Annotated in this window: 76 protein-coding genes and 1 pseudogene (1 of these 77 only partly in view); 35 read left to right on the top strand and 42 right to left on the bottom strand. The window is 63.0% G+C overall.

The genetic code is table 11. The annotated features are described in order from the left end of the window. Positions 1 to 267: 267 nt before the first annotated feature. Positions 268 to 1,473, bottom strand: coding sequence for a DUF1835 domain-containing protein (locus tag FIV35_RS16880; protein WP_034137840.1), 1,206 nt, complete (start codon positions 1,471 to 1,473; stop codon positions 268 to 270). A gap of 181 nt (positions 1,474 to 1,654) precedes the next feature. Next, the gene (locus FIV35_RS16875; RefSeq protein ID WP_034137839.1) at positions 1,655 to 2,731 is read right to left on the bottom strand and encodes an aldo/keto reductase; all 1,077 of its coding nucleotides are present in this window, start codon (positions 2,729 to 2,731) and stop codon (positions 1,655 to 1,657) included. 230 nt (positions 2,732 to 2,961) lie between these two features. On the opposite strand from FIV35_RS16875, the gene FIV35_RS16870 reads away from it, so the two are divergent. From FIV35_RS16870 to FIV35_RS16855, 4 genes are all read left to right on the top strand, one after another. Further along, positions 2,962 to 3,594: a glutathione S-transferase family protein gene (locus FIV35_RS16870; RefSeq protein WP_034137838.1), complete on the top strand. Its 633-nt coding sequence runs from the start codon at positions 2,962 to 2,964 to the stop codon at positions 3,592 to 3,594. Between the two features lie 9 nt (positions 3,595 to 3,603). Continuing rightward, on the top strand, positions 3,604 to 4,524 hold the full coding sequence (locus FIV35_RS16865) for a LysR family transcriptional regulator (RefSeq protein WP_034137837.1): 921 nt from the start codon (positions 3,604 to 3,606) through the stop codon (positions 4,522 to 4,524). Beyond that, a complete protein-coding gene (locus tag FIV35_RS16860; protein WP_034137836.1) occupies positions 4,524 to 5,390 on the top strand; it encodes a LysR substrate-binding domain-containing protein in 867 nt (288 codons plus the stop codon). Before FIV35_RS16865 ends, FIV35_RS16860 begins: the two co-directional genes overlap by 1 nt. Before the next feature lie 80 nt (positions 5,391 to 5,470). Next, entirely contained in the window at positions 5,471 to 6,397 is a 927-nt protein-coding gene (locus FIV35_RS16855) for a pyridoxamine 5'-phosphate oxidase family protein (RefSeq protein ID WP_034137835.1), read from the top strand. Positions 6,398 to 6,478: 81 nt separating this feature from the next. Here FIV35_RS16855 and FIV35_RS16850 read toward each other — a convergent pair whose 3' ends face one another. The 4 genes from FIV35_RS16850 to pmrG form a co-directional block, all read right to left on the bottom strand. Next, the gene (locus tag FIV35_RS16850; protein ID WP_034137834.1) at positions 6,479 to 7,258 is read right to left on the bottom strand and encodes a helix-turn-helix transcriptional regulator; all 780 of its coding nucleotides are present in this window, start codon (positions 7,256 to 7,258) and stop codon (positions 6,479 to 6,481) included. Between the two features lie 372 nt (positions 7,259 to 7,630). After that, a complete protein-coding gene (locus tag FIV35_RS16845; RefSeq protein WP_034137833.1) occupies positions 7,631 to 9,151 on the bottom strand; it encodes an ArnT family glycosyltransferase in 1,521 nt (506 codons plus the stop codon). Continuing rightward, a complete protein-coding gene (gene arnT, locus FIV35_RS16840; RefSeq protein ID WP_034137832.1) occupies positions 9,151 to 10,806 on the bottom strand; it encodes a lipid IV(A) 4-amino-4-deoxy-L-arabinosyltransferase in 1,656 nt (551 codons plus the stop codon). The genes FIV35_RS16845 and arnT overlap by 1 nt, the downstream gene beginning before the upstream one ends. A gap of 184 nt (positions 10,807 to 10,990) precedes the next feature. Next, positions 10,991 to 11,704 (bottom strand): lipopolysaccharide core heptose(II)-phosphate phosphatase PmrG, encoded by a 714-nt coding sequence (gene pmrG / locus FIV35_RS16835; protein ID WP_052198946.1) that lies wholly within the window; start codon positions 11,702 to 11,704, stop codon positions 10,991 to 10,993. A 235-nt stretch (positions 11,705 to 11,939) separates the two neighbouring features. Here pmrG and FIV35_RS16830 point away from each other — a divergent pair, with 235 nt between their 5' ends. The 6 genes from FIV35_RS16830 (at position 11,940) to FIV35_RS16805 (ending at position 19,198) form a co-directional block, all read left to right on the top strand. After that, positions 11,940 to 12,608, top strand: coding sequence for an ABC transporter ATP-binding protein (locus FIV35_RS16830; RefSeq protein ID WP_034137831.1), 669 nt, complete (start codon positions 11,940 to 11,942; stop codon positions 12,606 to 12,608). A gap of 1 nt (position 12,609) precedes the next feature. Then, positions 12,610 to 15,072 carry an ABC transporter permease gene (locus FIV35_RS16825; RefSeq protein WP_034137830.1) on the top strand — a complete coding sequence of 821 codons (2,463 nt, stop codon included), beginning with the start codon at positions 12,610 to 12,612 and terminating at the stop codon, positions 15,070 to 15,072. Beyond that, positions 15,062 to 16,126, top strand: a complete 1,065-nt coding sequence (locus FIV35_RS16820; RefSeq protein WP_034137829.1) for a lipocalin-like domain-containing protein — start codon at positions 15,062 to 15,064, stop codon at positions 16,124 to 16,126. Before FIV35_RS16825 ends, FIV35_RS16820 begins: the two co-directional genes overlap by 11 nt. Before the next feature lie 137 nt (positions 16,127 to 16,263). Then, positions 16,264 to 17,259 carry a hypothetical protein gene (locus FIV35_RS16815; protein WP_034137828.1) on the top strand — a complete coding sequence of 332 codons (996 nt, stop codon included), beginning with the start codon at positions 16,264 to 16,266 and terminating at the stop codon, positions 17,257 to 17,259. Between the two features lie 2 nt (positions 17,260 to 17,261). Beyond that, positions 17,262 to 17,639: a hypothetical protein gene (locus FIV35_RS16810; protein WP_034137827.1), complete on the top strand. Its 378-nt coding sequence runs from the start codon at positions 17,262 to 17,264 to the stop codon at positions 17,637 to 17,639. 116 nt (positions 17,640 to 17,755) lie between these two features. Further along, complete coding sequence (locus tag FIV35_RS16805; protein ID WP_034098972.1) at positions 17,756 to 19,198, top strand: hypothetical protein; 1,443 nt, start codon at positions 17,756 to 17,758, stop codon at positions 19,196 to 19,198. A 72-nt stretch (positions 19,199 to 19,270) separates the two neighbouring features. Here the strand turns inward: FIV35_RS16805 and FIV35_RS16800 are convergent, their stop codons facing one another. The 13 genes from FIV35_RS16800 to FIV35_RS16740 all read right to left on the bottom strand — a co-directional run bounded on the left by FIV35_RS16800 (position 19,271) and on the right by FIV35_RS16740 (position 33,916). Beyond that, on the bottom strand, positions 19,271 to 20,134 hold the full coding sequence (locus tag FIV35_RS16800; RefSeq protein ID WP_034111016.1) for a LysR family transcriptional regulator: 864 nt from the start codon (positions 20,132 to 20,134) through the stop codon (positions 19,271 to 19,273). A 94-nt stretch (positions 20,135 to 20,228) separates the two neighbouring features. Further along, positions 20,229 to 21,632: an amidase gene (locus tag FIV35_RS16795; RefSeq protein WP_034137826.1), complete on the bottom strand. Its 1,404-nt coding sequence runs from the start codon at positions 21,630 to 21,632 to the stop codon at positions 20,229 to 20,231. Then, entirely contained in the window at positions 21,625 to 22,896 is a 1,272-nt protein-coding gene (locus tag FIV35_RS16790; RefSeq protein ID WP_034137825.1) for a Zn-dependent hydrolase, read from the bottom strand. The genes FIV35_RS16795 and FIV35_RS16790 overlap by 8 nt, the downstream gene beginning before the upstream one ends. A 13-nt stretch (positions 22,897 to 22,909) precedes the next feature. Further along, entirely contained in the window at positions 22,910 to 23,605 is a 696-nt protein-coding gene (locus tag FIV35_RS16785; protein ID WP_034137824.1) for an ABC transporter ATP-binding protein, read from the bottom strand. After that, the gene (locus FIV35_RS16780; protein ID WP_034137823.1) at positions 23,605 to 24,354 is read right to left on the bottom strand and encodes an ABC transporter ATP-binding protein; all 750 of its coding nucleotides are present in this window, start codon (positions 24,352 to 24,354) and stop codon (positions 23,605 to 23,607) included. The genes FIV35_RS16785 and FIV35_RS16780 overlap by 1 nt, the downstream gene beginning before the upstream one ends. After that, entirely contained in the window at positions 24,351 to 25,361 is a 1,011-nt protein-coding gene (locus tag FIV35_RS16775) for a branched-chain amino acid ABC transporter permease (RefSeq protein ID WP_034137822.1), read from the bottom strand. The genes FIV35_RS16780 and FIV35_RS16775 overlap by 4 nt, the downstream gene beginning before the upstream one ends. Position 25,362: 1 nt before the next feature. Then, entirely contained in the window at positions 25,363 to 26,223 is an 861-nt protein-coding gene (locus FIV35_RS16770) for a branched-chain amino acid ABC transporter permease (RefSeq protein ID WP_034137821.1), read from the bottom strand. Between the two features lie 59 nt (positions 26,224 to 26,282). Beyond that, the gene (locus FIV35_RS16765; protein WP_034137820.1) at positions 26,283 to 27,485 is read right to left on the bottom strand and encodes an ABC transporter substrate-binding protein; all 1,203 of its coding nucleotides are present in this window, start codon (positions 27,483 to 27,485) and stop codon (positions 26,283 to 26,285) included. A 152-nt stretch (positions 27,486 to 27,637) separates the two neighbouring features. After that, positions 27,638 to 28,405: a FadR/GntR family transcriptional regulator gene (locus FIV35_RS16760; RefSeq protein WP_034137819.1), complete on the bottom strand. Its 768-nt coding sequence runs from the start codon at positions 28,403 to 28,405 to the stop codon at positions 27,638 to 27,640. A 107-nt stretch (positions 28,406 to 28,512) separates the two neighbouring features. Next, positions 28,513 to 29,262, bottom strand: coding sequence for an alpha/beta fold hydrolase (locus FIV35_RS16755; protein ID WP_034137818.1), 750 nt, complete (start codon positions 29,260 to 29,262; stop codon positions 28,513 to 28,515). Between the two features lie 104 nt (positions 29,263 to 29,366). Beyond that, complete coding sequence (locus tag FIV35_RS16750) at positions 29,367 to 30,749, bottom strand: efflux transporter outer membrane subunit (RefSeq protein WP_034137817.1); 1,383 nt, start codon at positions 30,747 to 30,749, stop codon at positions 29,367 to 29,369. A 25-nt stretch (positions 30,750 to 30,774) separates the two neighbouring features. Next, positions 30,775 to 32,757: a MacB family efflux pump subunit gene (locus FIV35_RS16745; RefSeq protein ID WP_146375019.1), complete on the bottom strand. Its 1,983-nt coding sequence runs from the start codon at positions 32,755 to 32,757 to the stop codon at positions 30,775 to 30,777. Continuing rightward, a complete protein-coding gene (locus FIV35_RS16740) occupies positions 32,747 to 33,916 on the bottom strand; it encodes an efflux RND transporter periplasmic adaptor subunit (RefSeq protein WP_034137816.1) in 1,170 nt (389 codons plus the stop codon). Before FIV35_RS16740 ends, FIV35_RS16745 begins: the two co-directional genes overlap by 11 nt. 264 nt (positions 33,917 to 34,180) lie before the next feature. Between FIV35_RS16740 and FIV35_RS16735 the strand changes: the two genes are divergently transcribed. From FIV35_RS16735 to FIV35_RS16715, 5 genes and pseudogenes are all read left to right on the top strand, one after another. Next, positions 34,181 to 34,663 carry a sigma-70 family RNA polymerase sigma factor gene (locus FIV35_RS16735; RefSeq protein WP_034137815.1) on the top strand — a complete coding sequence of 161 codons (483 nt, stop codon included), beginning with the start codon at positions 34,181 to 34,183 and terminating at the stop codon, positions 34,661 to 34,663. Between the two features lie 119 nt (positions 34,664 to 34,782). Beyond that, positions 34,783 to 36,120: a lysine N(6)-hydroxylase/L-ornithine N(5)-oxygenase family protein gene (locus FIV35_RS16730; RefSeq protein WP_034137814.1), complete on the top strand. Its 1,338-nt coding sequence runs from the start codon at positions 34,783 to 34,785 to the stop codon at positions 36,118 to 36,120. A gap of 128 nt (positions 36,121 to 36,248) precedes the next feature. Then, complete coding sequence (locus FIV35_RS16725) at positions 36,249 to 37,469, top strand: putative DNA modification/repair radical SAM protein (RefSeq protein ID WP_034137813.1); 1,221 nt, start codon at positions 36,249 to 36,251, stop codon at positions 37,467 to 37,469. After that, the gene (locus FIV35_RS16720) at positions 37,466 to 38,299 is read left to right on the top strand and encodes a TIGR03915 family putative DNA repair protein (protein ID WP_034137812.1); all 834 of its coding nucleotides are present in this window, start codon (positions 37,466 to 37,468) and stop codon (positions 38,297 to 38,299) included. The genes FIV35_RS16725 and FIV35_RS16720 overlap by 4 nt, the downstream gene beginning before the upstream one ends. Before the next feature lie 12 nt (positions 38,300 to 38,311). Next, positions 38,312 to 38,764: pseudogene (locus tag FIV35_RS16715) on the top strand (GNAT family N-acetyltransferase); the annotation flags it as partial. A gap of 793 nt (positions 38,765 to 39,557) precedes the next feature. On the opposite strand, the gene FIV35_RS16710 reads toward FIV35_RS16715, so the two are convergent. The 5 genes from FIV35_RS16710 to FIV35_RS16690 all read right to left on the bottom strand — a co-directional run bounded on the left by FIV35_RS16710 (position 39,558) and on the right by FIV35_RS16690 (position 45,690). After that, entirely contained in the window at positions 39,558 to 40,577 is a 1,020-nt protein-coding gene (locus FIV35_RS16710; RefSeq protein ID WP_034137810.1) for a branched-chain amino acid aminotransferase, read from the bottom strand. Between the two features lie 182 nt (positions 40,578 to 40,759). Beyond that, positions 40,760 to 42,139: a dihydrolipoyl dehydrogenase gene (gene lpdA / locus FIV35_RS16705; protein WP_034137809.1), complete on the bottom strand. Its 1,380-nt coding sequence runs from the start codon at positions 42,137 to 42,139 to the stop codon at positions 40,760 to 40,762. A 4-nt stretch (positions 42,140 to 42,143) separates the two neighbouring features. Further along, positions 42,144 to 43,394, bottom strand: coding sequence for a dihydrolipoamide acetyltransferase family protein (locus FIV35_RS16700; protein WP_034137808.1), 1,251 nt, complete (start codon positions 43,392 to 43,394; stop codon positions 42,144 to 42,146). Continuing rightward, positions 43,395 to 44,453, bottom strand: coding sequence for an alpha-ketoacid dehydrogenase subunit beta (locus FIV35_RS16695; protein WP_034098947.1), 1,059 nt, complete (start codon positions 44,451 to 44,453; stop codon positions 43,395 to 43,397). 1 nt (position 44,454) lies between these two features. Continuing rightward, on the bottom strand, positions 44,455 to 45,690 hold the full coding sequence (locus tag FIV35_RS16690) for a 3-methyl-2-oxobutanoate dehydrogenase (2-methylpropanoyl-transferring) subunit alpha (protein WP_034110996.1): 1,236 nt from the start codon (positions 45,688 to 45,690) through the stop codon (positions 44,455 to 44,457). A 195-nt stretch (positions 45,691 to 45,885) separates the two neighbouring features. On the opposite strand from FIV35_RS16690, the gene bkdR reads away from it, so the two are divergent. Further along, positions 45,886 to 46,374 carry a Bkd operon transcriptional regulator BkdR gene (bkdR, locus tag FIV35_RS16685; protein WP_034137807.1) on the top strand — a complete coding sequence of 163 codons (489 nt, stop codon included), beginning with the start codon at positions 45,886 to 45,888 and terminating at the stop codon, positions 46,372 to 46,374. A gap of 362 nt (positions 46,375 to 46,736) precedes the next feature. Here the strand turns inward: bkdR and FIV35_RS16680 are convergent, their stop codons facing one another. Continuing rightward, complete coding sequence (locus FIV35_RS16680; protein ID WP_034098943.1) at positions 46,737 to 47,600, bottom strand: MBL fold metallo-hydrolase; 864 nt, start codon at positions 47,598 to 47,600, stop codon at positions 46,737 to 46,739. Positions 47,601 to 47,695: 95 nt separating this feature from the next. On the opposite strand from FIV35_RS16680, the gene FIV35_RS16675 reads away from it, so the two are divergent. The 5 genes from FIV35_RS16675 (at position 47,696) to FIV35_RS16655 (ending at position 53,768) form a co-directional block, all read left to right on the top strand. Continuing rightward, positions 47,696 to 48,031, top strand: a complete 336-nt coding sequence (locus FIV35_RS16675) for an ArsR/SmtB family transcription factor (RefSeq protein WP_017527038.1) — start codon at positions 47,696 to 47,698, stop codon at positions 48,029 to 48,031. Between the two features lie 51 nt (positions 48,032 to 48,082). Then, positions 48,083 to 49,327 carry an NAD(P)/FAD-dependent oxidoreductase gene (locus FIV35_RS16670; protein ID WP_034137806.1) on the top strand — a complete coding sequence of 415 codons (1,245 nt, stop codon included), beginning with the start codon at positions 48,083 to 48,085 and terminating at the stop codon, positions 49,325 to 49,327. Beyond that, complete coding sequence (locus tag FIV35_RS16665; protein WP_034098940.1) at positions 49,328 to 50,134, top strand: sulfite exporter TauE/SafE family protein; 807 nt, start codon at positions 49,328 to 49,330, stop codon at positions 50,132 to 50,134. Positions 50,135 to 50,662: 528 nt separating this feature from the next. Continuing rightward, complete coding sequence (gene nosP / locus FIV35_RS16660) at positions 50,663 to 51,820, top strand: nitric oxide-sensing protein NosP (RefSeq protein ID WP_034138671.1); 1,158 nt, start codon at positions 50,663 to 50,665, stop codon at positions 51,818 to 51,820. Then, positions 51,750 to 53,768 (top strand): PAS domain-containing hybrid sensor histidine kinase/response regulator, encoded by a 2,019-nt coding sequence (locus FIV35_RS16655; protein WP_083377853.1) that lies wholly within the window; start codon positions 51,750 to 51,752, stop codon positions 53,766 to 53,768. Before nosP ends, FIV35_RS16655 begins: the two co-directional genes overlap by 71 nt. Positions 53,769 to 54,002: 234 nt before the next feature. Here FIV35_RS16655 and FIV35_RS16645 read toward each other — a convergent pair whose 3' ends face one another. The 6 genes from FIV35_RS16645 to FIV35_RS16620 form a co-directional block, all read right to left on the bottom strand. Further along, positions 54,003 to 54,668, bottom strand: coding sequence for a response regulator transcription factor (locus FIV35_RS16645; protein WP_034098938.1), 666 nt, complete (start codon positions 54,666 to 54,668; stop codon positions 54,003 to 54,005). A 23-nt stretch (positions 54,669 to 54,691) separates the two neighbouring features. Next, a complete protein-coding gene (locus tag FIV35_RS16640; protein ID WP_034138670.1) occupies positions 54,692 to 55,231 on the bottom strand; it encodes a PQQ-dependent catabolism-associated CXXCW motif protein in 540 nt (179 codons plus the stop codon). Positions 55,232 to 55,338: 107 nt separating this feature from the next. Then, complete coding sequence (locus FIV35_RS16635) at positions 55,339 to 56,130, bottom strand: ABC transporter permease (protein WP_034138669.1); 792 nt, start codon at positions 56,128 to 56,130, stop codon at positions 55,339 to 55,341. Beyond that, complete coding sequence (locus FIV35_RS16630) at positions 56,127 to 56,867, bottom strand: ABC transporter ATP-binding protein (protein WP_034138668.1); 741 nt, start codon at positions 56,865 to 56,867, stop codon at positions 56,127 to 56,129. Before FIV35_RS16630 ends, FIV35_RS16635 begins: the two co-directional genes overlap by 4 nt. Next, positions 56,864 to 57,823 (bottom strand): YVTN family beta-propeller repeat protein, encoded by a 960-nt coding sequence (locus FIV35_RS16625; RefSeq protein WP_034098929.1) that lies wholly within the window; start codon positions 57,821 to 57,823, stop codon positions 56,864 to 56,866. The genes FIV35_RS16630 and FIV35_RS16625 overlap by 4 nt, the downstream gene beginning before the upstream one ends. 26 nt (positions 57,824 to 57,849) lie before the next feature. Beyond that, complete coding sequence (locus FIV35_RS16620; protein ID WP_034138667.1) at positions 57,850 to 59,022, bottom strand: ABC transporter substrate-binding protein; 1,173 nt, start codon at positions 59,020 to 59,022, stop codon at positions 57,850 to 57,852. Between the two features lie 185 nt (positions 59,023 to 59,207). Between FIV35_RS16620 and FIV35_RS16615 the strand changes: the two genes are divergently transcribed. Together FIV35_RS16615 and FIV35_RS16610 are read left to right on the top strand one after the other, a co-directional pair. After that, entirely contained in the window at positions 59,208 to 60,470 is a 1,263-nt protein-coding gene (locus FIV35_RS16615) for a sensor histidine kinase (RefSeq protein ID WP_034138724.1), read from the top strand. After that, positions 60,467 to 61,093 (top strand): response regulator transcription factor, encoded by a 627-nt coding sequence (locus FIV35_RS16610; RefSeq protein WP_034110979.1) that lies wholly within the window; start codon positions 60,467 to 60,469, stop codon positions 61,091 to 61,093. Before FIV35_RS16615 ends, FIV35_RS16610 begins: the two co-directional genes overlap by 4 nt. A 79-nt stretch (positions 61,094 to 61,172) precedes the next feature. Here FIV35_RS16610 and FIV35_RS16605 read toward each other — a convergent pair whose 3' ends face one another. Together FIV35_RS16605 and exaA are read right to left on the bottom strand one after the other, a co-directional pair. Further along, complete coding sequence (locus FIV35_RS16605; RefSeq protein ID WP_034138666.1) at positions 61,173 to 61,820, bottom strand: pentapeptide repeat-containing protein; 648 nt, start codon at positions 61,818 to 61,820, stop codon at positions 61,173 to 61,175. 221 nt (positions 61,821 to 62,041) lie between these two features. After that, positions 62,042 to 63,931: a quinoprotein ethanol dehydrogenase gene (gene exaA / locus FIV35_RS16600; protein WP_034138665.1), complete on the bottom strand. Its 1,890-nt coding sequence runs from the start codon at positions 63,929 to 63,931 to the stop codon at positions 62,042 to 62,044. 254 nt (positions 63,932 to 64,185) lie between these two features. Here exaA and pedF point away from each other — a divergent pair, with 254 nt between their 5' ends. The 12 genes from pedF to FIV35_RS16540 all read left to right on the top strand — a co-directional run bounded on the left by pedF (position 64,186) and on the right by FIV35_RS16540 (position 78,417). Continuing rightward, complete coding sequence (pedF, locus tag FIV35_RS16595) at positions 64,186 to 64,647, top strand: cytochrome c-550 PedF (protein ID WP_034098924.1); 462 nt, start codon at positions 64,186 to 64,188, stop codon at positions 64,645 to 64,647. A gap of 4 nt (positions 64,648 to 64,651) precedes the next feature. Next, on the top strand, positions 64,652 to 65,527 hold the full coding sequence (locus FIV35_RS16590; RefSeq protein ID WP_034138664.1) for a substrate-binding periplasmic protein: 876 nt from the start codon (positions 64,652 to 64,654) through the stop codon (positions 65,525 to 65,527). A gap of 9 nt (positions 65,528 to 65,536) precedes the next feature. Further along, a complete protein-coding gene (locus tag FIV35_RS16585) occupies positions 65,537 to 66,286 on the top strand; it encodes a quinoprotein dehydrogenase-associated SoxYZ-like carrier (protein ID WP_034098920.1) in 750 nt (249 codons plus the stop codon). A gap of 16 nt (positions 66,287 to 66,302) precedes the next feature. Beyond that, positions 66,303 to 67,235 carry a quinoprotein relay system zinc metallohydrolase 1 gene (locus tag FIV35_RS16580; protein WP_034138663.1) on the top strand — a complete coding sequence of 311 codons (933 nt, stop codon included), beginning with the start codon at positions 66,303 to 66,305 and terminating at the stop codon, positions 67,233 to 67,235. 115 nt (positions 67,236 to 67,350) lie between these two features. After that, a complete protein-coding gene (locus FIV35_RS16575) occupies positions 67,351 to 69,126 on the top strand; it encodes a PQQ-dependent methanol/ethanol family dehydrogenase (protein ID WP_034138662.1) in 1,776 nt (591 codons plus the stop codon). A gap of 121 nt (positions 69,127 to 69,247) precedes the next feature. Next, the gene (exaC, locus tag FIV35_RS16570; RefSeq protein WP_034138661.1) at positions 69,248 to 70,768 is read left to right on the top strand and encodes an acetaldehyde dehydrogenase ExaC; all 1,521 of its coding nucleotides are present in this window, start codon (positions 69,248 to 69,250) and stop codon (positions 70,766 to 70,768) included. A 415-nt stretch (positions 70,769 to 71,183) separates the two neighbouring features. Continuing rightward, entirely contained in the window at positions 71,184 to 71,255 is a 72-nt protein-coding gene (gene pqqA, locus FIV35_RS16565; protein WP_010209364.1) for a pyrroloquinoline quinone precursor peptide PqqA, read from the top strand. Between the two features lie 128 nt (positions 71,256 to 71,383). After that, entirely contained in the window at positions 71,384 to 72,547 is a 1,164-nt protein-coding gene (gene ercA, locus FIV35_RS16560; RefSeq protein ID WP_034098911.1) for an alcohol dehydrogenase-like regulatory protein ErcA, read from the top strand. Then, entirely contained in the window at positions 72,531 to 73,901 is a 1,371-nt protein-coding gene (locus tag FIV35_RS16555) for an ATP-binding response regulator (RefSeq protein WP_034098910.1), read from the top strand. Before ercA ends, FIV35_RS16555 begins: the two co-directional genes overlap by 17 nt. A 77-nt stretch (positions 73,902 to 73,978) precedes the next feature. Next, entirely contained in the window at positions 73,979 to 75,442 is a 1,464-nt protein-coding gene (locus tag FIV35_RS16550; protein ID WP_034138660.1) for a DASS family sodium-coupled anion symporter, read from the top strand. A 186-nt stretch (positions 75,443 to 75,628) separates the two neighbouring features. After that, positions 75,629 to 77,275, top strand: coding sequence for an MFS transporter (locus FIV35_RS16545; protein WP_034138659.1), 1,647 nt, complete (start codon positions 75,629 to 75,631; stop codon positions 77,273 to 77,275). Next, a complete protein-coding gene (locus FIV35_RS16540) occupies positions 77,272 to 78,417 on the top strand; it encodes an HlyD family secretion protein (RefSeq protein WP_034098904.1) in 1,146 nt (381 codons plus the stop codon). Before FIV35_RS16545 ends, FIV35_RS16540 begins: the two co-directional genes overlap by 4 nt. A gap of 79 nt (positions 78,418 to 78,496) precedes the next feature. Here the strand turns inward: FIV35_RS16540 and FIV35_RS16535 are convergent, their stop codons facing one another. From FIV35_RS16535 to copC, 9 genes are all read right to left on the bottom strand, one after another. Beyond that, positions 78,497 to 79,390 carry an aldose 1-epimerase gene (locus FIV35_RS16535; protein WP_034138658.1) on the bottom strand — a complete coding sequence of 298 codons (894 nt, stop codon included), beginning with the start codon at positions 79,388 to 79,390 and terminating at the stop codon, positions 78,497 to 78,499. Beyond that, complete coding sequence (locus tag FIV35_RS16530) at positions 79,390 to 80,670, bottom strand: TRAP transporter large permease (protein ID WP_034138657.1); 1,281 nt, start codon at positions 80,668 to 80,670, stop codon at positions 79,390 to 79,392. Before FIV35_RS16530 ends, FIV35_RS16535 begins: the two co-directional genes overlap by 1 nt. 1 nt (position 80,671) lies before the next feature. Continuing rightward, the gene (locus FIV35_RS16525; protein WP_034138656.1) at positions 80,672 to 81,199 is read right to left on the bottom strand and encodes a TRAP transporter small permease; all 528 of its coding nucleotides are present in this window, start codon (positions 81,197 to 81,199) and stop codon (positions 80,672 to 80,674) included. Between the two features lie 64 nt (positions 81,200 to 81,263). Continuing rightward, positions 81,264 to 82,235 (bottom strand): TRAP transporter substrate-binding protein, encoded by a 972-nt coding sequence (locus FIV35_RS16520; protein ID WP_034138655.1) that lies wholly within the window; start codon positions 82,233 to 82,235, stop codon positions 81,264 to 81,266. 50 nt (positions 82,236 to 82,285) lie between these two features. Continuing rightward, positions 82,286 to 83,161, bottom strand: coding sequence for an SMP-30/gluconolactonase/LRE family protein (locus tag FIV35_RS16515; protein WP_034138654.1), 876 nt, complete (start codon positions 83,159 to 83,161; stop codon positions 82,286 to 82,288). A gap of 30 nt (positions 83,162 to 83,191) precedes the next feature. Continuing rightward, a complete protein-coding gene (locus FIV35_RS16510; RefSeq protein ID WP_034138653.1) occupies positions 83,192 to 84,013 on the bottom strand; it encodes an NAD-dependent epimerase/dehydratase family protein in 822 nt (273 codons plus the stop codon). 194 nt (positions 84,014 to 84,207) lie between these two features. After that, positions 84,208 to 85,470, bottom strand: a complete 1,263-nt coding sequence (locus FIV35_RS16505; protein WP_034138652.1) for an OprD family porin — start codon at positions 85,468 to 85,470, stop codon at positions 84,208 to 84,210. A gap of 307 nt (positions 85,471 to 85,777) precedes the next feature. Further along, positions 85,778 to 86,635, bottom strand: coding sequence for a copper homeostasis membrane protein CopD (copD, locus tag FIV35_RS16500; protein ID WP_034138651.1), 858 nt, complete (start codon positions 86,633 to 86,635; stop codon positions 85,778 to 85,780). Between the two features lie 3 nt (positions 86,636 to 86,638). Continuing rightward, positions 86,639 to 86,948, bottom strand: partial view of a copper homeostasis periplasmic binding protein CopC gene (gene copC / locus FIV35_RS16495; protein ID WP_034098885.1) — the 3' portion only. The gene runs 56 nt beyond the window's last position; only the last 310 of its 366 coding nucleotides appear in the window; the start codon falls outside the window, past its right edge; it ends in the stop codon at positions 86,639 to 86,641.

Raw genomic sequence — 86,948 nt, 5'->3', positions numbered from 1 at the left:
ATCAGCGAATTCCATCAGGGACAGAGGCACCGCCTCACTTAAAGTCCGGATGTATGGCTGCAACCTTATCCCGTCTGTGTTTTCACGAATTGAGTGCTTGGCATACTGGGGGCGTCCATGTATGAGCAGGCTTGCCCTGCGCTGGGCTGCGAAGCAGCCCCACTTCAGACACTGTGTTTTTATCGGGCACACCGAGGGGCTTGGTTTTGGGGCCGCTTCGCAGCCCAGCGCGGGGCAAGCCCGCTCACCACAAAAAAACCTATTTTCTCAGGTCTTCCAGAGCGGCCGCAGCGCATGGTCAATCACCCAATGTGGCTCGCCGGGGCGGATGCAAGTGCCGCCGACCCAGCGTTCGTGTGAGGCGTGGTCGGGCCAATAGGCTTGGCCGCTGAGCACCTGATGGCCCAGGGGCGTCAGCGTCAGCACGCGACGGGGCCATTCCAGTTGTGTTGCGCTTTCGGTAAGTAACGGTTGCGCGCCATCGATGAGCGGGCGGAGCAGCGCATGGAACATCATGTCCCCCAGAAACGGCAGTGGTTCGCGCTTGGCCATCAGGTCGGCGAATACACGCCCGAAGGGCATGGGCCCGGTGTCGGCGAGGCTGGTCAAGGCCAGGCGTTCGGTCAGCGACAGGCCGTCCTGGGCGCCAGGCAATTCTTGCAACTGACGCAACAAGGCCGGGCCCAGCAAGGGCAGGGCGGGGTGATAGGCGTGTGCCAGTTGCGCCAGTTTGAGCGGTGACGGATCGCAATAGGCCGACCAGGCCTGTTTGGCCAGTTGCACCGCGTCGTCACCGATCAAGCGCCGCTGTGGCCACAGCCAGGCGAGCACGTCCGGGGCCAGTTGGCCGATGCCGATAAAGCGTTCGACGCCTGGAATCTGCGCCACTTCAATCAACTCCAATTGGCGCGGAGCACGGTCCAGGCTGGCCAGGACGCGGATCAGGAACAGCTGGTCATACGCGTCCGCTTCGCACCACAACACACTCGGCGTGTCGTCGGCCAGCGCCTGTAATTGCTGGTATTCATCGTCGACCCGGCGCGCCACGGTGGCCAAGTCCAGGGCGAAGGCCTGGCTGATAAAGGCGCTGCGTAGAGCGCGAAACGCCTCGGCGGGCAGGTCGCGTACCGGGCCCATGCACAGCGGGTCGGTGAGCATGCGGAACTGGCCCTGGAAGCCGGCCAGTTGCAAGGTGTGGGCGATGTCGCTGCCGCAGCGCCAATGGGTGGTGCGCGCTTCGTCGCTGGCGTGGAAATCGGGATGGCGCGCGGCAAAGTCGAGGGCGTCGACATGGGCCTTGAGCTTGGGCCAACTGCTGAACCCCAACTGCTTGGCGATCTGCCATTGGGCCTGGGACAAGGTCGCACCGGGGTCTTGGGCTTTGAGCTGCGGCAGCAATTCCTTGGCGCGCTTGCGCTGCTGCTCAAGGTTGAGGCGACCATCGGTGGTGGAGGTGATAGGAAGTGGCGACATACGAGCTCCTGGGCTTACCTTTTTCCGCTGTCAGGTGGGGAGTCGTAGCAATCGGATGGGTGTTGCGGTGTCCTGGGCGCAGCCCTTTCCGCGGAAGGTGGCGTGGATCGCGCCAGGCCGCAAATATAGGCAGCATGGTAGGCGATTGCAAGGCGGCCCTCGCGCAGAGGGCCGCCTTGCCTCACTTGTCCTGGCGCGCGTCCAGGGTCTTGCGGTGTTCGGCCAGGAACGGCTGTTCGGCCGGATCAAAGCGATCGATCCCGGCAGTGAAGCGGTGCCAGTACGGGTACAACGGCTGGCGCCGTGTCACGGCTTCGATGCGGGAGGATTGCGCCTCGGTGAGCTTCAACTCGGTGGCCGCCAGGTTATCGCGCAGGTGTTCCTCGGTGCGCGCGCCGACGATCAGCGAGGTGATGCCCGGACGATCCTTGAGCCATGCCAGGCACGTACGCGCCACCGAGACGCCGTGCTCGTCGCCTACCGAGGCGAGGGTTTCGATGATGTCCAGCGCGCGCTCCTGATCATGCACGTAGGGTTCCGGCCAGTCGCTGCCCTGGCGGGTATTGGCCGGCGGCTTTTGCCCTCGGCGGGTGGAGCCGGTCAACAGACCTTCGCCCATCGGTCCCCACACCAGGGTGCCCACGTGCTGATCGAGGGCCAGCGGCAGTAATTCGTACTCGGCCTCGCGGGATTCCGGGGTGTAGTAGATCTGTTGCGTAATGGGTTTGAGCATGCCGTGCAACTCAGCTTTGCCCAGGGTTTTCATCATTTGCCAGGCCGTGAAATTGCTGGTGCCGAAATAGCGGATCTTGCCCGAACCCACCAACAAGCGCAGGGCTTCGAGGGTTTCCTCGATGGGCGTCATACCGTCCCAGTTGTGCAGCTGATACAGGTCGATATGGTCGGTGCCCAGGCGCTTCAAACTGGCTTCACAGGCTCGGATCAAGTGATAGCGCGACGAGCCGGAGTTGTTCGGGTTGTTGTCCACCGGGCTGCGCCCTTTGGTGGCCAGCAGGATGTCGTTGCGCTTGTCGCCAAGCGCCTTGCCGACCACTTCCTCGGCCAAGCCATGGGAATAGAGGTCGGCGGTGTCGACCATGTTTACCCCGGCGTCGAACGCGATGTCGAACATGCGCCTGGCCTGGGGCACGTCGACGCTGCCGCATTTCTCAAACTCGGCGCGGCCGCCAAACGGTACGGTGCCCAGTATGATTTCGGATACCAGCAGACCCGAATGGCCCAGTTGTCGATACTGCATGTCGCCTCCTGCTAAACGTTGAACGTGAAGTTCTGAGCCGTGCAGCTGGCGATAGTTTGAATTTTTTCCATGAAACCTCGATACGCCTGCATCGCTGTGCTGGATATATGTGGATGGGCATTGTTTCGCCAGATGAAATGCTCGATTGTGAAGCGTGGTGATTCCATCGGTGGCAGCAGCGCTGGAAGATGGTCGGCGCTGCCTACCCACTACTTTTTTTGGAGCCTGTCATGTCTCAGCCTGCGATCAAACTCTACGGTTTTCCGTTGTCCGGCCACTCCCATCGAGTCGAGCTGATGTTGTCGCTGTTGGGGCTGCCCAGTGAATTTATCCTGGTCGACCTCAAGCAAGGCGCGCATAAAAGCGCGGCGTTTCTGGCCAACGTCAACAGTTTCGGTCAGGTGCCGGCCATCGATGACGGCGGCGTGGTGCTGGCTGATTCCAATGCGATCCTGATGTACCTGGCGAGCCGATACGGTAACGGCCAATGGCTGCCGAGTGACCCGGTGGGGCAGGCGCGGGTCCAGCGCTGGCTGTCGGCCGCCGCCGGGCCGCTGCACGCAGGGCCTGCCACCGCGCGGCTGGCGGTGGTGTTTGGCGCCGATGTGGATGCGCCGTTGGCCATCAGCCGCGCCCATGGGTTGTTGAGCCTGTTGGAGCAGCAACTGAGTCAGACACCGTTTTTGGTGGGCGAGCAGCCGAGCATTGCCGATGTGGCGTTCTACAGTTACGTAGCTCACGCGCCGGAAGGCAATGTGTCGTTGGCCGACTACCCTCAGGTACGCGCCTGGTTGGGGCGCATCGAAGCCCTGCCGGGTTTTGTCGGTATGCCGCGCACAGCCGTCGGTTTGCAATCGAGCTAGGGAGCGTCAATGGACCGATTTCATGAAATGCAGGTGTTTCTGGCGGTGGCCGAGGAGCAGGGCTTCGCTGCGGCAGCACGGCGGTTAAATACGTCGCCCCCCAGCGTGACCCGTGCCATCGCCGCAATGGAACAACGCCTCGGCACACAGCTGCTGGCGCGCACCACCCGCAGCCTGCACCTGACTGAAGCCGGCCAGCGTTATCTGGAAGATTGCCGACGCATCCTCGCCGAGTTGGACGAGGCCGAGGAGGCGGCGGCGGGCAGTTACGCCAGCCCCTGGGGCCACCTGACGGTGACCGCCCCGGTGCTGTTCGGCGAGCTGTATGTGGCGCCGCTGCTGGGCGAATACCTCGACCGATTCCCCCAGGTGACGATCAACGCGCTGCTGGTCGATCGTGTGGTGAACATGGCCGATGAAGGTGTCGACGTGGCCGTGCGTATTGGCCATCTGCATGAGCCGGGGCAGCAGGCGCTAAAAGTCGGCGAAGTGCGCCGCGTGGTGTGTGCTGCACCGGGCTATCTGGAGCGGCATGGCCGGCCCGAACATCCCGGGCAGTTGCGCGAGGCTACGATTGCCACCTCGTCCGCCAGCCAAGTGGTCAGCGAATGGCAATTCGTCGACGACGGTCGCTCGCTGACGGTGCCGATTACCCCACGCCTGGTGGTCTCGGCGAATAACGCGGCGATCCACCTGGCGCGGCTGGGCTGGGGGATGACGCGGGTGCTGTCGTATCAGGTCGCGGCGGCGGTGGCGGCCGGTGAGCTGGAGATTGTGCTGGACGCCTTCGAGCCGCCGCCGCTGCCGATCCAGGTGGTGTTCCACAACCGTGGGCGCGTGCCGGCCAGGGTCAACACCTTTGTCGACTTTCTCAGCCAGCGCCTGAGCCAGGATGCTGCGCTGAACCCGTCCCACCGGCACTCGCTTTGATGGAGCGTTATCGCGACATGCAGCTGTTCGCCGCGCTGGCCGGGCAACCGAGCCTGGCGTCGGCGGCGCGCGCTGCACGGGTTTCCGGCCCGACCTTGGTGCGCGCCATTGCCCGTTTGGAGGCGCGTCTGGGGGTGGCGTTGTTGCAGCGCAGCACCCGCGGCGTCAGCCTCACCACTGCCGGCGCCGCCTACCTGGCCGATTGCGTGCGGTTGCTGGCCGCCGTCGACGCCGCCGAAGCCTCGGCCAAGGGCTTGCAGATGCAGGTTCAGGGCAGCCTGCGGGTGTGTTTGCCGTTACTGTTCAGCCGCTACGTGATGGCGCCGGTATTGGCCGACTATCTGGCGAACTACCCCGACATGCGCTTGCGGGTGCGCTATCAGGACCCTCACCCTAACCTGCACGAGGAGGGGCTGGATGTGGCGATCCTGGTGGGCGAATTGCCCAACTCAGCGCTGATCGCGCGACCTTTGGGCCAGGTGCGACCCATTCTGTGCGCAAGCCCCGATTACCTGGCTGCCCACGGTGACCCCAACCACCCCGATGAACTCAAGCAGCATCGCTTGATCGCCAGCCCCGCCCCCCACGACCCGTTCCGCACCCGCGCGCGTCTGGCCTGCTCCACGGTGCAAGGCGCGATCAATGCCGCCGTACAGGGCGCTGGATTGTTGCAGTGCCTCAGTTATCCGGTGCATGAGCATTTGCTCAGCGGCGCACTACGCCGTGTGCTGCCGGACTTCGACGGACCACCGCTGCCGGTGCAGGTGGTGTACCGCGAGGGCAGGCAGGCGCCGATGCGCGTGCGCAGTTTTGTCGAACACTGTGTGAGCGCGCTGCGCGGGCATCCGGCATTTCAGTTGGCGTAACAGTGGATTGCCGGAGGTGGTGATTCCCCCGTCGCGTATCGGGGCGCAGCATTCGCCTATCCCTAATTGGAGGTGGCCCTATGAACCCGATCGAACAGTCCCCTTGGCATGCCGGCGAACGGCAGATGCAGCACAGCGCCGGCGTTGCAGAGCGCATGGCGATGGTCGGGCCCAAGGTGATTCGCGACCACTTGCCCGAACAGCACCGGGATTTCTACCCCTTGCTGCCGTACCTGGTGCTGGGCGCGGTGGATACGCAAGGCCTTCCCTGGGCGACCCTGGTGGAAGGTGCGCCGGGCTTTGTGCATTCGCCCGACCCGCAGCGCTTGCAGATCGACAGCCTGCCCTCGGCGGGCGATCCGGCCCGTGCGGGTCTGCATCAGGGCGCGTCGGTGGGCGTACTCGGCATCGACCTCAATACCCGTCGTCGCAATCGCATGAACGGCCGCATCGGCGCTCTTGACCACGAAGGATTGTCGATCGAGGTGGTGCACACCTTCGGTAATTGCCCCAAGTACATCCAATTGCGCCCGGTCGAAGGCGTCGCCCGCAAACCGGGGAGTGCGGTTGAGCGCTACGATCACTTGGATGCCGCCGCGCAGCACCTGATTCGCAACGCCGACACCTTCTTCGTCGCCAGTTACGTCGACACCGGCAGCGAGCGCGCGGTGGACGTTTCCCACCGGGGCGGCAATACCGGTTTCGTGCGCGTCGACGGCAACGTGCTGACCATTCCTGACTACGCCGGCAACCTGTTCTTCAACACCCTGGGCAACCTGGCGGCCAACCCGGTGGCAGGGCTGTTGTTTATCGATTTCGACACGGGGGATGTGTTGCAGCTTGTCGGGCGCACCACGCTGATCCTGGACGGGCCGCAAGTGGCGCTGTTCGAAGGCGCTCAGCGCGTGTGGACAGTGACCGTGGAGCACAGGGTTCGGCGCCCGGCGGCATTGGCCTTGCGCTGGCGGTTTGCGGAGTTCTCGCCGTTCAGTCTGGCGATGGTGTGATCGTTTCTGTGGCAACTGCAAATAGGATGAGCAGCGGGCCAGGTGTGAAGGGTGAGACTTCTGTGGTGGGCGGACCTGGCTTCATCCTGCTTCGTATCCAGACGCTGCCGCGCCGATCATCCACTTGGCTAACCCGTGCCGGCCGCTGACGCCCAGCTTGGTGGCGGCGCGTTTGAAGTAGGTTTCGATCGAGCTGTTTTTCACACTGAGCTTTTGCGCCAACTGCGGCACGGTACCGCCGGTCAACAGGCCCAGGCACACCTGTTGCTCGCGCGCGGACAGGCTGACGGCGTCCAGGGACAGGCGTTGGTAGAACGCACGGTGCAACTGCGATTGTTCGGGCAGCGCGTGATCCGGATTACGCGGTACCTGATGCAGCAGTTGTACGTGGTGTTCGAGCAGCGGCAGCAGGGTATCCGACAGTCGCTTGAGGAATGACAGCTGTGCCAAGGCAAAGCCGCGTTCGGTGTCGGATCGGTACAGCGAGATCACCCAGCGTCGGTTGCCTTGGCGTGACACCAGGTGGCACTGGTGTAGGTTGTTGATCCTTGGGTTTATCTGGATCAGCAACGGGTCCTGCATGTCGAGCATGTCCCGCAGCAACGGCTGGTCCTGCCCCGACGTCAGGCATGGCGGCCGTGCGTGCGGGTGGCCGGCGCTGCCCAGCCGCTTGATGTCGAGGACGTGCCCGGGCAATTCACCCAGGGTCCACTCACTGAGGTCGACCCATTGGGCAGGCACCGATCGGTTGACCAACTGCAGCAGATGGTCGGCGAAATGGGCGTGGCCGCTATGGGCAATCACCTCGCCCAGTTGCGCGTAGAAATGTGGGCTCTCGGGTTCGTGTGGCTGGGCATCCATGGCCCGCCGAGCGTCAAGGTTCAGCACTGTTAATGGCCGCCCTGGGAGTTTGCTTGAAGCATAAGCGCCTGATCCTACTTATCCAGCTGAAACGAGGTAGACAACGTGCCATAAAAATCGCGTCATTAATTCGACGTTTCTGAAGGGCGTTTCCGGATATGGATCTGGGGGTCAAATTTTTGATTTATCCTAACTATATGAAATTTATGGATAATATTTAGCGAGAGACAGGCAAGCACTCTGGTTGACCTCGCCAATCAGTAGCCAATGTCTTACAGCGCTTTAATCGTTTCAGCCGTCGGGCTTCAGGGGTGGGGACCTATTCGTTTGGATATCGGGGCAAGAGGGCGGCAGTCAAGTCAATCGCCCCTTTCAGGGCTGGCGCGGAATGAATGCTTTGCTGCCGTCCTGCCTCGCCCGGAACAGCCGTTCGCCGTTATCCGGTTGTGTCGTGATGACCTGATGGTCTGCGGCGAGGTAAGCCAGTGGCGTCGGGTCGTCCTTGGAGAACGCTGTGACGATAATCGTGCGCTCTGGGGCGAAGTGCCGGCCGCTGGTGGTGTCCAGCCAAGCCATGAACGCGGCGCTGTCGCCTTGGCGCGGGAAGTTTTGGGCCTGGCTGACGTAGTAGAACGCGTTGCCTTGGTTTTGCAGGTACAGGGGCACCTTGTTGTCGACTTCCAACATGACCATCTGCCATTGATCCCACGGCGCGGTTTTGACCGCCTCGGTGCGTACATCCTCGGCAAAGCGGGTGACGCCGCCATTGCCGTTGCTCCAGGGGTAGGCCACGCCGAGCACACCGAGCATCACCACGGCGGCGATGGCGAAACCCTTGTGCCAGCGCGTCCCACTGGCCGGCTTTTTCGCCAGGCGTTCGCTCAACCACCAAGCGGCCAACAGCTGGGCGAATGGCACCAGCGGCAGCACGTAGTAACTGCGTCGGCTGCCGCTGGCGGTAAAAAACACAAACAACAGACCCAAGCCCCAAACCAGCCAGCGCACATTGGCAGGCGTATGGCGCCAGTGCCGCACGGCCAGCCACAGACCCAGCAGCCAGCACGGCGTCCAGGGCAGGGTGTAGGCGGGCAGGTAGATCAGGTAGGTGTAGATCGGCCCCATGTGGTCGAAGGGATCGAAGAAGCGCACCACGTTTTCCCGGAACACCAACGCCAGGCCGCTCTCGCCGTAAGTCGCCGCGCCGTAGCGGTGGGATAACACGAACGGCACCGCATATGCCGCGCCGCCAATCAGTGCGGCCAGTAACAAGCGCAGGTTGAGGTGCTGCCTGTAGCGCTGCTTGCTGAGCAGGTGCGGCAGCAACACCAGGCCTGGCAGCACCACGCCGATCAAGCCTTTGAACAGCGACGTCGCTGCCAGTAACAGGCAGAACACGGTGTAACGTCCCAGCCGTGTGTCGTCCGGCCCACGCCAGTACCACCATACGGCGGCGAGGACGCCGCACAGAGTCAGCACATCCGCCGTGGCCACCCGCGCCCAGAAGAGGAAGTAGAACGTGGTGGCGAGCATCCAGCCCGCGATCAGACCGGTGCCTCTGCGAAACAGGCGCTCGCCGAGCAGGTAGATCAGCCACACGCTCAACCACGCAGCGATGACCGAGGGTAAGCGCAGCGACCACGGGCCCAGGCCGCCCATCAGGTGCGCCATGCCGGTGATCATCCAGTAGGAGGGCAGGGGTTTGTCGTAATACAGCGCACCTTTGAGGTAAGGGTCGAAGTAATCGCCGCTCTGCAACATCTGCAAGGCAATGTTCGCCCAACGGGTTTCCGGCCCCCATAGGTCACGCGCGCCGAGCCCGCACAACAGCAACAGGGCACAGACGCCGAGCAGTAACAGCAAGGCGCCACGTTCGCTGCGAGGATAGACCGGCATCAGGGCACCTGCGGGTACAGGGTCAGTTCCAGATAGCCTTTGTTATAGCGTTTACCACCCAGCGGCAGTTGCCCAGCCTCGGCCATTTCGCTGGTGCTGCCGACCCGCAGCAGCACGCCGACCGGGCCGTGACGGCGGGCCTCTTTGAGCCAGTCCTGAACCTGCGTCACGTCCACCTTACGCTGCGCGGCATCGGGGTATTGCAGGCCGTAACGCAATTCGCCCTCGGTGTTGTACAGCGTCACGTCAGGGCGTTGCAGGCGCCAGGCGAGGGCGCTGGCGCTTTCCAGTTGGTTGCTCAGCAAGGCGCTGGTTTGCTGCAGTTCGCCCAGGTGTTCTTGCACGAATTGGTCGGGCATTTCGTTGTCGGTGATCAGTGCCGGCATGCCGGCCGGCAGCAGTACCACCAGCAGGCCGATGCCCAGGGTCGGCATGGCCCACAGCGTCAACGGGCGGAAGGCTTGCAGCAGGTTGGTCAGAATCCACATCAACAGCACGATAAAGGTCAGGGACAGGCTGAACATCTCGGCATGGCTATTGCCGTATAGCGGTCGGGCGATTTGCAGGTAAATCAGGCCGATCATCGCCGCCATGCCAATGGCGAAATTAAGCAGGCCGTTAAGGCCGATCGACCGGGCTTTGCCTTGGCTGATCAGGTCGATCAAGGTGTGCCCCATGAGCAGGGCGAGCGGCAGCAGGCACGGCATGATATAGGTCGGCAGCTTACCGTTGCTGAGGCTGAAGAATCCCAGCGGCAGCAGTAGCCACAGGGCCAGGAAGCGAATGGGGGCCTGGGTTTTTTCCTGCCAGGTCTTGCGCAGGGTGTTGGGTAGCAGCCCCGCCCAGGGCAGGCACGCCACAGTCATGATTGGCAGGAAAAACCACCACGGCCGCACATGCTGCGCATCCTCGGCACTGAAGCGGCGAATATGTTCGTTCCAGAAAAAGAAGCGCCAGAAATCCGGTTCCTGCACATGAATCGCCCACACCCAGGGCAAGCACACCAGCGCCGCCACTAGTACCGCCAGTGGGCCGTAGCGCAGCAATTCCCCCAGGCGCCGTTGCCAGAGCATATAGGGCACCGCGATCAATACAGGTAGCGCCCAGGCCAGAAAGCCTTTGGTCATAAAGCCCATGGCGCAGGCAAGCCCCACGATGGCCCAGGCGCTCAGTCGGCCAGGCAGTGTTTGACTGTCGAGGGCAAACCACAACGCGACCAGACTCAGGTTGACCCACAGCGTGAAAAGCGGATCGAGGTTGGAATACCCGGCTTGGCCGGCGATCAAGCCGAAGCTCAGGTAGAGCAGGGCGCAGGCGAAGGTTTTGCGCGGATCATTCCACAGGCGGCGGGCGAGCAGATAGGCCAGCAACACACTCAGGCCACTGGTCAGGGCCGAGGCGATGCGCACGCCGAACAGGTTCTGGCCGAACACGGCTTGGCCCAGGGCGATCAGCCAATAGCCTCCGGCGGGTTTTTCGAAATAGCGCATGCCCATAAAGTGCGGTGCCACCCAGTTGCCGCTGAGCAGCATTTGCTGGCTGACCTGGGCGTAGCGGGTTTCATCCGGCGTCCACAAACCGTGCAGGCCCAAGGGCAGCAGATAAAACCCTGCGAAGGCCAATAACAGCAGGTGCAACGGTTTTATGCGGGGCATGGCAACGTCGCTCCTTGACGTTTTATGGAGACTGTTTGAACTAATAAAGTCATAGCGGAAGAACCAAAGCGTTCACTAAGTGGCGAGAAAGAGTCATGGCGTCCTGATTTAAAGACGCAATTCAACATGCCAGAACAGGGCTGTCTTTTTGCTGAACACGCTGTGGCGGTTGTTGTAACTGTGCTTAAAGTTGCTTGAGGGCAGCGGGCCAATCGGGGTTATTAACAATGCCCAGGGTTTTGAACTTACCGTTGGGCAGAACTTGCACGAACAGTGCACTGCCGTACTCGGGAAACCGCGCACGGGGGTAGCCCAGATGGGTTTCAAAGTCGGCGATGCAGCCGCTGTGCGTGACGAACACCAGGTTGCGCCCGGGCTGTTTATGGCTGAGCAATTCCTCGCCCATGGCCGCGCCGCAGACGGCTTGCTGGCTGGCGGTGACATCGGTCTTGCCGAACATGAAGCGGGACGTCTGGGCGGTACGAATAGCCGGGCTGGCGAGCACGTCGCTGCCTTCCATGCCCAAGGATTTAAAGGCTTTGCCGAGTTGTTCGGCGCGTTGGCTGCCTTTGATCGTCAGGCCTTCGACGGGGCCCAGGCACGGGTTGCTCGAACGGTCGCAGCGCTCTTCATGGCGCACCAGTACGATCAAGTCGCCATCGCGCCAGAGCGGCAACACCGATGAACTCAGCAGGCGATTGCCGACACCCAAGTCCCGTGGCGATAAGGGCCAGTTCATGAAAGCAGTCACGAGCAAGGCAACTACCGCAATGCCCAGCCAGAGCGCTGACAAGCGCTTGAGAAAGTGCCGGTGTGCGCGTGGCTTGGTCAGGGTCAGGTCAACCACTTCATTCACCTTGGGCGCTGTCGCCAGCGTTTTATTTATTGGGCGCGACATGTTGGCGAGTGCCTTGAGTGGAGCCAGAAGCTGTCACAGAGCGGCTGTCTTTTCGCTGAACATGGAGCGTTTAAAAGTTGCCAGGCGTAGCAACTAACAAGTTGCCGACGGATGACGCTTGGCCGGCAATTTAAAGAGTGACGGGTGGCCGTCCGGTGAAATCCATGTGAAAAATTTGCGTGGGCTCGGACCGCAGCCGTTATCCTCGATGGCCACCCATCAAACGAGTGCTCCCATGTTGCAGGTGCAAGGCGTGTTTAAAAGCTATGTCACTCCTCAGGGCCCGTTGACGGTGCTGGCCGGTGTCGATCTGCACCTGGCCGCACGCAGCAGCTTGGCGTTGATGGGGGAGTCGGGCAGCGGCAAGAGCACGCTGTTGCATCTGGTGGCCGGGTTGGATCGAGTCGATAGTGGCCGTATCCAGATCGGCGAACAGCGCCTGGACCGGATGAGCGAGGCGCAACTGGCGCACTGGCGGCGCACGGACATCGGCCTGGTGTTTCAGCAATTCAACCTGATCGGCAGTTTGCGGGTGGCCGACAACCTGGCATTCCAGGCGCGGCTGGCGGGGCGTTTCGATGCCCATTGGCAGGCCCAATTGATCGAGCGCCTGGGCCTGGGGGATTTGCTCAGGCGTTACCCGGAGCAACTCTCGGGCGGCCAGCAGCAGCGGGTCGCGGTGGGGCGTGCGCTGGCTTCGCGTCCGCGGCTGTTGTTGGCCGACGAGCCCACCGGCAACCTCGACGAAGCCACCAGCGACGAGGTGCTGCAACTGATGCTCGACCTGTTGCGCGACAGCCCCACCAGCCTGTTGATGGTCACCCACAGCCCACGCCTCGCTGCACGACTGGATCGCCAGGTAGTGCTGCATCGCGGCCAGGTCGTAGCGGCGGGAGCGGTCTGAGGTGGCGGTGTTCTATTGGACGTTGCGCGCCTTGCTCAGCCATTGGCGACGCCATCCCGTGCAGTTTTTCAGCGTGCTCACCGGCCTGTGGCTGGCCACCGCGTTATTGACCGGGGTGCAAGCCCTCAACAGCCAGGCGCGCGACAGCTACGCCCGCGCCAGCCAATTGATCGGCGGCGAACCCCAGGCCAGCCTCGCGATGCCGGACGGCGCCAGTTTTCCCCAGACACTGTTTGCCCAGTTGCGCCGTGCCGGGTGGCCGGTGTCGCCGGTGGTGCAGGGCAGGGTGCAACTTCAAGGGCATGCAGACCTGCGCCTGCAATTGATGGGCATCGATCCGCTGTCGCTGCCGGGCAGTGGCGCGGTAGCGGGGCAGCGCTTGAGCCAGGCGCAGATGCTGGCGTTCTTCGCGCCGCCGGGCCGCACCTGGGTCGCCCCGCAAACCTTGCAAGCCCTCGGGCTGCAAGCGGGTGAGCAACCCTTGACGCTGAATGGGCAGCGCCTGCCGCCGTTGCAGGCCCAAGCGGATATGGCGCCTGGGCTGTTGCTCATGGATATCGCTTTCGCCCAGCCGTTGCTGGGGATGCCCGAGGGTTTGTCACGCCTGTTGCTGGACAACGCCTTCGCCGCCGACCGCCCCACGCCGCCCGCCGGGCTCCAACTCAAGCAAGGCGAGGACAACAACCTCGCGCGGCTGACCGAGAGCTTTCACCTGAACCTCGACGCACTGGGCTTTTTGTCCTTCGTAGTCGGGCTGTTTATCGTGCATGCCGCCATCGGCCTGGCCCTGGAGCAGCGGCGTGGGTTACTGCGCACCTTGCGTGCCTGCGGCGTCAGCGCGCGTTGCCTGATCGTCGGCTTAGGGGTGGAGTTGGGTGCATTGGCGTTGCTCGGCGGCGTGCTCGGCGTGGCCAGCGGTTACCTGCTGGCCAGCCTGTTGCTGCCGGATGTGGCCGCCAGCCTGCGCGGTCTGTATGGCGCCGAAGTGCCGGGGCAATTGAGCCTGAACCCAGGCTGGTGGCTGGCCGGTTTGGGCGTTAGCCTGCTCGGCGCCTTGCTCGCCGGCGCCAGTAGCCTATGGCGTGCAGCGCGCCTGCCGTTGCTGGCGTTGGCCAATGCCCAAGCCTGGCACGAGGCCCACGGGCGCTGGTTGCGGCGTCAAGGCTACGTGGCCGCCGCCGCGCTGCTGGTGGCCCTGTTGGCGCTGTGGCGCGGCGATAGCCTGGCCGCCGGCTTTGTGTTGATGGCCGCGTTGCTGCTGGGCGCCGCCCTGGGGTTGCCGGTGTTGCTTAACGGCTTGCTCAAAGCAGTGCTGGGCCGCAGTCGCTCGGTGCTCGGCCAATGGTTTCTCGCCGATTGCCGTCAGCAACTGCCGGCCCTGAGCTTGGCGCTGATGGCGTTGCTGTTGGCGCTGGCCGCCAATATCGGTGCCGGTTCCATGACCTCGGGCTTTCGCCATACTTTCAATCATTGGCTGGAACAACGCCTGACCGCCGAGCTGTACCTCAACCCCCAAAGCCCGGCCCAGGCCGAGCAACTGGGCACCTGGCTGGCGCAGCAACCACGGGTGCGTGCGGTACTGCCCACCTGGCAGGTGGCGGTGCAGGTGCAAGGCTGGCCGGCGGACCTGTCAGGGGTGGTCGACGATCCCACCTATCGGCAGCACTGGCCGTTGCTGGAAGCGGCGCGCGCGCCTTGGGACCAATTGCGTGACGGCGACAGCGTGATGCTCAGCGAGCAACTGGCGCGCCGCCTGGCAGTCAGCGTGGGCGAAACGCTGAACCTGTCAACGCCGCAGGGGCCGTGGACACCGAAGGTGGTGGGCATCTACGCCGACTACGGCAACCCCAAGGGCCATCTGCTGATCAATGCCACCCACTTGCTCAGCCACTGGCCGGGCCTGTCGCCGTCGCGTTTCAACCTGCGGGTCGCGCCGTCCGATGTGCCGGCGCTGATCCGTGACCTGCAACGGGTGTTTGCCCTGGAGGACAGCCGCATCATCGATCAGCAGCAACTCAAGGGCTGGTCGAGCCAGGTGTTCGAGCGCACCTTCGCCGCCACCGCCGCGCTCAATAGCCTGACCCTTGGCGTGGCGGGCGTGGCGTTGTTCATCAGCTTGCTGACCCAGAGCCAGAGCCGCCTCGGTCAACTCGCACCGCTGTGGGCGCTGGGCGTGACGCGGCGACAATTGATGCTGCTCAACCTGGGCCAGACCTGGCTGCTGGCGGTGCTCACCTTGTGCCTGGCGCTGCCGCTGGGGCTGCTGCTGGCGTGGTGCCTGGACGCGGTGATCAATGTGCAGGCGTTCGGCTGGCGCCTGCCGTTGCAGGTGTTCCCGTGGCAATTGGCGCAATTGCTGGGCCTGGCACTGCTGGCCACGTTGCTGGCTTCGGCCTGGCCGCTGTGGCAGTTGTATCGCAGCCGTCCGGCGGACTTGTTGAGGACATTTGCCCATGAAGGTTAAGTCGTTGTGTTGGGCTGTGCTGTGGCTGCTGGCGGCCTGCGATAAAGCCCCAGCGCCCGCGGAAAGCTTCGCCGGCCTTGGCAGCGATGCGGCGGACTTTGCCCAAGTGGTGCCCGGCGAAGTCTTCAGCTTTCCCGAAGACCATGGCCCCCACGCGGGGTATCGCATCGAATGGTGGTACGTCACCGCCAATCTCAAGGATGCCCAGGGCAATCAGTTCGGTGTGCAGTGGACATTGTTTCGCAACGCCCTGAAGGCCGGGCCCACCCAACCGGGCTGGCACGACTCCACCCTGTGGCTCGGACATGCAGCCGTCACATCCGCCACCCGCCACTACGCCGCCGAACGCTTTGCCCGTGGCGGCGTGGGCCAGGCCGGGGCGCAAGCGGCGCCGTTCAATGCCTGGATCGATGACTGGAATTTCGCCAGCCGCCCCGGTGTCACCGGCGCATTGAACGACATGCAACTCAAGGCCCACGGTGCGCAATTTGCCTACGACCTGCGCCTGACCTCCCAGCGCCCGCTGGTGTTACAGGGCGACAACGGCTACAGCCGCAAATCCGATCAGGGCCAGGCGTCGTATTACTACAGCCAGCCATTCTTTAGCGCCGAGGGCAGCGTAAGCATTGATGGCAAGACCTATCAGGTCAGCGGCCCCGCCTGGCTCGACCGCGAATGGAGCAGCCAACCGCTGAGCGCCAGCCAGAGCGGCTGGGACTGGTTCTCCCTGCACCTGGATCGCGGCGCACAATTGATGCTGTTCCGGGTGCGGCAAACCGACGGTGCGCCCTACCTGACCGGCACCTGGATCGACCGCGAAGGCCGTACCCAGACCCTGCACAATGGCGATATCCAACTGACGCCGTTGCACACTACCGCCATCGATGGGCGCCAGATACCGACGCGCTGGTCGCTGAAGATCCCCAGCAAACAGCTGGACATCACCACCGAGGCGCTTAACCCCAACGCCTGGATGAACCTGAGTATTCCGTACTGGGAAGGCCCGGTGCGCTTTGACGGTGGGGTGGGTTACTTGGAGATGACCGGCTATTAGGGGCGTTTCCGTAGGCGCTATTTCCTCACCCAGTAGGCAACTTCCCAAATGCGCTTCACCCCACCTGCGCTTGTGTCCGGGGCATAGGCGCTTGCTTATATTTCCACGCCATCTTCTTTGCATCCCGGATGTAGGGCATGGCGCAGAGCTATATCAACGACCGCACCACGGACTCCCACAGCTTGAAATCCCGCCTGATGGGCAGCGCCCCGACCCGCCAACGTTCCGAGCATTTTGATGTGTTGAACCGGCACCTGCGCCCCGGCCTGGTCACGCCGGGGCAGTTGGTGATTATTCCCGATCCCCACAGCGTAAGTTGTTCCGGCGAGGAAGCCTGGTTGATGCGCCATGCCGAAGCAGTGCGACGCAACCTGGACATGAACTCATCCACCGGCAAGGCCTTGATCGACAACTATGACTTGTTACAAAGCTTTATGGCGTACAGCTCCATAGGCATCGGCAGCGCCACAGCGGCCTGGGCGCGGCATCTGAATGACGTGGCGCAGACCTTGGAAGAAATCGAGCAGTTGCATCAGCGCTTGAAAGACGGTGCATTGGACCGCGATGCCTTTATCCAACAGCGCCAGACCCTGTTCCGCCGCCTGGACCTGCAACTGCAAGGCGCGGCACGTTTTGGCACAGGGTTGCAGGGGCATGAATCGTTGAAAAAGGTGCTGGGAATATCGACCAAAAGCTATCTGCATAAAGGTGAGATCGCCGGGTATGCACAGCGGATTCGGGAGACCGCGCAAATGTCGAAGTGGCTGGGCAAAGGGACCTATCTCGGCGTGGCGCTGGATGTGGGCGTGGCGGGGTTGGAGATCAAGGAGGCGTGTGTGACGGGGCGAGAGGCGCAGTGCAGGAGGGCGAAGTATGTGGAGACGGGGAGGTTGGTGGGGGCGGTGTCGGGGGCGGCTGTCGGGGGGAAGTACGGGGCTGCATTTGCTCGCCGTGCTTGCGATATGGTGTTGGGGGTTTCTCTGAAAGCTAACGCCAGACTGGCCTGCGCAATTATCGGAGGTGCTGGGGCAGGGTATGTGGGAGGTAGCGAAGTTGGCGATTTCGGTGGGTTCGTAGGTGGAAAGATCATGGAAATCGATGGTGTTTTTATATTCCAACCGGTAGATGCGTAGTCATGGACCTTTTTTTCGTCTACGTCACCCTGTTGATTATTTTGACGTTCGTCATCCTGGGACTGATGTTATTTGCCGAACATAGAAAGCTGGAAGAGCTGGAGAGTTATTTCAGCAAGAACACAGTGGTTCGTGAGCACAAACGTAAATGGGGACGTAACCAGAGACTCGCCAGATTTCATCGCATGGGTTTGATGATCGATATCCTCTCAATGCCAAAGCGCTATGTGAAAAAAGGACTTGTGACCGAGGCTGAGTTGGACTGCGTTCCGTTAGCTCTCAAACGCTGGGCTCTATGGCCCTATCGCCTGTGCCACATTTGGGCTCTCGCGTTGCTCATCGGGGCTGTCTGGCGTAGATGGGGCGGCATTGAAATCTGAAATCTCCCACATTTTTTTCAAAAAATACTGTACATGCATACAGTTGTGTCCTACAGTCCATCCCAGGTGACCGGATGTCACCTGACCTTCAGTTTTTAACTATGGATGGATAAAAAATGAAATCGAAAAAAGCCTTTATGCTCGGCGCGGCCATGGCGGCCTCCTGCTTTGTTTCGGCCTTTGCGCTGGCGGAGCAAACCCCTCAGAAACTCAGTGCCCAGGCCGTCCGGCAGGCGGTCGACAAGGCGCTCAAGCCCGGCGGCAAGTTGGATGGGGCGAAGGTTTCGGCCTCGCTCAAGCAAAAACTCAAGGCCGCCAAGACCGGACAGTCCAAGGCGCTGACCCAGGCGGTGAAAACCGCACCGTTCGACACCGTGGTCGGTGAACTGAAAAAACCGGCGCAGGCCCAATTGAGCGCCGCTGCCATTGCTGCGTTCGAGCCGTTGTTCCCCACGCTGGATATCAACACGCTCTACAGCGTGGACGGGGTGCAGACGGGCAACGAGTTCGCCTACCACTTCAACCTGCCGCAGAACGCGCGCATCCAAGTGCAACTGGTCAACCAGAGCGCCGGCACCGACATGTCGCTGAACCTGTTCCTCGACGACGGCCAGGGCAACCTGAGCCTGGTCGGCTCTTCGGATGCCGCCGGCAACGCCGATGAATACCTCAATGGCGTGCTGCCGGCGGGGGATTATTACTGGTACATGGTGGCCAACGCCGCCAGCAACGGGCAGTTCAGCTTTGGCGTTGCCGTAGACACCAATATCGATGCCTACGAACCCAACGACACGCCGCAAACCGCCTTCGTGCTGCCGGACTCGATGAACAAAGTCAGCGGTAACCTCGACAACGCCAACGATGTCGATTACTTCGACTTCAAGGCCGTGCGCGGCCAGAGCGTGAGTATGTACCTGGCCGGTGATGAAACCGGCAGTCGCAACCAGTGGATCTTCGACCGTTTCGACGGGGTCAATTGGGTCACGGTGCCGGCCGGTTCGACGTCGACCTACCCCAGCGTGGCGCCGGGCACCACGGTCAAAGTGCGCGTACGGGCCAACCCGAACGTGGCGCAGGATGCGACCAAGCAGTACCAGCTGAGCCTGGGCTCCACGCCGCGCCTCAATAACCACGATGTGAAGGGTGACAACATCGTTCGTGTGCCGGTATCGGAAATGCCACTGGCCACGCAAACCGCGCGGGTTCTGAACTGGAGCACGCAATGGTCCGACTCCACCGGAGCGCCGTTGCTGGGTGTCACGCCGGTGTTGCGCGTGGATAACCACTTCATCGACTTCGACTACCGCTGGGTCGACTACCCGGCCACCACCAACAGCGCAGGTGCGACCTCGGCCACGGCAAATATCGGCAGCTGCTTCGGCGATTACCATACGGTCATCAACGACAGCAGCACCGGTGTGCCGTACAAGTGGGACACCACCTACAACCAGGGCGGCTGGCGCATCGAGCTGGCTGAGTTTCCGGGGGTAGGCGTCGGTGGTGACAATGTGCAGTACGTCAGCCTGGGGCATATCTGCACCCAGACCATCGTGCATTGATCGTGACGCGTCAGTGAAAAAGGGGGCAGCCTGCACAGGCTGCCCCCTTTTTTTGCGGCAATGGCTGATGGCTTAACTCAATGGATCCCAGCGCTGTGACCAATCCCCTTCGGCCTTGACCACCCCGCGCAGCAGTTCCAGCGCCTGTTGCAACACCGCCGAATCCCGCGCCCGTGCGTACACTAGGTACGTCGGAAAGCTGAATTCGGGCGCTTTGGCTACGCGCCGCATCACGCCGCTGTCCAGGTAGCTTTGCACCACCCGCGTGCGGAAGTACCCGGCGCCGCCGTTCTCCAGGATGTATTGCAGTGCCAGCGGGCCGAGGTTGAAACTCACGGCGGCGCGGGCCCGGTCGGGCAGGGCGGCGTCATGCTGCTGGCGAAACCCCGGGCCCCAATCGATATAGACGTAGGGTTCGGGCTTGCTCGCCAATTGCACCAGGATCAGTTTTTCCTCCAACACCTGCTCCACTTGCAGCCCCGGCCAGTAGTGCGGCTGGAACACCAGCGCGGCGTCGAGCACGCCCAGTTCCAGTTGACGCAACAGATAGTCGCCCTCGCGGATTTCCGTACGCAGGGCATGACCGGGGATGTGTTCGCGCAGGGCTTGGGCCCAGCCGAGCATCAGCGGGTTGCACAGGCTCACCTCGCCGCCGATATGCAGCACATTGCGATAGCCATCGGGCAACGGCAGGTCGCGACGCGCGGCTTCCCAGGTTTGCAGCAATTGATTGGCGTACACCACAAACGCTTCGCCATCGGCGGTCAGTCGTGCCCCGGCCCGGTTGCGCACGAACAGCGTGCAGCCCAGCTGGTTCTCCAGGTTTTTCACGCGGGCGGTGATGGCGGTCTGGGTAACGTGCAGTTTCTCTGCCGCCGCGGCCAGGCTGCCGCAGCGAGTGATTTCGAGGAAGGTGCGTGCCAGTTCGATATCCATGAAGCCCCCGCGTATGAGTGGGGCATTGTAGAGGCAGGGAATTGAAATGCGATCAGAAAATGTGGGAAGGGATAAGCCCAACCCACATTTTGTTCTACGGTGTCGAGTCCTTCGGCGCCCGCAAGTGCTGGGTAGGAAACGCGTCGGCATAGGCCCGACACACCCGCAACACCTTCTCATCGGCAAATCGCGCCGCCACCACATGCAACCCCACCGGCAAGCCATTGGCCAAGCCGCAGGGTACCGATGCCGCCGGTTGCTGGGTGAGGTTGAAAGGGTAGGTAAACGGCGTCCATTGCGTCCATTCGTCCATCCCCGAGCCTGGCGGTACGTTGTGCCCGGCGGCAAATGCGGTGATCGGCAGCATCGGCGAGACCAGCACGTCGTAATTCTCATGGAACGCCGCCATCCGTGCCACTAACGCTGCGCGGGCTTCCAGGGCGGTGTTGAAATCGTTCAGGCTCAAGCGTTCGCCGCGTTGCGCGATGTGCAGCAGGCCAGGGTCGAGCAGGTGTTTTTGTGCCTCGCTCATCGAACCGGTCAAGCGCGCGGCGCCGGCCGCCCACAGGGTGCTGAACAGGTCCAGGGGGTCGCTGAAGCCGGGGTCGATCTGCTCGACATGGGCGCCCAACTGCACCAGGCCCTCAACCGCCCGTGCGACCACCTGGGCCACCTGCGGATCCACGTCGACGTAACCGAAGTTGGGGCTGTAAGCGATGCGCATACCCTTCAGGTCCAAGGCGTCGGATAACCACGGCGTGCTGCGTGGTGCGCCGATCAAACCATCCCGCGCATCCGGCCGTGCGACGGCTTGCAACATCAGCACGCTGTCTTCGACGGTGCGGGTCATCGGCCCCAGGTGCGACAGGATGGTCATGGAACTCGCCGGCCATTGCGGCACGTAGCCGAAGGTCGGCTTGATGCCGAAGGTGCCGGTAAACGCGCAGGGAATGCGAATCGAGCCGCCCGCGTCGCTGCCCTGGTGCAGCACGCCGAGGTTCAATGCCGCCGCCGCGCCGGCGCCGCCGGACGAGCCGCCGGCGGTGGTGCGGGTGTCCCACGGGTTGCGGGTGATGCCGTATAGCGGGTTGTCGGTGACGCCTTTCCAGCCGAATTCCGGGGTGGTGGTCTTGCCCAGCAGTACCGCGCCGGCGTTGCGCATGAATGCCGAAAAGGGCGCATCGATATCCCATGGGCCGTCGGCGCAGGTGGTGCGTGAACCCTTGCGCGTCGGCATGCCGACGGTCAGCGTGAGGTCTTTGATCGACGCCGGTACGCCATCCAGCGCGCCGCACGGTTCACCCTTCAACCAACGTTGCTCCGAGGCCCGCGCGGCATTGAGAGCGCCTTCGGGGTCCACATGGCAGTACGCATTCACCACCGGGTTGTAACGTTCGATGCGCAGCAGCGCGTCTTCGGTGACCTCCACCGGCGACAGGGCTTTGTTGCGGAACTGCTGCAGTAGCTGAACCGCTGTCAGCTGGCCGATCTCACTCATGGCGGCTCTCCTGGGCGGCGTTGAGCATGGCGCGCAGCAACACCGCGCAGCCTGCCGCCAGGTCGTCCGGGGCGGCGTTTTCGATTTCGTTGTGGCTGATACCGCCTTCGCACGGCACGAAGATCATGCCGGCCGGGCCCAGTTCGGCGACAAAGATCGCGTCGTGCCCGGCGCCGCTGACGATGTCCATATGGCTCAAGCCCAGCGCCTGTGCGCCGTCACGTACGGCATTGACGCAGGCCGGGTCGAAGTCCAGCGGCGGGAAGTCGGCGGTGGGTGTCAGTTCAACGCTGAGCCCGTGGCGGGCGGCGGTGGCGTCTATCACGCTGCGCACTTGCTCGACCATGGCTTGCAGCTTGTCGGCGTGCAGGTGACGCAGGTCGAGGGTCATATGCACCTGGCCGGGGATCACGTTGCGCGAACCCGGATGCAGGCTCAGGCAACCTACCGTGCCGCAGGCGTGCGGCTGGTGTTGATGGGCGATGCGGTTGACCGCGCTGACCACTTCGGCGGCGCCTACCAGGGCGTCCTTGCGCAAGTGCATCGGGGTCGGACCGGCGTGGGCCTCGACGCCGGTCAGGGTCAGGTCGAACCACTTCTGGCCCAGGCAACCCATCACCACGCCGATGGTAGTGGCGCGGTCTTCCAGCACCGGGCCTTGTTCGATATGCGCCTCGAAATACGCCCCCACCGCGTGGCCGGTGACGGCGCGTGAACCGGCATAGCCGATGCGTTGCAACTCGGCGCCCAACGACAGGCCCTGTTCGTCCTGTTTGTGCAGGGTGTCCTGCAAGTCGAATTTGCCGGCGAACACTCCGGAGCCCATCATGCATGGCGCAAAGCGCGAACCTTCTTCGTTGGTCCACACCACCACTTCAATCGGTGCTTGGGTTTCAATCTTCAAATCATTGAGGGTGCGGATCACTTCCAGACCGGCCATTACGCCGTAGCAGCCATCGAACTTGCCGCCGGTGGGCTGGGTGTCGATATGGCTGCCGGTCATTACCGGCGCCAGGTCCGGATTGCGACCGGGGCGGCGGGCGAAGATGTTGCCGATACCGTCGACGGTCACGCTGCACCCGGCGTCTTCGCACCACTGCACGAACAGGTCGCGGGCCTGGCGGTCGAGGTCGGTAAGGGCCAGGCGGCACACGCCGCCTTTGGCGGTAGCGCCGAGGCGAGCCAGGTCCATCAGCGACTGCCACAAGCGGTCGCGGTCGATCAGCGGGGCATTGCTCTGGAGCGGTTGTGCAAAGCTGTTCATGGGCACTCTCCGGTCAGGCGCTCAGGGCCAAATAACGGTTTTTGATGCTCGGGTCGGCGCGGAACGCTGCGGCGCTGCCCTCGTACACCACGCGCCCCTGTTCGAGCACGTAATGGCGGTCGGCAAGCTTGTCGCAGACCATCAGGTTCTGTTCCACCAGCAGTACCGGCAGGCCGTCGTCCTTGACCTTGCGCAGGATCTTTACCAACTCGTCGACAATCACCGGGGCCAAGCCTTCGGTGGGTTCGTCGAGGATCAGCAGCTTGGGGTCGTTAAGCAGGGCGCGGGCGATGGCGAGCATCTGCTGCTCGCCGCCGGACAACGCGTGGCCGGCGTTTTTGCGGCGCTCCTTGAGGCGCGGGAACATGGTGTACACGTCATCCAACTGCCAGCGACTGCTCTTGCGCACAGCGATGCGCAAATTTTCTTCGACGCTGAGCAGGCGGAAAATCCCACGGTTCTCCGGCACCAGCGCCAGGCCTTGGCGCGCGATTTCAAAGATTTTCTGCCCCACCAGCGCCTGGCCGTTGAAATGGATCTGGCCCTGGCGCGGGCAAATGATGCCGAGGATGCTGCGCAGCGTGGTGGTCTTGCCCGCACCGTTGCGGCCCAGCAGGGTGACCAGCTCGCCGGGGTTGACGGTCAACGACACGCCTTCGAGGACATGGCTTTTGTCATAGTAGGAATGGATATTCTCGACAGTCAGCATCAGGCAGCCTCCCCCAGGTAAGCCGTACGCACACGTTCATCGGCGCGCACGAACTCCGGCGTGCCTTCCACCAGGATCTGCCCGTGGCTCATCACGGTGATGCGTTGGCTGATGGACATGACAATGCTCATGTTGTGTTCGATCAACAGCACCGTGTGGTCACGGCCAAGGTCGCTGATCAACTGGGTCATGATCGGGATATCGTCGATGCCCATGCCCGAGGTGGGCTCATCGAGCATCAACAGTTTGGGTTTGGAGCAGATCGACATGCCCACCTCCAATACCCGTTGCTGGCCGTGGGACAACTCGCCGGCCAGGGTCTCGGCACGGGCGGTCAGTTGCAGGCGTTCCAGCACCTGATCGGCCATCTCTAGATGTTCGCGTTGGCTGTCCACCCGGCGCCAGAAATTCAGCGCGCGCGCACCGTCGCGGCCCTGGGCGGCCAGGCGCAGGTTTTCGCGCACGCTCAGGTTCTGGAACAGGCTGGTGAGTTGGAACGAGCGCGCCATGCCCAGGCCCACACGGCCGTGGGCCGGTTTGCGCATCAGGTTCTGGCCGTTGAAATGAATCGCCCCGGCCGTGGCCTGGCGTTCGCCGGTCAGGCAGTGGAACAGGCTGGTTTTGCCGGCGCCGTTGGGGCCGATGATGGTGTGGATGGTGCCAGCCTCGACCTTGAGGTTCACGCCGTTCACCGCCCGGAACGCGCCGTAGGCCAGTTCCAAATCTTGGGTTTCCAGCAAGATACTCATAGCCCTTCCTCCTTGACGACGGCAGCGGTTTTGCGAGTGCCGCGCACCCGTTCGAACAGCCCGGCCAGCCCGCCCCACAAACCGCCGCGCATGAAGATCACCACCAGGATCAGGATCGCCCCCAGCAGCATCAGCCAGCGTGGCCACAGGTCGGACAAAAAATCCCCCAACAGCACGATGGAGCCGGCACCCAGCAGCGAACCGAACAACGAGCCGGTGCCGCCGACGATGGTCATGATCAGGATGTTCTCGGACATCGCCAGGTCGATATTCGACAGCGGCACAAAGTGCAGCAGCATGGCGTACAGCGCGCCGGCGACGCCGGTGACCGCGCCGGACAGCACGAACACCAGGATCTTGAAGTGCCGCGTGTCGTAGCCAATGGCCGAGGCGCGGGTTTCGTTTTCGCGGATCGCCATCAGCGTGCTGCCGAATGGCGAAGCGATGACCCGGCGCGCACCGATAAATATCAGCAGGAACAGCACCGCGACAAACCCGTAGAACGCACGGGCATCGGCCAGGGACAGCAGCACGTTGTCGCCGACGCGGATTTCCGGGCGCGGCACGCTGAGCAAGCCGTTGTCGCCGCCGGTCCAGTCGCTCAAGGTGTAGGCCACGAAGTAAGCCATCTGGCTGAACGCCAGGGTCAGCATCACAAAGTAAATGCCGGTACGCCGAATCGCCAGGGCGCCCACCAGCAACGCCAGGAACCCGCCGGCCAGGGCCGCGCCGAGCAGCGCGGTGAACAGCCCCAGTTGCAGGTGGATCATCAGCAGCGCTGCGCAATAGGCGCCGGCGCCAAAGAAGATGCCTTGGCCGAACGACAACAGCCCGGTGTAGCCCAGCAACAGGTTGCAGGCCAGGGCGGCCATGGCGAAGATCAGAATCTCGGTAGCCAGGGTCGCCGAGGGCAGCACCAACGGCAGGCCGATCAGCACCGCCAGCACCCACAGCAGCATGGCGCGGGACTGGGTTTTGGCGAACGGCAGGGGGTTTTTCTCGCTCATGTCAGGCTCTCCCGAACAGGCCGTAAGGACGCACCAGAATCACCGCGGCCATGGCGCCGTAGATCATCAGGCTCGCGCCCTGGGGCCACAGTGTGGTCATCAGGCTTTGCACCACGCCCACCAGCAGACCGCCGACCAGCGCGCCGCCGAACGAACCCATGCCGCCGATCACCACCACCACGAAAGCGATGCCGAGGATTTCCGGGCCGACAAAAGGCTGCGCGCCACGCAACGGCGCGAACAGCACGCCCGCGACGCCGGCAAGCGCCACGCCGAGGGCGAAGGTCATGGAGAACAGACGGAAGATATTCGTGCCCAGCAGCGATACGGTTTCGGTGCTTTCACTGCCGGCGCGCACCAGAGCGCCGAAGCGCGTGCGTTCCAGCAACAGCCACAGGCCCAGGCCGATCAGCGCAGAAAACCCGATCAAGAACAGACGGTAGTAGGGATAGATAAAGTCCCCCACCACCAGTACGCCGCGCAGCAACTCCGGTACGGCGACGCTTTTGCCCACCGGGCCCCAGATCATCACGCTGGCTTCCTGGATGATCAGCGCAATGCCCAGGGTCACCAGGATCTGGAACATGTGGGGCAGGTGATAAATCCGCTGGATCAACACGCGTTCGATCACCCAGGCCAAGGCGGCCACCACCAGCGGCGCGAGCAGCAACGCCAGCCAGAAATTGCCGGTCAGGCTGACGGCCGTGTAGCAGATGTACGCCCCCAGCAGAAAGAACGCGCCATGGGCGAAGTTGACGAAGTTGAGCAGGCCGAAAATGATCGTCAGCCCGACCGCGATCAGGAAGTAGATCATTCCCAACCCCAGGCCATTGAGTATCTGGAACAGGTAAAGATTAAGCATGCAGAAACCCTCGGACAGGTGGCCGCCGGGGCGGCCCTGTCGCGTTTGACTGGTCAGGATCAGGCGAGCGTGCAGCCCGTGGCGTCGACCGGCGGGAAGGATTGGCCGGCGCTGAGCACTTTGGCCAAGTCGTCCTTGTCGGCCATTTCGCTGGCGGCTTTGCCGATCAACAGGTAGTAGTCCTTGATCACCTGATGGTCGCCGGCGCGGATCGATTCTTTACCGGTGGGGCCGTCGTAGCTCAGGCCCTGCATGGCCTTGGCAACCGTGGGGCCGTCGAAGCTGCCGGTGGCGACGATGGTGTCGAGCATGACCTTGGTGCTGATGTAGTCGGCGGCCAGCGGGTAGGTGGGGTTGATGCCGTACTTGGCCTGGGTCAGCTTGACCAACTCGCGGTTGAGTGGGGTGTCCACCTGATGCCAGTACTGCGCGCCGAGGTACACGCCTTCCAATAGGTCGCTGCCCAGTTCCTGGAACTGGTCGAGCCCGGCAGACCACACCAGCAGCACCTTCATGCGCTCCTTGATCCCGAAGTTCACCGCCTGGCGCAGGGTGTTGGAAGACTGGCTGCCGAAATTCAGCAGCACCAGCACATCGGGCCGAGCGGCGATGGCGTTGGTCAGGTAACCGGAAAATTCCTGCTCCTGCAGCGAATGGAAACTGTTGCCGACGTGCTCCAGGCCCTTGTCCTTGAGCACGGTTTTCGCGCCTTCAAGCAGCGCTTCGCCGAACACGTATTGCGGTGTGATGGTGTACCAGCGCTTGGCCTCGGGCAGCAACTTGATCAGCGGCACCAGGGTTTCGCGGATCGCACCGTAGGTGGGCACCGACCAGCGAAACGTGGCCTTGTTGCAGTCCTTGCCGGTAACTTCATCGGCGCCCACCGGAGTCATGAACACGCCACCGGCCTTGTCCACTTCCTTGGCTACCGCCAACGCCGAGGAAGACAAGGTGCAGCCCTGGAAGAACCGCGCACCGTCCTGCTGGATCGCCTCTTGCACCTTGCGTACCGCTTTGCCGGCATTGCCTTCGGTGTCGATAACCTTGTAGTTCAGCGGGCGACCGAGAATCTCGGGGTGCTGCTCCACCGCCAGGCGCGACCCCATGTCGGCAAACTTGCCATAGCTGGCGAAAGCGCCGGACATGGACTTGAGGCCGTAAAAGGTAAAGGGCTCGGCGGCGAATGCCGAACGCACACTCAGCGGGAGGCTGAGGGCGGCGGCTGCGGTGAGGCTGGCTTTCAATAACGTACGACGCTGCATGGGGTGACTCCCTGGTTTAGTTATTGGCAGGAGCGGCAAGGGCGATACGGTGGAGCTGGGGCCTGTGGGCAGGCCTGTTATTTGGGGCGAGCATGGATAGTGGTCACGGTGGGGGAGAGGGCAAACCGCTCCCACCTTGAATCGACGTGTTCTTAAGAGTGATCGAACTCCAAAAGGAAGTGCGGGCTGACCTGGCCTTCCAGCGCGGCCATATGGTGCTCGGCGTCGCACATATGTTCGTGCATCAGGCTGCGCACGGCGTGTTCATCGCCGGCGCGAAAGGCCACCAGCAGCTGTTTGTGATAATCCAGGTTGGCCGCGTCGAACTGCTTGCGCTTGGGTTTGTAGGCTTTTTTCAGCACCACCAGGTCGCGCAGCAGGTCGTTGAGAAATTGCGCCATAAAACTCAGCAACGGGTTAGGACAGGCCTTGGCCAGCAGGTTGTGAAACTCCAACTCCGCCAGGCGCTGTTCGCGTTGGCCGGCTTCGCTGTCTTCCGGCGCGCTGCAAAAATCCACGTTGTCCTGCAGGGCCTGGAAGTCGGCTTCGCTCAGGCGACCCAACACCGACACCGCCAGTTCCACTTCGATGACTTTGCGCAATTGGTACACCTGCTCGCCGTCCAAATGCTGGAAGTGTAGATAGTTGCGCAACGCACGGCTGGCCGGCTCGGTGCCCGCCTGGTTCAGGTACGCACCGCCGCTGGGGCCGGTGCGGGTGCTGACCAGGCCTTCGACCTCCAAGGCCTTGAGCGCTTCGCGGGCCGAGCCTTTCGAGCATTGGAAGCTCTCCATCAGCTCACGCTCGGTGGGCAGCCGATCACCCGGCTTCAAGGCGTCGGTGACGATGGAGCGCTTGACCGACTCGACAATCACATCGGAGAGCTTCTGGCGTTTGCGGCGTAGCGGGCGGCTTAGCATGGGTGCGATTTATCGTATTAATGCGGATAAATAGCACTTAATAACGATCCGACCGGAGCGTCAACGCGAGAGGTCGCTTTCGGCGGCAAAGGGTCGCAAACAGTGTGCTATGGCCAATCGCCCAGATCCAGGCAGCGCGTGAAGGGCGGCGGCTGCCTGCCGTAGGCCAGAAAGTCGCCGATCCAGCGGGTGATGCAAGCGCCGGCATCCGCCTTTGCCGGCTCCTTGAGACGCAGCTGTTCGACTTGCAGGGGGCCGCTGTCGTCGGGGTCGGCGTTGACCAGCACCATGCGCGCCACGCGTTCGGGGAACAGCGCGCTGTAGCGATTGCCCAGCCGCGTGGCTTCAGCGTTGCCCAGGTAATGCAGTTGGGCATCGCCGAGTTGGGCACGTACGTATTCCATGTCGCGGGCGGCGTATTCGACGTCGTTGGGCTGGCGGATAGTGCGCGCGCTGAGTTCGATCACGTCATAGCGATCGAGCAGCGTGCGATAGGCCGGGGTGGCGTGGGTATTCCAGCGGCTGGCCAGTTGAATGGCGAAGGTGCCGCTGCTGTTTTTACGCGCCGGTTCGCCGGCTTGGGTGAAGACCACGCCCTGGCGGCTCAACGGCTCGCGGGCACCAACGCGGGTGACGAACAGGCGCAGGTTGCCCTGGCGGGGCGCTGCGTAGTTGCGCGGGACCGATATGAGGCCGCATTGGGTGCGCGCCAGCACGCTGGGGTCGAGGTGCTCGGTAGCGGGCAGCGGGCAGTCCAGCAACCAATCGATGGCGGTGGGTTTGATCAACGGCTCGGCAAAGGCAAGGCCTGCCAGCAGCCAGAGGCAACCGCACGCCAAGTGTTTTACGACAGTCATCGAGAGGTCCAGGGCAGCTGTATGACAGCGGCGTTTTTACCAAGGACCTGGGGGCTGGGAATGTAGGGTGAGAGGACGCCTCATGTACGAAAGCGGAGTTTTGTTTATCGGATGCCAGAGTTCCAGCCGCCACCCAATGCTTTGTAGAGCGCGATGCTGGCTTGCAGACGTGACAGTCGCAACTGCACGTTCAGGTCCTGGGCGGCGTACAGGGTGCGCTGGGTTTCGAGCACCGTCAGCCAGTCGGCGGCCCCGGCCTGGTAGCGTTGTTGGGCGATTTGGAACGCGGTCTGCGCCTGCTGCAGTTCTTCGTCCTGCCATCGGCGCTGCTGGTCGAGGCGGGTGATGCTGCTGAGGGCTTTTTCCACGTCGGCAAAGGCGTTGATGATCGCGCCGCGGTAGGTTTGCAACAGTTCATCCTGGCGCGCGCGGGCCTTGTCCCGTTCAGCGCTTAAACGGCCGTTGTTGAAGATCGGTGCCACCAGCCCGGCGGTCAACGTGTAATAGGGGCTGCGTAGCACATCGACGGCCTTGTAGGCGTCGGAGCCCAAGGTGGCGCCGAGGGTCACGGCGGGCAGCAGGGCGGTGCGGGCCACCGTCACGTCCGCCTGCGCCGCCGCCAGTTGGGCTTCGGCCTTGGCGATGTCCGGGCGGCGGCTGAGCAATTGGCTGGGCAGGCCGGCGCCAATGACGGGCCAGGTCAGGTTCTGGAAGGGCTCGGCGCCCAGGTCCAGGGCCTGCACGGGTTGGCCGAGAAGGGCGGCGAGGGTGATGCGCGATTCTTCGGCCTGTTGCGCGATCAACGGCAACTGGCGCTGCTGGCCGGCCACCAGGCTTTTTTGTTGGGCCAGTTCCAACGCGGTGGCCGAGCCGGCGTCATAGCGGGTTTGCACCAGCGCGAGCACATCCCGCGCGTTGGCCAGGTTCAACTCGGCGATCTGCCGGCGCTGCGCGGCGGCGAGGGTTTGCGCATAGCGGTCGGCGACGTTGCTGAGCAAGGTCAGTTCCACGGTGGCCTGATCGAATTCGCTGGCCCGCAAGCTGTGCAGGGCGCTGTCGCGGGCGGCAGCGCGCGCGCCCCAGAAATCCACTTCGTAGCTGGCGGTCAGGTTGGCGCCAAAGTTGTTGACCGCGTCGTCGCTATCGCTGGCGTCGAGGTCCGGGCCGCCGGGGCCGCGTAGCAGCTTCTGATGGCTGGTGGTGAGGTTGGCCTTCACCTCCGGCAGCAACGGCGCGCCGGCAATCACCGCGCTGGCCTGGGCCTGGCGCACACGCGCCACCGCTGCGGCCACATCGAAACTGTCGCGCCGCGCCTGTTCGATCAAACGATTGAGCGGCGCACTGCCGAACTGTGTCCACCACTGGGTGTTCACGTTTTGGGCGGCCTCGCGTTCGGCGTACTGCCAGGCGGCCGGCGGCGCGAGGCCGCTGTCGACGCTGGGCGGTTGGCCGGCGCAGGCATTGAGCAGCAGGCACAGGCTGAGCATGCCCAGGTGCGATGGGATACAGGGTTTATTCACTGGTCAATGCCTTAACCGGATCGAGCCGGGCAGCTTTACGGGCCGGCATAAAGCCGAATACGACGCCGGTGACCAACGCACAGCCAAACGCGCCAAGCACCGCCACCAGGGAAAACTGCACCGCCACCTTGGCCAGCGTCAGCACGCCGCCCACCAGCAAGGCCAGGGCGATGCCGCACAGGCCGCCGACCACCGAGAGCATCACCGCCTCGGTGAGGAACTGGCGCAGGATGTCGCGCTGGCGTGCGCCGGTGGCCATGCGGATACCGATTTCGCGGGTACGCTCGCGCACCGTCATCAGCATGATGTTCATCACACCGATACCGCCTACCAGCAGGGAAATCGCCGCAATCGAACCGAGCATCAGCGACAGGGTGTTCTGGGTGCGCGCCTCGGCCTGGATCATCGCGGCGTTGTTGGTCAGCTCGTAGTCGCGCTTGCCGTGGTGCAGGCGCTGCATCAACTGGTCGATGGCCTGTTCGGCCTCATGCACCTTGCGTGCATCGGCGGCGGCGATCACCACGTACTCGGGGTTGTAGCTACCGAACAGGCGCACGCTGGCGGCGGTGTAGGGAATGGCGATGCGGTCGTCGCTGTCTTTATTGCCGGAGCTGGCGCCTTTTTCCGCCAGCACGCCGATGACCTGGAACGGCACGTTTTCGATCAGGATGTATTGGCCGATCGGGTCGACCAGGCCCTTGAACAACTTCTCGCGCACCCGATGACCGATCACCGCTACCGTGGCCCCGGCGCGCTCGTCGGCCGCCGTGAAGTAACTGCCCTCGACCACCGGCCAGTTGAAAATGTCGGGGAAATTGGTGTCGTTGCCGCCCACGTACGCCATGTAGTCGACGTTGCCGTAACGCACCCCGGCTTCGCTGCCGTTGACCGGCATGATGCGCTGCACCTGAGGCAGCGCCGCCAGCGCTGCGACGTCGGCCAAACTGACGATGCCCAGCGGCGTGCGTGGGTTGGGTGATGAACCGCCCAAATAAAGGATGTTGGAACCGAACGCACCCATCTGCGCCATGACCTGGCGCTTGCTGCCTTCGCCCACGGCCAGCATCACCACCACCGACGCCACGCCGATAATGATGCCGAGCAACGTCAGCGCGGTGCGGAAGCGGTTGATCCACATCACACGCCAGGCCGCCTGGACGGCGTCCACCAGTTCGGCTTTCCAGGCGCCATTGTGTTCGGCGCCGTCGGCCAGACGCTGACGCAGGTCCACCGCTTGCAGGGCGCCGGGGGTAGCGGCGGTCGCGGTGTCGTGGGCGGATGCCGAATCGCTGATGATCAGGCCATCGCGAATCTCGATGATGCGGTTGGCGCGCGCCGCGACTTCGCGGTCGTGGGTGATCAGGATCACCACATGGCCCTGGCTGGCCAGCTCGTCGAGCAGGCTCATCACCTCGGCGCCGCTGTGGCTGTCGAGGGCGCCGGTGGGTTCGTCGGCGAGGATGATGTGCCCGCCGTTCATCAACGCGCGAGCGATGGACACCCGCTGCTGCTGGCCGCCGGAGAGCTGGTGCGGGCGGTTGCCGGTCCGTTCGGCCAGGCCCAGGCGGGTGAGCAGGGCGCTGGCCCGGGCATGCCGTTCGGCGGCGCTGATTCCGGCGTAGATCGCCGGCATTTCTACGTTTTCCTGGGCCGAACCGGACGGGATCAGGTGATAACCCTGGAACACAAAACCGAAGGCTTCACGGCGCAGCCAGGCCAGGGCGTCGCTGTCCAGGTGCGCGACATTTTCCCCGGCGAACAGGTACTCGCCACTGCTGGGGCGGTCGAGGCAACCGAGGATATTCATCAAGGTGGATTTGCCCGAGCCGGACGCGCCAACAATCGCCACGAATTCGCCGGCGTGAATCGCCAGGTCGATACCGCGCAATACGTCAACCTGAGGGCTGTCGCCGCCGCCGTAGGATTTGCGGATGTGCCTGAGTTCGATCAGCGGCGTACTCACCTCAACCCCCATGGCCGTCGACCGGGCCGATCAACAGGTGGTCGCCTTCGTTCAAACCGTCGAGCACCTGCACCCGCAAGCGGTCGCTGAGGCCCAGGCGCACCTCGCGCTGTTCGATGCTGCCGTTGGGCATCACCACGCGGGCGATCTGTTTGTCGGTGTTGCCGTTGCCGAGCAGGGCGGCGACCGGGGCGGTGAGGGTGTCCTTGGCCTGGCCGGCGACGAAGAACACCTGAGTGGTCATCTCAGCCATCAGTGCGTTGTCGGTGTTGTCCACGTCCAGCAGCACGGTGTACAGCACCACGCGGCCGGTGCCGCTTTTATTGGAACTGGTGGGGCTGCCGCTGCCCTGGGTTTCGTTCAACGGCTTGGGCGGGATCGGCAGGATCTGGCGCACAGTGCTGCTCCAGCGCCGGTTGCCGCCGCTCAGGGTGGTGAAATAGGCGCTCATGCCGGGTTTGACGTGGCCGATATCGGCCTCCGACACCTCCGCCCATACGGTCATCGGCGACAACTTGGCGATGCGCAGGATCAGCGGCGTCTGCTGTTGAGCGTTGAGGGTCTGGCCAACGCGGGCGTCCACCGCCACCACGGTGCCGCTCATTGGCGCATAAATACGTGTGTAGCCAAGCTCCGCTTCATCGCTGCGCAGGCTGGCCTGGGCCTGGCGGATCTGGGCCTGGAACATGTCGACCCGGGCCTGGGTCGCGCTCAGCTCGGCCTTGGCGGTTTGTACGTCTTCTTCACGGGTGGCGTTGCCGCTGGCCAGGCGCTGCTGGCGCTGGTACTTCTGGCGCGCCAACGCGTGCTGGGCTTTCTGTTCCTGCAATTGCGCCTTGAGGTTTTCGATGGCGTAGCGGCTGGCGTCGAGCTTGGCCTGTTGGGTTGATGGGTCGATTTCCACCAGCAATTGGCCTTCCTTGACCTGATCGCCCGCCTCGACATGGATCTTGCGGATCTGCCCGGACGCCTGGGCGCCCACGTCCACATAGCGGCGCGGTTGCAGGGTACCGAGGGCGGTCACGCTGTTTTCGATATTGCCGCGGGTCACGGTGACGGTGGTCAGGTCGTCGCGGCCCGAGGGCAGTACCTGCCACGCGGCGACGGCGATCAGCGGTAACAGGCACGCCACAACAAGCAAGGCGCGTCGGGCGGGGCGGGGGCGTTTCATGGATGGATTCCAGCCAGGAGAGTTCAGGGCGCGGTTGCGCAGAGCTGACAGTTAAACGAGATAAGGGCGCTGGAATTTAAGTGGTTACACAGGCCGTTACTGCTCTTTTGCATAAAAAAAACGGCTGGCGTTACAAGTCTTCTTTAAAAGTAGATGAGAATTACTATAAATTGCACCCACCCAAACTGCCATTATCGAATGGCACCCTTCTGCAGGCCTGACAACGCTCGCGCCTGCAGCGTGTTTTCAAGATGGTCGGGAGTCATGTTGGAAAACTACTATCGCGAGCTGGTGTGTTTCCTCAACGCCAAGCTGGGCAACCGTCAGGTGGCCGAAGATGTGGTGCATGACGCTTATGTGCGGGTACTGGAACGTTCCAGCGATACCCCCATCGAGCAACCCCGCGCCTTTTTGTACCGCACGGCGTTGAACCTTGTGATCGACGGCCATCGGCGCAATGCCTTGCGCCAGGTCGAGCCGCTGGAGGTGTTGGACAGCGAAGAGCGCTTCGCCGCCGGCACGCCCCACGCCAGTCACGATCAGGCCCAGCGCCTGGAACTGCTTGAGCGCGCCCTGGCCGAACTGCCGGCGGCCTGCCGCGAGAGTTTCCTGTTGCGCAAGCTCGATGGCCTGAGCCATCTGCAAATCGCCGAACGCCTGAGCATCTCCCGCGCCCTGGTGGAAAAAAACATCGTCAATGCCATGAAACACTGCCGCGTGCGGATGCGCGAGTGGGATGCGCACTGAGGGTCGACGGCTTAAATTTTTTTTCACTGTCCTCGTTTCCTATCAACACACGACCTGTTGTGCAGGTCTTGAAGGTATTCCCGCCCCACCGCCACGGGGCTTATCCAGAGGACACTGGAATGACACAGGCAATTGCTTCGCCCGCGGTTCACGACCTGATCGGCATCGGTTTCGGCCCGTCGAACCTGGCACTGGCCATCGCCCTGCAAGAGCGCGAGAAGGCGCAGGGCAAACTGGACGTGCTGTTTCTAGACAAACAGGCCGACTATCGCTGGCACGGCAATACCCTGGTGACCCAGAGCGAATTGCAGATTTCCTTCCTCAAGGACCTGGTGACCCTGCGCAACCCCACCAGCCCGTACTCCTTCGTCAACTACCTCAAGGCCCACGGCCGTCTGGTGGACTTTATCAACCTCGGCACCTTCTACCCGTGCCGCATGGAGTTCAACGACTACCTGCGCTGGGTCGCCGGGCACTTCCAGAGCCAGGCCCGCTACGGCGAGGAAGTACTGGCCATCGAGCCGATCCTGCATCATCAGCAGGTCGAGGCTTTGCGGGTGATCTCCCGCGATGCGCTGGGCGAGCAGCATGTGCGCACCACCCGTTCGGTGGTGGTCAGCGCTGGCGGCACGCCGCGCATTCCCGAGACCTTCAAGGCGTTCAAGAACGACCACCGCGTGTTCCACCACTCCCAGTACCTGGAGCGCATGGCCAACCAGCCGTGTGTTGAGGGCAAGCCGATGCGCATCGCGATCATCGGCGGCGGCCAGAGCGCGGCAGAAGCCTTTATCGACCTCAACGACAGCTTCCCCTCGGTGCAGGTGGACATGATCCTGCGCGGTTCGGCGCTCAAGCCGGCCGATGACAGCCCGTTCGTCAACGAAGTGTTCTCGCCGGCGTTCACCGACCTGGTGTTCCAGCAAGTCGGCCCCGAGCGTGAGCGGTTGGTGGCGGAGTATCAGAACACCAACTATTCGGTGGTGGACCTGGACCTGATCGAGCGCATCTACGGCATTTTCTATCGCCAGAAAGTCTCCGGCATCGCGCGCCAGGCGTTCCGCACCATGACCGTGGTGGAGAAGGTCACGCCCGGCCCGTTGGGCATCGAACTGGCCCTGCGCAACAACGCCACGGGTGAAGCGACCGTGCATCACTACGACGCGGTCATCCTCGCCACCGGTTATGAGCGCCAGATGCACCGCGAACTGCTCGCCCCCCTGGAAACTTACATGGGCGATTTCGAAGTGAGCCGCGACTACCGCATCGTCACCGACGAGCGCTGCAACGCCGGCATCTATATCCAGGGCTTCAGCCAGGCCAGCCATGGGTTGAGCGACACCTTGCTGTCGGTGCTGCCGATCCGCGCGGATGAGATTGCAGCGTCGCTGTATGCCCTGGACCGTGGGCGCGGCCAAGGGCGGTCAATCGAGGAATTGCTGCTGGCCACCGCAAGCTGAGTTCGCGCCGGTGGGCGGGGCGGAAGGGCGAGGCAGTGTGCTTTCGCCCAAGCTCGCCCCTACGGGCGGTACTTGTGACAAAGGGTTACCACTGATACTGTACAAAAAACCAGTATCGGTAGCCCGCCATGCAGTTGATCGAAAAACTCAGCATCCTCGCCGACGCCGCCAAGTACGACGCGTCCTGCGCCAGCAGCGGCGCGCCCAAGCGCAGTTCCGAGGGCAAGGCGGGGCTGGGCTCCACCGATGGCATGGGCATCTGCCACAGCTATACGCCTGACGGGCGCTGTGTGTCACTGCTCAAGGTGCTGCTCACCAACTTCTGCCTTTACGACTGCCAGTACTGCGTCAATCGCCGCTCCAGCGACGTGCCCCGTGCGCGGTTCAGCCCGGAAGAAGTGGTCACCCTGACCCTGGATTTCTACCGGCGCAATTGCGTCAGCGGGTTGTTCCTAAGCTCCGGCATTATCCGTTCGGCCGACTACACCATGGAGCAGCTTGTCCGGGTGGCGAAACTGCTGCGCGAAGAGCACGACTTTCGCGGGTATATCCACCTCAAGACCATCCCCGAAGCCGACCCGGCGTTGATTGCCGAGGCCGGGCGTTATGCCGATCGCCTGAGCGTGAACATCGAACTGCCCACCGATGCCAGCCTGCAAACCCTGGCACCGGAAAAGCAGATCGGCTCGATCAAGCAGGCCATGCAGACCATCTACACCGGCGAGCAGACGGTCCTCAACGAGCCTCGCGCGCCGCGTTTCGCTCCAGCCGGGCAGAGCACCCAGATGATCGTCGGCGCCGACGACACCGACGACAGCACCATCCTGCATGGCGCCGAAGCGTTGTACGGCAACTTCAAGCTGCGCCGCGTCTACTACTCGGCGTTCAGCCCCATCCCTAATAGCCCCAAAAGTGTACCCCTGGCCGCGCCACCGTTGATGCGCGAGCACCGTTTGTACCAGGCCGACTTCCTGCTGCGCAGCTACGGCTTCAGTGCCGGCGAGTTGTTCGAAGGCCCCGGTCACCTGGCGCTGGATATCGACCCCAAACTGGCCTGGGCCCTTGAGCATCGCGAGGTGTTCCCCCTGGACCTCAATCGTGCCGAACCGACTTTGATCGCGCGTATTCCCGGCATCGGCCTGCGCACCACCCAGCGCCTGGTGGACCTGCGCCGCGAACGCAAAATCCGCTTCGAAGACCTGGCACGCATGCGCTGTGTGCTGGCCAAGGCCAAGCCGTTTTTCATTACCAGCGACTACCACCCGCAACAGGCGGACAGCACCAGTGTGTTGCTGCGCGAGCAACTGCGCGACCGGCCGCAACCGCAGCAAATGGGGCTGTGGGGATGATCAGCCTGGAATGCGACAACCTGTTTGGCACCTGGCGCGAACAGGCGCGCTGGCTGCTCAGCCATCAGGTCGACCCCAGCCAGGTAAGTTGGGGCGAGGCCCAGGCGGCGGACCTGTTTGCCACCGATGAGCCGATCCTTGCCGGGCTGGGGCCGTTTCAGGCGCGCATCCCCAAGGCACTGCTCGAACTGCTGGAGTCGGCCGCCTGCTACCACGGCGACCAGCGCTGGAGCCTGTTGTATGAAGTGCTGTGGCGCGTCAGCCACGGCGACCGCACCGCGATGCTGGCCGGCGACAAACTGGGCAGTGAGTTGCAGCGGCGGATCAAGCAGGTCAGCCGCGAAGCCCATCACCTGCACGCGTTCGTGCGCTTTGTCGCGTTGCCGCCAGAGGCCGGGCCGGAGTTGCCGGAGTACGTGGCCTGGCATGAACCGGCCCACGACATTCTGAAATCGGCCAGCCAGCACTTTATCGGGCGCATGGGCCGCCATCGCTGGATGATCGCCACACCGTTGGACGGCGTGTATTACGACGGCCAGCAATTGATTCATCAACGCCATTGCCCCGAAGCCTGGCAGCAACTGGCACAGAACGTCGAAGACCCCCACAGCGCCATGTGGCTGACCTACTACAGCCACATCTTCAACCCGGCGCGGTTGAACCCCAAGGTGATGGAAGGCCACTTGCCCAGTCGGTTCTGGAAAAACCTGCCGGAGGGTAAGTTGATCCCAAGCTTGATCAGTGAAGCGCGAACGGGGAAGCAGAAGGATGGTCAGGCCAAGATGATCGGCAGCAAGCCCGGCAAGCGTATTGCCAGCGGGCAAGGTTAAACAGGAGGGGTCATGTCTACCGTCGTACGTCTCGCTCAACCCGACGATGCCGAGGGAATCAGCCGGGTGATCCTGGCGGCTTTGTACGGCAGCAACGCACAGGATTATCCGGCGGATGTGATTGAGCGGGTGGCCAGCAACTTTACGCCGTGCGCGGTGCGCGAGCTGCTCAAGCGGCGTGTGGTGCTGGTGGCGGTTCAGGGGCGGGTGATCGTCGGCACCGCTGCGTTGGATGCCAAAGTGGTGCGCTCGGTGTTCGTCAACCCGACGCGGCAAGGGCAGGGTATTGGCCGGTTATTGATGAGTGAAATCGAACTGCGCGCGCGGGAAGCGGGGGTGGCAACGCTCAGTGTGCCGTCCTCGCTGACGGCCGAGCCGTTTTACGCCAGGCTGGGGTTTCGCACGGTACGTGAGGTCGATCACGGCAATGAGCGCACGTTAGTGATGGAGAAGACGCTGTTGTCGTGCGATGCCTGAGCACACCGGAAAGTAAATGAGGGAGGGGGCTTGCCCTATATGAGAATCCAAACGCCCTCCTCAGTTAACTGAAAGAACCAGCTCGAATGTGGGAGGGGGCTTGCCCCCGATGCGGTGCATCAGTCGGCGGATTCATTGACTGAGCCATTGCTATCGGGGGCAAGCCCTATATGAGAATCCAAACGCCCTCCTCAGTTAACTGAAAGAACCGGCTCGAATGTGGGAGGGAGCTTGCCCCCGATGCGGTGTATCAGTCGACGGATTCATTGACTGAGCCATTGCTATCGGGGGCAAGCCCTATATGAGAATCCAAACGCCCTCCTCAGTTAACTGAAAGAACCGGCTCGAATGTGGGAGGGGGCTTGCCCCCGATGCGGTGTATCAGTCGACGGATTCATTGACTGAGCCATTGCTATCGGGGGCAAGCCCTATATGAGAATCCAAACGCCCTCCTCAGTTAACTGAAAGAACCGGCTCGAATGAGGGAGGGGGCTTGCCCCCGATGCGGTGTATCAGTCGACAGATTCATTGACTGAGCCATTGCTATCGGGGGCTTGCCCTATATGAGAATCCAAACGCCCTCCTCAGTTAACTGAAAGAACCGGCTCAAATGTGGGAGGGGGCTTGCCCCCGATGCGGTGTATCAGTCGACAGATTCATTGACTGAGCCACTGCTATCGGGGGCAAGCCCCCTCCCACTAACTTTAAAAGCCATTGCCTGGGCTGGATCAACTGAGCCCTTAACTGAGTGGCATGAGGGCAAGCCCCCTGCCACAGGCGGTTAGACCTTTACGATCCAGCCGGCTGGCGCTTCGACGTCGCCGGTCTGCACGCCGGTCAGCTCTTTGTAGAGCTTCTGGGTGATCGGGCCGACTTCGGTTTCGCTGTGGAACACGTGCAGCTTGCCGCTGTACTGGATACCGCCGATCGGCGAAATAACCGCCGCCGTGCCGCAGGCGCCGGCTTCCTTGAATTGGTCCAGCTTGTCGATGAACACTTCGCCCTCGACCACTTCCAGGCCCAGGCGGGTCTGGGCCAGTTCGATCAGCGACAGGCGGGTGATGCCTGGCAGCACCGAAGGCGACTTCGGCGTGATGAACTTGTTGTCATGGGTGATTCCGAAGAAGTTGGCCGAACCGACTTCTTCGATTTTCGAGTGGGTCATCGGGTCCAGATAGATCGCGTCGGCGAAACCGGATTTCTTCGCTTCCGAGCCTGGCATCAGGCTGGCGGCGTAGTTGCCACCGACCTTGGCTGCACCGGTGCCCTGTGGCGCGGCGCGGTCGAAGGTGGAGATCTGGAAGTTGTGGGGCACCAGGCCGCCCTTGAAGTAGGCGCCGACCGGGATGCAGAACACCGAGAAGATGAACTCCGGCGCGGTGCGCACGCCGATGTTGTCACCGGTGCCGATCACGAACGGGCGCAAGTACAGCGCGCCGCCGCTTCCGTAGGGCGGGATGAAGCGCTCATTGGCCTTGACCACTTGTTTGCAGGCGTCGATGAATACGTCGGTCGGTACATGCGGCATCAGCAGGCGCGCGCAGCTGCGTTGCATGCGTGCGGCGTTCTGGTCCGGGCGGAACAGGTTGATCGAGCCGTCCTTGCAGCGGTAGGCCTTGAGGCCCTCGAAGCACTGCTGACCGTAGTGCAGGGCGGTGGAGCCCTCGCTGATGTGCAGCACGTTGTCGTCGGTCAGGGTGCCAGCTTGCCATTCGCCGTTCTTCCAGGTCTGGAGAAACCGCTTGTCGGTCTTGATGTAGTCAAAACCCAGCTTGTCCCAATTGATGCTTTCGTTACCCATGACACCCTCTATCTCTGGTCAAGTCGGATTTTTTTCTGGATGGGCGCAACAATACTGCATTCTTGGCTCGTGTGGGAGCAGGTGGGCGGACCATCCGACATCTGTATTGGCTGATCCGCCGCTATCGCGGGCAAGCCCGGCGCCCACCGTTGATTGCATTCCAAAGGTGGGAGCTGACTGGTCTACAGATGCAGCGCGTGGCCCAGCGCCCGCAACGCCGCTTCCTGCACAGCCTCGCCGAGGGTCGGGTGCGCATGGATGGTGCCGGCCACGTCTTCCAGGCGCGCGCCCATTTCCAGGCTCAGGCCGAAGGCCGTGGACAGCTCCGAGACGCCAACGCCCACTGCTTGCCAGCCGACGATCAGGTGATTGTCACGCCGCGCCACCACCCGCACGAAGCCTGTTTTCGACTCCAGCGTCATCGCCCGGCCATTGGCTGCGAACGGGAAACTCGACACGATGCAGTCCAGCCCCGCCGCCTTGGCATCGTCGGGGGTCTTGCCGACCACCACCACTTCCGGGTCGGTAAAGCACACCGCCGGGATCGCCGCCGGGTTGAACTCGCGATGCAGGCCGCTGATCAGTTCGGCGACCATCTCGCCCTGGGCCATGGCCCGGTGCGCCAGCATCGGTTCGCCGCTCAGGTCGCCGATGGCCCACACGTTGCGCATGCTGGTCTGGCAGCGGCTGTCGACTTGGATTGCCGTACCGTTCATGTCCAGGTTCAGCGCTTCCAGGTTCCAGCCCTGGGTGTTGGGTTTGCGACCCACCGCAACCAGCACCTGGTCGGTGGCCAATGACAAGGTGTCGCCATTGGGATCACGCACTTGCAGGTGGCCGTCGGCAAACCCGGTGACACTGTGCTTGAGGTACAGCTTCACTCCCAGTTGCTTGAGGGATTCGGCCACCGGTTGGGTCAATTCGGCATCGTAGGCGGGCAGGATGCGATCCTGCGCCTCGACCACGCTGACTTCCGCGCCAAGCTTGCGGTAGGCCGTGCCCAGTTCCAGGCCGATGTAGCCACCGCCCACCACAATCAGTCGCTTGGGCACTTGGGTGGGAGCCAACGCTTCGGTAGATGAAATGATCGGCCCGCCAATCGGCAGCATCGGCAGGTTGACGCTTTTCGAACCCGTGGCCAGCAGCAGGTGTTCGCACTGGATGCGTTGCTCGCCGACATCGACGGTCTTGCCGTCCACCACCTTGGCCCAGCCGTGGATCACTTGCACCTTGTGTTTCTTGAGCAACGCGGCGACGCCGGTGGTCAGGCGGTCGACGATGCCGTCCTTCCACTCCACGCTTTTGCGGATATCCAGGCTGGGTACATCCACTTCGATGCCCAACTGGGAACCCTGGCTGTGGTGCACGGTTTGCTGGAATTGCTCGGCCACATGGATCAAGGCCTTGGACGGGATGCAACCGATATTCAGGCAGGTGCCGCCCAGGGCCTGGCCTTCCACCAGGATGGTCGGAATGCCCAATTGCCCGGCGCGGATCGCCGCCACATAACCGCCGGGGCCGCCGCCGATAATCAGCAGGGTGGTATGGGTAATTTGTGTCATGCCCTTACTCCAGGAACAGGCTGGCGGGTTGTTCGAGCAGGCCGCGAATGGCCTGGATAAATTGCGCCGCGTCCATGCCATCGACCACGCGGTGATCGAAGGAACTGGAGAGGTTCATCATCTTGCGAATCACGATCTGGCCCTTGATCACCATTGGTCGTTCGACGATGCGGTTGACGCCGACAATCGCCACTTCCGGCAGATTCAGCACCGGCGTGCTGACAATACCGCCCAAGGCGCCGAGGCTGGTCAGGGTGATACTGGAACCAGACAATTCCTCACGGCTGGCCTTGCCATTGCGTGCGGCCGTGGCCAGGCGCGTGATTTCTTCGGCGGTGCCCCACAGGTTGCGCGCTTCGGCATGCCGCACCACCGGCACCATCAAACCCACGTCGCTCTGGGTGGCGACGCCCACGTGCACCGCGCCGAGGCGAGTGATGACCTGGGCTTCGTCGTCGTAGCGTGCGTTGATCTGCGGGAAGTCCCGCAGCGCCACAACCATGGCCCGCACAATAAACGGCAGCAGGGTCAGTTTGCCTCGAGTGGCACCGTGTTTTTCGTTGAGGTGCACGCGCAGTTCGTCCAGCGCAGTGACGTCGATTTCTTCCACATAGCTGAAATGCGCGGCGCGCCGGGTGGCGTCCTGCATGCGCTGGGCGATCTTGCGGCGCATGCCGATCACCGGGATTTGTTCTTCGTCGTGGCGTTCGGCGTAAGGGGTGGCTGCCGTCGAAGGCTTCGCCGAACCTTGTTGCAGATAGGCGTCAAGGTCTTCGTGCAGGATCCGCCCGGCCGGGCCGGTGCCCTGGACCAGCCGCAGTTGGATGCCGGCATCCAGCGCATGCTTGCGCACAGCGGGGGAGGCCAGCGGGCGTTCGTCGGCCTCGCGGGATACGGGGGGCGGTGCGGGCTTGCGTTCAACCGCAGGGGCCACCGGCGCTGGTTTGGCTTCAACTGCGGGGGCGGCCTTCACTGGTTCATCCGTCACAGGCACATCCTTGGCATTGCCCGCGCCTTCCACTTCGATGCTGATCAACACACTGCCCACGGCCATGACTTCGCCCGGCTCGCCGCCGAGAGCAATGACCTTGCCGTGCACCGGCGAGGGAATGTCCACCATCGCCTTGTCGGTCATCACGTCCGCCAGCACCTGGTCTTCGACGACCATATCGCCGACCTTCACATGCCAGACCGACAGTTCAACTTCCGCGATGCCTTCGCCAATGTCCGGCATCTTGATAACGTGCGTGCCCATTCAGACCTCCATGACCCGTTGCAGCGCCGCGCCCACACGGGACGGCCCTGGGAAATACGCCCACTCTTGCGCGTGCGGGTAGGGGGTGTCCCACCCGGTGACGCGTTCGATCGGCGCTTCCAGGTGGTGGAAGCAATGCTCCTGCACCAGCGCTACCAGCTCGGCGCCAAAGCCGCAGGTGCGCGTGGCTTCATGCACCACCACGCAACGGCCGGTTTTTTTCACCGATTTGACGATGGTTTCCAGGTCCAGCGGCCACAGGCTGCGCAGGTCGATGACTTCGGCATCGATGCCGGTTTCTTCGGCGGCGACTTGCGACACATACACGGTGGTGCCGTAGGTCAGCACGGTGACGGCCGAGCCCGGACGCACAATGGCGGCCACGTCCAGGGGCACGGTGTAGTAACCGTCCGGTACTTGGGCTTGCGGGTGTTTCGACCAGGGGGTGACAGGGCGGTCGTGATGGCCATCGAACGGGCCGTTGTACAGGCGCTTGGGTTCGAGAAAGATTACCGGGTCATCGTTTTCGATGGAGGCGATCAGTAGGCCCTTGGCGTCATACGGGTTGGACGGCATCACCGTGCGCAGGCCGCAGACCTGGGTGAACACCGCTTCGATACTTTGGCTGTGAGTCTGGCCGCCATAGATGCCGCCACCGCAGGGCATGCGCATGGTCAGCGGCGCGGTGAACTGGCCGGCCGAGCGATAACGCAGGCGCGCGGCTTCGGAGATGATCTGGTCAGTGGCCGGGTACACGTAGTCGGCGAACTGGATTTCCGCCACCGGGCGCAAACCATAGGCGCCCATGCCTACCGCCACGCCAACGATGCCGCTTTCGGAGATCGGCGCGTCGAACACCCGCGAGGTGCCGTACTTGCTCTGCAAGCCTTCGGTGCAACGGAACACGCCGCCGAAGTAGCCGACGTCCTGGCCGAACACCACGACGTTGTCGTCCCGTTCGAGCATCACATCCATGGCCGAGCGCAGGGCCTGGATCATGGTCATGGTGGTGGTGGTCATGGCGGTTTCCAGTTCGATGCTGTTGTTGTGATCGTTCATGTCAGATCCCCAACTCCTGACGCTGGCGCTTCAAGTGCTCCGGCATCTCTTTGTAGACGTCTTCGAACATGGTCGCGGCGCTTGGAATCTGGCCACCGGCCAGAGTGCCGTACTGCTCGGCTTGTTTTTGTGCGGCGATGACTTCGGCTTCCAGTTCGGCACTGACCGCCGCGTGTTCCTCTTCGGACCACTGGCCAATCTTGATCAGGTGCTGCTTGAGACGGGCAATCGGGTCGCCCAGCGGGAAGTGGCTCCAGTCGTCGGCGGGGCGGTACTTGGATGGATCGTCCGAAGTGGAGTGGGGGCCGGCGCGGTAGGTGACCCATTCGATCAGGGTCGGGCCGAGGTTGCGGCGCGCACGTTCGGCGGCCCAGGCGGAAGCGGCGTACACCGCGATGAAGTCGTTGCCGTCCACACGCAGGGAGGCAATGCCGCAACCGACGCCGCGTCCGGCGAAGGTAGTGGCTTCACCGCCGGCAATGGCCTGGAAGGTGGAGATGGCCCACTGGTTGTTGACCACGTTGAGGATCACCGGCGCGCGGTAGACGTGGGCGAAGGTGAGGGCGGTGTGGAAGTCCGATTCGGCGGTGGCGCCGTCGCCGATCCAGGCCGAGGCGATCTTGGTATCGCCCTTGATCGCCGAGGCCATGCCCCAGCCCACGCCCTGTACGAATTGGGTGGCGAGGTTGCCGGAAATAGTAAAGAACCCAGCGTCTTTGACCGAGTACATGATCGGCAACTGACGGCCTTTTAAGGGGTCGCGCTCGTTGGACAGCAACTGGCAGATCAGGTCCACCAGCGGCACTTCGCGGGCCATCAGGATGCTTTGCTGGCGATAGGTGGGGAAACACATGTCGTCGATGTTCAAGGCCAGGGCCTGGGCGCTGCCGATGGCTTCTTCGCCAAGGCTCTGCATGTAGAACGACATTTTTTTCTGACGCTGGGCGACCACCATGCGGTTGTCGAAGATCCGCGTCTTGAGCATGGCGCGCATGCCCTTGCGCAGAACCTCCACGGGAACCCCTTCGGCCCACGGCCCCAGGGCCTGACCCTGGTCATCGAGCACGCGGATCAGGCCCTTGGCCAGGTCGGCGGTGTCGGCGGGTTCTACATCGATGGCGGGTTTGCGCACCAGGCCGGCGTCGGTCAGGCGCAGGTAGGTGAAATCGGTCTTGCAGCCTGGGCGGCCCGAGGGTTCGGGAACGTGCAGGCGCAGTGGTTCGTACTGCTGGGTCATGGCTTTCTACGCTCTATCTTGTGAATTTCTTGTAGTGGGCGCGCTAGCTGACAGTCAGTCTCCGGGTAGGAGAAATCTTGTCCTACAACAATCATAGGCGGGGCGTAGAAGAATATTTATCTGTGTTTCGTTGCGCTCAGGACTATTTGCGGATAAAAAAACTGCATAAACATAATAAACAGGTGATTTTGTCTCATGCGCAAACTGGACCGTACCGATATCGGCATTCTCAACGCCCTTCAGGAGAATGCGCGCATCACCAACGCCGACCTGGCGCGCTCGGTCAACCTGTCGCCCACCCCGTGCTTCAACCGGGTCAAGGCCATGGAAGAACTGGGCCTGATCCGCGAGCAGGTCACCCTGTTGGACGCCGATCTGCTGGGTTTGCACGTCAATGTGTTCATTCACGTCAGCCTGGAAAAGCAGAACGAACTGGCCCTGCAACAGTTCGAGAGCGCCATTGCCGATCGCCCCGAGGTGATGGAGTGCTACCTGATGGCCGGCGACCCCGACTACCTGATCCGCGTACTGGTGCCGACGATCCAGGCGCTGGAACGCTTCATGATGGACTTTCTGACCAAAGTGCCGGGCGTGGCGAATATCCGCTCCAGCTTTGCGCTCAAGCAGGTGCGCTACAAGACCGCGTTGCCATTGCCCTCCAACGGCATCAGCCTGGGTTCCTGATGAACCCAAGCACACATGTGGGAGGGCGCTTGCCCTCTTCAGTGAAAGCACAATGTTTTTGTGGTGAGCGGGCTTGCCCCGCGCTGGGGCGCGCAGCGGCCCTAATCCAGCCGCCTCGGTGGGCCAGGTAAAACAACATCGCCTGGGATGGGGCTGCTGCGCAGCCCAGCGCGGGGCAAGCCCGCTCACCACACAGTGATGGGTCGGCTTTTAGTAGGCCCATGCCCTGGTAACGGCATCAGCCTGGGTCGCTGATGCACCCAGGCATATAGGTGGGAGGGGGCTTGCCCCCGATGGCGGTGAATCAGCTAGCGCCAAGCTGCCTGTAACACCGACATCTTGGGCATCTCGAGTCCCGCATTTCAGAGCTGGTTGAGCGGGATCTTCAAATACACCACGCCATTGTCTTCCGCCGGCGGCATATTCCCCGCGCGTACGTTCACCTGAATCGCCGGCAGCAGCAGCGTCGGCATTCCCAACCCGGCATCGCGTTGGGTGCGCATCGCCACGAACGCCGCTTCATCCACACCGTCATGCACATGAATATTGCTTGCGCGCTGTTCGGCCACCGTGGTCAGGCATTTCGCCTCGCGCCCCTGGGGCGGGTAGTCGTGGCACACGTACAACTGGGTTTCCAGGGGGAAGGCCAACAACTTGCGCATCGACGCGTACAACTGATGCGCATCGCCGCCGGGGAAGTCGCAGCGGGCGGTGCCCACATCCGGCATGAACAGTGTGTCGCCCACCAGGATCAGCTTGCCGTCGATCAGGTAGGCCATGTCCGCCGGGGTATGCCCGGGCACATGCAACGCCTGGGCTTTCAAACGTCCGATGTGGAAGATTTCGTCCGGCGCGAACAGATGATCGAACTGTGAACCGTCGGCGTGGAATTCCGGCTCCAGGTTAAACAGGTTTTTAAACACGTTTTGCACCTGGCTGATGCACTGGCCGATGGCGATCTTGCCGCCCAGCGTGCGGCGCAGGTACGGCGCGGCGGATAGGTGATCAGCGTGGGCATGGGTTTCCAGCAACCACTGCACCTGCAACCCGTGCTCGTGCACGAATGCGATCACCTTGTCAGCCTGGGCGGTGTCGGTGCGACCGGAGGCCGGATCGTAGTTGAGCACCGAATCGACGATGGCACAGGGGCCGCCGTCCGCTTCGTAGACCACGTAGGTGTAGGTCGACGACGCCTCGTCCAGAAAGGATTGAATCAACGCTGGCATGGCGGTAGCCCCTGATGCTGGAAAAAAGTGATTACAATCACTTTATGTTTACACATAATGTTTTCAGATTAAGTGACACACAGGACCCGAAGCAAATGGAATCTACCTTGAGTGAGGGCGAAGTCGCCCAACTGCGTGCTTCCGCGTCCAAGGCCTGTGCCTTGCTCAAGGCGTTGGCCAACGAAGACCGCCTGTTGATCCTGTGCCAGTTGACCCAGGGCGAACGCAATGTGGGCGAGCTGGAAACCATGACCGGCGTGCGCCAGCCGACGCTGTCGCAACAGCTTGGCATCCTGCGCGACGAAGGGCTGGTGGCCACCCGTCGCGAAGGCAAATACATTTTCTACGGACTGGCCAGCCACGAAGTGATCCAAGTGATGAAGACCCTGTCCGGCCTTTACTGCGGCGCGGTCATAAAAAGCTGGGCGTGACGCCATCCGGCAGCGACCCTTGTGTGCATTGACAAAAAAAGGCGATAGACCATGACCGACCAACACTGGGGCCAGACCATCAGTGGCGACATCGTTGTCATCGGCGGCGGTTCGGCAGGCATTGGCTTGCTGGCCAGCCTGCTCAAGCGCGACCCCGACCTGAACATCACCCTGATCGAACCCAGCGACTATCACTGCTACCAACCGGCCTGGACTCTGGTGGGCGGCGGCGCGTACGACCTGAAAAAGACCCGCCGCCCTTTGGCCGATGTGCTGCCCAATGGCGTGACCTGGGTGCAGGCCGCCGTGACCGAGGTGCTGCCGGACAGCCAGAGCCTGGTGCTCGACAACGGCCAGCGCGTGACCTGGAACAACCTCATTGTCTGCCCCGGCCTGCGCCTGGCCTGGGAGAAAATCGAAGGCTTGCAGGACACCCTCGGCCAGCACGGCGTGACTTCCAACTACAGCTACGAGCACGCCGCTTATACCTGGCAGCAAGTCAAGCAACTCAAGGCCGGCAAGGCACTGTTCACCCAGCCGGCCATGCCGATCAAATGCGCCGGCGCGCCCCAGAAGGCTATGTACCTGTCCTGCGACCACTGGCTCAAGCAGGGCCATTTGCAAAACATCGAGGTGGAATTCAACCTGGCCGGCGCGGCGCTGTTCGGCGTGGCGACCTTTGTGCCGCCGTTGATGAAATACGTGGAGAAATACAACGCGCGCCTGGCCTTCAATGCCAACCTGGTGAAGGTCGACGGCCCGGCGCGCAAAGCCTGGTTCGAGGTCAAGGATGCCGAGGGCAACGTCACGCTTGTGGAAAAAACCTTCGACCTGCTGCACGTAGTGCCGCCGCAACTGGCCCCGGAATTTATCCGCCACAGCCCGCTGGCCGACGCCGCCGGCTGGTGCGACGTGCACCCGCACAGCCTGCAGCATCAGCGCTATGCGCCCATCTTTGGCCTGGGCGATGTGTGCGGCACCAGCAACGCCAAGACCGCCGCGGCCGTGCGCAAGCAGATCGTGGTGGTCGCCGAAAACCTGCTGGCCCTGCGCAAGCAGGCGCCGCTGCCGCTCAAGTACGACGGTTATGGCTCCTGCCCGCTGACGGTGGAGAAGGGCAAAGTGGTGCTGGCTGAGTTCGGCTACGGCGGAAAATTGCTGCCGACCTTCGCCCTCGACCCGACCCAAGCGCGCCGCTCCATGTGGTGGCTCAAGGCGACCTTGCTGCCGTGGTTCTACTGGAACGGCATGCTCAAGGGCCGCGAGTGGCTGACCCGTCTGAGCAAGGTGGACTGAATGTTACTGGCCAGTGTGTTGGGGGTGTTGATGGGCCTGGTCATGGGCCTGACCGGCGCGGGCGGCGGCATCCTCGGCGTGCCCGCGTTGGTGCTGGGCCTGGGCTTGAGCATGACCCAGGCCGCGCCGGTGTCGTTGCTCGCGGTGGGCGCGGCGGCGGCGGTGGGGGCGATAGACGGTTTGCGCCATGGCCTGGTGCGCTATCGCGCCGCCTTGCTGATCGCCTTGCTCGGCGCGTTGTTTTCGCCGCTGGGGGTGTTCGTCGCTCACCAGATGCCCGAAGCGTTGCTCAAGGGCCTGTTCAGCGCGTTGATGGTGCTGGTGGCCTGGCGCATGCTGCAACGGGAAAAAAACCAGGCCGGGCCGAGCGACCATGGCGCCGCCTCCTGGGGCCAGAAAAACTGCATGCTCAACCAGCAGACCGGGCGCCTGGCCTGGACCGCCAAATGCACCGCCACCCTCGCTGCGCTTGGCGCCATCACCGGTGCCGTGTCGGGCTTGCTCGGCGTCGGCGGCGGCTTTCTGATCGTGCCAGCGTTCAAGCAACTCACCGACGTGCAGATGCGCGGCATCGTCGCCACGTCATTGATGGTGATCAGTCTGATCTCGCTGATCGGCGTGGTCGGCGCGTTCCATGCCGGCGTCCGTATAGACGCCGTGGGCTGGGTGTTTATCGCCGCGAGCATCGTCGGCATGCTGATCGGCCGGCGGCTATGCTCGGTGATTGCCGCACGCACCTTGCAGGTGGGGTTCGCCAGCCTGTGTGTCGCGGTTGCAGCGGGAATGCTTTTGAACGCTTTACGCTGAACTTGAAATGCAATTGCAATGTGGGAGGAGGGCTCTTGATTGGCATAGCTCTCTATACAAATGGGTAGCAACCCCCAGTCACCACGATGTGAAGCGAGCCGCTCTTGCTTTTGATCTCATGCGCCCCGTTAACCACGCTGGCCGGAATTCGGCATTGATTTGGAGGGTAAACCGGCAGGGATGCCGGTTTAGCCAAATCAATGTCGAATTACGGGCACACCGAGCCTAGGCGAGGTGCCGAGTGGTGGGGCAAAGCGTTTTTGGTTACTTTTGGCGCTCTTCCAAAAGTGACCCGCCGTAAGGGCGGAACCCATAGCCGCCGTGACCGCGGCAATGGATATGTACTCGGTTTGATCCAACCTCCTGGTCGACTGTCAGGCCGCGATCGAGGGCAAGCCCCCTGCCACATTTGAATCCTCTGTGCGTTTGCGCACTTTCATCCCATCGCATCCCCCACCCAGTACCCAAGTAGCATAGGGCCGCCGCCTCTGCCTTCGTACACTCAAGCCTCTGAGGGGAGAGTCGACGATGCACAACCACGAAGGCGTAGTGAGCGCCATGTCCCAGGCAATCGATGCCGGGCAGGCCGCCGAAGAGTTGGCGCGACAGCTGCTGCATCCGTACCTGGGTTTCGTGCTGTTTTTCTGCTCGGCCTCCTACGATTTGCAGGCCCTGGGCAATGCCTTGCAGCACTGCTTCGGCAGCGTGCGCGTGGTCGGCTGCACCAGCGCCGGCGAGATCACGCCCCAGGGCTACGGGCGCAATTGCGTGACCGCGATGGGCTTTAACCATGCGCACTTTTCCATTGCCACTGAACTGATCGACCAGGTCGAGCACTTCAGCCTGATCGATGCCCAGCACATGGTCGAACGCCTGGTGGGCGGTTGCCGCAGCAACACCCTGGCGCCGATCAAAGGCAACACCTTTGCCCTGACCTTGCTCGATGGCCTGTCCAGCCGCGAAGAAATGGTGCTCGCTGCCCTCAGCGCGGCCCTGGGGGATATCCCGCACTTCGGCGGCTCGGCCGGTGACGACAACTTCCTGACCCACACCCATGTGTATTTCAACGGTGCGTTTCACAGCGGCGCGGCGGTGGTGGTGTTGGTCAACACCTGGCTGGATTTTGAAGTGTTCACCACTCACCACATCCTGCCGCGTGCGGAAAAACTGGTGGTGACCGCGGCCGACAGCCCGTCCCGCCGGGTATTCGAACTCAATGCCGAACCTGCCGCTGAAGAATACGCGCGGCATATCGGCGTGGCGGTGGCCGACCTCGATCACCGCATCTTCGCTGCCCACCCGCTGGCGGTGCGCATCCACGACCAGTATTACGTGCGCGCGATCCAGCAAGTGCATGACGATCTCAGCCTGAGTTTCTACTGCGCGGTGGAAAACGGCATCGTGCTCACCGTGATGGAACCCGGGCCGATCCTGCCAAACCTGCAAAACCTGTTCGACGGCCTGCACACGCGCCTCGGCGACCTATTGCTGACCATCGGCTGCGACTGTTTCCTGCGGCGACTGGAGCTGGAAGACGCCGACACCCTGGAACAGATCGGCGGTTTCCTGCAGGACCAACGCGTGCTGGGCTTCAACACCTACGGAGAACAGTTCAATGGCATGCACATCAACCAGACCTTTACCGGGGTCGCCATTGCCCGAGGACGCGCGCCTGGGCCGCACTGAACTGCTGGCCGAACTGGCGCGCCTGCGGGTGGACAACCACAAGCTGGCGCGGATCAACGCGGCGCTGATCGAACGCATCGAGTCCGGTGTGTCCCAGGGCAATGACCCGTACACCACGTTCCAGCACTCGGTGGTGTTGGCCGAGCAAGTTCGTGAGCGCACCGACGCCTTGAACCAGGCAATGGCCGAACTGCGCGCCAGCAACCACTTGTTGATCAATGCCCGCCTGCGCGCCGAAACCCTGCGCCGTGAGCAGGCCGCCGCGCAAAAGGCCCAGGAAAGCGAACGCTGGATTCGCCTGATCACCGACCACGTCCCCGCGCTGATCGGCTACCTGAATGCCGACCTGGTGTATGAGTTCACCAATAAAGTCTACGAACAATGGTACTGCTGGCCTCCGGGCATGATGCTCGGCCAGAGCTTGCGCGAGGTCCATAGCGAGCAGCACTGCCAGCGCCTCGATGCGTATGTCGCGCGCGCCCTGGCGGGGGAGAGCGTGACCTTTGAATTCGCCGAAACCAATATCAACAACCAGGAGCGCTACATGCTGCGCTCCTACGTGCCCAACCGCCTGGCCACGGGTGAAGTGGTGGGGATTTTCGTGCTGATCCGCGACATCACCGAGCGTCGACGCACCGCCGAGGCCCTGCATCAGGCCTATCAGAACCTGGAGCAGCGTGTCGCCCAGCGCACCTCGGAACTCACCGCGCTCAACGACCAGTTGCTCAAGGAAATCGATGAGCGCCGCCGCATGGAAACCCGTCTGCGCGAAGCCAAGCGCGAAGCCGAACAGGCCAACCTGTCGAAGACCAAGTTCCTTGCCGCCGTCAGCCACGACCTGCTGCAACCGCTGAACGCCGCGCGTCTGTTCACCGGCGCCTTGCTGGAGCGTCGCGAGCCCCAGGCCAATGAAACCCTGGTGCGCAATGTGAGCAACTCCCTTGAAGACGTAGAAAACCTGCTGGGCACCCTGGTGGATATTTCCAAGCTGGACGCCGGCGTGATCAAGGCCGATATCGCGCCGTTCGCCCTGAGCGAGCTGCTGGACAACCTGGCGGCCGAATACACCGAACTGGCCCGCAGCGAAGGGCTGGAATTGCATTTCATCGGGTGTTCGGCGTTGGTGCACAGCGATATCCAGCTGCTGGCGCGGATTCTGCGCAACCTGTTGAGCAATGCGATTCGCTACACCTATAGCGGCCGCGTGGTGTTGGGCTGTCGTCGCCAGCATCAGCGCTTGTCGGTCCAGGTGTGGGACAGTGGCATGGGCATCGCCGAGGAGCGCCTGGAGGAGATTTTCCAGGAGTTCAAACGCGGCGATGTGCAGCGTCGCGATCAGGATCGCGGGCTGGGGTTGGGCCTGGCCATTGTGGAAAAGATCGCCGGCATCCTGGGCCATCGCATCAGCGTCAAATCCGTACCCGGCAAGGGCTCGATGTTTGCCGTGGAGGTGCCCTTGAGCGCCACCGCGCCCAAGACCTTGCCCGCACCGAGCATGAGCGAACCGATGCTGGAGCGTTTACAGGGCGCCCGGGTATGGGTGCTGGATAACGACGCGGCGATCTGCGCCGGCATGCGCACCCTGCTCGAAGGCTGGGGCTGCCAGGTGGTCACCGCCTTATCGGAACAGGACCTGGCCGGCCAGGTGGACAACTACCACGCCGAGGCCGACCTGCTGATCGCTGACTACCACCTGGACAATGACCAGAACGGCGTCGACGCCGTGGCCCGCATCAACGCCCGCCGCGGTCGTCCGATACCGGCGCTGATGATCACCGCCAACTACAGCAACGAACTCAAGCAACAGATCCGCGAACAGGGGCACACCTTGATGCACAAACCGGTACGGCCGATGAAGCTGAAAACTGCCATGAGCCATCTACTGGGCAAGGGGAGGAGGGGGCAAGCCCCCGATGGCGGATTGTCAGCCAGCTCATGTATTGACTGAACCACCGCTATCGGGGGCAAGCCCCCTCCCACCTCTCGCCCCGCGTTTGTCTGGAAGGCCAGCGGCGCAGGCATGAGCCAGGATTGAGCATAATCGGTGCTGATCTACACAGATCAAGATGTGGGAGGGGGCTTGCCCCCGATGGCGGCCTGTCAGCCAGCCCATGCATTGACTGAAACACCGCTATCGGGGGCAGGCTCCCTCCCACCTTTTGCCCCGCGTTTGTCTGGAGGCTCAGCGGCGCAGGTAGGAGCCGAAGTCGATGTCGCCGGCGCTGAGGATGGCCTGTACGCGGTTGTGTACATTGAGCTTGCGCAAGATGGCCGATACATGGGCTTTCACCGTGGTCTCGGCGATTTCCAACGTGTAGGCGATCTGTTTGTTCGACTCGCCTTTAGTCATGCGTTCGAGCACCAGCAATTGTTTGCGGGTCAGGGCTTGCAGCAGTTCGGGGGCGAAGCCCGGGTTTTCGTTGAGGCGGCGCTGGGCGCCGGGTTTTTGGGTGCGGATGATGTCCGGCGGCAGGTACACATTGCCGTTGAGAATCTGCTGGATCGCCTCGGTCATTTGCAGGCGCGGCGAGGACTTGGTGATAAACCCCACCGCACCATAGGTGATGGCTTGCAGCACGATCTGCTTGTCCTGCTCGGCAGAAACGATCACCACCGGGATGGTTGGCGACTCATTGCGCAGGTTGATCAGGCCGTTGAGCCCGTGCATGCCCGGCATGTTCAGATCGAGCAGGATCAGGTCGAGGTCGTCGTGTTCCTGGGTCAGGGCCAGGGCACTGTCCAGGTCGGCGGTTTCCATCACTTCGCTGCCGGGGAAGCCGTCGCTGATGACGTTATGGATCGCCTCGCGAAACAGCGGGTGATCGTCGGCAATCAGGATTTTGTACATGGCCGTTCACCTTCTTGTAGTGGTTATTGAAAAGGCTCGGGTGTCGCAGCCGTCACTGGCAGGTTTGCCGCTTCCCACGCATCCAAACCGTCGCGGTACCAATACACAGAGGTATAGCCCAGGTTGGCGGCACGTTTTACCGCGTTCCAACTCAGCCAGCAATCGGAGCGGCAATAGAACACCAGCGGGCGCGACAGGTCGCCGCCGGTGTACTTGTACAGGTGCCGCACGAAATAACCTTGCCATTCCGGCGTGAGGTCGCCGTCGCCGGTATTGGCCAGCCAACGGCTGCCGGGCAGGTTGGCGTGGGGTTGGTCTTCGATAAAGCGGCCTTGCAGCCATTGGCGACGGTAAACGTCGATCAGCACCGGTGCGGGCACCTGGCCGAGCAAGCCTTGCAGGGCGGGAGTGTCGACGATGGTCGCTCCCGACACATGCTCGGGCGTAGGGCTGCGGTACAGGCTGATGCGATAGCCGTCGGCGGAAAACAGTGGCGTGTCGGCCTGGACCTGGGCGGTGAGCAGGCACAGCAGGGCCAGCAGGGGCAATCGGGCGGGCAGCATGGCGGGGCAATCCTTATCGTTATGCGCCCATTACACGTGAGTCCCACGCCCTTGGGAATGCGACGATAGACAGCAAAACCAGTACCAAAGTAGTAGTTTTGCCGGCCTCAGCCCGGTTTGCGCAACGCCGCGTGTTGCGGGTTGAAGGTCAGCACTGCCAGCAGGGTGAACAGCACGGTCAGGCCCAGACAGATCGCCAGGGCCAGGCCGGCCAGACGCTCATACAGGGCGAAGCGCACCAGCTCCACCGCGTGGGTGAACGGGTTGACCGCGCACAGCCAGTACAACCACTGGCTGGCATCGCGCATCTTCCACAGCGGATACAGCGCCGACGACAGGAAAAACAGCGGGAAAATCACGAAATTCATCACCCCGGCGAAGTTCTCCAACTGACGGATCCCATTGGACAGCAACAACCCTAACGCACTGAGCATCAGCGCCACCAGCAACAATGCGGGCAAGGCCAGCAACAGCCCCATGGCCGGCGGCTGCACGCCGTAGACCCAGGCAATCGCCAGGAAACCATACACCTGCAACAGGGAAATCAACGCCGTGGCCAGCAACTTGCTGCACAGCAAAAACGTGCGTGGCAGCGGGCTGGTCAGCAACACGCGCATGCTGCCCATCTCCCGGTCGTAGACCATCGCCAGCGAGCCTTGCATGCCGTTGAACAGCAGGATCATGCAGGCCAGCCCTGGAATGATGTACACCTCGTAAGGGATGTAGGTGTCGTAGGGTTCGATCACCGAGATGCCCAACGCGGCGCGAAACCCGGCGGCGAACACCACCAGCCACAACAGCGGCCGCACCAGGGCGCTGAGAAACCGCGTGCGCTGCAACACAAACCGCAGCCATTCGCGCAGCACGATGCCGCGCAGGCACTGCCAATACGCATTCATGCTGGCGCTCCCGTTGCGGTGGGGCGGGTCAGGCCGGCGAACAGACGACCCAGATCGCCGTCATGTTCCTGCACCAGCGCGTCGACTTGCCCGCTGGCCACCAACCGGCCCTGATGCAGGATCATCAGCGCGTCGTCGGCGTGCACTTCATCGAGCAGGTGCGTGGTCCACAACACGCTCAGATCGTGCTCCCGGCACAGCTGGCGCACATGCTGGTTCAACCCCAGGCGGCTGGCCGGGTCGAGGCCGACGCTGGCTTCGTCCAGCAACAGCAGGCGCGGCTCATGCAGCAGGGCGCGGGCGATTTCCACGCGGCGCCGGTGCCCGCCGTTGAGTGCGCGGACCTTTTCACGGCGTCGCTCGCTGAGGCCCTGGCGTGCCAACTCAGCTTCGACGCGCAGGTCGGTATGCCGGCGTGACAAGCCATGCAACGCGGCGTGATAGCGCAGGTTCTGTTCCACGCTCAGTTCCAGGTCCAGGGTGCTTTGCTGGAACACCACCCCCAGCTGTTTAAGGGCCGCCCGCGGTGCGTCGCGCAGGGAGTGGCCGCCGACGTGGATCTCGCCGCGTTGCAGGTGATACAGCCGCGTGAGCAACGCGATCAAGGTAGATTTGCCGGCACCGTTAGGCCCTAGCAGCGCGGCAAAGCGCCCTGGCGCCAGGCTGAAACCTACCTCGCACAGGGCCTGACATGGGCCGTAGGCGAAGCTCAGGTCCTGCACGGTCAGGGCGTTCATGGCGTGACCACCACGCCCCACGGATAGCGCCCCACTTTGATCGACTTGATCACCTTCAGGCTGTCCACATCGATCACCGACACATCGCCGCTGACGCCGTTGGTGGCCAGCAGTTGTTTTTGATCCGGGGTGAATGCCAGCTGCCATACGCGGCGGCCCACCAACAGATAATCGAGCACCTCGAAGGTCTTGGCGTCGATCACCGCCACATGGTTGGCCGGGCCGAGGGCGACAAATCCATACTTGCCGTCGGCGCTGAGTTTGATACCGACCGGCTGCACTTTGTCCGGGTGCACGCCCTTGATGGCGAACGTCAAGGTCTTGAGCACCTTGCGGCTGGCCACATCGAGAATGGTCACGGTGCCGCCGATTTCCGCCGAGGCCCACAGCTGCGCGCCGTCGTGGCTGAATTCGACAAAGCGCGGGCGTTGATCCACCAGGGTGCTGTCGGCCAGGGTCTGGGTGCTGGTGTCGATCCAGTGCAGCATGTTGGTGGTTTCACTGGTGTTGACCGCCCACTTGCCGTCCGGGCTCACCGCCATGCCTTCGGGTTCCACGCCGACGCTGATCTGGCCGAGCACCTTGGCGGTCTCGGTGTCGATCACCGTGACCAGCGCATCGTCTTCATTGGATACATACAACCAACGGTTATTGGGGTGCAGGGCGAACTGCTCGGGGTCTTTGCCGGAGGGCAGTTCCTTGATGATCTTGCGCGTGGCCACGTCCATCACCTGCACACGGTCCGAGTCGCTGGCGCAGATGTACAGCAGCTTATTGTCATGGGACAGCAGCAAGCCCCGTGGGCGCTGGCCGACCTTGAGGGTGTCGGTGACCTGCAGGGTGTTCAGGTCGATCAGGCTCAGGCTGTTGTCTTTCTCGTTGGAGACCCAGGCGGTGCTGGCCATGGCATGCCCGGCGGCAAGCAGCAGGGCGCATGAAAGCAGGGTGCGGCGCATGGCGAGTTCCTTATTATTGTGGGCGATCAGGGAAAGCGGCAGGTCACCTCGGGTTGGTCGTAACCCAGGCTGTCCATTTCATTAGTAGGGTGCAGGAAGCCCTCTTGGGGCGAAGTGCTGACCAGGGCGCGCGGCTGCACGATGGGAATCGGTTGGCGCAACTGGCCGTTCCAGGCGCGGTAACTGAGCTTGCGGCCCTTGAAACCATCCAGGGGCAACTGCTCGCTCAGCTCCAGTTGCCGGATTGCCTGGGGGTCGACCTGGTGTAGTTTATTCACCGCGCTGGCAACGCTGCGCACGGCCATCCAGGCAGCGAAATCGCGGTCGTTCATCCAGCGTCCGGCCAGGGCTTCGAAGCGCTTTTGCAATTGGGCGGCGCCGTAGGTTTCCACGGTTTTGTGCCAGCCGGTGGGCGTGAGGCCCTGGGTGCCGGCGACCGGGCGCGGATACCAGGTTTGATAGGGCACGTATTCGCCGAAGTCACCGCGCTCGTCGGCCACCAGCACCACGTCGTATTCGGCGGTTTGGGTGAACAGCGGCATATCGGCTTGGGCGCTGCGGCGTTGGTCGTTATCGAAGCGCCAGGCTTTTTCCGCGACCAGCTGCACGCCGAAGCGTTTGGCGGCGCGGCGCAGGGCAGCGGCGTAGGCTTGGTCGTCTTCGGTGGGGCCAACAATCAGCAACGCCTTCTGCCATTTGCGCAGCACCAGAAACTGCGCCAGGGCATCGGCGAGCATGGCGCGGCTGGGCAGGGTATGCAGCACATTGGCCAAGCACTCGGTGCTGCGCAAGCGGTCATCGGCGCTGCCGGCGTTGAACAGCAGGCTGTCGGGCAGGGCGGCACTGAGCTGGCGCAGGCTGGCGGCGGGGGCATTCACCACGAACAGGCGCAGGCCCTGGGCGTGTTGAGCTTGGGCCGCGGCGAGCAGCGCTTCGGGGCTTTCCACGCTGGCGCTGGTCAGGCTGTAGCGCTGGTTGAGAAATGCGCCGGTGCTGTTGCTGTCGATGATCGCCAGTTCGGCACCGCGTTGACCGGCATCGGCGGGCTCGGGGATTACATTGGAGAGCAGTGGCCCCGGGTCGGGCCGATAGCCCAGGTAGCCGATCTGCACCTGCAAGGGCGCTTGAGCGGCCTGGCCGTGGCTAGCCCAGGCAATTGCCAGCAGGCAGATCACGGCGTAAGGGGCGAACTGGCGCATAAGGCACTCCATGACAGGTAGCGCCAGCATAGGAAGCCCCGTGCCCGCTGCAAATATGCAGAAAGTAGCGCTGAGGCAGTACCAAGGTAGTAGCCGCGCCGGCGCGCGGCGGTCTTAGCATGGGTCACCCTAGCCTCATTCACAGGAGTGACACGAGCATGCGCGTCTTCACCGCCCGGCCTGGGCTGTCGGCCCTGTGGCGCATCAACCTGTGGGTGTGCGGCTTCTTCACCTTGGTGACCAGCGCGTGTATGGCACTGCTGCTGCACCAAGCCTTGGCGGACGTGGAGCGCGAATTGCAATCGGCCGCGGCGGTGGTGGCCTACCTGGGCGACACCGCCGAGCGCGACCCCGCCAGCCTGCAACCACAGCTGACTGCCAGCCTGCGCCATGTGCGCGTCTACTGGCTGGCCGCCGGCCAAACCCCACCTGCGCCCGAACAAACGGGACTGGATGCCTGGCTCGGGCGCTGGGTCTTGACTCCCGCACAGCACACCGCGCGGGTGCTGGACTTAACCGATGGCCGGCGCGTGTCCATTGCCGTCGACCCACGGGATGAGATCGATGAAGTCTGGGACTCCGTGCAGCAGTTGCTGAGCCTGTGCGGGCTGGCGCTGCTGGTGAGCCTGTTGACGATCCGCTGGGCCGTGCGCCGGGGCATGGGTGTGCTGGACGCCTTGCTGCGCGCCCTGCAACAGGTGTGCGCCGGCCAGCTCAACGTGCGCCTGCGCACCCAGGGTTCGCCGGAGGCGCGACAACTGGCGCTGCACTTCAACCGCATGACCGACGCCCTGGAGCAGGCCCGACGCGACAACACCCAACTCACCCACACCTTGCTGGCGGTACAGGAACAGGAGCGCACCCAGCTGGCCCAGACCCTGCACGACGACCTCGGCCAATACCTGGCCGGTATTCGTGCCCAGGCCTGCCTGCTACGGCTGGTCAGCGACCAACCGGCCTTGGTGGCGCGCACCGTGGCGCAGTTGGAGGATCACTGTGAACACTTACAGCAAGGCTTTCGCGCGCTGGTCCACGACCTGTATCCGGTGGCCCTGCAACACCTGCCGCTGGGCGAGGCATTTGCGATGCTGGTAAGCCAGTGGCAAACCCGCCATGGCATCGAATGCCAGCTGCGAGTCAGCCCCGACTTACCGGCGCTGTCGAGCACCAGCAAGACCCATCTGTATCGCCTGCTGCAAGAGGCCCTGACCAATGTGTTGCGGCACGCTGAGGCCAGCCAGGTGCGGGTGCGCCTGCAGTGTCGCGGTGCGCGTTTGCGCCTGTGGGTACGGGATAACGGGCGCGGTGCCCAGCCGCCGCAGCGTCCGGGTGTGGGCTTGTACTCAATGGGCGAACGCGCGCGCTGCCTGGGCGGCGAACTGAGCGTCCTTAGCCATCCCGGCGCCGGTTGGGCGCTGGCGCTGAACATGCCGTTGGAGGTGTCATGAATATTCTCTTGGTGGACGACCATGCCGTGGTGCGCCAGGGCTACGCCAGCCTGTTGCGTGCCGTGTTGCCGGCCATTGACGTGCGTGAAGCCGCCAGTGGCGAAGACGCACTGGTACGCGTGCAGGAGGCCGTGCCGAACCTGGTGATCATGGATGTCGGGCTGCCCGGCATCAGCGGCCTGGAAACCCTGCGCCGCCTGCGCCAGCGCCTGCCGCAGCTGCGTGTGTTGTTTTTCAGCATGCACGATGAACTGCCCCTGGTGCGCCAGGCCCTGGACGCGGGCGCTTCGGGCTACCTGACCAAAAGCTCGGCCCCCGAGGTGTTGATCGAAGCGGTGCGGCGCATCCTCGACGGTCACGCTTATATCGAACAGGCCCTGGCCACCGAACTGGCCTACACCCCCGGCGATCAGCGTTGGCAGGGCATGACGCCGCGTGAACTGGAGATTTTCCTGATGCTGGCCAAGGGCACGCCGATGCGCCAGATCGCCGAACAACTGAGTATCAGCAGCAAGACCGTGTCCAACCACCTGACCTTGCTCAAGAGCAAATTGCAGGTCAGTTCCCATGCCGAGCTGGTGCACCTGGGGATCGATATGGGAGTGGTGCGAGTGGCTGGATAAGCGGGCGCGTGCAGAGGCAACGACTGATACGCCCTGATGAGCAGGCCAAGCCTGCTCACTTTTCTCATTCAGTAGTGTTCTAGCGACCCCAAGTGGTGGGGCAATCCGTACAGCCTTCCATATTGGCGTCCTGGAAGTTCGCGTAGTGCTGGCGACTGCCGGTGAGGGTGGCCTGTTCCAGGTTGCTCTCACCGAACTTGGCTTCCTGCAAATTCGCATCGCTGAGGTCGGCACTTTGCAGGTCGGCCTTGCTCAGCCAGGTCATTTCCAAGTCGGCCGCGCGCAGGTTGACCTTGTGCATCTTCGCCCCCGACAGCCGCGCAAATTGCAGGTAGGCCGCGCTGAGGTTGGCGTTTTCGAACTGCGCGCCTTGGGCGAACAGCCCCCAGCCTTGCACGGCCATCAACGTGGCGCCGGTAAAGTCGGCCAGGCGCAGGTTGCTTTGTTGCAGGCTGGCGCGGGTCAGGTTGGCGCCCTGCAATTGGGCTTTTTCCAGGTTGGCCAGGTCGAGGTTGGCATGGCGCAAATCCGCCCCGCTCAGGTCGGCGCCGGCCAGGTTCATTTTGCTCAGGTTCTGGTTGCGCAGGTTGGCACCCTTGAGGTTGGCGCCGGGGCATTGGCTGTGTTCGGCGATGGTGCAGCCATTGATAACGAGCGGGGTGTCGTCGCCATCGTCGGCGTGCGCCAGGGGCAGGCAGAGCAGGAGTAACAAGGGCAGGTAGTTCATCGTGAGACCTCTGGGGATCCTGTGGTGAGCGAGCTTGTTGTGATGAGCGGGCTTGTCGAATCGTCGCATCGCCCGCGCTGGGTTGCGCAGCGGCCCTGGCATTCCTCCAGCACCTCCCTGCGCTCAGGTCTACGACTGCTGCGCAGCCGAGCGCAGGGCAAGCCTGCTCCCCACTGGGGAGCCGCTTGCCGCAAAAGGTGGCCCGGAATTCTCGCCGGGGGTTATTTTTGCGCGGTCTTGTTATCCCAACTCGGGATCTTGAACACCCAGAATGACCCACCCTGAGCCACCGGTTTGGTCAACTCGGCCATGTCGCCACCCCACAACGGCACCGCGCCGCCGTAGCCGACGGTAACGCCGATGTACTGCTCGCCATCCTGTTCCCAGGTAATCGGCGGCGAGACGATGCCGCTGCCGGTCTGGAACTTCCACAGCTCCTCTCCGGTTTTAGCGTCGAAGGCTTTGAAAAAACCGTCGCCGGTGCCGGTGAAGACCAGGTTGCCTTTGGTCGCCAGCACGCCGGCCCACAGCGGCAGAGCTTCCTTGTGCTCCCACACCACTTTGCCGGTGGTGGGGTTCATCGCGCGCAGGGTGCCGACGTGGTCGTCATACATACGCTTGATGCGGAACCCCATGCCCAGGTACGCCGAGCCTTTTTTGTAGTTGACCTCTTCGGTCCAGTAATCCTCTTTCCACTGGTTGCCGGGGATGTAGAACAGGCCGGTGTCCTGGCTGTAAGCCATGGGGTTCCAGTTTTTGCCGCCCAGGAACGGTGGCGAGACTTCCACCGCTTTGCCCTTGGTTTCCCCCGGCAGTGGCTTGGCTGGGCGCTGGCCTGGGTTCTCCACCGGGCGCCCGGTCTTCAGGTCGATATGGCTGGCCCAAGTGATGTTGTCGACGAAGGGGAAGGCGTTCTGCAACTTGCCGTTGCTGCGGTCGACCACGTAGAAAAACCCGTTGCGGTCGGCGTGGCCGGTGGCCTTGACGGATTTGCCGTCCTGGGTTTTGTAGTCGAACAGCACCAACTCGTTGTTGCCGGAAAAATCCCAGGCATCGTTGGGGGTGTGCTGGTAGAACCATTTCACCTCGCCGGTGCTGGGGTCGACGCCGACCTGCCCGGATGTATAGAGGCTGTCGAAGTCGTGGGGGTTGCCGTCCTTGGCAGTGCGCGCCCAGGTATTCCACGGGCCGGGGTTGCCGGCGCCGACGATGATCGTGTTGGTCTCGGCATCGAAGCTCGCGCTTTGCCAAGGTGCGCCGCCGCCGTGGCTCCAGGCCTCGACTTTGCCGGTGGGTGTACTTGGATCATCCGGCCACGACGGCGCCTTCACGTCGCCGGTCGGCGTGCTGTCCTTGCCGTTGAGACGGCCCATATGGCCTTCGACGAAGGGGCGCATCCACACCTCTTCTCCGGTGTCCGGGTCACGCGCATACAACTGGCCGACCACGCCGAATTCATCGCCGGAACTGCCGTGGATCAGCAGCACCTTGCCGCTGACCTTGTCCTTGATCAGCACCGGCGCGCCGGTGAGGGTATAGCCGGCGGCGTGGTCGCCGAATTTCTTGTTCCACACCACTTTGCCGGTGGTTTTGTCGAGGGCGATCAGCCGTGCGTCGAGGGTGCCGAAGTAGATTTTGTCGCCGAAGATCGCCGCGCCGCGGTTGACCACATCGCAGCACGGGCGAATGTTGTCGGGCAGGCGGTGGTTGTAGGTCCACAGGCGTTTGCCGGTCTTGGCGTCGAGGGCGAACACACGGGAATAGGAGCCGGTGACGTAGACCACACCGTCGCTGACGATGGCCTGGGATTCCTGGCCGCGTTGTTTTTCGTCGCCGAACGAATAGGACCAGGCCGGGGTGAGTTTGAACACGTTCTTGTCGTTGACCTTGGCCAACGGGCTCCAGCGCTGGGCGTTGGTGCCCATGCCGTATTGCAGCACGTCCTGGGTGCTCAGGTGGTCATTGGCGATGTCTTCCCAGGTGACCGCGCGGGTCTGGCGTGGCGGTTCCGCGGCAAGGGCGGCGGTGCCCAGGCCCAGGCTGCCGGCCAGCAGTAGGGCCTGCACGGCAAGGCTCAAGGGTGAACGGACGGGTAGCGATCTTATTGTCATGGTTGCAGTTCCCAGTGTCGGTTTTGACCTGCACAGGGTGCGGCGCGCGGCGCTGGCCGGATACGGAAAAACGCCCGCCGTGGCCGGGAAGATTTCCCGCGCCGCCGCTGTTTTAGGCGTGCCCCACAAGCCCTACTACCAAGGGAGGAGGGCGCGACCACCAAAGCAGCATACGGCCCACGCCCCGGGGTTTCTAAGATGGTTGCCAGAGCCTCTGCAATGAGGTGTTGCGTGCAATCCTGAGGGCAAAAACAATGACAACAACACACAATGCCTTGCTCGTCGCCGGTCTGCTGGTCGGTGTGCTTGGTGCCGGGGCCGCCTGGGCCCATGGCAACGTGGTCCCGCAAGCGGTGGAAACCAAAGGCCTGACCTCCATCAAAGATGCCGGCGTGCCGGTCAACGAGGACGGCTGGGCGGCGGTCAACCCCTATCGCAATTCGCCCGAACATGACAAAGCCGTGGAAATCGGCTCGTCCGCCTTCAATCAGAACTGCGCCGCCTGCCACGGCCTGGAAGCCAAATCCGGCGGCATCGCCCCGGACCTGCGCATGCTGGATGTGGGAGAGGCCGGTGATGAATGGTTTGTCGAGCGCGTACGCCATGGCGCGGTGCGCGACGGCCGGGTATACATGCCGAAGATGGCCGACTACCTGAGCCAGGAAGCCTTGTGGGCGGTGCGCACCTACCTGGACAGCGTGCACGTCGAGGAGTGATGCCATGCGCCTGTTTGCCGTGGTGCTGGGCCTGGTCTTGCTGTGCTGCCACACGGCGCAGGCGCAGGTGCGCAGCTATGACCAGATGATCGCCGCCGGCGAAATCAAAGTGGCGGTGTACAAGGACTTTGCTCCCTACAGTTTCGAGGACGGCGCCACCCCCCGAGGCGTGGACGTGGAACTGGCCCAGGCCCTGGCCGAGGCGCTCGGTGTGCGGCTCAAGTTGATCTGGGCGCCGGCCGGCGAAAAGCTCGACGACGACCTGCGCGACTACATCTGGCGCGGCAGCCCCTTGCATCACCATCAGTTGGCCGACCTGATGCTGCGCGCGCCCTACGATCACGACTACGCACAACGGCGCAACGATCAAGGCGAACTGGAAAACGGCCAGGTGGTGATGTTCGGCCCGTACCAGAACGAACAATGGCAGGTGGCCTACGACCGCCGGCGCTTGGATAAGGTCGCCAGCGTGGCGGTGTTCCAGCAGCACCCCATCGGTGTGGAAGTCGACAGCGTGCCATCGTTTTACCTGACCTCGGTGTTCAACGGCCAACTCGCGGCCAGCACCCAGCATTACCCCAGTGTGACCCAGGCGTTTGCGGCGATGCGCGCCGGCAAGGTCGATGCGGTCATGGCCATGCGCGGGGAAATCGACTGGCAGGTGCAGCAGGCCCATGACCCGCAACTGGCGTTGGCGGAAAACGCCTACCCGAACATGGGGCGGCAACGCTGGGAGATCGGCATGGCGGTGCACGAAAGCAATCGCCAGTTGGCCTATGCGGTGGAAGAAGCCCTTGAAGGTCTGATCCGCGACGGCCGTTTGCAGGCGATCTACCGCCACTACGGCCTGCGCTACGAAGTGCCCGACATGTACCAATAGGAGCAGGCGATGAACTGGCGACTGAGCTGCATCCTGGCCTGCTGGCTGCCACTGGCCGCCCATGCCGTGGAGGTCGACCCGGTGCCCTCGGTGATGTGGGCCTTCTACCACAAGCAGCTGCTGGCCGACGCGCCGTTCGTGTTCGACGCGCGGGTCAAACTGCTGGCCCCGCCGTTCGCCGAGGATGCGCGCCAGGTGCCGCTGGAAATCGACGCGCGGGCGTTCAAGGGGCATGTGGTGAGGATCCTGGCCTGGGCCGAGCTGAACCCGCTGCCGAAAATCGTCGATTTCCAGCCCAAGGAAGGGGTGCTGCCGTGGCTGGCGCTGCGCATCCGCATCGAGCAAGCCACGCCGTTGCGCGCCGCGGTCCTTACCGATGACGGCATATGGCATGTGGGGTCGGCGCTGATCGACGCGGCCGGCGGCGGCTGCACCGCGCCCAGTGTGGTGCGCAGCCAGCCGGGCTGGGAAGAGCATCTGGGCGAAGTGCTCGGCGGGCGCTACCCCCGTGGCGAATTCAGCCGCGTGCGCGTGCAAGTGGCGCACCCGATGGACAACGGCCTGGTCAGCGGTATCCCTGAGTTTTTTATCAACCATGGGCAATTGCGTGGCCAGGACGATCAGGTGCTGGCCGAGCTGGAATTGTTCCCGGCGGTCAGCGAGAACCCCAACCTGGCCTTCGACATCGAAGCACCGGGGCCTACTCGCCTGGTGCTGCGCGACAACAGCGGCAATGAGTTCGACGCGGCCATCCCCTGACCAGAAGGAGCGCGGCATGCGCTGGATTCTCTTGTTATGCCTGGGCCTGAGCCTGCCCGCCCTGGCGGACCTGGACTACGCCCTCAAGCCTCGGCTGATCGCCGCCGACACCTGGCTGCTCGAAGGCAGCACCGACAACTTTGCCAAGGCCAATGGCGGCAATATCGTCAACACCGCTTTTATCGTCACCGAGGCCGGCGTGGTGGTGATCGACACCGGGCCGTCGCGGCGCTACGGCGAAGCGCTGCGCCAAGCCATCGCCCAAGTCACCCCCAGGCCGGTGATCCAGGTACTGATCACGCACCATCACCCTGACCACGCCCTGGGCAACCAAGCGTTCAAGGACGTGCCCATCGGCGCCCTGGCCGACACCACGCGCTTACTGCACGAGCAGGGCGACAGCCTGGCGGAAAACCTTTACCGCATGGTCGGCGACTGGATGCGCGGCACCGAAGTGGTATTGCCGACCCAGGCGCTGCAACCCGGTGTATTGAGCGTGGGCCAGCATGACCTGCGCTTGCTGGCGCTGACCGGGCATACCGGCGCCGATCTGGCCATTCTCGACCAGCGCACCGGGGTGCTGTTCACCGGCGACTTGGTGTTCTACCAGCGCGCCCTGACCACGCCGCATAGCCCGGGGCTGGCGGCGTGGCAGGCGGACCTCGACACCCTGCAAGCCTTGCCCTGGAACCTGATCGTGCCCGGCCACGGCCCGGTGGCCGCCGATGCGCAGCCGTTCGCCCAGATGCGCGATTACCTGGGCTGGCTCGATCAACTGCTGCGCGACGGCGCCGCCAACGGCAGCGACATGGCCGAGCTGATCCGCAGCCCCATCCCCGAACGCTTTGCCGCGATCAACCTGAGCCGCTACGAACTGACCCGCAGCGTCAGCCACCTGTACCCGCGCTACGAGCGCGCGCAGATGCAACGGCTGGATACCCGCTACTAAGGAACTAGCAATCTCGATACTGCGGTCAATTGTGACGAACGCCCCTGCGCCCAAGAATCGGCACCAGACCGGGAAAATTTCCCGGGTATAACAAAAAACCGCAGAGGTAGCCGTCATGACCCAACCCGCACGTCGCCAACCCTTCGCCTTGAGTGTGTTGCTCGGTGCCATCCTGTTATCCGGCCAGGCCATGGCCGCCGTGAGCGATCAGGACATTCTCCAGGACCCGAAAAACCCCGGGCAGATCGTCACCAACGGTCTGGGTGTGCAAGGCCAGCGCTACAGCCCGCTGGACACTCTGAATGTGGACAACGTCAAGGACCTGCGCCCGGTCTGGGCGTTCTCCTTCGGCGGCGAGAAACAGCGCGGGCAGCAGGCGCAGCCGATGGTCAAGGACGGGGTGATGTACCTCACCGGTTCCTATTCGCGGGTGTTCGCGGTGGATGCGCGCACCGGCAAGAAACTCTGGCAGTACGATGCGCGTCTGCCGGATGACATCCGCCCCTGCTGCGATGTGATCAACCGTGGGGTGGCGCTGTACGGCGACCTGGTGTTCTTCGGCACCCTGGACGCCAAACTGGTGGCTCTGAATAAAGACACCGGCAAGGTGGTGTGGAGCAAGCGCGTGGCCGACCACAAGGAAGGCTACTCGATCAGCGCCGCGCCGCTGGTGATCAACGGCAAGCTGATCACCGGCGTGGCCGGCGGCGAATTCGGCGTGGTGGGCAAGATCGAAGCCTACGACCCGAAAAACGGCGACCTGCTGTGGACCCGCCCGACGGTCGAAGGCCATATGGGCTATGTGTACAAGGACGGCAAGGCCGTGGAAAACGGCATCTCCGGCGGCGAAGCGGGTAAAACCTGGCCGGGGGACCTGTGGAAAACCGGCGGCGCGGCGCCGTGGCTGGGCGGCTACTACGACCCGGAAACCAACCTGCTGCTGTTCGGCACCGGTAACCCGGCACCGTGGAACTCGCACCTGCGCCCCGGCGACAACCTTTACTCGTCCTCGCGCCTGGCACTCAACCCGGACGACGGCACCATCAAATGGCACTTCCAGAGCACGCCTCACGACGGTTGGGACTATGACGGCGTGAACGAACTGGTGTCGTTCAACTACACCGAGGGCGGCAAGGAAATCAAAGCCGCGGCCACGGCCGACCGCAACGGTTTCTTCTATGTGCTGGACCGTACCAACGGCAAGTTCATCCGCGGCTTCCCGTTTGTCGACAAGATCACCTGGGCCACCGGCCTGGATAAGAACGGCCGGCCGATCTACAACGAAGCCAGCCGCCCCGGCGCGCCGGGCAGTGAAGCCAAGGGCACGTCGGTGTTCGTTGCGCCGGCCTTCCTCGGCGCGAAAAACTGGATGCCGATGGCCTACAACCGCGACACCGGGCTGTTCTATGTGCCGTCCAACGAGTGGGGCATGGACATGTGGAACGAAGGCATCGCCTATAAGAAAGGCGCGGCGTTCCTCGGCGCCGGGTTCACCATCAAACCGTTGAACGAAGACTACATCGGCGTGCTGCGCGCCATCGACCCGGTCAGCGGCAAGGAAGTCTGGCGCCACAAAAACTACGCGCCGTTGTGGGGCGGGGTACTGACCACCAAAGGCAACCTGGTGTTCACCGGCACGCCGGAAGGTTTCCTGCAGGCCTTCAACGCCAAGACCGGCGAGAAAGTCTGGGAATTCCAGACCGGCTCCGGCGTGCTCGGCTCGCCGATTACCTGGGACATGGACGGCGAGCAGTATGTCTCGGTGGTCTCCGGGTGGGGCGGCGCGGTGCCGCTGTGGGGCGGTGAAGTGGCCAAGCGCATCAAGGACTTCAACCAGGGCGGCATGCTCTGGACCTTCAAGTTGCCCAAGGAGCTGGTGGCCAAGCACTAGTTCTACGACCAAATGAGCAGTGCCCTCCTGCCAACGGCGCATTCGCCCGGCGGTGGGGGCACCTTACTATCGGGTGATCGCCTGTTGACCGACAGGCCCGGACCCAGACAGAGGCTTTACTATGATCTACGCACAACCTGGCACCCCTGGCGCCATCGTCAGCTTCAAGCAGCGTTATGGTAATTACATCGGCGGCGAGTTCGTCGCACCGATCAACGGCGAGTACTTCACCAACACCTCGCCGGTCACCGGCCAAGCGATTGCTGAATTCCCGCGCTCCAGCGCCGCCGACATCGATAAAGCCCTGGATGCCGCCCACGCCGCCGCCGATGCCTGGGGCAAGACCTCGGCCCAGGACCGCGCCCTGGTGCTGCTGAAAATCGCCGACCGCATCGAACAAAACCTCGAAGTGCTGGCCGTGGCCGAAACCTGGGACAACGGCAAGGCCGTTCGTGAAACCCTCAACGCCGACGTGCCCCTGGCCGCCGACCATTTCCGTTATTTCGCCGGCTGCATCCGCGCCCAGGAAGGCGGCGCCGCCGAGATCAACGAACACACCGCCGCTTACCACTTCCACGAACCGTTGGGTGTGGTCGGGCAGATCATTCCGTGGAACTTCCCGCTGCTGATGGCCGCGTGGAAACTCGCCCCGGCCCTGGCCGCCGGGAACTGCATCGTGCTCAAGCCGGCCGAGCAGACGCCGCTGTCGATCATGGTGTTCGCCGAACTGATCAATGACCTGCTGCCGCCGGGCGTACTCAATATTGTGCAGGGCTTTGGACGCGAAGCCGGGGAGGCCCTGGCCACCAGCAAACGCATCGCCAAGATCGCCTTTACCGGCTCCACGCCGATTGGCGCGCACATCATGCATGCGGCCGCCGAAAACATCATCCCGTCCACCGTGGAGCTGGGCGGCAAGTCGCCGAACATCTTCTTCGAAGACATCATGCGTGCCGAGCCGCAGTTTATCGAGAAAGCCGCCGAGGGCCTGGTGCTGGCGTTTTTCAACCAGGGCGAAGTGTGCACCTGCCCGTCGCGGGCGCTGGTGCAGGAGTCGATCTACGAGCCGTTTATGGCCGAGGTGATGAAGAAGATCGTCAAGATCAAACGCGGTAACCCGCTCGACACCGAAACCATGGTCGGCGCCCAGGCGTCCGAGCAGCAATACGACAAGATCCTGTCCTACCTCAAGATCGCCCAGGAGGAGGGTGCCGAGCTGCTCACCGGCGGCGCGGCCGAACATCTGAACGGCGACCTGTCCAGCGGCTATTACATCCAGCCGACCCTGCTCAAGGGCCACAACAAGATGCGCGTGTTCCAGGAGGAAATCTTCGGCCCGGTGGTGGGCATCACCACCTTCAAGGACGAAGCCGAAGCCCTGGCCATCGCTAACGACAGCGAATTCGGCCTCGGCGCCGGCCTGTGGACCCGCGACATCAACCGCGCCTACCGCATGGGCCGGGCGATCAAGGCCGGGCGTGTGTGGACCAACTGCTACCACCTCTACCCGGCGCATGCGGCGTTCGGCGGCTACAAAAAGTCGGGTGTGGGGCGTGAGAACCACAAGATGATGCTGGACCACTACCAGCAGACCAAGAACCTGCTGGTGAGCTACGACATCAACCCGTTGGGCTTCTTCTGATCCTCCAATTGCAATGCGACCCAGTGTGGGAGGGGGCTTGCCCCCGATGAGGGAGTGTCAGCTTAAACAGCTGTGACTGACACACCACCATCGGGGGCAAGCCCCCTCCCACAGTTTTGTTTCCTGTACATTCGCGGCAACGGCGGCTGCAAGGTGTGGGGCGCGAGAACCACAAGATAATTGCAATGCGACCCAGTGTGGGAGAGGGCTTGCCCTCGATGAGGGAGTGTCAGCTTAAACAGCTGTGACTGACAGACCACCATCGGGGGGCAAGCCCCCTCCCACAGTTTTGTTCCCTGTACATTCGCGACTAATGCAGTGCGGCATTTACTTCGAAAGTAGCATTCGCCCCCCCCAACCCCCCATGTATTAATGCCTTTACCGGAATCTTCCGGCACAACAAGAGGACTCTCCCATGTGGACCAAACCCGCCTTCACCGACCTGCGTATCGGCTTTGAAGTGACCATGTACTTCGCCAGCCGTTGATTCAACAGCCGGCCAGCCCAGTGCTGGCCGGTGCGCTATTGGGAATGACCCTTTGGTCTGATTGCAAACGCCTGCGGATCGGTTAGTGTGGAGCGCATCTTCCAAAAATAATAAGAACAGGCTTTCCAATGAGCCCAAACCTGAGCCTCCTGCGTAAATTCGTCTCGCCTGAAATCATCTTCGGTGCCGGTTGCCGGCATAACGTTGGCAACTACGCCAAAACCTTCGGTGCGCGCAAGGTGCTGGTGGTCAGCGACCCCGGTGTGATCGCCGCCGGCTGGGTCGCCGATGTGGAAGCCAGCCTGCAGGCCATCGGCATTGACTACTGCCTGTACAGCGCCGTATCGCCCAACCCGCGCGTGGAGGAGGTGATGCTCGGCGCCGAGGTGTACCGGGAAAACCATTGCGACGTGATCGTCGCCATCGGCGGCGGCAGCCCCATGGACTGCGGCAAGGCCATCGGCATCGTGGTGGCCCACGGGCGCAGCATTCTGGACTTCGAAGGCGTGGACACCATCCGCGTGCCCAGCCCACCGCTGATCCTGATCCCTACCACCGCCGGTACCTCGGCGGATGTGTCGCAGTTCGTGATCATTTCCAACCAGCAGGAACGAATGAAGTTCTCCATCGTCAGCAAGGCGGTGGTGCCGGATGTGTCGCTGATCGACCCGGAAACCACCGCCAGCATGGACCCGTTCCTGTCCGCCTGCACCGGTATCGACGCCTTGGTGCATGCCATCGAGGCGTTCGTTTCCACCGGCCATGGCCCGCTCACCGACCCCCATGCCTTGGAGGCCATGCGGTTGATCAACGGCAACCTGGTGCAGATGATCGCCAACCCCACGGACATTGCCCTGCGCGAGAAGATCATGCTCGGCAGCATGCAGGCCGGCCTGGCGTTTTCCAATGCGATCCTTGGCGCGGTGCATGCCATGTCCCATAGCCTCGGCGGCTTTCTCGACCTGCCCCATGGCCTGTGCAACGCGGTGCTGGTCGAGCATGTGGTGGCGTTCAACTACAACTCGGCGCCGGAGCGCTTCAAGGTGATTGCCGAGACCTTCGGCATCGACTGCCGGGGCCTGAACCATCGGCAGATCTGTGGGCGCCTGGTGGAACACCTGATTGCCCTGAAACACGCCATTGGCTTCCATGAAACCCTTGGTCTGCATGGGGTGCGCGTGGCGGATATTCCGTTCCTGTCCCAGCATGCGATGCACGACCCGTGCATCCTCACCAACCCGCGCGAGTCGAGCCAGCGTGACGTCGAGGTCGTGTATGGCGAAGCTCTCTGACGACCAGCAGCGCGCCCTCGCCGGGTTGCTCGGGCTGGGCGACCAGTCGGCGCGCAAGAGCCATTACCCCGAACTGACGGCACGCCTGGACGAACTGGAAGCCGAGCGCCGGCGCTATATCCGCCTCAACGATGAACTGGAACAGCGCGTGGCCGCGCGCACCGATGAATTGCTGGAGGCCAACCGCAACCTGCAACAGCAGATCGCCCAGCGTGAACAGGTGGAACGGCAATTGCGCGATGCCCGCGACGCCGCCGAGGCCGCCAACCGCAGCAAGGACAAATACCTCGCCGCCGCCAGTCACGACCTGCTGCAACCGCTGAACGCCGCGCGCCTGTTGATCGCCACCCTGCGCGAGCGGGCGTTGCCCAGTGTTGAGCAGGTGCTGGTGGAGCGGACTCATCAGGCCCTGGAAGGCGCCGAGGACTTACTCACGGATCTGCTCGATATCTCGCGGCTCGACCAGGCGGCGGTCAAGCCGGACGCGGCGGTGTATCGCCTGGAGGAACTGTTCGCACCGTTGATCTCGGAGTTTCAGTCGGTGGCCCAGGCGGCGGGGCTGAACCTGCGTGCGCGCACCGGGGGGTATGCGATCCATACGGACCTGCGCTTGCTGACGCGGATCTTGCGCAACTTCCTGAGCAACGCCTGCCGCTACACCGACGAAGGCTGCATCCTGCTCGGCGCCCGCCGTCGTGGCGATCGTCTGCGCTTGGAGGTGTGGGACACCGGGCGCGGGATCGCTGCCGACCGGCTGGAGGCGATCTTCCTGGAGTTCAACCAGCTCGATGTCGGCCGCGCGTCGGAACGCAAAGGTGTGGGCTTGGGGCTGGCGATTGTCGAACGCATCGCCGAGATTCTCGGCTACCCGGTGGCGGTGCGGTCATGGCCGGGGCGCGGTTCGATGTTCAGCATCGAGGTGCCCATCAGCGCAGAGATGCCACCCGCGATCAGCCAGTTGCCCACCCTGCCCACCACCGGTAACCCATTGCCGGGGCGGCGTTTGCTGGTGATCGACAATGAGATCAGCATCCTCGACAGCATGCGCGCGCTGCTGGGCCAATGGGGTTGCGACGTGGTCACCGCCACCGACCAGGCCGGCGCATTGCAGGCGCTGCAGGGCAGGGCGCCGGAGTTGATTCTGGCGGACTACCACCTCGACCACGGGGTGGTGGGCTGCCTGGTGGTCAAGCAGTTGCGCGAGCATTTCGGTCACAAGATCCCCGCCGTGATCATCACCGCTGACCGCACCGACCAATGCCGCCGCGCGTTGCGCCGGCTGGATGCACCGTTGCTGAACAAACCGGTCAAGCCCGGAAAGTTGCGCGCGGTACTCAGTCAATTGCTTGCCTAGAAGCTTGATACCTGTCAATACGTCGCAGCTGGCATTGCCCCACTCTTAAGGCCTGATCTAGAGGCCTGGAGTACGCCATGACCGCTGTACCTTTCAAATTGCCCCTGGGCCTGGTGATCGCCGTGCTGGCGATGGCCGGCGTGCTGCTGTTGCCGCTGCCCGCCGACCTGCCGGTGGCCGGGCAGCGCATGCTGGCGATCCTGGTGTTTGCCGTGGTGGTGTGGATCACCGAGGCGGTGTCCTATGAGGCCAGCGCGATCATGATCACCTCGCTCATGGCCTTTCTGCTCGGCACGGCACCCTCGCTGCAAGACCCCACGCACCTGATCGGCTCCAGCCCGGCCATCAGCATGGCGCTCACCGGCTTCGCCAACCCGGCGCTGGCGCTGGTGGCAGGGGCGCTGTTTATCGCGGCGGCCATGACCCATACCGGCCTGGATCGGCGCATCGCCCTGGTAACCCTGAGCCGTATCGGCACCAGCACCCGGCGCATCCTGCTGGGGGCGATCGCGGTGACGATCCTGCTCAGCCTGGTGGTGCCCAGCGCCACGGCGCGCAGTGCCTGTGTGGTGCCGATCATGATGGGGGTGATCGCCGCGTTCGGCGTGGACAAGCGCTCGAATATCGCCGCCGGGATCATGATCGTGGTGGCCCAGGGCACCAGCATCTGGAACGTCGGCATCCAGACCGCTGCGGCGCAGAACCTGCTGACCGTCGGCTTTATGGACAAGATGCTCGGCCAGCGCGTGTCATGGCTCGATTGGCTGATCGCCGGCGCGCCGTGGGCGCTGATCATGTCGGCGGTATTGCTGTTTCTGGTGCTCAAGCTGCTGCCGCCGGAAACCGACAGCATCCCCGGCGGCAAGGAAGCCGTGGCCCAGTCCCTGGTGGACATTGGCCCCATGACCGGCCCGCAGAAACGCTTGCTGGCGGTGTCGGTGCTGCTGCTGTTGGCGTGGGCCACGGAAGGGCGCCTGCATCCTTTCGACACCACCTCGACCACCTATGCCGGGTTGGTGTTCCTGTTGTTGCCGGGCATTGGTGTGATGACCTGGAAAGATGTGCAGTCGCGCATTCCGTGGGGCACGGTGATCGTGTTCGGCGTGGGCATCAGCCTGGGTACGGCGTTGCTGACCACCCAGGCCGGGCAGTGGCTGGGTGCTGCGGTGGTGGCCCACACCGGCTTGGACCAGGTCGGCCCGCTGGGCGTGTTCGCGATCCTTGGCGCGTTCCTGATCCTGATCCACCTGGGCTTTGCCAGCGCCACCGCATTGACCTCGGCGCTATTGCCGATCCTGATTGCGGTGCTGCAAACCCTGCCCGGCGAATTCAGCCGCTTGGGCATGACCCTGTTGCTGGGGTTTGTGATGAGCTACGGGTTTATCCTGCCGATCAACGCGCCGCAGAACATGGTGTGCCTGGGCACCGGCACATTTACCGCGCGCCAGTTTGCCAAGGTGGGGATTCTGGTGACGTTGATCGGGTATGGGCTGATGTTGGTGTTGGCGGCGACTTACTGGAGTTGGCTCGGTTGGATTTGATCTGGAGTCTGCCTCTGGATGCACCTGAGATCCAATGTGGGAGAGGGCTTGCCCCTCCCACTTTCTGACCCTACCCGCTTCAGACCCCCATTCCACCCCAAGATGGCAAGATGAACTCCGCTCAGGTTTACTGTTCTCTGAGTAGAGGTATTACCGACGCCCCCGTCGGGTCATCTAGGTCATTGAATGGACAAATACACCCCCCGCGCCTGGCAACCCCACGAACGCCCGAGCCTGCCCGGTTCGCCGTCGACGCCGTGGCACCCGACCTATAAGCGCTGGCTGTTCGCGATGGTCGGTGTGCTGGTGGCGATCACCGGCGGGTTGGGCAATTCGTTGGTGATCGCTAATCTGCAATACCTGCAAGGCGCACTCGGTGCCACCACCGCGGAAATGGCCTGGCTGCCCGCCGCCTATGTAATGACCAACGTGTGCATGAACCTGCTGCTGGTGAAGTTTCGCCAGCAGTTCGGTTTGCGTGCCTTCACCGAAGTGTTTCTGGTGCTGTATGCGCTGGTGACGTTCGGCCACCTGTTCGTCAACGACCTCAACTCGGCCATCGCCGTACGCGCGGCCCATGGCATGGTCGGTGCGGCCCTCAGCTCGTTGGGCTTGTATTACATGATCCAGGCGTTCCCGGCCAAATGGCGCTTGAAGGCGCTGGTGCTGGGGTTGGGCACCGCGCAATTGGCGCTGCCGCTGGCGCGCTTGTTCTCCGAGGACCTGCTGCAGATTGCCGAATGGCGCGGCCTGTACCTGTTCGAATTGGGCCTGGCGCTGATCTGCCTGGGTTGTGTGTTCCTGCTCAAGCTGCCGCCCGGTGACCGTTTCAAGACCTTTGAAAAACTCGATTTCCTCACCTTCGCCATTCTTTCCAGCGGTGTGGCGCTGCTGTGTGCGGTGCTGTCCCTGGGGCGTATCGACTGGTGGCTGGAAGCGCCGTGGATCGGCATCGCCTCGGCCTGCTCCCTGGTGCTGATCATGGCTGGCCTGGCCATCGAACATAACCGCGCCAACCCGTTGCTGATGACGCGCTGGCTGGGCAGCGGCGTGATGATTCGCCTGGCGCTGGCGGTGATCCTGATTCGTATGGTGCTGTCCGAGCAGTCCACCGGCGCGGTGGGTTTTATGCAGATGCTCAATATGAGCTACGAGCAGATGCACACGCTTTACGTGGTGATGCTGGCCGGGGCGATCAGCGGGCTGGCGATCAGTGCGTTGACCATCAACCCCGCGCACCTGTTGATGCCGCTGGTGATCTCCCTGGCGCTGATGGCAACCGGGTCGGTGATGGACAGCTTTTCCAGCAACCTGACCCGGCCGCAGAACCTGTATGTCAGCCAGTTCCTGCTAGGCTTCGGCGGTACGTTCTTTCTGGGGCCGACCATGGTACTGGGCACCAAAAACGTGCTGGCCAACCCGCGCAACCTGGTGAGTTTTTCGGTGATGTTCGGCATTTGCCAGAACCTCGGCGGGCTGATTGGCGCGGCGTTGCTCGGCACTTTCCAGGTGGTGCGCGAGAAGTTTCACTCCAGCATGATCGTCGAACACCTGACCCTGCTGGACCCCCGCGTGGCCGCGCGGGTGCAGAGCGGCGGTTCGGCCTACGGCGGGCTGGTGGCCGACCCGGAGTTGCGCCACCTCATGGGCATTCGCAGCCTGGCCACAGCGGCCACCCGTGAAGCGAATGTGATGGCCTACAACGATGTGTTTATGCTGATTGCGATCATCGCGATCCTGACCATGCTGTGGATTTTTACCCGCAGCCTATGGCTGATGACGACCACCCAAGCGGCTACTCCTCCCGTTCAACCCAGCGGCGTTACTTCATGACCGAACCCTCGACCACGACCACCACCGCCATTGCTTCAACCCCGGAGGGCAGCACGCCCCCGGGCGCCGTGCCCACCGAGCTGCGCCCATTGCGGGTGCGCATCCTGTCCTCCCTGGGCTTTGCCGCGATTGCCATCGTCGGCGTGTTGATCGTGCTATATGCCTGGCAATTACCGCCGTTCAGCAGTGCGGTGGAAACCACCGAAAATGCCCTGGTGCGCGGTCAGGTGACGATCATTGGCCCGCAGCTCAGCGGCTATGTGTTCGAGGTGCCGGTGCAGGACTTCCAGTACGTCAAGGCCGGCGACCTGCTGGTGCGCCTGGATGACCGCATCTACAAACAGCGCCTCGACCAGGCGCTGGCGCAACTGGCGGTGCAGAAGGCCGCGCTGGCCAATGTGGTGCAGCAACGCAACAGCGCCGAAGCCACGATCAAACTGCGTCAGGCAGCCTTGGCGGACAGCCAGGCCCAGGCGCGCAAAAGCACCGCCGACCTGCGGCGTAACCAAGAACTGATCAGCGATGGCTCGGTGTCCAAGCGCGAGTTGGACGTGACCCGCGCGGCGAATGCCCAGACCCAGGCGGCGGTCGCTCAGGCCCAGGCCAGCCTGGAAATCGCCCGGCAGGATTTGCAGACGGTGATCGTCAATCGCGGCTCCCTGGAGGCCGCCGTGGCCAGTGCCGACGCGGCGGTGGAGCTGGCGCGGATCGACCTGTCCAATACCCGCATCACCGCGCCCCGTGACGGCCAATTGGGCCAAATCGGCGTGCGCCTCGGCGCCTACGTCAACTCCGGCGCGCAACTGATGGCGCTGGTGCCGAAGCAGCTGTGGGTGATCGCCAATATGAAAGAAACCCAGATGGACAATGTGCAGGTCGGCCAGCCAGTGACCTTTACCGTGGATGCGCTGAACCATCGCAAGTTTCACGGCACGGTGCAGCATATTTCCCCGGCCACCGGTTCCGAGTTCAGCCTGTTGCAGGCCGACAATGCCACCGGCAATTTTGTGAAGATTGCCCAGCGCGTGCCGGTGCGGATTACGGTGGACCCGGATCAGGCCGAGAGCGAACGCTTAAGGCCGGGGTTGTCGGTTGTCGTGAGTATCGACACCGCAGGGCGGCTCAAAAACAGCCCGCCCTGAAGGGGCTTGACCAATTGTGGGAGGGGCGGTGCGACGATTCGACTTGCCCCCGTGCAGGGGTTCAATTACAGCATCTATGTCACTGGCCTGCTGCCATCGGGGGCAAGTCCCCTCCTACAATGGGGACGTATTTCAGGCTGAAATCGAGGTGGGTTGATTGGCCTTGTTCCAGCAGCTTCAGGCCCGGCCTGCCCGGCAGGTGATGGGCATTCACCGGATGGCTCACCGGCTCTATGCAAAAGAATCCCAGCCCCGGTGGGCAGTACAGCAGGAAGTAATCGGCCCCCCTGGCCTGGCCTTCCAATACATAGCCCAGCTCCGGCTGTTCGATCCGGCAAGCCCCGTCCCACTGGCAAAAACCGTTGTCCACCAGACGCTCGGGCAGCTCATTGAGCTGCCGGAAATCCCAGTCCGCCGGTATCGATGCCAACCCCGTCGGCAGCTTGGACGCATCACTCAGCCACACCTGCGCGGCCCTGGCCTGCAACCGCGTGCCTGGTCGGCGCGGAAAATAGGGATGTAAGCCCAAGCCGTGCCATGCCGGCTCCTCGGCCAAATGGGTGACGCGCAACGCAAGACTCAGCGTGCCCTCATGCAAGCGCACGCGCTGCTCGGCGCGATAAGCGAAGGGCGTGTCGCACTCCACCGCCAGCAGCACCTCATCCGCTGCCTGGCTCACCACCTGCCACGCCTGCTGCCAGGCAGAGCCGTGGATCGGCAGCGGGTCGGTCAGGCTGTTGGGCTTGAGCGCCAGCCAACCCAGGGGATTGTCGAAGCCGCCGTGAGCAATGCGATTGGACCACGGCGCCAACGGATAGCAGCCCAGCTTGCCCGGCAGGCCGGTCGCAATGGCCTGCTCGTCGTTATGACGCAACAACGGCTGGCCGGTGGCGCGCACGCGCCAATTGACGAGGCTGCCGCCCACCGCCGGATTCAAGCTGAGGTGGGTCAGCGCATCTTCAAGCTCAATCATCACAGCACCACGCTCGGCAGCCACAGCGACAGCGCCGGGATGTAGGTCACGGCCATCAGGATCAGAAACAGCACGGCATAGAAGGGCACCAGCGCTTTTACGGTTTTTTCGATGCTCACCTTGCCCACCGCTGCCCCCACGAACAGCACCGCGCCCACCGGCGGCGTAATCAGGCCAATGCCGAGGTTGACCAGCATAATCATGCCGAAGTGCACCGGGTCGACACCGATGCCGAGCACCACCGGCAGCAGGATCGGCGTGAGGATCAGGATCAGCGGCGCCATGTCCATCACCGTGCCGAGCAACAGCAGCATGATGTTGATGCACATCAGGATCACATAGCGGTTGTCCGACAGGGTCAGGAACAGCGTGGTGATCTTCGCCGGGATCTGCATCAGGGTCATGATGTAGCCGAAGCTGGCGGCAAACGCGATCAGGATCATCACGATGGAAATGGTGCGCACCGTGCGGTGCATCAGCTTGGGCAGCTCGCTCCATTTGTAGTCGCGGTAGATGAACATGGTGACGAAGAATGCCCACAGCACCGCAATCGCGGCCGACTCGGTGGCGGTGAAGATGCCCGAGAGGATACCGCCCAGGATGATCACCATGGCCATCAGGCCCCAGAGCGCGTCGGCGGCGATTTTCAGCGCCTGCTTGAGGGGGATGACTTCGCCCTTGGGGTAGTCGCGCTTCTTGGCGAAGATCAGGCACAGCACCATCAGACACGCGCTCATCAGCAGGCCGGGGACCACGCCGGCCATGAACAATGAGGCGATCGACACCGTGCCGCCGGCCGCCAGGGAGTAGAGCACCGAGTTGTGGCTGGGCGGGGTCAGCAGCGCCTGCACCGAGCCGCTGACGGTAACGGCGGTGGCGAACTCGCGGGGGTAGCCGCGACGTTCCATTTCGGGGATCAGCACCGAGCCCACCGAGGCGGTGTCGGCCACCGACGAACCGGAGATGGCGCCGAAGAAGGTCGAGGCCATGATGTTCACCAGCGACAGGCCGCCGCGCACGAAGCCCACCAGTACCCCGGCGAACGCCACCAGCCGCCGCGACATGCCGCCCTCGGCCATGATTGCCCCGGCGAGCACGAAGAACGGGATCGCCATCAGTGAAAATTTGTTCACGCCGCCGGCCACCTGAATCATCAGGGCCTGGAACGGAATGTCGATCCACCACGCGCCGATCAACGCTGACAGCCCCAGGGCGTAGGCCACCGGCATGCCGATCAGGATCAAGGCGATAAAGGTGCCCAACAGAATCAATGCGTCCATATCAGGCAGCTCCTTCGCTTTCTTCCACCAGGTCGAAGCGCACCACGCGCCGGTTGCTCTGGTCACCGAGCAGGAGTTTTTCCACTACGAATATCAGCGTGAGCAGCCCGCCGATGGGGATCGGCATATAGGTGATCCCCACGCGCAGGGTGGGGATGGCGCTCATGAATTGGTTCCAGGTCGACACGCACAGCTTGGCGCCCCAGACCGTCATAAACAGGCAAATGCTGCCCATCAGCAGTTGCGTGAAAATACCGACGAGGCGGCGTTGGGCGGGAGGCAGGCGGTCGGTGATCATCGCCACCGACATATGGGCGCCGGCGCGGTAGCTGGCGGCGGCGCCGATGAAGGTGAACACCAGCATCAGCAGAATGGCGGTGGGCTCCGGCCAGCTGGAGCCGGTGCCGAGGACGTAGCGGGCAAAGATGCCCCAGGGAATGATCAGCGCGACCCCGAGTACCGCGAGGCCGGCGACCCAGATGCAGGTCATGTAAATGCGGTCGTTGATGCGCAGCAGTAAATTCTTCATGGCGTTCACCGTAACCGGACGCGTCGATGTCGACCGCGCCGGGCCTTGTCAGGGAAGGGGAGGGTTACTGAACGGCGTCGATGCGCTTGATGATGTCGGCGTAGGCCGCGCCGTATTTCGCGCGAATCGGCGCGGTGGCGTCATAGAAGGGTTTTTTGTCGACGGTGATGAATTCCACGCCGGCGGCCTTGAGCTTTTCCTCGCTGCTGGCGGACTTTTTGTCCCACAGCACACGCTCATCGGCCTGGGCGGCCTTGGCGGCATTTTTCACCATCGCCTGTTGCTCAGGGCTGAGCTTGTTCCAGGTGATTTTCGACATCACGATGGGCTCGGGCAGGATCAGGTGCTCGGTGAGGGTGTAGTACTTGGCGTTCTGGAAGTGGTTGTGTTCCAGCATTGTCGGCGGGTTGTTTTCCGCGCCGTCGATCACCCCGGTCTGCAGGGCACTGAAGATCTCGCCGGTGTCCATGGCGATGCCGTTGGCGCCCATGGCATTGAAAGAATCGATGAACAGCGGGTTGCCCTGCACGCGGATCTTCATGCCCTTGAGGTCTTCGATCTTGCGCACCGGTTTCTTGGTGTAGAGGTTGCGCGTGCCGCCGTCCATCCAGGCCAGGGCCACCAGGCCGAACTCGGAGTCGGTGATCTTGGCGAGGATCTCATCGCCGATCTCGCCATCGATGACCTTGCGCATATGCGCCTGGTCGCGGAACACGAATGGCAGGTTGAACACGTTCACGTCCGGCACCACCGGGCCGACGATGCCGAGGCTGACGCGGGTCATCTGCACGGCGCCGACCTGGGCCTGTTCGACCACTTCTTTTTCCGAACCCAGCACGCCGCCGGGGAAGTACTTGAAGGTCAGTTCACCGTTGCTTTGCTGGGTCAGGGCCTTACCCATGTTTTGTTCGGCGACCACGGTGGGGTAGCCGGCGGGGTGAACGTCGGCGAACTTGATTTCCAGCGCCTGGGCGGCGCTGCTGAGAAGAACGCTGAGGGGAAGTGCAGCGGCCAGCAAGGTGCGTTTGAAGTCCATGGGGGTCACTCCTGTCTTGTTATTGTTGTATTCAAGGCACAGCGATGCAGCTAGAGGGCGAAGGTGGGCTCCGGCAATCCGGTGACGCCGGGGTTGAGGGCGAACACGCCGCCGGCGAGCGACTGGGGGCCCTGGTCATCCCGGATCGAGGTGACGAACAAGGTGTCCAGGCGGCTGCCGCCAAAGGCGCACATGGTGGGTTTTTTCACCGGCACGCTCAGGGAGCGGTCCAGGCGACCTGCGGGGGTGAAACGGTGGATCAGACCGGCGTCGTTGGCGCAGATCCAGTAGCAGCCATCGGCATCCACCGCTGCGCCATCCGGACGGCCGAGGTGGTTGTGCATGTCCACAAATACTCGGCGGTTGGACGGCGTGCCGCTGTCGACGTCGTAGTCAAAGGCCCAGATCTGTTGCACCAATGGGTGCGAATCCGAGACGTACATCGTGCGCCCGTCCGGGCTGAACGCCAGGCCGTTAAGGGTGATGAAACCGTCCAGTTGGGCATGGGGCGCGCCGTCACCGGCGTAGCGGTAAAGGATGCCTGCGGCGGCGTTCGCACCCATGTCGAGCACCATGCTGCCGGCCCAGAAACGCCCTTGTCGATCGCAGCGGCCGTCGTTCATGCGCATGTCCGGGCGTGGGTGCTCGACGCCAGCCAGCAGTTGGGTATCTAGATGCCCACCGGCTCGGGGGGTGAGTTGGAAAAAACCGCTCTCCATACCCGCGACCCAACCGCCGGTTTCGGTGCGCGCAATGCAGGCCAGCATGGTGTCGGCATTCCAGCGCTGCACTTCACCGCTCTGGGCGCTCCAGCGTTGCAGGCCGCCGTAGGGGATATCGACCCAGTACAGCGCGTTTTCCTGCGGCACCCATACCGGGCATTCGCCCACGGCATTGCGGGCGTCGACGATTAATTCAGCAGTCATGGCCACTCATTCCCTTGGATTGGTAAACGCTCAGTCGCCAAACGGCCCAGCCGCGCAGAATGCGCCGCCCTGGTAGACCTTGGCCGGGTCGTTGTCGGCCACCGGCGGCTGGGCTTCGACCTGGGCGCGGAACACTTCGGAGTTGTCCTTGGGCACGAAGCCCAAGTGCGCGGCGTAGCGGTTGTCCCACCAGGTGTCGAGGTTGTCCGACATACCGTAGACCACGGTGTGGCCGACGTTGGGCGTGTACAGGGCGCGTTCGAGCAATTGGGTCAGGTCATCGAAGCTCAGCCAGGTGTGCATCATCCGGCGGTTCTGCGGCTCGGGGAACGAGGAGCCGATGCGGATGCTGACGGTTTCGATGCCGTAGCGATCAAAGTAAAAACTCGCCATGTCTTCGCCGTAGGACTTGGACAGGCCGTAGTAGCTGTCCGGGCGGCGCGGGGAGTGGGCGTCGATTTTTTCGTCTTGCTTGTAGAAACCGATCACATGGTTGGAGCTGGCGAAGATCACCCGTTTGACGCCATGGCGACGAGCGGCTTCGTAGATATGAAAAACCCCGCAGATATTCGCGCCGAGGACCTCCTCGAACGGACGCTCCACCGACACGCCGCCAAAATGCAGAATCGCGTCGACGCCTTCAACCAGGTGATGCACGGCCTGTTTGTCGGAAAGGTCGCAGGGCTGCACTTCTTCTTGGGCGTTGGCGGCGGGGGCCATTTCGGCGATGTCCGACAGGCGCAGCACCTGAGCGTAGGGGCGAAGGCGTTCGCGCAGGACTTTGCCCAGGCCGCCGGCGGCACCGGTAAGCAGCAAACGATGGAAGGGAGCTGGGGTGGTGGTGGTGGTCATGGGCATTCCAGATTTTTGTTGTAAGTTGTCGTATGACTATGTCGAAGTATTGTTAGGGAGTCCCTGGTTGTCAACGTCGATTCGGCTCGCCCCGATAGCGGTGGGTCAGCAAAGGCAGTATCGGCTGACCCGCGTCATCGGGGGCAAGTCCCCTCCCACATGGGGTGGGCGTTAGTGTTCAGGCTCGGCAACCTTTAGAGCAACGAGATCGGGTAGCTGATGAATATCCGGTTCTCATCGAACTCGTTGGTGCTGAAATCCCGACGCATCGTGGAGTTGCGCCATTTCACGTTGAGGTTCTTCAGTGCGCCGCTCTGCACGGTGTAGGCCAGTTCCGATTCGCGGCCCCATTCCTTGCCGTCAGTGATCGTTCCTGTGTGCACATTGCTGCCGCTGATATAGCGGTTCATCAAGGTCAGGCCGGGTACGCCGAGTACCGCGAAGTTGAAGTCGTGACGCAGTTGCCAGGATTTTTCCTTGGCGTTGTCATAGCTGGAGTTGTAGCTGTCGTTGGCCAGGGTGCCGCCGCTGGTGCCGTTGACGCGCATCCACACGCTGTCACCGCTGAGTTTCTGCAGGCCCACGTAGAACGTGTTGCCGCCGTACTTGGCCGAGAGCAGGGCAAACGCGGTTTTGTTATCCAGGTCGCCGGCCAGGGCGCTGCCGTCCTCCTTGCCGTTGAAAAAACCGAGGTTGGCGCCCAGGGTCCAGTCGCCCAGCGGTTGGCTGTGGATGAGGTTGACGTATTGCTGTTGGTAGATATCGCTCAGTTCGGCGTACCACAGGCCGACTTGGGTGCGTTTGTCGTTAAAGGTGTATTCGCCGCCGCCGAAGTTGAAGCGGTCCGACTTGAACGCGGTTTTGCCGTTCATGAACATGTCTTCCATGCTCGCGTCGTTGCGTGGGCTGTTGCCGCGAAATTGCCCGCCGTAGAGGGTCAGGCCGGCGATTTCATTGGAGGTGACCTGGCCACCGCGGAAGGTTTGCGGCAGTGAGCGACCATCGTCGGAGCGCAGGATCGGCAGCACCGGCATCCATTCGCCGACTTTCAGTTCGGTCTTCGACAGTTTGGTTTTCAGCGCTACGCCCAAGCGCCCGAAGTTGTCGGCGGGGCGACCGTCGTCGTGGATCGGCAGCAACTGGGTGCCGCCGGTGCCTTTGCCGCCGTCGAGCTTCTGCGAATACAGGCCCAGTACGTCAATTCCGAAGCCGAGAGTGCCTTGGGTGTAACCGGACTTGGCGTCGAGAATGAAGCTCTGCGTCCACTCTTCAGCCTTGCCCTGGGCATTGCCTGGGTTAGTGAAGTTGCGGTTGAAATAAGCGTTGCGCAGGTTGAGCGTGGCCTTGGCGTCGTCGACAAAGCCATCGGCATGCGCGGCGAAGGGTAGGGTGATGCTCAGGCTGCCGAGGCCGACAAGGCCCAGGCGTACGCAACAATTGCGGGCGAATTGACTCACAGTGACGCTCCCTTTCTTTTGTTGTTTTTATTATTTGTCATACGTCGTCGTACAACATTGGGGCGAATATTTGCGGGGTTTTCTTGGAGTGTCAAGCAGAAGTTATACGATGACCAAGGTGCGCAAGGTCAATGTGGAAGGGGGCGGCACGGGTATCAGTGAAAACATCCCTTGAGACTCCTTGTGGTGAGCGGGTTTGTTCTGGTGAGCCTGCTCAGCACAGAGTTATGTGTCAGCCTCTAAGACCTGTGTAGAAACCTATGGCTATCGCAGGCAAGTCGAATCGTCGCACCGCCCCTCCCGCATTTCAGCCAGCCAGGACCATCGGCGGTAAGGTGCCCAGCACCGAAACGGCCCCTACGGCACAAACACCGAGCAGCCACTCCAGCATCACGCTGCCTTTCAAGCTGCCCAGCTGCTGGTCGCCACTACCCAGGCGCAGCCGGTTCAACAATGCCAAGCACAACATACCCAGCACCAGCATCACCTTGATCAATAGAATCAGCGCAAACCCACTGAACAATGGCGTTGGCCACAGTTGCCCGGTGAGCACACGCACGTTGATCAACCCGCTCACCAGCAAACCGGCGACCAGCCCATAGCCGACGCCGCTGAAACGCCTGAGGATCGGCTCCAGCCGGTGACGCTGCGCTTGCCTGAGGATCAGCACCAGCAACAGCAACCCACCCAGCCAGGCGCCGACGCACAACAGATGCACCACTTGGTTGAGGATCAGCAGGCGCCCGCTCAGGCCGTCCAGCATGGCGCCATGGCCCACCGGGGCCAGGGTGGCCAGCAATAGCGCGAGCAGCGGCAGGCGTAGCGCCGGCCAGGGCTTGATCAGGGCGATCACCAGCAGCAGGTTAAGCAGCAGATGCCAGACCCACACCTGGCCGAAGAACGTCTTGCCCAGCACCAGGCCCACGGTACCGGGCTGCAGTGCGGCGTCCCAACTGCCGGCCATGCTTGCGGTAATCAGCAGCAACCAAGCCACGCCGGATACCAGCGCCGTCCAGGCCAGCCCACGGGTGAGGCGCAGCAACGTGCGTTCCAAGGCCGGCTGCGTGTCTTTGCCCAGCAGCCAGGGCCTGAAGGCACAAGCGCCGAACATCAGCAACACCACCATAAAATGCACGAACCGGCACAGCACCAGCAGGGTGGCCATGGGTTATTGGCCGACCTTGAAGCGATAAGTGCCTTCGCTTTTGTGGGTGTCGACGGAGACGGCATGCCACTCGACGGTGTAAGTGCCGGCCGCCAGCGGCGCGGCCGGTGTGACCACCAGGATTTTTTTATTGGCGTCCGGAGTTTCCAAGCCTTTGATGGCGACTTCAGTACCGTCCTTGCTCAGCGAAACCTTGCTGAAAGTGGCCTCGACGCCTTCGCTGAACGTCAGCCGCAGGTCTTTGGGGGCGGTGACGGTGCTGTCCTCTGCCGGGCTGGCGCTTTTCAGGTGGGCGTGGGCAAATGCTGCCGAA

Origin of the sequence: Pseudomonas rhodesiae, assembly GCF_007858255.1 — a bacterium.
Classification (GTDB): Bacteria; Pseudomonadota; Gammaproteobacteria; order Pseudomonadales; family Pseudomonadaceae; genus Aquipseudomonas; species Aquipseudomonas rhodesiae.
Note: the sequence above shows the minus strand (reverse complement) of the source record. Positions and strands in the feature narration are given on the sequence as shown.

Excerpts from the sequence above, each read along its gene's own strand:
- FIV35_RS16525 (WP_034138656.1), bottom strand. The coding sequence starts at position 81,199 with ATGAAGAATTTACTGCTGCGCATCAACGACCGCATTTACATGACCTGC.
- FIV35_RS16795 (WP_034137826.1), bottom strand. The coding sequence starts at position 21,632 with ATGAGTGAGATCGGCCAGCTGACAGCGGTTCAGCTACTGCAGCAGTTC.
- FIV35_RS16580 (WP_034138663.1), top strand. The coding sequence starts at position 66,303 with ATGCGCTGGATTCTCTTGTTATGCCTGGGCCTGAGCCTGCCCGCCCTG.
- FIV35_RS16575 (WP_034138662.1), top strand. The coding sequence starts at position 67,351 with ATGACCCAACCCGCACGTCGCCAACCCTTCGCCTTGAGTGTGTTGCTC.
- pmrG (WP_052198946.1), bottom strand. The coding sequence starts at position 11,704 with ATGTCGCGCCCAATAAATAAAACGCTGGCGACAGCGCCCAAGGTGAAT.
- FIV35_RS16750 (WP_034137817.1), bottom strand. The coding sequence starts at position 30,749 with ATGCTCAGCCTGTGCCTGCTGCTCAATGCCTGCGCCGGCCAACCGCCC.
- FIV35_RS16510 (WP_034138653.1), bottom strand. The coding sequence starts at position 84,013 with ATGACCACCACCACCACCCCAGCTCCCTTCCATCGTTTGCTGCTTACC.
- FIV35_RS16675 (WP_017527038.1), top strand. The coding sequence starts at position 47,696 with ATGGAATCTACCTTGAGTGAGGGCGAAGTCGCCCAACTGCGTGCTTCC.
- FIV35_RS16590 (WP_034138664.1), top strand. The coding sequence starts at position 64,652 with ATGCGCCTGTTTGCCGTGGTGCTGGGCCTGGTCTTGCTGTGCTGCCAC.
- FIV35_RS16545 (WP_034138659.1), top strand. The coding sequence starts at position 75,629 with ATGGACAAATACACCCCCCGCGCCTGGCAACCCCACGAACGCCCGAGC.
- FIV35_RS16760 (WP_034137819.1), bottom strand. The coding sequence starts at position 28,405 with ATGCTAAGCCGCCCGCTACGCCGCAAACGCCAGAAGCTCTCCGATGTG.
- FIV35_RS16540 (WP_034098904.1), top strand. The coding sequence starts at position 77,272 with ATGACCGAACCCTCGACCACGACCACCACCGCCATTGCTTCAACCCCG.
- FIV35_RS16710 (WP_034137810.1), bottom strand. The coding sequence starts at position 40,577 with ATGGGTAACGAAAGCATCAATTGGGACAAGCTGGGTTTTGACTACATC.
- FIV35_RS16680 (WP_034098943.1), bottom strand. The coding sequence starts at position 47,600 with ATGCCAGCGTTGATTCAATCCTTTCTGGACGAGGCGTCGTCGACCTAC.
- FIV35_RS16805 (WP_034098972.1), top strand. The coding sequence starts at position 17,756 with ATGAAATCGAAAAAAGCCTTTATGCTCGGCGCGGCCATGGCGGCCTCC.
- arnT (WP_034137832.1), bottom strand. The coding sequence starts at position 10,806 with ATGCCCCGCATAAAACCGTTGCACCTGCTGTTATTGGCCTTCGCAGGG.
- pedF (WP_034098924.1), top strand. The coding sequence starts at position 64,186 with ATGACAACAACACACAATGCCTTGCTCGTCGCCGGTCTGCTGGTCGGT.
- FIV35_RS16735 (WP_034137815.1), top strand. The coding sequence starts at position 34,181 with ATGTTGGAAAACTACTATCGCGAGCTGGTGTGTTTCCTCAACGCCAAG.
- FIV35_RS16605 (WP_034138666.1), bottom strand. The coding sequence starts at position 61,820 with ATGAACTACCTGCCCTTGTTACTCCTGCTCTGCCTGCCCCTGGCGCAC.
- FIV35_RS16765 (WP_034137820.1), bottom strand. The coding sequence starts at position 27,485 with ATGCAGCGTCGTACGTTATTGAAAGCCAGCCTCACCGCAGCCGCCGCC.
- FIV35_RS16625 (WP_034098929.1), bottom strand. The coding sequence starts at position 57,823 with ATGCGCCGCACCCTGCTTTCATGCGCCCTGCTGCTTGCCGCCGGGCAT.
- ercA (WP_034098911.1), top strand. The coding sequence starts at position 71,384 with ATGAGCCCAAACCTGAGCCTCCTGCGTAAATTCGTCTCGCCTGAAATC.
- FIV35_RS16515 (WP_034138654.1), bottom strand. The coding sequence starts at position 83,161 with ATGACTGCTGAATTAATCGTCGACGCCCGCAATGCCGTGGGCGAATGC.
- lpdA (WP_034137809.1), bottom strand. The coding sequence starts at position 42,139 with ATGACACAAATTACCCATACCACCCTGCTGATTATCGGCGGCGGCCCC.
- copD (WP_034138651.1), bottom strand. The coding sequence starts at position 86,635 with ATGGCCACCCTGCTGGTGCTGTGCCGGTTCGTGCATTTTATGGTGGTG.
- FIV35_RS16690 (WP_034110996.1), bottom strand. The coding sequence starts at position 45,690 with ATGACCCAGCAGTACGAACCACTGCGCCTGCACGTTCCCGAACCCTCG.
- FIV35_RS16755 (WP_034137818.1), bottom strand. The coding sequence starts at position 29,262 with ATGACTGTCGTAAAACACTTGGCGTGCGGTTGCCTCTGGCTGCTGGCA.
- FIV35_RS16745 (WP_146375019.1), bottom strand. The coding sequence starts at position 32,757 with ATGGGGGTTGAGGTGAGTACGCCGCTGATCGAACTCAGGCACATCCGC.
- FIV35_RS16630 (WP_034138668.1), bottom strand. The coding sequence starts at position 56,867 with ATGAACGCCCTGACCGTGCAGGACCTGAGCTTCGCCTACGGCCCATGT.
- FIV35_RS16550 (WP_034138660.1), top strand. The coding sequence starts at position 73,979 with ATGACCGCTGTACCTTTCAAATTGCCCCTGGGCCTGGTGATCGCCGTG.
- FIV35_RS16535 (WP_034138658.1), bottom strand. The coding sequence starts at position 79,390 with ATGATTGAGCTTGAAGATGCGCTGACCCACCTCAGCTTGAATCCGGCG.
- nosP (WP_034138671.1), top strand. The coding sequence starts at position 50,663 with ATGCACAACCACGAAGGCGTAGTGAGCGCCATGTCCCAGGCAATCGAT.
- FIV35_RS16725 (WP_034137813.1), top strand. The coding sequence starts at position 36,249 with ATGCAGTTGATCGAAAAACTCAGCATCCTCGCCGACGCCGCCAAGTAC.
- FIV35_RS16520 (WP_034138655.1), bottom strand. The coding sequence starts at position 82,235 with ATGGACTTCAAACGCACCTTGCTGGCCGCTGCACTTCCCCTCAGCGTT.
- FIV35_RS16720 (WP_034137812.1), top strand. The coding sequence starts at position 37,466 with ATGATCAGCCTGGAATGCGACAACCTGTTTGGCACCTGGCGCGAACAG.
- FIV35_RS16860 (WP_034137836.1), top strand. The coding sequence starts at position 4,524 with ATGGAGCGTTATCGCGACATGCAGCTGTTCGCCGCGCTGGCCGGGCAA.
- FIV35_RS16695 (WP_034098947.1), bottom strand. The coding sequence starts at position 44,453 with ATGAACGATCACAACAACAGCATCGAACTGGAAACCGCCATGACCACC.
- FIV35_RS16845 (WP_034137833.1), bottom strand. The coding sequence starts at position 9,151 with ATGCCGGTCTATCCTCGCAGCGAACGTGGCGCCTTGCTGTTACTGCTC.
- FIV35_RS16875 (WP_034137839.1), bottom strand. The coding sequence starts at position 2,731 with ATGCAGTATCGACAACTGGGCCATTCGGGTCTGCTGGTATCCGAAATC.
- exaA (WP_034138665.1), bottom strand. The coding sequence starts at position 63,931 with ATGACAATAAGATCGCTACCCGTCCGTTCACCCTTGAGCCTTGCCGTG.
- FIV35_RS16640 (WP_034138670.1), bottom strand. The coding sequence starts at position 55,231 with ATGCTGCCCGCCCGATTGCCCCTGCTGGCCCTGCTGTGCCTGCTCACC.
- FIV35_RS16635 (WP_034138669.1), bottom strand. The coding sequence starts at position 56,130 with ATGAATGCGTATTGGCAGTGCCTGCGCGGCATCGTGCTGCGCGAATGG.
- FIV35_RS16530 (WP_034138657.1), bottom strand. The coding sequence starts at position 80,670 with ATGGACGCATTGATTCTGTTGGGCACCTTTATCGCCTTGATCCTGATC.
- exaC (WP_034138661.1), top strand. The coding sequence starts at position 69,248 with ATGATCTACGCACAACCTGGCACCCCTGGCGCCATCGTCAGCTTCAAG.
- FIV35_RS16790 (WP_034137825.1), bottom strand. The coding sequence starts at position 22,896 with ATGAACAGCTTTGCACAACCGCTCCAGAGCAATGCCCCGCTGATCGAC.
- FIV35_RS16670 (WP_034137806.1), top strand. The coding sequence starts at position 48,083 with ATGACCGACCAACACTGGGGCCAGACCATCAGTGGCGACATCGTTGTC.
- FIV35_RS16815 (WP_034137828.1), top strand. The coding sequence starts at position 16,264 with ATGGCGCAGAGCTATATCAACGACCGCACCACGGACTCCCACAGCTTG.
- FIV35_RS16785 (WP_034137824.1), bottom strand. The coding sequence starts at position 23,605 with ATGCTGACTGTCGAGAATATCCATTCCTACTATGACAAAAGCCATGTC.
- FIV35_RS16780 (WP_034137823.1), bottom strand. The coding sequence starts at position 24,354 with ATGAGTATCTTGCTGGAAACCCAAGATTTGGAACTGGCCTACGGCGCG.
- FIV35_RS16655 (WP_083377853.1), top strand. The coding sequence starts at position 51,750 with ATGGCATGCACATCAACCAGACCTTTACCGGGGTCGCCATTGCCCGAG.
- FIV35_RS16700 (WP_034137808.1), bottom strand. The coding sequence starts at position 43,394 with ATGGGCACGCACGTTATCAAGATGCCGGACATTGGCGAAGGCATCGCG.
- FIV35_RS16610 (WP_034110979.1), top strand. The coding sequence starts at position 60,467 with ATGAATATTCTCTTGGTGGACGACCATGCCGTGGTGCGCCAGGGCTAC.
- FIV35_RS16855 (WP_034137835.1), top strand. The coding sequence starts at position 5,471 with ATGAACCCGATCGAACAGTCCCCTTGGCATGCCGGCGAACGGCAGATG.
- FIV35_RS16555 (WP_034098910.1), top strand. The coding sequence starts at position 72,531 with ATGGCGAAGCTCTCTGACGACCAGCAGCGCGCCCTCGCCGGGTTGCTC.
- FIV35_RS16880 (WP_034137840.1), bottom strand. The coding sequence starts at position 1,473 with ATGTCGCCACTTCCTATCACCTCCACCACCGATGGTCGCCTCAACCTT.
- FIV35_RS16740 (WP_034137816.1), bottom strand. The coding sequence starts at position 33,916 with ATGAAACGCCCCCGCCCCGCCCGACGCGCCTTGCTTGTTGTGGCGTGC.
- FIV35_RS16870 (WP_034137838.1), top strand. The coding sequence starts at position 2,962 with ATGTCTCAGCCTGCGATCAAACTCTACGGTTTTCCGTTGTCCGGCCAC.
- FIV35_RS16665 (WP_034098940.1), top strand. The coding sequence starts at position 49,328 with ATGTTACTGGCCAGTGTGTTGGGGGTGTTGATGGGCCTGGTCATGGGC.
- FIV35_RS16850 (WP_034137834.1), bottom strand. The coding sequence starts at position 7,258 with ATGGATGCCCAGCCACACGAACCCGAGAGCCCACATTTCTACGCGCAA.
- FIV35_RS16620 (WP_034138667.1), bottom strand. The coding sequence starts at position 59,022 with ATGCGCCAGTTCGCCCCTTACGCCGTGATCTGCCTGCTGGCAATTGCC.
- FIV35_RS16730 (WP_034137814.1), top strand. The coding sequence starts at position 34,783 with ATGACACAGGCAATTGCTTCGCCCGCGGTTCACGACCTGATCGGCATC.
- bkdR (WP_034137807.1), top strand. The coding sequence starts at position 45,886 with ATGCGCAAACTGGACCGTACCGATATCGGCATTCTCAACGCCCTTCAG.
- FIV35_RS16810 (WP_034137827.1), top strand. The coding sequence starts at position 17,262 with ATGGACCTTTTTTTCGTCTACGTCACCCTGTTGATTATTTTGACGTTC.
- FIV35_RS16585 (WP_034098920.1), top strand. The coding sequence starts at position 65,537 with ATGAACTGGCGACTGAGCTGCATCCTGGCCTGCTGGCTGCCACTGGCC.
- FIV35_RS16775 (WP_034137822.1), bottom strand. The coding sequence starts at position 25,361 with ATGAGCGAGAAAAACCCCCTGCCGTTCGCCAAAACCCAGTCCCGCGCC.
- FIV35_RS16770 (WP_034137821.1), bottom strand. The coding sequence starts at position 26,223 with ATGCTTAATCTTTACCTGTTCCAGATACTCAATGGCCTGGGGTTGGGA.
- FIV35_RS16865 (WP_034137837.1), top strand. The coding sequence starts at position 3,604 with ATGGACCGATTTCATGAAATGCAGGTGTTTCTGGCGGTGGCCGAGGAG.
- FIV35_RS16830 (WP_034137831.1), top strand. The coding sequence starts at position 11,940 with ATGTTGCAGGTGCAAGGCGTGTTTAAAAGCTATGTCACTCCTCAGGGC.
- FIV35_RS16645 (WP_034098938.1), bottom strand. The coding sequence starts at position 54,668 with ATGTACAAAATCCTGATTGCCGACGATCACCCGCTGTTTCGCGAGGCG.
- FIV35_RS16820 (WP_034137829.1), top strand. The coding sequence starts at position 15,062 with ATGAAGGTTAAGTCGTTGTGTTGGGCTGTGCTGTGGCTGCTGGCGGCC.
- FIV35_RS16800 (WP_034111016.1), bottom strand. The coding sequence starts at position 20,134 with ATGGATATCGAACTGGCACGCACCTTCCTCGAAATCACTCGCTGCGGC.